Origin of the sequence: Robbsia andropogonis (genome assembly GCF_034047095.1) — a bacterium.
GTDB classification, from domain to species: Bacteria; Pseudomonadota; Gammaproteobacteria; order Burkholderiales; family Burkholderiaceae; genus Robbsia; species Robbsia andropogonis.
In genome coordinates, this window is the sequence record NZ_CP139170.1 from 3,514,886 (window position 1) to 3,630,228 (window position 115,343).

80 protein-coding genes, 2 tRNA genes, 3 rRNA genes, 17 pseudogenes and 1 other annotated feature (1 of these 103 cut by a window edge) are annotated in these 115,343 nt (G+C 58.2%); of the genes and pseudogenes, 39 read left to right on the forward strand and 63 right to left on the reverse strand.

The genetic code is table 11. The features are described from left to right. Nucleotides 1-121: 121 nt before the first annotated feature. From SJQ66_RS28855 to tnpC, 8 genes and pseudogenes are all read left to right on the forward strand, one after another. Nucleotides 122-886 carry a nucleoside/nucleotide kinase family protein gene (locus SJQ66_RS28855; protein WP_320534844.1) on the forward strand — a complete coding sequence of 255 codons (765 nt, stop codon included), beginning with the start codon at nucleotides 122-124 and terminating at the stop codon, nucleotides 884-886. A gap of 159 nt (nucleotides 887-1,045) precedes the next feature. Beyond that, nucleotides 1,046-2,461, forward strand: coding sequence for a sugar porter family MFS transporter (locus SJQ66_RS28860; RefSeq protein WP_024905626.1), 1,416 nt, complete (start codon nucleotides 1,046-1,048; stop codon nucleotides 2,459-2,461). 406 nt (nucleotides 2,462-2,867) lie between these two features. Beyond that, nucleotides 2,868-3,698 (forward strand): phospholipase D family nuclease, encoded by an 831-nt coding sequence (locus SJQ66_RS28865; RefSeq protein WP_024905625.1) that lies wholly within the window; start codon nucleotides 2,868-2,870, stop codon nucleotides 3,696-3,698. 184 nt (nucleotides 3,699-3,882) lie between these two features. Next, complete coding sequence (locus SJQ66_RS28870; protein WP_024905624.1) at nucleotides 3,883-4,143, forward strand: type II toxin-antitoxin system Phd/YefM family antitoxin; 261 nt, start codon at nucleotides 3,883-3,885, stop codon at nucleotides 4,141-4,143. Further along, nucleotides 4,140-4,403 (forward strand): Txe/YoeB family addiction module toxin, encoded by a 264-nt coding sequence (locus tag SJQ66_RS28875; RefSeq protein ID WP_024905623.1) that lies wholly within the window; start codon nucleotides 4,140-4,142, stop codon nucleotides 4,401-4,403. The genes SJQ66_RS28870 and SJQ66_RS28875 overlap by 4 nt, the downstream gene beginning before the upstream one ends. Nucleotides 4,404-4,555: 152 nt before the next feature. After that, nucleotides 4,556-4,939, forward strand: coding sequence for a transposase (locus SJQ66_RS28880; RefSeq protein ID WP_253463807.1), 384 nt, complete (start codon nucleotides 4,556-4,558; stop codon nucleotides 4,937-4,939). Further along, the gene (tnpB, locus tag SJQ66_RS28885) at nucleotides 4,936-5,271 is read left to right on the forward strand and encodes an IS66 family insertion sequence element accessory protein TnpB (protein WP_176026082.1); all 336 of its coding nucleotides are present in this window, start codon (nucleotides 4,936-4,938) and stop codon (nucleotides 5,269-5,271) included. The genes SJQ66_RS28880 and tnpB (SJQ66_RS28885) overlap by 4 nt, the downstream gene beginning before the upstream one ends. A gap of 59 nt (nucleotides 5,272-5,330) precedes the next feature. After that, nucleotides 5,331-6,650 (forward strand): annotated as a pseudogene (gene tnpC / locus SJQ66_RS28890) (IS66 family transposase); the annotation flags it as partial. On the opposite strand, the gene SJQ66_RS29835 reads toward tnpC, so the two are convergent. Then, complete coding sequence (locus SJQ66_RS29835; protein ID WP_320533729.1) at nucleotides 6,648-8,726, reverse strand: recombinase family protein; 2,079 nt, start codon at nucleotides 8,724-8,726, stop codon at nucleotides 6,648-6,650. The pseudogene tnpC and the gene SJQ66_RS29835 sit on opposite strands and share 3 nt — an antisense overlap. Beyond that, the gene (locus tag SJQ66_RS28900) at nucleotides 8,716-8,916 is read right to left on the reverse strand and encodes a hypothetical protein (protein ID WP_320533730.1); all 201 of its coding nucleotides are present in this window, start codon (nucleotides 8,914-8,916) and stop codon (nucleotides 8,716-8,718) included. Before SJQ66_RS28900 ends, SJQ66_RS29835 begins: the two co-directional genes overlap by 11 nt. A gap of 306 nt (nucleotides 8,917-9,222) precedes the next feature. Here SJQ66_RS28900 and SJQ66_RS28905 point away from each other — a divergent pair. After that, nucleotides 9,223-9,441 (forward strand): annotated as a pseudogene (locus SJQ66_RS28905) (transposase domain-containing protein); the annotation flags it as partial. 613 nt (nucleotides 9,442-10,054) lie between these two features. Here SJQ66_RS28905 and SJQ66_RS28910 read toward each other — a convergent pair. From SJQ66_RS28910 to SJQ66_RS28930, 5 genes are all read right to left on the reverse strand, one after another. Further along, on the reverse strand, nucleotides 10,055-10,318 hold the full coding sequence (locus tag SJQ66_RS28910; protein WP_320534845.1) for a PAAR domain-containing protein: 264 nt from the start codon (nucleotides 10,316-10,318) through the stop codon (nucleotides 10,055-10,057). 17 nt (nucleotides 10,319-10,335) lie between these two features. Then, the gene (locus tag SJQ66_RS28915) at nucleotides 10,336-11,811 is read right to left on the reverse strand and encodes a virulence factor (RefSeq protein ID WP_320534846.1); all 1,476 of its coding nucleotides are present in this window, start codon (nucleotides 11,809-11,811) and stop codon (nucleotides 10,336-10,338) included. Beyond that, nucleotides 11,808-14,090 (reverse strand): T6SS effector phospholipase Tle3 domain-containing protein, encoded by a 2,283-nt coding sequence (locus tag SJQ66_RS28920; protein WP_320534847.1) that lies wholly within the window; start codon nucleotides 14,088-14,090, stop codon nucleotides 11,808-11,810. The genes SJQ66_RS28915 and SJQ66_RS28920 overlap by 4 nt, the downstream gene beginning before the upstream one ends. A 33-nt stretch (nucleotides 14,091-14,123) precedes the next feature. Further along, complete coding sequence (locus tag SJQ66_RS28925) at nucleotides 14,124-16,913, reverse strand: type VI secretion system Vgr family protein (protein WP_320534848.1); 2,790 nt, start codon at nucleotides 16,911-16,913, stop codon at nucleotides 14,124-14,126. A 383-nt stretch (nucleotides 16,914-17,296) separates the two neighbouring features. Next, the gene (locus SJQ66_RS28930) at nucleotides 17,297-18,976 is read right to left on the reverse strand and encodes a site-specific integrase (RefSeq protein ID WP_320533703.1); all 1,680 of its coding nucleotides are present in this window, start codon (nucleotides 18,974-18,976) and stop codon (nucleotides 17,297-17,299) included. Between the two features lie 225 nt (nucleotides 18,977-19,201). On the opposite strand from SJQ66_RS28930, the gene SJQ66_RS28935 reads away from it, so the two are divergent. The 7 genes and pseudogenes from SJQ66_RS28935 to SJQ66_RS28965 form a co-directional block, all read left to right on the forward strand. Beyond that, nucleotides 19,202-19,444, forward strand: coding sequence for a hypothetical protein (locus SJQ66_RS28935; protein ID WP_320533704.1), 243 nt, complete (start codon nucleotides 19,202-19,204; stop codon nucleotides 19,442-19,444). Then, the gene (locus SJQ66_RS28940; RefSeq protein ID WP_320533721.1) at nucleotides 19,416-19,880 is read left to right on the forward strand and encodes a hypothetical protein; all 465 of its coding nucleotides are present in this window, start codon (nucleotides 19,416-19,418) and stop codon (nucleotides 19,878-19,880) included. The genes SJQ66_RS28935 and SJQ66_RS28940 overlap by 29 nt, the downstream gene beginning before the upstream one ends. Next, complete coding sequence (locus SJQ66_RS28945) at nucleotides 19,870-20,313, forward strand: hypothetical protein (protein ID WP_320533720.1); 444 nt, start codon at nucleotides 19,870-19,872, stop codon at nucleotides 20,311-20,313. Before SJQ66_RS28940 ends, SJQ66_RS28945 begins: the two co-directional genes overlap by 11 nt. A gap of 17 nt (nucleotides 20,314-20,330) precedes the next feature. Continuing rightward, nucleotides 20,331-20,972, forward strand: a complete 642-nt coding sequence (locus tag SJQ66_RS28950) for a DUF6904 family protein (protein WP_320533706.1) — start codon at nucleotides 20,331-20,333, stop codon at nucleotides 20,970-20,972. A 13-nt stretch (nucleotides 20,973-20,985) separates the two neighbouring features. Further along, nucleotides 20,986-24,072 carry a Tn3 family transposase gene (locus SJQ66_RS28955; RefSeq protein WP_320533707.1) on the forward strand — a complete coding sequence of 1,029 codons (3,087 nt, stop codon included), beginning with the start codon at nucleotides 20,986-20,988 and terminating at the stop codon, nucleotides 24,070-24,072. Nucleotides 24,073-24,531: 459 nt separating this feature from the next. After that, nucleotides 24,532-24,975: a hypothetical protein gene (locus tag SJQ66_RS28960; RefSeq protein ID WP_320533708.1), complete on the forward strand. Its 444-nt coding sequence runs from the start codon at nucleotides 24,532-24,534 to the stop codon at nucleotides 24,973-24,975. A 261-nt stretch (nucleotides 24,976-25,236) separates the two neighbouring features. Continuing rightward, nucleotides 25,237-25,545: pseudogene (locus SJQ66_RS28965) on the forward strand (DDE-type integrase/transposase/recombinase); the annotation flags it as partial. A gap of 68 nt (nucleotides 25,546-25,613) precedes the next feature. Here the strand turns inward: SJQ66_RS28965 and SJQ66_RS28970 are convergent. The 3 genes from SJQ66_RS28970 to SJQ66_RS28980 all read right to left on the reverse strand — a co-directional run bounded on the left by SJQ66_RS28970 (nucleotide 25,614) and on the right by SJQ66_RS28980 (nucleotide 30,067). Beyond that, nucleotides 25,614-27,929, reverse strand: coding sequence for a glycoside hydrolase family 98 domain-containing protein (locus SJQ66_RS28970; protein ID WP_320534849.1), 2,316 nt, complete (start codon nucleotides 27,927-27,929; stop codon nucleotides 25,614-25,616). 227 nt (nucleotides 27,930-28,156) lie between these two features. After that, nucleotides 28,157-29,351 (reverse strand): IS3 family transposase gene (locus SJQ66_RS28975; protein ID WP_407691584.1). Its coding sequence is split into 2 segments (ribosomal slippage): nucleotides 28,157-29,051 and nucleotides 29,050-29,351, totalling 1,197 coding nucleotides; the frame shifts between segments, so codons are not numbered across the junction. Further along, nucleotides 29,351-30,067: an IS6 family transposase gene (locus SJQ66_RS28980; RefSeq protein WP_320535400.1), complete on the reverse strand. Its 717-nt coding sequence runs from the start codon at nucleotides 30,065-30,067 to the stop codon at nucleotides 29,351-29,353. The genes SJQ66_RS28975 and SJQ66_RS28980 overlap by 1 nt, the downstream gene beginning before the upstream one ends. A 713-nt stretch (nucleotides 30,068-30,780) precedes the next feature. Here SJQ66_RS28980 and SJQ66_RS28985 point away from each other — a divergent pair. Both SJQ66_RS28985 and SJQ66_RS28990 read left to right on the forward strand, forming a co-directional pair. After that, nucleotides 30,781-31,011: pseudogene (locus SJQ66_RS28985) on the forward strand (IS5/IS1182 family transposase); the annotation flags it as partial. Between the two features lie 93 nt (nucleotides 31,012-31,104). Beyond that, nucleotides 31,105-31,821 (forward strand): IS6 family transposase, encoded by a 717-nt coding sequence (locus SJQ66_RS28990; RefSeq protein ID WP_320535400.1) that lies wholly within the window; start codon nucleotides 31,105-31,107, stop codon nucleotides 31,819-31,821. A gap of 161 nt (nucleotides 31,822-31,982) precedes the next feature. On the opposite strand, the pseudogene SJQ66_RS29840 reads toward SJQ66_RS28990, so the two are convergent. Then, a pseudogene (locus SJQ66_RS29840) lies at nucleotides 31,983-33,092 on the reverse strand (sensor domain-containing diguanylate cyclase); the annotation flags it as partial. A 471-nt stretch (nucleotides 33,093-33,563) separates the two neighbouring features. Here SJQ66_RS29840 and SJQ66_RS28995 point away from each other — a divergent pair. Then, a complete protein-coding gene (locus SJQ66_RS28995) occupies nucleotides 33,564-33,860 on the forward strand; it encodes an H-NS histone family protein (RefSeq protein ID WP_176026229.1) in 297 nt (98 codons plus the stop codon). 63 nt (nucleotides 33,861-33,923) lie between these two features. Here the strand turns inward: SJQ66_RS28995 and SJQ66_RS29000 are convergent. Further along, a pseudogene (locus SJQ66_RS29000) lies at nucleotides 33,924-34,649 on the reverse strand (IS6 family transposase). A gap of 223 nt (nucleotides 34,650-34,872) precedes the next feature. Here SJQ66_RS29000 and SJQ66_RS29005 point away from each other — a divergent pair. Further along, a complete protein-coding gene (locus SJQ66_RS29005) occupies nucleotides 34,873-35,364 on the forward strand; it encodes a hypothetical protein (RefSeq protein ID WP_176026228.1) in 492 nt (163 codons plus the stop codon). A gap of 80 nt (nucleotides 35,365-35,444) precedes the next feature. Here the strand turns inward: SJQ66_RS29005 and SJQ66_RS29010 are convergent. Beyond that, nucleotides 35,445-36,160, reverse strand: a pseudogene (locus SJQ66_RS29010) (IS6 family transposase). A 23-nt stretch (nucleotides 36,161-36,183) separates the two neighbouring features. Between SJQ66_RS29010 and SJQ66_RS29015 the strand changes: the two are divergent. From SJQ66_RS29015 to SJQ66_RS29025, 3 genes and pseudogenes are all read left to right on the forward strand, one after another. After that, a complete protein-coding gene (locus SJQ66_RS29015) occupies nucleotides 36,184-37,725 on the forward strand; it encodes an IS3 family transposase (RefSeq protein WP_320534850.1) in 1,542 nt (513 codons plus the stop codon). 168 nt (nucleotides 37,726-37,893) lie between these two features. After that, complete coding sequence (locus SJQ66_RS29020) at nucleotides 37,894-39,216, forward strand: lytic murein transglycosylase (RefSeq protein WP_320534851.1); 1,323 nt, start codon at nucleotides 37,894-37,896, stop codon at nucleotides 39,214-39,216. A gap of 103 nt (nucleotides 39,217-39,319) precedes the next feature. Next, nucleotides 39,320-40,131 (forward strand): annotated as a pseudogene (locus SJQ66_RS29025) (IS3 family transposase); the annotation flags it as partial. 228 nt (nucleotides 40,132-40,359) lie between these two features. On the opposite strand, the gene SJQ66_RS29030 reads toward SJQ66_RS29025, so the two are convergent. Then, nucleotides 40,360-41,652 carry an IS110 family RNA-guided transposase gene (locus tag SJQ66_RS29030; RefSeq protein ID WP_046154612.1) on the reverse strand — a complete coding sequence of 431 codons (1,293 nt, stop codon included), beginning with the start codon at nucleotides 41,650-41,652 and terminating at the stop codon, nucleotides 40,360-40,362. Between the two features lie 81 nt (nucleotides 41,653-41,733). Between SJQ66_RS29030 and SJQ66_RS29035 the strand changes: the two are divergent. After that, nucleotides 41,734-41,997: pseudogene (locus SJQ66_RS29035) on the forward strand (integrase core domain-containing protein); the annotation flags it as partial. 75 nt (nucleotides 41,998-42,072) lie between these two features. Here SJQ66_RS29035 and SJQ66_RS29040 read toward each other — a convergent pair. Next, nucleotides 42,073-43,215: an IS30 family transposase gene (locus tag SJQ66_RS29040; RefSeq protein WP_320533934.1), complete on the reverse strand. Its 1,143-nt coding sequence runs from the start codon at nucleotides 43,213-43,215 to the stop codon at nucleotides 42,073-42,075. Between the two features lie 590 nt (nucleotides 43,216-43,805). Here SJQ66_RS29040 and SJQ66_RS29045 point away from each other — a divergent pair. From SJQ66_RS29045 to SJQ66_RS29055, 3 genes are read left to right on the forward strand one after another with little or no spacing between them, the layout of a single operon-like run. Further along, the gene (locus SJQ66_RS29045; RefSeq protein ID WP_320534852.1) at nucleotides 43,806-44,189 is read left to right on the forward strand and encodes a transposase; all 384 of its coding nucleotides are present in this window, start codon (nucleotides 43,806-43,808) and stop codon (nucleotides 44,187-44,189) included. Beyond that, the gene (gene tnpB / locus SJQ66_RS29050) at nucleotides 44,186-44,521 is read left to right on the forward strand and encodes an IS66 family insertion sequence element accessory protein TnpB (RefSeq protein WP_176026082.1); all 336 of its coding nucleotides are present in this window, start codon (nucleotides 44,186-44,188) and stop codon (nucleotides 44,519-44,521) included. Before SJQ66_RS29045 ends, tnpB (SJQ66_RS29050) begins: the two co-directional genes overlap by 4 nt. Before the next feature lie 59 nt (nucleotides 44,522-44,580). Beyond that, the gene (locus SJQ66_RS29055; protein WP_320534853.1) at nucleotides 44,581-45,006 is read left to right on the forward strand and encodes an IS66 family transposase; all 426 of its coding nucleotides are present in this window, start codon (nucleotides 44,581-44,583) and stop codon (nucleotides 45,004-45,006) included. A gap of 168 nt (nucleotides 45,007-45,174) precedes the next feature. Here the strand turns inward: SJQ66_RS29055 and SJQ66_RS29060 are convergent. The 11 genes and pseudogenes from SJQ66_RS29060 to SJQ66_RS29110 form a co-directional block, all read right to left on the reverse strand. Beyond that, nucleotides 45,175-45,261: pseudogene (locus tag SJQ66_RS29060) on the reverse strand (SEC-C metal-binding domain-containing protein); the annotation flags it as partial. A 174-nt stretch (nucleotides 45,262-45,435) separates the two neighbouring features. After that, the gene (locus SJQ66_RS29065) at nucleotides 45,436-46,446 is read right to left on the reverse strand and encodes a hypothetical protein (protein ID WP_320533906.1); all 1,011 of its coding nucleotides are present in this window, start codon (nucleotides 46,444-46,446) and stop codon (nucleotides 45,436-45,438) included. Nucleotides 46,447-46,464: 18 nt separating this feature from the next. Beyond that, nucleotides 46,465-48,930: a DEAD/DEAH box helicase gene (locus SJQ66_RS29070; RefSeq protein WP_320534854.1), complete on the reverse strand. Its 2,466-nt coding sequence runs from the start codon at nucleotides 48,928-48,930 to the stop codon at nucleotides 46,465-46,467. Between the two features lie 232 nt (nucleotides 48,931-49,162). Continuing rightward, entirely contained in the window at nucleotides 49,163-50,824 is a 1,662-nt protein-coding gene (locus SJQ66_RS29075) for a site-specific integrase (RefSeq protein WP_320533907.1), read from the reverse strand. A gap of 108 nt (nucleotides 50,825-50,932) precedes the next feature. Then, the gene (locus tag SJQ66_RS29080) at nucleotides 50,933-52,378 is read right to left on the reverse strand and encodes a hypothetical protein (protein WP_320533908.1); all 1,446 of its coding nucleotides are present in this window, start codon (nucleotides 52,376-52,378) and stop codon (nucleotides 50,933-50,935) included. A gap of 10 nt (nucleotides 52,379-52,388) precedes the next feature. Then, on the reverse strand, nucleotides 52,389-53,375 hold the full coding sequence (locus tag SJQ66_RS29085) for an ATP-binding protein (protein ID WP_320533909.1): 987 nt from the start codon (nucleotides 53,373-53,375) through the stop codon (nucleotides 52,389-52,391). Between the two features lie 14 nt (nucleotides 53,376-53,389). Then, complete coding sequence (locus SJQ66_RS29090; protein ID WP_320533910.1) at nucleotides 53,390-55,285, reverse strand: integrase; 1,896 nt, start codon at nucleotides 55,283-55,285, stop codon at nucleotides 53,390-53,392. Further along, complete coding sequence (locus SJQ66_RS29095; protein WP_320533911.1) at nucleotides 55,260-55,907, reverse strand: hypothetical protein; 648 nt, start codon at nucleotides 55,905-55,907, stop codon at nucleotides 55,260-55,262. Before SJQ66_RS29095 ends, SJQ66_RS29090 begins: the two co-directional genes overlap by 26 nt. Nucleotides 55,908-56,147: 240 nt before the next feature. Then, nucleotides 56,148-56,864, reverse strand: coding sequence for an IS6 family transposase (locus tag SJQ66_RS29100; protein WP_320534855.1), 717 nt, complete (start codon nucleotides 56,862-56,864; stop codon nucleotides 56,148-56,150). 68 nt (nucleotides 56,865-56,932) lie between these two features. Beyond that, nucleotides 56,933-57,493 (reverse strand): annotated as a pseudogene (locus tag SJQ66_RS29105) (UDP-N-acetylglucosamine 1-carboxyvinyltransferase); the annotation flags it as partial. 926 nt (nucleotides 57,494-58,419) lie between these two features. After that, nucleotides 58,420-58,578: pseudogene (locus SJQ66_RS29110) on the reverse strand (IS6 family transposase); the annotation flags it as partial. Between SJQ66_RS29110 and SJQ66_RS29115 the strand changes: the two are divergent. After that, nucleotides 58,564-58,707 carry a hypothetical protein gene (locus SJQ66_RS29115; RefSeq protein ID WP_320534856.1) on the forward strand — a complete coding sequence of 48 codons (144 nt, stop codon included), beginning with the start codon at nucleotides 58,564-58,566 and terminating at the stop codon, nucleotides 58,705-58,707. The pseudogene SJQ66_RS29110 and the gene SJQ66_RS29115 sit on opposite strands and share 15 nt — an antisense overlap. A gap of 139 nt (nucleotides 58,708-58,846) precedes the next feature. Here the strand turns inward: SJQ66_RS29115 and SJQ66_RS29120 are convergent, their stop codons facing one another. The 7 genes and pseudogenes from SJQ66_RS29120 to SJQ66_RS29150 form a co-directional block, all read right to left on the reverse strand. Then, nucleotides 58,847-59,488 (reverse strand): hypothetical protein, encoded by a 642-nt coding sequence (locus tag SJQ66_RS29120; protein ID WP_320534857.1) that lies wholly within the window; start codon nucleotides 59,486-59,488, stop codon nucleotides 58,847-58,849. A 623-nt stretch (nucleotides 59,489-60,111) separates the two neighbouring features. After that, nucleotides 60,112-60,771 (reverse strand): IS5 family transposase, encoded by a 660-nt coding sequence (locus tag SJQ66_RS29125; protein ID WP_320534858.1) that lies wholly within the window; start codon nucleotides 60,769-60,771, stop codon nucleotides 60,112-60,114. Further along, nucleotides 60,735-60,929 (reverse strand): annotated as a pseudogene (locus tag SJQ66_RS29130) (transposase); the annotation flags it as partial. The pseudogene SJQ66_RS29130 and the gene SJQ66_RS29125, both read right to left, overlap by 37 nt. 508 nt (nucleotides 60,930-61,437) lie before the next feature. Continuing rightward, the gene (locus SJQ66_RS29135) at nucleotides 61,438-62,340 is read right to left on the reverse strand and encodes a CopD family protein (protein ID WP_320534859.1); all 903 of its coding nucleotides are present in this window, start codon (nucleotides 62,338-62,340) and stop codon (nucleotides 61,438-61,440) included. Nucleotides 62,341-62,342: 2 nt separating this feature from the next. Then, nucleotides 62,343-62,705, reverse strand: a complete 363-nt coding sequence (locus tag SJQ66_RS29140; RefSeq protein WP_320534860.1) for a copper resistance protein CopC — start codon at nucleotides 62,703-62,705, stop codon at nucleotides 62,343-62,345. Nucleotides 62,706-62,734: 29 nt separating this feature from the next. Next, on the reverse strand, nucleotides 62,735-63,622 hold the full coding sequence (locus SJQ66_RS29145) for a hypothetical protein (RefSeq protein ID WP_253466781.1): 888 nt from the start codon (nucleotides 63,620-63,622) through the stop codon (nucleotides 62,735-62,737). A gap of 102 nt (nucleotides 63,623-63,724) precedes the next feature. Beyond that, a complete protein-coding gene (locus tag SJQ66_RS29150) occupies nucleotides 63,725-64,105 on the reverse strand; it encodes a DUF2946 family protein (protein ID WP_024906170.1) in 381 nt (126 codons plus the stop codon). A 352-nt stretch (nucleotides 64,106-64,457) separates the two neighbouring features. Between SJQ66_RS29150 and SJQ66_RS29155 the strand changes: the two genes are divergently transcribed. Next, a complete protein-coding gene (locus SJQ66_RS29155) occupies nucleotides 64,458-65,519 on the forward strand; it encodes a HoxN/HupN/NixA family nickel/cobalt transporter (RefSeq protein ID WP_320534861.1) in 1,062 nt (353 codons plus the stop codon). Nucleotides 65,520-66,914: 1,395 nt separating this feature from the next. Here SJQ66_RS29155 and SJQ66_RS29160 read toward each other — a convergent pair. From SJQ66_RS29160 to SJQ66_RS29185, 6 genes and pseudogenes are all read right to left on the reverse strand, one after another. After that, a protein-coding gene (locus SJQ66_RS29160; protein WP_320534862.1) for an IS6 family transposase occupies nucleotides 66,915-67,615 on the reverse strand; the annotation gives its coding sequence in 2 pieces (ribosomal slippage) (nucleotides 66,915-67,528 and nucleotides 67,528-67,615; 702 coding nt in all). Between the two features lie 111 nt (nucleotides 67,616-67,726). Then, nucleotides 67,727-68,402 (reverse strand): annotated as a pseudogene (locus tag SJQ66_RS29165) (IS6 family transposase). 124 nt (nucleotides 68,403-68,526) lie between these two features. Then, complete coding sequence (locus SJQ66_RS29170) at nucleotides 68,527-79,173, reverse strand: SDR family NAD(P)-dependent oxidoreductase (protein ID WP_320534863.1); 10,647 nt, start codon at nucleotides 79,171-79,173, stop codon at nucleotides 68,527-68,529. Between the two features lie 21 nt (nucleotides 79,174-79,194). Beyond that, nucleotides 79,195-81,708, reverse strand: coding sequence for a beta-ketoacyl synthase N-terminal-like domain-containing protein (locus SJQ66_RS29175; protein ID WP_320534864.1), 2,514 nt, complete (start codon nucleotides 81,706-81,708; stop codon nucleotides 79,195-79,197). Between the two features lie 126 nt (nucleotides 81,709-81,834). Beyond that, a complete protein-coding gene (locus SJQ66_RS29180; protein WP_320534865.1) occupies nucleotides 81,835-83,913 on the reverse strand; it encodes a recombinase family protein in 2,079 nt (692 codons plus the stop codon). Further along, entirely contained in the window at nucleotides 83,903-84,103 is a 201-nt protein-coding gene (locus SJQ66_RS29185; protein ID WP_320533730.1) for a hypothetical protein, read from the reverse strand. Before SJQ66_RS29185 ends, SJQ66_RS29180 begins: the two co-directional genes overlap by 11 nt. A 190-nt stretch (nucleotides 84,104-84,293) precedes the next feature. Between SJQ66_RS29185 and SJQ66_RS29190 the strand changes: the two genes are divergently transcribed. Together SJQ66_RS29190 and SJQ66_RS29195 are read left to right on the forward strand one after the other, a co-directional pair. Beyond that, on the forward strand, nucleotides 84,294-84,488 hold the full coding sequence (locus SJQ66_RS29190) for a hypothetical protein (RefSeq protein ID WP_320533723.1): 195 nt from the start codon (nucleotides 84,294-84,296) through the stop codon (nucleotides 84,486-84,488). After that, nucleotides 84,410-84,625: pseudogene (locus tag SJQ66_RS29195) on the forward strand (transposase domain-containing protein); the annotation flags it as partial. The gene SJQ66_RS29190 and the pseudogene SJQ66_RS29195, both read left to right, overlap by 79 nt. A gap of 150 nt (nucleotides 84,626-84,775) precedes the next feature. Here SJQ66_RS29195 and rrf read toward each other — a convergent pair. From rrf to SJQ66_RS29225, 6 genes and pseudogenes are all read right to left on the reverse strand, one after another. Next, nucleotides 84,776-84,889: ribosomal RNA gene (rrf, locus tag SJQ66_RS29200) — 5S ribosomal RNA — on the reverse strand. A 180-nt stretch (nucleotides 84,890-85,069) separates the two neighbouring features. Then, nucleotides 85,070-87,952, reverse strand: a 23S ribosomal RNA gene (locus SJQ66_RS29205). A gap of 328 nt (nucleotides 87,953-88,280) precedes the next feature. Beyond that, nucleotides 88,281-88,356 (reverse strand) — tRNA-Ala (locus SJQ66_RS29210). Nucleotides 88,357-88,435: 79 nt separating this feature from the next. After that, nucleotides 88,436-88,512: transfer RNA gene (locus tag SJQ66_RS29215), tRNA-Ile, on the reverse strand. Between the two features lie 64 nt (nucleotides 88,513-88,576). Continuing rightward, nucleotides 88,577-90,107: ribosomal RNA gene (locus SJQ66_RS29220) — 16S ribosomal RNA — on the reverse strand. Together the 16S, 23S and 5S rRNA genes with 2 tRNA genes alongside form the textbook arrangement of a ribosomal RNA operon. 675 nt (nucleotides 90,108-90,782) lie before the next feature. Continuing rightward, nucleotides 90,783-90,999, reverse strand: a pseudogene (locus tag SJQ66_RS29225) (IS5/IS1182 family transposase); the annotation flags it as partial. Nucleotides 91,000-91,174: 175 nt separating this feature from the next. On the opposite strand from SJQ66_RS29225, the gene SJQ66_RS29230 reads away from it, so the two are divergent. After that, on the forward strand, nucleotides 91,175-91,321 hold the full coding sequence (locus tag SJQ66_RS29230; protein ID WP_157684909.1) for a hypothetical protein: 147 nt from the start codon (nucleotides 91,175-91,177) through the stop codon (nucleotides 91,319-91,321). A gap of 178 nt (nucleotides 91,322-91,499) precedes the next feature. On the opposite strand, the gene SJQ66_RS29235 is transcribed toward SJQ66_RS29230, so the two are convergent. Continuing rightward, nucleotides 91,500-92,078: an acyloxyacyl hydrolase gene (locus tag SJQ66_RS29235; protein ID WP_157684910.1), complete on the reverse strand. Its 579-nt coding sequence runs from the start codon at nucleotides 92,076-92,078 to the stop codon at nucleotides 91,500-91,502. A 306-nt stretch (nucleotides 92,079-92,384) separates the two neighbouring features. Next, nucleotides 92,385-92,844, reverse strand: a sequence feature (16S ribosomal RNA rRNA prediction is too short). A 221-nt stretch (nucleotides 92,845-93,065) separates the two neighbouring features. After that, nucleotides 93,066-93,235, reverse strand: a pseudogene (locus tag SJQ66_RS29240) (transposase); the annotation flags it as partial. A 640-nt stretch (nucleotides 93,236-93,875) separates the two neighbouring features. On the opposite strand from SJQ66_RS29240, the gene cobT reads away from it, so the two are divergent. The 3 genes from cobT to SJQ66_RS29255 are packed head-to-tail and all read left to right on the forward strand — an operon-like array spanning nucleotide 93,876 to nucleotide 96,678. Beyond that, nucleotides 93,876-94,943, forward strand: coding sequence for a nicotinate-nucleotide--dimethylbenzimidazole phosphoribosyltransferase (gene cobT, locus SJQ66_RS29245; RefSeq protein WP_320534866.1), 1,068 nt, complete (start codon nucleotides 93,876-93,878; stop codon nucleotides 94,941-94,943). Beyond that, nucleotides 94,940-95,869, forward strand: coding sequence for an adenosylcobinamide-GDP ribazoletransferase (locus SJQ66_RS29250; protein ID WP_024905129.1), 930 nt, complete (start codon nucleotides 94,940-94,942; stop codon nucleotides 95,867-95,869). The genes cobT and SJQ66_RS29250 overlap by 4 nt, the downstream gene beginning before the upstream one ends. Then, nucleotides 95,854-96,678 (forward strand): histidine phosphatase family protein, encoded by an 825-nt coding sequence (locus SJQ66_RS29255; RefSeq protein ID WP_024905130.1) that lies wholly within the window; start codon nucleotides 95,854-95,856, stop codon nucleotides 96,676-96,678. Before SJQ66_RS29250 ends, SJQ66_RS29255 begins: the two co-directional genes overlap by 16 nt. A gap of 62 nt (nucleotides 96,679-96,740) precedes the next feature. Here SJQ66_RS29255 and SJQ66_RS29260 read toward each other — a convergent pair whose 3' ends face one another. Then, the gene (locus SJQ66_RS29260; protein WP_320534867.1) at nucleotides 96,741-97,802 is read right to left on the reverse strand and encodes a cobalamin-binding protein; all 1,062 of its coding nucleotides are present in this window, start codon (nucleotides 97,800-97,802) and stop codon (nucleotides 96,741-96,743) included. Continuing rightward, nucleotides 97,802-98,554, reverse strand: a complete 753-nt coding sequence (locus SJQ66_RS29265; RefSeq protein ID WP_024905132.1) for a bifunctional adenosylcobinamide kinase/adenosylcobinamide-phosphate guanylyltransferase — start codon at nucleotides 98,552-98,554, stop codon at nucleotides 97,802-97,804. The genes SJQ66_RS29260 and SJQ66_RS29265 overlap by 1 nt, the downstream gene beginning before the upstream one ends. A gap of 226 nt (nucleotides 98,555-98,780) precedes the next feature. Between SJQ66_RS29265 and SJQ66_RS29270 the strand changes: the two genes are divergently transcribed. Beyond that, the gene (locus SJQ66_RS29270; protein WP_024905133.1) at nucleotides 98,781-99,596 is read left to right on the forward strand and encodes a DUF1835 domain-containing protein; all 816 of its coding nucleotides are present in this window, start codon (nucleotides 98,781-98,783) and stop codon (nucleotides 99,594-99,596) included. 39 nt (nucleotides 99,597-99,635) lie between these two features. Here the strand turns inward: SJQ66_RS29270 and lipA are convergent, their stop codons facing one another. The 3 genes from lipA to SJQ66_RS29285 all read right to left on the reverse strand — a co-directional run bounded on the left by lipA (nucleotide 99,636) and on the right by SJQ66_RS29285 (nucleotide 101,766). Continuing rightward, nucleotides 99,636-100,673: a lipoyl synthase gene (gene lipA / locus SJQ66_RS29275; protein WP_236693396.1), complete on the reverse strand. Its 1,038-nt coding sequence runs from the start codon at nucleotides 100,671-100,673 to the stop codon at nucleotides 99,636-99,638. Between the two features lies 1 nt (nucleotide 100,674). Continuing rightward, nucleotides 100,675-101,358, reverse strand: a complete 684-nt coding sequence (gene lipB, locus SJQ66_RS29280; protein ID WP_046152355.1) for a lipoyl(octanoyl) transferase LipB — start codon at nucleotides 101,356-101,358, stop codon at nucleotides 100,675-100,677. An 87-nt stretch (nucleotides 101,359-101,445) separates the two neighbouring features. Beyond that, nucleotides 101,446-101,766, reverse strand: coding sequence for a DUF2917 domain-containing protein (locus SJQ66_RS29285; protein WP_024905135.1), 321 nt, complete (start codon nucleotides 101,764-101,766; stop codon nucleotides 101,446-101,448). Nucleotides 101,767-101,896: 130 nt separating this feature from the next. On the opposite strand from SJQ66_RS29285, the gene SJQ66_RS29290 reads away from it, so the two are divergent. After that, on the forward strand, nucleotides 101,897-102,874 hold the full coding sequence (locus tag SJQ66_RS29290) for a transcriptional regulator GcvA (protein WP_320534868.1): 978 nt from the start codon (nucleotides 101,897-101,899) through the stop codon (nucleotides 102,872-102,874). On the opposite strand, the gene SJQ66_RS29295 is transcribed toward SJQ66_RS29290, so the two are convergent. The 9 genes from SJQ66_RS29295 to SJQ66_RS29335 form a co-directional block, all read right to left on the reverse strand. After that, nucleotides 102,858-103,178 (reverse strand): YbeD family protein, encoded by a 321-nt coding sequence (locus tag SJQ66_RS29295; protein WP_320534869.1) that lies wholly within the window; start codon nucleotides 103,176-103,178, stop codon nucleotides 102,858-102,860. The genes SJQ66_RS29290 and SJQ66_RS29295 overlap by 17 nt on opposite strands. 67 nt (nucleotides 103,179-103,245) lie before the next feature. After that, nucleotides 103,246-104,433, reverse strand: coding sequence for a D-alanyl-D-alanine carboxypeptidase family protein (locus tag SJQ66_RS29300; RefSeq protein ID WP_036012342.1), 1,188 nt, complete (start codon nucleotides 104,431-104,433; stop codon nucleotides 103,246-103,248). Nucleotides 104,434-104,530: 97 nt separating this feature from the next. Continuing rightward, nucleotides 104,531-105,196, reverse strand: coding sequence for an alpha/beta hydrolase (locus SJQ66_RS29305; RefSeq protein WP_320534870.1), 666 nt, complete (start codon nucleotides 105,194-105,196; stop codon nucleotides 104,531-104,533). 51 nt (nucleotides 105,197-105,247) lie between these two features. After that, nucleotides 105,248-105,601: a (2Fe-2S) ferredoxin domain-containing protein gene (locus SJQ66_RS29310; protein WP_036012373.1), complete on the reverse strand. Its 354-nt coding sequence runs from the start codon at nucleotides 105,599-105,601 to the stop codon at nucleotides 105,248-105,250. A gap of 204 nt (nucleotides 105,602-105,805) precedes the next feature. Continuing rightward, on the reverse strand, nucleotides 105,806-107,056 hold the full coding sequence (locus SJQ66_RS29315) for a VanZ family protein (protein WP_313905213.1): 1,251 nt from the start codon (nucleotides 107,054-107,056) through the stop codon (nucleotides 105,806-105,808). 103 nt (nucleotides 107,057-107,159) lie between these two features. After that, the gene (locus tag SJQ66_RS29320) at nucleotides 107,160-107,957 is read right to left on the reverse strand and encodes an ABC-type transport auxiliary lipoprotein family protein (RefSeq protein WP_024905141.1); all 798 of its coding nucleotides are present in this window, start codon (nucleotides 107,955-107,957) and stop codon (nucleotides 107,160-107,162) included. Beyond that, on the reverse strand, nucleotides 107,954-109,237 hold the full coding sequence (locus SJQ66_RS29325) for an MlaD family protein (RefSeq protein WP_024905142.1): 1,284 nt from the start codon (nucleotides 109,235-109,237) through the stop codon (nucleotides 107,954-107,956). The genes SJQ66_RS29320 and SJQ66_RS29325 overlap by 4 nt, the downstream gene beginning before the upstream one ends. A 30-nt stretch (nucleotides 109,238-109,267) precedes the next feature. Next, entirely contained in the window at nucleotides 109,268-110,125 is an 858-nt protein-coding gene (locus SJQ66_RS29330) for an ABC transporter ATP-binding protein (protein ID WP_024905143.1), read from the reverse strand. A 12-nt stretch (nucleotides 110,126-110,137) separates the two neighbouring features. Further along, nucleotides 110,138-111,337 carry an MlaE family ABC transporter permease gene (locus SJQ66_RS29335; RefSeq protein WP_096335625.1) on the reverse strand — a complete coding sequence of 400 codons (1,200 nt, stop codon included), beginning with the start codon at nucleotides 111,335-111,337 and terminating at the stop codon, nucleotides 110,138-110,140. Between the two features lie 67 nt (nucleotides 111,338-111,404). Here SJQ66_RS29335 and SJQ66_RS29340 point away from each other — a divergent pair, with 67 nt between their 5' ends. Then, on the forward strand, nucleotides 111,405-113,375 hold the full coding sequence (locus tag SJQ66_RS29340; protein WP_320534871.1) for a biotin--[acetyl-CoA-carboxylase] ligase: 1,971 nt from the start codon (nucleotides 111,405-111,407) through the stop codon (nucleotides 113,373-113,375). 175 nt (nucleotides 113,376-113,550) lie between these two features. Here SJQ66_RS29340 and rfaE2 read toward each other — a convergent pair whose 3' ends face one another. Both rfaE2 and SJQ66_RS29350 read right to left on the reverse strand, forming a co-directional pair. After that, nucleotides 113,551-114,048, reverse strand: a complete 498-nt coding sequence (gene rfaE2 / locus SJQ66_RS29345; protein ID WP_024905146.1) for a D-glycero-beta-D-manno-heptose 1-phosphate adenylyltransferase — start codon at nucleotides 114,046-114,048, stop codon at nucleotides 113,551-113,553. A 56-nt stretch (nucleotides 114,049-114,104) separates the two neighbouring features. Further along, a complete protein-coding gene (locus tag SJQ66_RS29350; protein WP_024905147.1) occupies nucleotides 114,105-114,986 on the reverse strand; it encodes a ferritin family protein in 882 nt (293 codons plus the stop codon). A 341-nt stretch (nucleotides 114,987-115,327) separates the two neighbouring features. Between SJQ66_RS29350 and SJQ66_RS29355 the strand changes: the two genes are divergently transcribed. Next, nucleotides 115,328-115,343 carry the beginning of a chalcone isomerase family protein gene (locus SJQ66_RS29355; RefSeq protein WP_320534872.1) on the forward strand. It continues 557 nt past the right edge of the window, so only the first 16 of its 573 coding nucleotides appear in the window; its start codon is at nucleotides 115,328-115,330; its stop codon lies beyond the right edge, outside the window.

Below are 115,343 nucleotides of genomic sequence, written 5' to 3' on the forward strand. Positions count from 1 at the left end.
AGCCGTTTGCACGCGCACCTTCTATCCCGGCGGGCGTTGCCAACACCTGTAATTGCCATTTACGCAAACTTTTAGAGCCTTTTCCGTGCCTTTGCAGCCATCGTCTCCGAAATTACCCGCTATGGCAGCGGCATTGCCGCCTGCCTCGGAAGCCCGCGGCGATGTCAACGTGGCAGCAGCGGCGCCAGATGGTCATGCCGCTCCTACGCTGACGCTTGCACCCGAAGCACTGGCCCGGGTGCGTGACGTCCTCGCACGCCGCAAGGTAGGACAGCGCACGCTGATCGGCTTGGTCGGCGAGCCTGGCGCCGGCAAATCGACTGTCGCCGCGGCGCTCTCGGTTGCATTGCAAGACACCGTGGCACTGGCGGTGGTGCCGATGGATGGCTTCCATCTGGCCAATGCCGAGCTGGCGCGTCTGGGTAGAGCCGAACGGAAAGGCGCACCGGATACGTTCGATGCAGCGGGCTACCTCGCCTTATTGCATCGACTTAAGAGGACCCCAGAGCCCGACGCCGGCACAGCGGCACCCATCATCTACGCACCGGCGTTCCATCGGGAGATCGAGGAGGCGGTCGCGGGAGAGATCGCGGTGCCACCTGAAACGCAACTCATCATCACCGAAGGCAACTATCTGCTGCTCGATGAGCCGAACTGGCGCGAGGTCCGCGCAATGCTCGACGACATCTGGTTTATCGCAACACCTCAGCCGCAACGGCATGCGCAGTTGCTGGCGCGACACATGGCGCACGGACGTACCCGGGAAGCGGCGCTCGATTGGATCGCGCACACCGACGAACCCAATGCGCGGCGCATTGCAGCCAGTGTCCAAGCGGCACAGACGGCGGGCATCGATCTCTTCGTGCTGCCAGTAGCGGCCGCATAGGCATCAAGCCCGCGTCACGATGCGGGCGCGGTGCGCAATCCGGCACCGCGCCCGCCTGCAACCGCTTTCATCTCGAAATAAGACCGCGTGATTTCAACCGGTCCTCGTTGAACCACGAACTGGGATCGGTTCCGACTTTAGAAACGATGGAGAATGTTGATGCATACGTCCACTGACCTACCCTACGCCGGTCAACGCGCCGCACCACATACGGGCCGGCTTGTCGGCTGGATTGCGCTGATCGCGGCCCTTGGCGGGCTGCTTTTCGGCTATGACACCGGCATTATCGGTGTCGCGTTATTGGGGCTCGGCCGGCAATTCGCGCTCGACGACACGCTGAAGCAGTTTGTCACCGCCGCATTGATTTTCGGTGCCCTGGTGGGATGTCTCGGGACCGGCCCTATTTCCGATCGCGTGGGACGTCGACGGGCGGTGATGCTGGTGGGTATTATCTTCGCCGTTGGCTCGATATTATCCGCAATGTCGCCGAGCGTGGCGATGCTGATTGGCTCCCGCTTTCTGCTAGGCCTTTCAGCGGGGAGCGCGACGCAGATCGTGCCGATCTACATCGCCGAAGTCGCGCCGCCGCAGCATCGCGGCAAGATGGTGACGCTATTCCAATTGATGGTGGTGTCCGGCATCACTGTTGCCTATTGCACTGGCTTTATCCTAGGCGAGCATTGGCGCGTGATGTTTGCATTGGGGGTCGTACCTGCCGTGATTCTGCTGATTGGCATGGTGTTCCTGCCGGAAAGCCCGCGCTGGCTCTGGATGTCCGGACGAGAACAGGATGCATTCGCGGTCTTGCAGAAAATTCGCGGTCACGCCTCACTGGCACAACAGGAACTGGAAGATATCCGCGGCGTGGCGGAACAGAAGCAAGGCACATGGCGTGACCTCGCCAGTCCGTGGATTCGCCCCGCGGTAATCGTCGGGACCGCAATCGCGATGTTCTCGCAAATCACCGGCAACAATGCATTGATCTACTACGCGCCGACCATTCTGACGCAGGCCGGCTTCAGCGACACGGCTGCAGTACTCGGTGCGGGGTTCAGCACGTTGCTGGTCGTGATCATGACGATCATCGGCAGCTTCCTGATCGACAAGATCGGACGCCGACGCTACCTCCTCTGGACCATTCCCGGGTCGATCGTCGCATTGATCTTGATGGGCTATCTGTTCCAGGGTGCCGGCCCCACCGATACCGTCAGCCGCTGGCTCGCAGTGCTATGCCTAGGTATCTACCTGATGCTGAACTGCGGCGGCTTTGGGGTGTGTATCTGGACCATCAACTCGGAAGTCTATCCGTTGTTTGTCCGAGGCAAAGGGGCATCATTGGGCGCGTTCAGCCACTGGATCTTCGACCTGGCGGTCACCCTGAGCACGTTGTCGCTTGTTCACGCCCTCGGCCCGGCGCATACGTTCTGGTTGTATGCACTGATCTCGGTGGGTGCGCTGGTGTTCATCGTCTTCCTCGTGCCTGAAACGCGCGGCAAGACGCTTGAAGAAATCGAGCATGCCCTGCGGGAACGTCGCTTCTTCCCTTATCAGCAACGAAGAGCGGAACGTGGTTAAGCACTTGCCTGGCCGCATCGGTCAGTCCGTTGGTATAAGACAAAGCCGCTCGCGTCGGGACAGTATCGCGGCGCGATAAGCGCCGGCTCACTTCACTATCGCGAATCGACGAGTACGTCATGCGGACCGGCACCGTCATTTCCCACGCGAGTGGCACGGTAGTTGTAATCGTCATGGCGTACGCGCTTGGCCGTACCTCGTCTCAATGAGCATCCGCGCCCCCATGCGGTCGGGGGAACAACACGCTTTTGCACCTGCTCATAGACAATGAAAAACGCCCTGCAGTAACTATACGATTAGTCTGTCGTTCGACTGACTTTCTATGAGTCGATTTCTTATATAGCATTCCGAACCAATTAGACAACACGACAGTATTCGTAGTGTTGGTAACATTGGGAGAGTGACTATGAGACGAAAATCTGATGCACCTGCTGATCAGCTTAAACAGCAAGGTGTACCTGGCGCGGATGCATCGCAATGGCAGTGGCGGCCCCAAATACGTCACAGTGATTTCGCGAACGTCGTAGTGAAACGCTTGGCACCGGCCGATGATGGCTTGGCGCGGCGGCTTGGATGGCGCTCGGCTACAGTACTCGCTTGCGCAATACTGTCAGTGGCCGGAATCGGAACGGCACAGGCCAGAAACGTCGCGCTGCTCCAGGACGCGAGCGTGACAACGTATTTCTCCCCGAATGGCGGTGCGGTACAGGCTCGGGTCGATCTTATCGACGCCGCCAAAACACGTGTCTTGATGGCGGGATATGGTTTTACCTCCGACGCAATCGCCCAGGCACTGATCGCGGCGCACCAGCGCGGGGTGAAAGTCCAGGTCGTCATCGACAAGAGCAATGTCCACTCGCGGTACTCGAAAGGCATGCAATTGCGGGACGCTGGCGTCGATGTCCGCTCTCATCATGCGTATGCGATCATGCATCACAAGTTTGTCGTCGTTGACGAAAAGGTCGCCTTTGGCTCGATGAATGCGACCGACTCAGGCGAGACACGTAACGCGGAAAACTGGAACGTATTCTCAAACGCCGGCCCATTAGCACGTATCTACGCAACCGAGTTCGAACGCTTGCATGCAAGCGGACGTGTTTTCGAGAGCGAGTGGAAAAAGCCAAAGCGTGACGACGCAGCCGCGGAGACAATTGGACTTCCCAAGGACGTGCCGATCACCGGCAAAGGCATTGACCTGCAATCATGCTGCTGGCCGACCTGCTTCGGCAGAGCTTGACTGAGTCGTCTCCCTTGCCTATGGCTACGCCCACGTGGCTGTCGAGCGCATCAGTGCAGGAAAGTAACGCTTGCATCCCGACGCATTCGGTCCACCCCGAAACATGTACTTTTATCTGTACATGTTAGAAAAAAACGCTAAACTGTACAGGTAGAGACACCGGTTGCACGTTAAGGGAGGGTATATGCGGACGATTCCGTTTACTGATGCACGCGCCAATCTCAAGCATGTCATTGACCAAGTGGTGGATGACGTGGACGTCACGCTCATTACGCGGCGGGACGCACCCAATGCGGTTGTCATGTCGCAAGAACATTACGACAGCCTGATGGAGACAGTGCATTTGCTTCGCTCGCCGGCAAACGTCGCGCATTTGGATCGGTCCATTGCGCAACTCCGGGCGGGCAAGGTCAAGACACAAAAGCTGGAAGAAGGCAGTGAATGAGTGTTCTGAACATAATGTGGACTGCCGAGTCGTGGGACGACTACGTCTATTGGCAGGGGCAAGACAAGAAGACCCTCAAACGCATCAACCAACTCGTCAAGGATATCCAGCGTACGCCCTTTCAGGGCATCGGCAAGCCGGAACCCCTAAAGGCCAACTTGGCCGGTTTCTGGTCGCGTCGCATCGATGACACCAACAGGCTCGTCTACGAGATTGCCGACACGCAGATCAATATCGTATCGTGCCGGTATCACTACTGACGTGCGTTAAAGCTGCTGTCGGCGAGCATAGGGAAATCTGTTCAACGATAAACAGGCAGCAAGCCGTAGCGATGTAAGCGGCCGGTCATCCCATCTAGCGTCCGACATTGGCGTGTAAGAGCATACGTTTCCACGATCATGGAAGCGGGCACGTGTACCCTATAGAAGAGCAGTCCCATAAAGGCAGAACCCGTCGTACCTATTCGCGTGAATTTCGCTCCGATCTGGTCGCACAAAGTCAGCAACTCGGCATGTCGTGCTCCGCACTCGCGATCTCGCACGGCATGAATCCCAATGTACTGCGTCGTTGGATCAAAGAATCTGGGCAGACACCCGCACCGAAGAAGGCAACGCAGCACATTGATACGGTGCCGGCCTTCATCCCGTTGCCAATGGCAGTAACGTCACCTGCGCCCGAGAGCCCCTCGGTGCCGGTGCGCATCGAAGTTCAGCGCAACGGCATCACGATTGCCATTGATTGGCCTGCTGGCCGCCTGGACGACAGCGCCGCCTGGGTGCGGGAGATTTTACGGTGATCCGTATCGACGCCATCTGGCTCGCCATCGAGCCCATGGACATGCGTGCCGGCACCGAGACCGCACTGGCACGTGTGGTCAAGGTCTTCGGCGCCGCACACCCGCACCATGCCTATGTGTTTGCCAATGGCCGAGCCAATCGGATCAAGGTGCTTGTGCATGATGGATTTGGCGTGTGGCTGGCAGCCAGGCGTTTGAACACGGGCCGCTTCGTCTGGCCGCAACGTGGCGTCGGGCAACCATTGCCACTGTCCTCGGAACAACTCGCAGCACTGGTACTCGGCCTACCTTGGCAACGCCTGGGAGAAGACGCGGTCGTGCGTGTCACCTGAAGGACAATCGGCACGTGCGCCAATAGGCGAGGTCCTCTTGCCCTGGCACAATAGCGCCTATGATCGATCCGACACAACTCCAGTCCATGAGCGCAGAAGAACTGCGTGCACTGGCCGTGCAGTTGATATCGGATGTGCGTCACAAAGAGGCCGTCAACGCGAAGCTCACCCACGAGATCGCGGTACTGCGGCGTTTGCAGTTCGCCGCCAAGAGCGAGAAGTTGCCGCCCGAGCAGCGTAGCTTGCTGGACGAGGCAATCGATGCCGACCTGATTGCCGTCGAACACGAACTCGCGCACATGTCCGGGCAGCCGCCGCGCGAGACCGAGGCGAACAAGCCGCGCCGCGCGGCGCTCCCAGCAGCATTGGCGCGCGTCGTTTTACACCACGAACCCGAGTCAACGCTGTGCCAGTGCGGCTGCCAACTCAAACGCATTGGCGAGGATGTCAGCGAGAAGCTGGACTATACGCCGGGCGTGTTCACGGTCGAGCGACACATCCGGGGCAAGTGGGCGTGTGCGAAGTGCGAGACGCTGATCCAAGCCCCCGTCGACGCGCACGTCATCGATAAAGGCATTCCTACGGCGGGGCTGTTGGCCCACGTATTGGTCGCGAAATACAGCGATCATCTCCCGCTTTACCGCCAAGAGCGCATCTTCGAGCGCGCGGGCTTCGCCATCCCTCGCTCCACCATGGGCGCGTGGATTGGCGCATGCGGGGTGCAGTTGCAGCCGTTAGTTGACGCCCTGCGTGCGCAAATTGTTCAGCACCGCGTGCTGCAAGCGGACGAAACACCGGTCTCGATGCTGGTGCCAGGCAAACAGAAGACGCACCGATCCTATCTCTGGACTTACTGTCCTGGCGCGTTCGAGTCAATGAAGGGCGTGGTCTACGACTTCGCTGAGAGCCGTGCGGGAGAACATGCTCGTGCCTTCCTCGGCAACTGGCAGGGCAAGCTCGTTTGCGACGACTTCAGCGGATACAAAGCCTCATTCGCCCAGGGCGTGACGGAAATCGGCTGCATGGCGCATGCACGGCGCAAGTTCTACGAGTTGCACGCGAGCAATAAAAGCCAGATTGCCGAAGAGGCGTTAACCCACATTGGGCAGCTCTACGACATCGAGCGCGAAGTACAAAATCTAGAACCCGATGAGCGTCACGAACGACGACAGAAACGAAGTCGGCCCATTGCCGATGCGCTTCATACTTGGATGCTGCTGCACCGTCAGCAAGTGAGCGAAGGCTCGGCGATTGCCAAGGCGCTCGACTACAGCCTACGTCGCTGGGAAGCGCTCACGCGATTCTTGGACGATAGCCAATTGCCCATTGATAACAACTGGGCAGAAAATCAAATTCGCCCGATCGCAACGGGGCGTTCATTGTGCACCTCCTTCTGAAACCTGGATAAACATTGGGATCTGGCCTTCGACATCGTTGCGACACGGGCGATACTTGCGCGCCAGTGCTGCGGTAACCGCTTCGCTGTGCAGATCGATCGTCCGAATCTGCCATGGGGCATCAGGCACGACCTGCTCGGCAGGCAGAATCCGATCGTTGATCAAACGCCGGATCATGTAGTGAGTGACACCAAGCTCCTTCGCTGCCTCAGACATCGTCAGCCAGTCGCCATCCTTATCTGCCGACTTGTAGGCGTGGATATCGCGGACATGCCGTACAGAGCTGACACGATGTGCGGTCCAGGTCTTGCCCTGTCCTGTGCGTATTCCCATGCGGTTCAGTGATGCAGCAATGTCCTCGTCGGACCATCGGGTTACCATGCTGCGAATAACCGCGAGCGCTTCGTCTGACGTACTGCAGCCATGCTCGCCAGTTCGCGGCCTGCGAATCCGTAGCCGGGAATGTTGACCGCCTTGCCAGTGGATCGTCAGAATGATTTCGCGTGTAGCCTCGTCGACGTCGGCAACGATATCGACGATGAGCGCGCGAACAAGCTGTTGACGTGTGCGCATGGCGACGCTCGGTGCATTCCACGCAGCATGAAGATCTTCGGCGAGCTTCGTAAAGTCAGGCAGGGGAGCCTGCGCCTTTGGTGCAGTCACCGTCTCCACGCGCGTCTGGCAGGCCTGTACACGACGTAATGCCGCTTCCCAGTTCTTCTCCAGCTGCGCGGCAATCAGGCGGTTCTCGGGATCACAGGCGGCGTAGCGCCGCTCAGCCAGCGTGGCCTCGTACTGGGCCTGCTGCAGTTCGAGTTCCACGATCTGTTGCTGCTCGTTCAGGGTATCCATGTGCATTTGCTCAGCCTGTTGTGCCGCTTCGATCGCCAATGGCTCCACGACGCGCAGAAGCTCCTTGCTGACAGTCGCATCGATACGGGAACCACCGAACCTCATACATCGCGCTGACGTGTCGAAGCGGTCACACCGGTACACGGCCTGCGGGATACGTCCAGCGTAGGCCACCGACAGGCGACGTCCACAGCGTGCGCAGGCAAGCAGGCCAGCGAGCAGCGCGCGGCCACCACGACCGGATTTTACGTCGCCCGCCTTGCCGTAAGCATTTGTCGCGAGCTTCTTCTGGTTGCGTTCAAACTCCGCCCAGTCGATGTAGCCTTCGTGGTGTTCCCGGAGCATGACGTCCCAGTTCTCAAACGGCTTGCGGTGCTTGTAGCTCTTGCGTGCCCGGCCTTCGACGATCGTCATCTGCTTGCCGCTCTTGCCATACGCGTAGACACCAGCATAGAACGGATTCTTGAGCACCGAAATCACGTTACGGTAGCGTATTGGAGTCCAGTCGACCCGCGTCAGCGTCCGGCCGTCAGAGGGGCGCGGGAAGTGGACCTGTTCAGCGTTCATCGACAGCAGAACCTGCCGCGCGCTGCCCAGTTGCCGGAAACGAGTAAAAATCAGGCGTATGACTTCCTGCAACCGTGCGTCTGGATCGAAACCCAGACCAACATCACGATGCCAGATATAGCCGACCGGCACGCTGATACGTAATTCACCACGGTGTGCCTTCTCTCGTTTGGCGTCGTGCATGCGCGTTCGAAGCACGTTGAGTTCGAATTCGCTGATGCTGCCCTTCATGCCAAGTAATAGCCGGTCATTTGCCCGGCAAGGATCGTACACACCGTCAAGGTCGATTACCCGCGCTTGAACGAGACCACAGAGCTCGAGCAGATGATGCCAGTCGCGTCCATTGCGGGCAAGGCGTGAGGCGTCCAGGCAAAGCACTGCGCCGACATCGCCTGCACACAATAACGCGACCAGACGATCAAAGCCCGGTCTCGCAACTGTGCCGCTCGCCGAGCGTCCCTGGTCGTCGTCGATGACTTCGACGTCGCGAAATCCATGTCGCTTTGCTTCCTGCACGAGGTCATACTGCCGGCGCCGGCTCTCGAGGTTCAGTTGGACCTGCGTTCGGCTGGACTGTCGGACATAAACTACCGCCTTGCGTTTAAGAAGATCTGCGGGCAAACGATCATCATTCGTCATCGTTACGCCCCTTCGCAGTCGGGATGCCCGCCGCCTGCATCAACAGGCATGCGAGATGCCTGAGCGTGTTTGCCCGTTGCACCGCGTTCATCCCCTGAAGCTCGACCGCGTCGAACATCAGGTTCATCTGGGGCGGCATCGACCGCGATAACTGTTGACCTGCTGGAACGACGTTTGGCAGATTGCCCATTGCGTTTCTCCCGGACGTTGGTGGAACCGTCCGGAGAGTTTCCCCGCAAATGCAGATCGACCAGCAATTGATGCAGATTATGCAGTGTCGCTACGGTAACTCTCGGTTCGCCGAGAACCATCGCTGAACAAATCGCGGCATCGAGCATCCATCCCGCGATCATCCTGATTACACCGGGGTCCGCCTCCACATGGACGACCTGACCTCCGCCGCGACGCTCGATGTCTTTAACCTTGACGCGACGCCCATACAGCGGATGCCAACGATAATGAATCTCGACTTCCTGCCCGATATGGGCAGAATGAACGGGAAATTGTCGTGGGACGCAAGGGCTGGTTATTTGCCGACACAGTCGACGGTGCGAACGCGAGCGCCAACCTTTACTCGCTGGTAGAGACCTGCAAGGCGAATGGGATTGATCCCTATCGTTACCTGGTTTGGCTATTCCAGCGATTGCCATACGCGAGCAATGCGGACGACTACGCCGCACTCATGCCATGGAGGTTGGCATCAACCCTCGAATGAAGATCCGCGCATCGCGGCGATCCGTCACCCATTGAGGGGCGTCCTTCATTGATCGCTTACCTCTAATGGATCGTTGGGCAACTCGAATCCGTGAGCACGGATTATAGCACTAGCCGTTTCGATAGCGCTCTTCGAAGCATAAGCATCGGCCATCTCAGAGCCCGTACAGTGCCGCCGACCCGAAAATACGTACGGAAGGGTATGCGCGATTTTTGCAACTGCTTCGCCACGGTCCGGATTCTGTTGCTCTAAAACCTGCGCAGCGGACTCCAGCGTATATCGTGTTTGCTCGACCAACATATGCGCGTGACTTTCGACGCGAACCGTGAGGGCCTCAAGCTCGGCAATACGTCGATCCTTGTCCGCTAGTTCTGTTCGCAATTGGGCTACTACGTCACGATGGCGGGATGTAGTCATCAACATCGCTATTTTTCCTATACTTTACGAGGACCCTGACGACCCGCATTTTAGGCCGCGTCGCCCACCTGAATAAGAGACACGGCGTAACGTTTTATTCAAGCATCTAGCGTAGGGAGTGTCCGCCGCTGTGTCCCGCGAAGGTGGGGCGCAGCGACAAGTTGGTGAGTTGACTTGTCCGTTGTTCCCCAGGCCTCTACTCCCTATTCGATGTGGACAGGCTCGATATCAACACGGCCCCGCACGACGTTTTATGACCGTCGAAAGCGACTGCCTTTCCATCAACAATAAAATTTGGATCGCCTTCGACGATGACGCAATGATTGTGACCCTCTATCGGACATTCGCATTCGTCGCCGACCCTGGCAACCGGACGCGCCATTACCTTGCTGTCGGCCGCACCTGTCAACACCTTGCCGCCATGGCTAGTCGCGTCTCCTACCCGTATCACGCCTCGCATTGTCTTCGCCCTATGCGTTACCAGGAATAGCCCTGCTCGCCGTCGTACTTTTCATCATAGCGACGACCCCACCATGGCAGGTAGGCGTTGTTTTCGCCCCGAGCCCTGAACCAATCCGCGTTGGGATCGATCGGCACGACCTTCTCCGGCGGTGTGACGACCACCGCTACCGGATGCGCTGCATCCGTGGTACCGGCTACCAGCACGGTTTCACCAAGATGGTTCGCTCGGCCAATCGCCAGTACCACGTCCGTCAATGCCGTACCTGCACCGGTGTCACCCAGCAGGGCCGGCATGTTGAACGTCTGCTTGTGGAAATCGAATTCCGGCAAGGTTTCGGTCAACGTGCGCCCAAGCGCACCGATGCGAGACGATGACGCATCGCTGCCCTTGCCTGCATCATGGATGACGTAATTCACCTTGCTGAGCGCAACGTTTGCGTTTTCCGCCGCCGAGGCGATCGCGGCCTTCCATGCATCGGTGAGGCGTGTGGTGCCTGCCTTTGGTTCGAAGTCGGCTACGTTTGCCGTAGCGGCTTTGCCGATCCATGCCAACGGCGCTCTTTCTGTTTTCATCTCGGGTCCCGCGAGAATCAGCAAGACCAAGTTCTCGTTGAGTTGCGCGTCCTTGGGCGGGAAACTCGGCGCGTCCCAATTCATCACCCACACGCTTTTATCGGGATTTGCTTGCAGATAAGTCATCGCAGCGTTCAAGGACGTGAAGCCCGCGTTCGGACCACCGCTTGTGATGCGGACGTCCGGCGGCGTCGCTTTAGTCCATAGGTCGGGGAAGTTCGGGTTGCCAATGTTGAACGCAAAACATATGTTATCAGTTAGGTATTTTGCAGCTTCGGTTGAGTCGAGGCGATCAGGCTTAGCCAACTCAACATGAATCCCTGCAAGCTCGTGCCATTTCTTCGAGTCTTTAGCGGCTACCGTGTAGAAGTACTTCTGGTTCAGAACGTAATCATTCGCATACAACACCAACAATTGGTCAATATACTTCGTGTAAAACCCAAAAAAGGTTTCCTTGCCTTCGTTGCCATAAGCAACGCCGGCAACCACCTGTAGAGTTGTGAAGCTCTTAGGGTCTGTCCTCACCATATCGTCATTCTTATTCGGACCCACCAAACCCATGGTCCACAGAATCTGCCATTCTGTTGGATAATCTCGCCGCTGAAGCGGGTTCAACCACTCCAGCCCCACCACCTGAGCGACAAACGGTTTTTTCGGGTCGGGTGCCGCGACATGCTGCGACGACTCTTCGGTAGGATGAGCCGTCTTGGCGGCGTGCCCCACGAATGCCGTGCTCAGTAAAAAAACCGCCGCACCAAGCAGACCCGCTAAAATAAACATTCGCTTCATCACATCTCCGCCACCGATCAAATTCGAATTCTCGCCGCTTGCTATAAACACCATCACAAGCGCTGTCACCACCGTAACACCAATAGCAAGCAACAGCCTACGCGGCCACGTTCCGATAAGCGCGCTCATAATGCATTGCCCACGACCGACAAGAACAAACCGCCTTCGCGCTCGTCCTTGATCTTGCTGGGCATATGCGCCTCCGGATCTGATTCAACCCATTTGTTAAGTGCCAAGCCGCTTTTCGGGTTTGCACTCTCTCCGTCTTGCATCATCAGTCCATATGTGAAATAGCTTGAATACTTTTTATTTGGATTGTTCTTATCCATGCCCTTACCCATGCGCCAATCCGCCTCAATCCGGAACGCGGTCCAGTCATCTTGGGACAGCTCGCACACGCCAATCGCGATATCGTATGCCAACGCTTTTTCCGCGTGCATGGGATTGATCATCAGCGTCGAGTGATTCGTCGGATTTACCTTCGTGCTGTCCAGGATTGCCGTGATCTGATCATCGCGCCACTTCGCATAACTCGCCGATGCCGCGCCCGGCTTGTCTTCCCCTGTGACGTTACCTCGCCCATCCACCCATCCCGTCGACGTGCCTGCTTGCTGGGCTTCACTCTCGTCACGCCGTGCCTCCTGGCGTAACTGCGCGTGATCCTGGTAGCGTTGTGACGCCTCGCTCTCCTCCGTGCCCTGCGCACTCTGTGATGTCGAGGCACCTTTGAATGCATTGTAGGGATCGTTTGCGTCCTGCACATTCCCTCCCCTCTCGGCATTTCGCGCCGCCGCCGGCGGGTCATAGGGCTCGTTGAAGTCGCTGTGCAATGTCACCGGCTTACCGTTTGCATCCTTACCAACTGCGGTACTGACGATAGGTTTGCCGTAGCGCAACGCGATAGGCGCAAAAGGCTCATCCAGTTGCGGTGCATTAATCGGCACGGCCCACTTATCCGGTGGCGGCGCATTGACCGGCGACTTGAACGCCAAGGGCGCAATGTATAGCGTGGGAAGGTAGTTGAGCGTCGCCAATATCGACCACTTTGATGGATTCGCGCGAATTTGCCTACCAAAGCCAAACTTTGCCGTTGGCGATGACGGAAAGTAAAACCCCTCGGTCTTGTTCACGCTCGCGCGCCAATCGTCCTCCCAATACCGATAACTGCTCCCGGGCGCCTGTCCAATCTTGTACCCAGAGGCAAACACGCGCTGCGTGAACACCCCCGCGCCGTTCGTCAGCGCAATTTCCTCCTCGCTCAGACCGCGCCAGCCAAACCCCTGCACCGTCGTGGCCGATATCACCTGATCATGCGGACAGCAGTACAGCGTCACCCTCCCGTACGTATGCCCGTTCAAGCCATGGCTCGCTCGGTCCGACGCGGCGGTGAATGCTTTGCCGCCCGTCGGCGGGGCGTTCTTGTTGGCCATCTCCTCATCTATCTTGAACGCATCCGGTTCCAGTGCGGCGCGTTTGCGTAAAATCTCGAAGAAATGCTTGAGTGTCTCCACACGTGCGCTGAACGTTTCCCGGCCACGGTTACCGTGCGCGTCCTTGATCTTGCGCTCAGACCAATTCTCCATGAGCAGCTTGTCAACCAAACTGTAAGGCGCACTGGCGAGCACATAGGTATCGGCCACGCAGCTTCCGGTTTTGCCAAGCGGGTCGGTGACATCGGACATTCGGTCACCGAGGAAGGCCGCCGCCAGACCCACCATATTGCCCTGGCTATGGCACACCACCGTGATCGCGACATCGGCCTGCTTGGCCCGGATAGAGCGGATCAGCTTCGCCAGCCGCAGCGCCGCCACCACCATGTATTGACGCGGTGGCGTCCGGTAAATCAGACGGTCCGTCGGATTCAGCGCTTGTACCGTCAGCCACCCAAAGATCCGATCATCTATGCCCGAATTCCACAAATCCGGCACACTCGTCGAACCGTTCGCGAAAGGACCACCGCCCCAGTAATTCTGCTCATTGAGGTAGGTATTGGCCCCGTACTGCTTCAGGTCCTCAGCGTTCGCCTTATACCCCCAACGAAAGTGAATCACCGGCGAATACGATGGGTCAGGCTTGACGTAACTTGCCGGAACGAGCTTGGGATTGATATACCCATCCGGGGTCAGCGCCTCCATATAAGACACCGGCGACATCTGCCCCGCTTTGATGCCGGTATGGGCGAGTTGTGCATCCAGACGCCCGAGCCGTCGATTCAACCCCTTGCACAGCCCCTCCTCGGCTGCGGCGAACCATTCGCCCTCCGAGTTCACCCCGTGCACAAAGATCACCACACCCGGCAGCGGCATCTGTACCACGCTGACAAGGGGCGCGTGATTGAATAGCGTAACCCCATGATCACTGGCCACCAGGCGCCGCGGCGACGCTGCGCTCGTATCGGATGCATTCATCAAGGAATCGGACGTCATCGTGCTTTTACGTGATCAAGTGCTTTTTTTGAAATACTTCACCGCAAGCTGTTCAAACTGATTGTTACTGATCGGGCTTAACTGACCGGTCTCACTGGTCTGGTTTTGGACAACGTCACCGCTGGCTTTGGTGACTTCCGCGGTGAAGCCTGTCGCCGCTTGCCCATCCGTTGCGCGAACGAGCGTCGGAACACGGCCCAACATAGCCGAGCCGAAATGCGGCATGTCCGTACTCATACTGGCGGCATCGCCCCACGTGTGCGACGCCGACTTGACGGTAAAGCTTCCCGGACACCCCAGTTCGATATCGCCACCGTGCAACTTCAGATACGCGCCGCCCGAGGTGACAAAGACCACCTGATCGCGCGCCATGGCGGACACCTTGCCGTCGGCAGCGCTCAGGAAAATGTTCTTTGCCGACTCCACCCGCGTGTCGTCCGCCTGGCTTTGCAGCAGGACCTTGCCCTGGTTGGCGATCCCCGAGATGCCATCTTGGTGCGCGAACATCGCGACACCATGGCCGGCCTGCATATTGATCCGCTGACCACTGGTATATTGAAGATGGTTTGCCGCAACCGTATCGATATTGCCGCCGGCATAGGTGGCCACCGTTTTCGGTGTCGCCAGACTGATCCCGGCGGGTGCGCTCACCCCAATGGCCGCCATCGTGGCGGCATCGCTCGCCGATGTCGTGGCCGACGCCCCGGCGGGCCAGGATTTGATCGTGGCCGCCAAGTCGCTCTGTGGCTGCGTGTCCATTGCAACGCCCTGGTTTTGCGCCGCCAAGTCCCCCAGGCTTTTGAACAGGTCGACGCATTCCTGCATCAGCTGCACATATTCGTCTCGCGCCAAGTGCGCGTCCTTCGCCTGAATGCGTTGCCAAGCAGATATCAACATCGCCTGGCCACTGCGTATCGCCACGCTGGCGTCGCTCCGTAACTCCGCGCCCTCACCGCGCGCATCACCCTGTCCATTGTCCCGTGGGTGTGTCAGATACCCCATGTTCAACTGCGAGTGCGCATGCTCGCTTGCGAGTTGGGTACTGATCTGCGAGGGCGTGTCATCAAAGCGCAGTTGGTTGTAGCGTTGCCCCTTGATCTCTTTGGTCTTCGTACCCGACACATAGCGATTCCCAGGCAGGCTTCCGGTATGCGTGAATGCCGCGGGTGGATTCACACCATTGTGGAGAATGCCCGCGATATACATCTTGTCCGGGTCGCCATTCAAGCAATCGATGACGACCTCGCTACCCACGCGCGGTAGCAGATTCGAACCAAATCGCCGTCCAGCAAGCGCACCGGCCACGCGCACATAGGCGCTGTCGGCGTCGGTACCGCTCGTGCCCGCGCCTTGCGCGTGATCATGGTCTTCACCGCGCATCCCCTGAAACTGCACCTTGATACGGCCCATGGCATCGCAGTGCACTTCCTCACCCTCGGGGCCGACAACGATTCCGGTCATCGGATACACCTTCGGCAAATGCACACGAGGGTCATACCACGGCCTGATCGGTTGATCGCGCTGCACGCAAGTGAACGTGTTTTCATAGCGCGTCTGTACCGTGCTGCCATCGTCTCCCGTCAGCGTTTTCGTGCTGGAGGCGGCGTTACTCACGCTCGCCAGGGCCCAACCGGACGAACTGAACAAAGTCTGCGCAATCTCATTGAGTTCTTTGGGCAGATTGTTTTCGCCGCGATGATGGAGCGACGTCGTGATGAACTGCCGCTGGGCAAGAGAGGCACTCGAGAACTCCGGATGCCCCACGAGTGTGAACGAAGAGCCGACGGCAAAATCCCGTACCGTGCTATGGCCTGCATAGCTCAGCCCTTCATATTCGAATGCGCCCATGCGGCGGTCGCTCTGCTGCTTTAAATCGGCATACGAGTCGGCGGCATGCGGCACGTCGATGAAGTTGTCGACGAGCAACTGCGCCAGGTCGTTACCAGCCGGCCCCTGGTCGATCGAGGTGGGTTGCTCGATGCTGCTCATTCGAGCGGCTTTATAGTCCCATGTCGCGCGTCGAACGGTGCCCGGTATCAGATGCCGTGATGCGGACCACCGCGTCACCGCGTCGCCTTTTTCGATACTCGAATCGCGGTGAAAACGCACCTGACCCGCTTGACTGTCAGGCAATGTGCCGTTGAAATCAAACAGCACGAGGGTATGAACCGGCCCCGTTCCGGACGATGCGCTACTCGCCTTCGCGCCGGCGGCGATAAACCAACTTATTCCCTCCCGACGACATAAACGCCGGATAAAGGCTGCATCGGACTCATTGATCTGCTGCGTGAATTCGCGGCTCGGATAACGGCTGCGGTCGATCTTCGATAGATCGGCGTCGAACGCCGCAGCCAGTGTCGTGCTGCGCCTGCGCCACTCGTTACATAGCGTCTCAACAATATCGGGCACGCTCTTGGAGCGGAATACCCGCATATTCGTTCTCAGGTCCATGACAGACAAGGCATCGCGCAAGGTCAACTGATACGTTGCAAGCGAGCCATCGGACTCCCCCGACTGCGCGTCGGTGACGATGCCGCAGATCTGGTGAAGCGCGCCTTTATCCGTGACAAGCTGAACGCCCAGCGGTGCCCCTAGAAAACCAGTCAGCGGTAAATCGATCCGGGTCGAAAGACAGGTGATTTTGCCTTCGATCCCGTCGAACATCCCTTCCCGGATATCAATACGCTGGGGCAGCAGGACATTGGCCAGCAATGCATTCTGCCTGCCCCAGGCAAGCTTGATCGGACTGTTCAATGCGCCAAAGGTCGACGATTGAAGGACAGAAATGAGGTTGGAGAGATTCATGGTGCGCCGGGCTCAAGCGGCGCACCATGCATGCATCACGTTGAGCGCTGAGGAGATACCGCTGAATTTTTAATGCGATAGATTATAGCAGCGCAAACAAACGCATTATCGTCGCCCACAAAACGCTACTCCACACACATTAACAATAATTAATCGTTCATATTAAACAGAATGCCCATCGCATTTCAGTCAGATGGGGTTCCAAGCGGGAATCCCAGAAAATTCCGCCATTTCACATTGTGGAATTTGGGTGGCCTGGTGCTGCAGGACGACGCCGACGCCCCAGAAACTCTGCTACTCGGCTAAAAGTGCCCAACGCCCATAAATGGAAAATCCATCCGTAACCCTTGTCAGATGAGGCTTTGGGGAGGGCGGGCGAGTCGTTACGCGGGCGAGCGTCGCGTGAAGACATGCTCGATCTGTTGCGTGCGCCGCACCTCGTCGTCGTCGAGATAGACCGAGGTCGTGGAAATCGATGCGTGCCGCAGGTTATCGCGCACGGTCGTGAGCGTTGCCCCACCGGCCAGTGCGTGTGTCGCGTGCGAGTGTCTCATCCAGTGCGGCGTGGCCTGTCGCAGTTTGTCTGCGAGAGGTGGATGGTCGGCTTCGATGGCATCGGCCGCGTCGCTAAAGAACCGGCGCAGCATCTGCCTCAGGCGCGGCGTGGTGATGCCGCACGGCTCGCCGAGGTGACCCAGTATCGGCGTATCAGGTGCCCATCGGGACGGCGTGACGGGCAAACCGCGTTGTGCCAGATACTGGTCCAGCGCGAAGCTTGCGAGTGACGGCAGGACCACCTTGCCGGGTTTCGCTCCCTTACCCGTGAGGTGAAGCCAGCGCTCACCGCGTGCGCCATGCTCGATGCCGCCGAGTGTCACACCAACCAGTTCGGCGGCCCGCAGGCCGGTCGCGTAACCGAAGTCGAGCAGAAATCGCAGGCGCTGTGCAGCCGGCACTGCCCAGCCATACGACCACTCGAGCCCGTCGGCGATCGTGCGTACCAGCTCCCATTCGCCAGTCGTAAAGGCCCGGGATCTGTCCAGTTTGCCCTTGCGGCGCGCACCACGCACCTTGAGACCCGCGAACGGATTGGCCAGCACATAACGTTGCTCGATCAGCCAGCGGAACATGGCGCCGAGCACCGACAGCGCATAGGCGATGGAATCCGACGACAGTGCCCCCGTAAACGGCCGCCATTCGGGCGACGATCGTGGCCGCGCGGGTGCAACCCAGCGAGCGCGGGGCGCGGGGTGGCGCAGGAAGGCACGCCAGGCCGCCGCATCCTCGCTGGTCAGTGACGATAACGCCTTGCCGCGTTCGACAATGCCCCACAACAGCAGCCGTTCTGCCTCGCGGCGGTAGGCGCGCTGCGTGTCACGGGCTTCGTGCCGTTCGAGCCACGCGTTGATGGCCTGCCAGTCGTTATCGGCCTCGAGCGCGCACATGGATTTCGGCGCACGAAAAAGGCCGCGCGAACCATCGACTTCGCGTGGTACGAGGATGTTTTCCCACGGCACCACACCCTCGGGGGATGTAACGGCAACCAGTGCGCGCGCCCGCTCGGTGAGCGCGGGATGAGCCGCAAAGAATGCTTCGATACAGCGTGCGCTGCGCTCGCCGAGTCCGGCCACCGGAAGCCACCAGCGCCGCCGGCGGGGGATGCGTACGGTCAGATCGGCGAGCGTATGGATACCGTGCCGATGCAGGACTGCTACAACCCGTGCCGGTAGCCAGACGTCGACCTGGTCAGAGACCTGAGGTTGTGGGATCTGCAGCGATGGCAGTATATCAAGCGCCCGGCTGGCCGCCTTGCGATAAGACTCACGTTCATCCGCGGGACACTGGAAGAGTCTGGCCACATCCTCGCGATGCCGACTGAGGGCAAATTCGACGATCTGCCGGCGAATGCGGCCGATTACGCCGCGTGCTGACGTACCGTCCCCGAGCGCTTCAGGTTGATAGCGCTCGACAGCCTCACGCGAACCCATGCCAGCGTACCACGCGCGCAGCACGGATAACGACGGGGTATCGGGAAATGTGAAGGATGGGTCTATGTTCGGCATCTTTCGATTATAGATACGACAGCGCGATGGTGTGCCAGCCAGGTGAGACGCGTTTTGCAAAACGGAAGTTTTAGTATAAAACAGAAGTCTATCGCTAATAAGCCTTAGCGATAGACATTCGAGAGCGCTCACCTCCATGTGACCGACGGACCGATTCAGACGCTGTGCCGTCGGGTAAAATGTGCGCAGCGATTGCCTTCCATTGTCTTCAGCGAAAATCTCCTCATGACCAGCACATCGCGGTCCATCAGCATTGCGCACGACCACACTCCGTCAGCACTGTCAAAAGCCCGGAAGACATTCAACTCACTGATCGGGCAGATAGGCAAACGACGCAAGCGCCTGCGCGACTGGGAAACGGTGACGCCAGTCTTCCAGAAGCAATATGTCGATGAAATTCTGCCCCTCGATAAAACGTCGGCACAGTTGCAGGCACCGGATGGCGCGCCGTCTCGACCAGGCCCATGACCAGTTGACCCAGGCTGAACGCCGCAAGGTGGCGCTCGTGATTGTCGATCTGGCGGGCGAGCTGATAGGCGGCGAAGACGACGAAGGGCAGATGAAGATCATCCACGACAGATACAGTCCAGAGAGCTACGACAGTCAGGTGGCCGCTGAGGTCGACGGGATGAAGAGCATGATCGAGACGATGTTCGGCGTTGACCTGGGAGACGATGAAGACCTGAATTCCCCGGAAGATCTGCTGCAGCGTGCGCAGGTCCATCTCCAGCAGGCCCAGGCGCAATGGGAAAGCGAGAATGTGCAACGCGATACCCGGCGTGCGAAACGGAAAAAATCATCCAGACAGCAGGCCGCCGAGGCGCGGGCACAGGAGCAGCAGGCGCAGGTCAACCTGTCCCTGCGCGAGGTTTTACCGCAAACTGGCCAGCGCGTTGCATCCTGATCGTGAAACCGACCCTCAGGAGCGGGAGCGCAAGACCTGTCTGATGCAGCGTGTGAACGAGGTCTACCAGAAAAACAATCTGCTGCAGTTACTGGAACTGCAGCTTGAACTCGAGCACATTGACCAGCACGCGCTCAACGGCCTGAGTGAGGAGCGGCTGAAGCACTACAACACGATCCTGCGGGGTCAGGTGCGCGAACTCGATCAGGAAATCCTTCACGTCGAATCGGCCTTCCGGGATGCGTATGGGATGGATCCGTTCGGCCCGATATCACCCGATACGGTCCTGCGTGATCTTGCCAGCGAGATCGGGGAATTCCAGAACAACATCTGGACTCTCGAGCAGGACCTTGCAGCGTTCGAAGATGTCAGGAACCTGAAACGCTGCAAGCTCGTACGCGCCAGGCCAGAGTTCGAATTTGCACCGTTTTGATGTGGAAGGAGACGCCTGTGCTTGACTATCAGTTGCTGAAAAATCATGCCGGCATTTTGCTCGTCGGCGACTACCATTCGCTCATCGAGCTGCACGAGGTCGTCCATGACGTCAATGAACGCTCTCCCTTGATCCCGCAGGAAGAAGGGCCATTTCTAGGCCTCGCGTATGATGTGCGCAAGGTTTATGAGCAGCAGCGGGAAATCCTGCAACCGCCCGAAGGCTACGAGGAAATGGGCGTGCGCTACGGTGTGGAGATTCTCTGGCCCGTTCTCCTCGTGCAGCATCGGATGCTTCGGGTCTCACTCGGATACCTTGACCATTCCAGGCGGCATCAGGCCATCACCTACTCGCTGGAAGCGGTCATCGAGGCGGCATTGCGGGAAGACTTTGGTGCGCAGGGGCAAGCGATGGTCGATCACTGGCTACGAATCGATCCCACTGCGGACATCTTCGAAAAACTCGACAGCCGGGGCGCCATGTTCTGTTCCTGGTCGAAGGCCGAGCGGGCGGGTCGCCTGGCTTCGCTGCTGCTGAGCTTCGACTTTATGTACGACCGTTATTCCACGCCTGCGAACGGACGGCACACCCCGGAATCGATATCACCTCGCGAACTAAAGCGATGGGAAGGCGTTGAATGGCCTGACCCGAACTGGTAACCAGAAACCGCCCATGCATGCACCGGAGCGCTCGCACCGTCTGTCGATCCTCACCCGGCAGGAGATCGACGATCTCTATGGCGTGCCGCGCTTTACCGGCGAGGAGCGTCAGACGTATTTTGAACTCGACGAACCGGAGTCGCGTGCGGTCCACTCCCGCACGACACCTGTTGCCGTTCACCTGACGCTGCAGCTTGGGTACTTCCGGGCGAAGCGGCAGTTCTTCGATTACAGCCTGGAGGCGGTGCGGGAGGATCTGGACTATGTCGTGCGGCGGCACTTTCCCGAGGTAGATCCGGCTACTATCAGTCTGCCGTCCCGTCCCACACGGCGAGCCCTGAGGGACACCATTCTCGATCTGTCCGGATATCGCCTGTGCGACAGCGTAGCGCGCGAGGACCTTGAACGTCGCGCACAGCGTATCGCCATGCGCTCGACGCAACCTGTCTACCTCCTGCGCGAGATGTTGCAGTACCTGAGCCAGCAACACATCGTCGCCCCGGCCTACGCCATCCTGCAGGACATGACCGGTCGGGTCGTGACCAGCGAGCGCCAGCGCATCACTGCACTGCTGGATGAGGCGCTCACGCCAGACATCGCACACCAGATTGACGCGCTGCTGCAGGCCGACGAATCCGCCTACCGGATCACGCTTCTGAAGCGCGAACCGCGGGATTTCAGCTGGCGTGAACTGCGCGAGGAAGTGGCCCGCCGACAGTCCTTCGCCTGCCTGCACGAATTTGCCCGAAGCTTTCTCGAGCTCGCCGGCATCTCAACCGAGAGTGGCCGGTATTACGCGTCGCTCGTCCGGTACTACACCGTCTACAAGCTCGGACGCATGCCGGCGCGGGTCGCGAGACTTTATCTGCTGTGCTTTGCGTTTCACCGGTTCCGGCAGATCAACGACAACCTGATCGATGCATTCATCCATCTTGTTCGCCAGTACGAGAAGTGGGCTCGCGCTGCAGCCCAGGAGGCCATGCTCAAGGCGCAGTCTGATGCGGGTTCGCGCCTTCAGGCCGCGGGCAAGGTGCTGGGCCTGTTCGTCGACGAGACGATTGCGGATAGCACGCCGTTCTCGAAAGTTCGAAAGCAGGCCTTTGCGCTACTCGAGCGCGAGCAGTTCGAGCCGGTGTCGGGCTATCTGCGCAACGTCGCCTTTGATCGCGCCGGCTTCGAGTGGGCGCACTACGCAACGCTGTCAGCGAAAATCAAGCGCAACCTGCGGCACCTGTTCTGTGAACTTGAGTTCTCCGGTCGCATCGAGGATGCGCCGCTCCTAGAGGCCATCGCATTCCTGCATGATCTGCTGCGCAATGGCCGCTCGCTGCGGCAGGTGAAACCGGCCACGTTTCCCGTGGCGCTGATCCCGAAGAACCTGCAGCGTTATCTTTATACATCGGAGCCGGGCCGGAAGAAACAGCTCGATGTCGACCGTTATGAATTCCTCGTCTATCGGCTCCTGCGCAATGCGCTTGAAGCGGGTGACGTGTACGGCGAGGACAGCACGGAGTATCGCCGGTTCGAGGACGATCTGATCAGCGATGTCCGTTGGGAACAGAAGGACGCGCTGCTCAGGGACATCGGCGCGCCGGTTCTGCTCGCGCCCATCGAACAGACCCTGACGATGTTCCACGATGCAATCGACGCCAGCTTCAAACGCGTCAACGAGCGTATCGACAGCGGCGAGAACACGCACATCAACATCGGCCAGCGCAAGGGCGTGCGCCGGTGGACGCTGCTCTACCCTGAAATCGACGAAACGGTCAACGGATCGTTTTACGGCCAGTTGCCAGGCGTGAGCATCGCCAATCTGTTGTGGTTCGTCGCGGGCCGTACGGATTTCCTGAAGGCATTCACTCATGTGCTCGAACGTAACGCACGCCAGGATGCCGATCCACGTGAAATACTCGCCTGCGTGGTCGCCATGGGCACGAACATGGGGCTGCGCCGGATGGCCGAAGTCTCGGGCCTGAGCTACGCGAGCCTGCTCACCGCCGCCAGGAACTACCTGCGCCCGGAAACCCTGCATGGGGCCAACGATGCGATCAGCAACGCCACGGCCAGCCTGCCGGCGTTCCGGCTGTTCGACATCCGCGACGAGATTCATTCGAGCAGCGATGGACAGCGTTTCGAAACGCAGATCGACACGTTCAACGCCCGATACTCGCCAAAGTACTTCGGTCTGGACAAGGGCGTGAGCGCCAGCACGCTGGTCGCCAATCATGTACCGGCCAATGCGACCATCATCGGCACACACGAGCACGAATCCCATTACGTATTCGACCTGCTCTACAACAACACGTCCGACATCCAGCCCGATCGCCACTCGACCGACACGCATGGCACGAATCAGGTCAATTTCTTCACGCTGTTCACGTTCGGCTACCAGTTCGCGCCGCGCTATCGCAATCTGCACAAAAAGATCGATCGCCTGGTCGCCCGTCACCCGCCGGGTCATTACAATGAAGACTGGCTGATCCGGCCGTCGCGCAGGTCCGACGACGAACTGATTATCCGCGAGTGGCCCAACATCCAGCGCATCATGGCCTCGCTCGCGCAGAAGAATGTGACGCAGGCAACCATCGTACGCAAGCTCAGCAATTATGCCCGCCAGAACCAGACAAAGAAGGCGCTGTGGGAACTCGACAATCTGTGCCGCACGCTCTACATTCTGGAATTCATCGATGATGTCGGGTTGCGCCAGAGTGTGCAGAAAGCCCTGAACCGCGGCGAAGCCTATCACCGCCTGCGCCGTGCGATTGCCTTCGTCAACGCTGGCAGGTTTCGCGTGCAGACAGAGGCTGAACAGCAGATCTGGAATGAATGCTCGCGGTTGATTGCCAATGCGATCATTCACTACAACACGGCATTGCTTTCGCGGGTGTACGAGCAGAAGCGCGCCGCGAGCGACGATGCCGCAATGGCGCTGATCGCCAGCATGTCGCCCGTCGCCTGGCAGCACATCAACCTGTTCGGGGCATTCGAGTTCACGCCGGGCGGTGCCAACGTCGACATCGATGCGCTGGCCGCGTTCTATGCCGATCCAGCGTGGTGGAGCAGGATTGCCCGGCCGGGGCAGACACGGCCGGACGTATAGCTGCCATGCGCAGCATTCGCCCCACGGGAAGTCCGGCGGACCGATCACGGAGAATCGCATGGGTGAGGCAAAACGCCGGGCAAACGAGGCTGCTGCATCGATTACACCGCAACAGCGGGAGCTCGCTGAGCGCATCGACGCGCAGATGCAACGTTTCCAGGCCGCAGGGCTGGACGAAGCGGAGATCATGGCGGCAATGGTCGACCATATGCCTGACTTCCATCGCCTGATGACGGAGCTGGAAAACGCCGCCATCAATCTTCTGGCGCGTGAGTTTGCCGGCTTCTATCGCTATGCGAAAATCGTTGAAACGGTTGCCTCAGGTATTGCAACGGGGCAGATTCAGGTGCCCGGCAAGGAGCGAAGATTTGCCGACGAGCACCGGATCGCCGCCGCGATCGACCAGCGCGTGCGTCAACTTGAAGCAAACGGCATCCGCGGCGCAGCCTGCTTGCGCATATGGCTGCCTATACGCCCGAGCTGCAACGGCTCTGGAACACCACCTCCAACGAACTGCTCGTGTCGCTGTGCCAGACGTACCCAGGCCTGTACCGCTATGGCGAGCTCTTCGAGCAGGCATGGCTCAAGGATGCCGGCAGGACAAAGTCCGGACAGGAGCTGCCTGATTCCATCAAGCCCACCGTCCTGCGCCTTCTCTCGGACGGCGCGACGCTCGAGCGCGAGTTCCAGACGATTCTCGATGCCCGTCCGCAGCGCGATCTCTGGGTGAAGGCCGAACTGCTGGAGCACACCTGGCAGCAGTGGACCACCTTGCTTGCGCAATTGCCTGCCCTGTTGCTGCAGGCCGATGTCCCGGAAGTCTCCCGGGAAACGATGCGCGCCATCTTTGAGCCCATGGCGCTGCGGATCGAAAACCTTCGCACCCAGGTTCAGCGCCCGTAAACCCGATACGTCCTCCCGAAAGCCTTGTCTGGCAGGAGGTACAGGGGGATTTTCCATTTATGGGCGTTGGGCACTTTTAGCCACCTATCTGCACAGCGACGAAGTGCAGAGGGCTCGTCAGTTTGATCGGGCGTTCGGAGCCCACAAACGATAGGCCACCAACAAACCAACGGCGCCAAACTGATAAAAATCAGAGCTTCCCATTTGAAATCATTGGGTTAAGGTGTTTTTGGCGAAAATTTCACGAATCCCGGCCGCCCCTCGATCACGCTCGATGGATATGCCGCGTCACACCGCGCGGTCCGTGAGATCAAGGCAGATGGCGTGTTGCCCGAGGACACGAAGATCCGGTCCTCGAGGTACCTGAACAATGTGATTGAGCAGGACCATCGAAACATCAAGTCCAGAACGAACGTAATGCTTGGCTTCAAACGGTTCAGAAATACCGTGGTAACGATCTCAGGCATCGAATTGATGCATCGCATCCGCGAGGGCCAGTTCGATCTGAACAAACTCGGTCTCAATCATGCCGCTTCGCCTGCCGTATGGAGTGCTGTTCTGTCTTCTTGATAAGATATCCTACATATAAGAACATTCTCAACACTCTTACCTATTTGTACCAGAACCACCGCTTACACCTATTTTGATATCACAATATTGTCGAAGTATAGGTTGGATGACCTCGTTCCGTTCGATCGGAATTCGATAATATTTTTCCCTGCATTGAGATTTATTGCCTGTTGATCTGTAGCCCAATCACTATTTGTCGTTGTCTGGGCGAATAGTGGCGTTGCTACCTTGATGCCGTTGACATACAGATCAATGTTGTTGACGCTTGCGTCGGCATCAACATATCGCGTCATCAATGTGTAGGCGCCTCCGGACGGGACGGTCACCGTATCTCTTATGCTCGCCGAATCGCTGCCCCCAAAATTCAAGTATCCGAGCCCCTGATAGTTGCGCAGCGCGCCCCCCACTCCGTTGCTGACGAGAGCGCCGATGTTCTTAAAGTCGAAATATTCGGCTTCGTATTGAAGGGGCCCGGTGTAAGCTGCCGGCGACGCGGGTGCTACGATTGTCGCTACCTTGTAGGCCGTCAAGCGGTCCGTGGCCGAGCCAGAGCAGGTCAGATTAATATCCAATGGTCCGTTGTGACTGACGGTAACCGTGTAGACACCGCCCGACCATGTAGTCGTAACCTGACTCGCTTGATGATCCCCACGGTCATTGAAGGTGAGCGTTGGCTCGACAGTCGCCCCGTTGATCGCAAAGGTCTGAGTCTTGAAAGACGTATTCACATCGTCGTAGTTCGTGAGATAAATCGTAACCTTGTCAGGGTACTCCTTGATAACGCCCGAAGTGAATTCGGTATAATTGAGATCGATCGACGAGCAAGTATTGTACTTGAATGGAATGTTTCCGGTCGCGTTGCGATTTGTCTTGTATGGATTATAGGTAACCCATGTATTTTCCTGTCTTCCAGCATAAATATCACCAGAGTATTCTTGAGGAAACAGCGCATTGAACTCCGCCAACTTCTGCGTCGAGGTTGGCCAGCGGGTTGCGAGTGTTGATTTGTTAATTTTCGATGAAAACGACTGCGAAATCGAATCGGTCAATTGCCAGACAGTCGGAATTGCAGGGTATCGCCCTGTCTTTTTATACCAGCTATGCTGGTCAAGTAGAATACCATTTCCATCCATCGAGTATAGATCTTGAAACAGGGTGTCCGGTGACGAATACACTGCCTGATCGTTCCCTGATGTTACGTCATTCACGATAACCATCTTTGTGCGATCGACGACCTCTTGGCGGCTCAAGATGCGCAACGTGCCGTCGAGGATTTTTCGATAAATGTCGAGGTGAATATTTCGATAGTGTGGGTAGAAATCCCAAAGTCTGGTAGTGTACCCATCCGCGGTCGTGCCGTTAGGAAGGGTTTTGACAGCGTCAAGCCAAATAAGTTCGGGACCGTCAAAGACAGTTTCACCTGTAAACGCAAGGTGCTCGATCAGATGCGGAGAACCCGCCGGAATCGGATAATCCGTCGACCCATCGATGGGATACCAGCCAGTTCTATCAGTTCGTATCCCATAGGAACCCGCATAACCGGAGAGCCACATCCCCATGCTCACACTCTCGTTATCATAGAATCCATAGTTCGAGGTGAATTTTTCCTGAATGATGAAGTTCTTTGAGTACTTCCTTAGCGCAGACTCCAAGAGCGCATCTCGCTTCACCATTGCCAATGGATTGATTGCTGCCCCATAGTATCCACCGGTAAAACTCACAGCCAAAAGACCGCCATACTTATTGGTCAGCTTCAACAAGTTTGACCAATGCTCCCATCGCTCCTGCGCTGATGGTGCCGCGCATGGTGAACCGAACCCCCAAAACTGCTCGGCATAGTTGAAGCCAAGAAAGTTCGGATAATCGCGGAAAAACTCCCCGTACACCGTCGACTCGAGGTCGACGGACGGGGCGTAGTCCGGAAATTGCGAGAACCCCCCACTAGACGGCTGAATCATCGCCCATATTCCATTTTGGGCCGCTGTTTTCATCCATGACCGGGCGGTATCGATTCCATCCTCCACTTGAGTCCAGTTGCATTGATTTCCCGTTGCGCCGTTGTGGTCAATCGATAGGGAAAGATTCAACACGGCGTACGGACGAATATCGGGTGGAATGAGGTCGATGACCTTCTGGGGATCGGCCTGGTTCCAAGTATCGACATGAATCAAGAAGAGCGGCTGCTCCGGCGAGACAGTTCGACGCATGGTCGGATCGGCCGGAGGTGTGGCTACGGCTACGACTTTGGCGGCGGATTCGGATGCGGATACTGCCTCACCATCGTTCGTGCCGCCCCCGCATGCAACAAGCACTGTAGTCAGCAGAAGACAAAGAAGGCTGCCCGAGTGACCACTTCGTTCAGGATTTAGCTTGATGGATGCCATGTGTTTCCTAAAAGGCGAGTTCAAAAAGAGCCCAGAGTGGCTGTTTACGTTCCCGTAAAACGGCTAACCTTGGATTGTAGTGGTCTAATAGGTTCTGTCGCAATAAGGCGGTCTGTTATTCTGAAGACCCCGAGCGAACGATCCAATCCATGAAGCAAAAGCTGGCTGTGATGTCGAAAGTGTTTAAACGGCTCCATGGATTTGCCCCCGTATTTCCGGACACAGCATCACACCAAGGTTAATGACTCTGTCTTGCGCCGAAACTCGCATGGGGAGCGATACTTCAACGCGCTATGTGGGTGCTTCTCGTTGTAATGCTCGAAGGCGAGCGCCAGATTTTGCACTGCCGTCATCGCATCAGGCTTGGGCATGAAGGCGACGTAGTCGCGCTTCATCGTCTTCACGAAGCTCTCCGCCATCCCGTTGCTTTGCGGACTGCACACCGGTGTTGTGAGCGGTGTAAGACCGATACCGTTCGCAAATGCCCGCGTCTCCGGCGCAATATAGCCCGAACCGTTATCACTGAGCCACTCAATTGCGCTGGGCACGCCATCAACATTCCCAAATCGATGCGCCACCGCGACAAGCATCACGTCACGCACGTCGTTCCCCGTATACCCGCCAGTGGTCGCCACCCAGCTCATCGCTTCTCGGTCGCAGCAGTCCAAGGCGAACGTCACGCGCAATGGCTCGACGTTCTCGCATCGGAACTCGAAGCCATCCGAGCACCATCGCTGATTGCTTTTGTCGGCCGCCACTCGACCGTCATGTCGCCGAATGATGGTTGGCCGTTTGGGCTTTCGTTGCAGCAGCAGCCCATGAGCACGCATCACACGATAGACGCGTTTGTGGTTCACGGGCGCTGCCTGCGAACGCTCCCGCTCGCCGCGCATCAGGCCCCAGGCGCGCCGATAACCATAGCTCGGCAAGTCCTTCACACTCTGCTGAATTTCGGCAACCAAAGGTGTGTCGTCACCTCGCGCAGCAGTACGCCCGTCTTGCCACTCGGCTGTTCGAACACGCTTCACCGAGACGTTCGAACGCGCAACACCCAGAACGTCACAGACCTGCTTCACCGCTCGTCCTCCGGCAATGAGGGCGAGCGCGCAGCCCACTTTTTTGGCGACCGTATTCCACCGCCTCCTTCAGAATTTCGACTTCCACGGTCTTCTTGCCAAGCAAGCGCTGCAATTCTCGAATCTGCTTGAGCGCGTCCGACAGCTCCGAGGCCGGCACGACTTCCTCGCCAGCCGACACGGCCGACAGGCTGCCGTCCTGGTACAGCTTCTTCCAGTGGAATAACTGGTTCGGATTTACCCCGTGCTGGCGAGCAACCATCGAGACCGTCTTACCGGGCTCAAGGTGGTTCTGGAGCAAATAGGTAAGAGTGTTGAGAATGTTCTTACATGTAGGATATCTTATCAAGAAGACAGAACTGCATTCCATACGGCAGGCAGAGCGGTATCCCTGAGACCGATTTTAGTCAGATCGAACTGGCCCTTGCGAATGCGATGCATCAATTCGATGCCTGAGACCGTTGCCAAGGCGTTTCTGAACCGTTTGAAGCCGAGCATCACGTTCGTTCTGGACTTGATGTTTCGATGGTCCTGCTCAATCATATTGTTCAGATACTTCGAGGATCGGACCTTCGTGTGTTCAGGCAGTAGGCCATCGGCCTTCATCTCGCGCACCGCGCGGTGCGAGGTAGCGTAACCATCGAGCGCGATAGTCTCTGGTGGCTGCCCCTGGTGCATGATCGCCTTGCGAAAAAAGGCTTTGGCTGCTGCGACACCGCGTTTGGCCCTGAGTAAGAAGTCCACCGTCTGGCCATCTCGATCGACAGCCCGGTACAGATAGACCCATTTGCCACGACTCCTCATATAGGTCTCGTCGACTCGCCACGAGCCACCCGAAGGGATCGCAAATCGGTTCCAGCGTTTAACGAACTCTGGGGTAAAGCGTTTCACCCAGCGCATGATGGTGGTGTGAGCCAGCGATAAACCGCGCTCAGCCATCATTTCCACCAGATCGCGTAGACTGAGCTTGTAGCGAAGGTACCAGCGAACACACAGAATGATGATTCCTCGATCAAAATGTCGGCCATCAAACAGCCCGCTCTGACCTTTTGGCTTGCTCATCATCGATCCCCCGATTTTTGAGCAGCATGATGTAAAAGATCCAGACCACCTATTTGCACCAGAGCCCCACCGACTTCGCGAACCCGCCATCAGAGGCGTCATCACTAGGCGCGGTGCCGAATACGTAGCGGCCTGGGCAAAATTCCCGTTGCGTCGTCAAACGCACTCATTCGTGGCTTCATAGATTACGTCATCTTCACATTCGCTTCGTGAACGCTGATCGAGCGTTCACGAAGCGCTCCTCAAACTAGCCCACGCACTTCTCTACTGAAACATCGTCAGTAAAGCTGAACGTCTTCTTTAACTGGGCTTTTAGCCAAAACAATTCGTGATAGTTTGTTTTTTCTCCAGGTCAAATTTACGAAGTTTCTGCCAACGCGTCAAGCACGTGCTCTACCGATTATCTATAAAAACACGTTTTTCTGCTTTTTTGATGGTACATTCCGGAACCGATATCTATTTTTTTAAGCCAAAACGTCTGGCAAAACTGGGCTTTCAGTCGCAGTGCTGAATCTCGTAAAATCGTGCTTCAAAGATACGTTTAATTATCTAACGATCAGTATCTATTGATTAGTCGACCCTGAACAATACGTAGAGCCTTATGGCATAAGGCTTTGAATCTGTATCAGGGTTGAGGCATTTGCAAGGAACAGGCATATTACGTGTTGAATCCTGCAAATTCTGACGAGGTTTGAACGGGTCCGAAGAATGTTGTGCCCGAGGAAGATTTCTTTCGACAGCCGCTGCGCGAGCAGATCAACCTGAAGCATCCCTTGGTCAAGTTGAGCGACTTGATCGATTGGGAGCGGCTGAGCTGCGCGATGCGTACGAGCTTAGTCTCGTCGCATGGCCGACCGGCAAGTTCGCCGCGCTTGGTCGCGGGTCTACTGCATTTGCAGCATGCCTTAGACTTGTCCGATGAGGACGTGGTATGGCAATGGATCTAGAATCCATACTGGCAGGTTTTTACCGGCTCTGGTGCAAATAGGTGGTCTGAATCTTTTACATCATGCTGCTCAAAAATCGGGGGATCGATGATGAGCAAGCCAAAAGGTCAGAGCGGGCTGTTTGATGGCCGACATTTTGATCGAGGAATCATCATTCTGTGTGTTCGCTGGTACCTTCGCTACAAGCTCAGTCTACGCGATCTGGTGGAAATGATGGCTGAGCGCGGTTTATCGCTGGCTCACACCACCATCATGCGCTGGGTGAAACGCTTTACCCCAGAGTTCGTTAAACGCTGGAACCGATTTGCGATCCCTTCGGGTGGCTCGTGGCGAGTCGACGAGACCTATATGAGGAGTCGTGGCAAATGGGTCTATCTGTACCGGGCTGTCGATCGAGATGGCCAGACGGTGGACTTCTTACTCAGGGCCAAACGCGGTGTCGCAGCAGCCAAAGCCTTTTTTCGCAAGGCGATCATGCACCAGGGGCAGCCACCAGAGACTATCGCGCTCGATGGTTACGCTACCTCGCACCGCGCGGTGCGCGAGATGAAGGCCGATGGCCTACTGCCTGAACACACGAAGGTCCGATCCTCGAAGTATCTGAACAATATGATTGAGCAGGACCATCGAAACATCAAGTCCAGAACGAACGTGATGCTCGGCTTCAAACGGTTCAGAAACGCCTTGGCAACGGTCTCAGGCATCGAATTGATGCATCGCATTCGCAAGGGCCAGTTCGATCTGACTAAAATCGGTCTCAGGGATACCGCTCTGCCTGCCGTATGGAATGCAGTTCTGTCTTCTTGATAAGATATCCTACATGTAAGAACATTCTCAACACTCTTACCTATTTGCTCCAGAACCGTCTTAACGTACTTTGTCGCCCCTTTCGTCAAACGCCCCCTATACGAGACCTGCAGCAAGAGTTCGTCGCCTTTTTTATGTCCCAAGGCGTCGTTCACTCTTTTGAAGTTATCGAGATCGATATAGATCATCGCCAATTGGCCCGATGGTCCCAAGGCATGCATTCTTCGGCGCAGCGTTTCCGTAAGCAAGTATCTATTCGACAAACCCGTTAAGGAGTCCGTCTCCGCCGCTGCCTTTAATCTTGCAAGCATCAGTATGAAAAATACAGCAACGATGAGAATCAAGAGGCTAATGAATGAGGCCAGCCCCAGGTAGAAGACTTTCCATTGCTGGGAGCTAGCAAGTTCGTCTCTCTCGGAGAGTCCGACGATAACGGAAACGGGATACTGGGCCAGATGGTGATACGTGACAAATCGCCTCACACCATCGACCGGGTCGGTGAACACCCCGCCATTTGACCCGATCATGTCGCTGTACGCTGAGACCGAAGGGCCTTCATGTGAGGAGCTCGCCGAGCCGGTTCGGCGCGATATCAAATATCCGTAATCCGATATAACAGACAGCAGTGTGCCAGGCGCAAGGGTACCGGCACCATAGAATCCATCGGTAAGAAAATTCGGACTTTCAGAGACAACGACGATGCCAGCGAAGGAGCCATCTGGATTATCTAATCTGCGAGTCAGTTGTAGGGTCCACTTCCCGGAAACACGGCCGATGACTGGCTTGCTAATGTACAGGCCGGCGTCGCGATTGTTCGCGTGGATCAGAAAGTGCGGCCTGTCGTTGACGTTTATTGCTTCTATGCCCGGCGTTGTTGTCTGCAAAACATTCCCGTCCTTGCCGACAATCGTTACCTGCACGACCGTGTCTCCGGACATCAAGCCCCGATTTCTGTAATCAGATAGGGTGAATGAGCGAGGAGCCTTCTCGTACTCGTATTCCACCCACCTTGCTAAGGTATCCGCATTGTGGAGGTTATTTGCGACGTGGGCGGCAAACGTCTTGGACAACTCCACGCTAGCGGCAATTGCTCGATCTCGTGCGCCCCATTGGTCCACTGCAATTCGAACCAGTGCGCTTGTGAAGATAACGATGACAAGCAAAACGGCGATACCCCCTATCACTGCGCTAGCCAGTGATAGGCGATAGCGGCTTTTCTCTGGCCGATCGTTGCTTCGGCGTTTGATAGTCGCTATGCCTTGTCGCGTCATGACAGATATTCTTCCCACTATTTTATAGATAATAAATAGGATGGCCGACCAAGCATTGCTGTGTATTAGGTAAATGCTAAGGCGTTTTTCCGTTAGCGCCCTGATGCACCTGGGATAGGGAAATATAACGCAATTCACCTACTTCAACATCCGCTTGCCGTTAGTGACTTCGAAGTATTTTTAACATTAAATATTCCTAATTGTTAATCGTGTCATTCATCCATTCGTGCACGCGAAGCAGGCAGAGGTTGACTTCACGAATGCTCTTCTGCTCGCGCAGCGCGATTACCGCGTGGTTCACATCGTTGAGTGTTTCTTCGGCGTTCGCGCTGCTACACAGGAAGGCATTGTCACGCTGTCGAGGCGTTCGGGTAAGCTTGGCACATGAAGACCTAGACAACGTGACAATGCCGTTTAAGGTTAAAATAAACCGTCAACGAACAAGGAATCTCTCCTAATCCCGAAAACGCCATGAATCTCGAAGCATTACTCTCACGGCGCGAGGCACTGAACAAGGAAATCGCGCAGCAGATCGCGGCACAGCGTAATGACGCGCTCGCGGAGGTACGTAAAACGGTAGCGCTGTTCGGCTTCACTATCGCTGAACTAGACGTCCCGAAACCGAAAAAGTCCAAACTCAAAAATGTGAAGACCCAGCCGATCTACCGAGATCCAGAGACTGGCTGGACGTGGTCCGGTCGCGGCAAGCCGCCGAAGTGGATTGCCGGAAAGGATTACGATCAATTCTTGATCCAACGCACATCGTAACGGGCGAGGGCATTGTCACGTTATCGGGCGTGGCCAGGAAAAAGGGCATTTCACGGCGTGCTTTCAAAACGCGGACGGATTTTGGCCGCCAAGCGTAAATTGCTGCCATGACGCAAGATGAGCCGTGAGCTGACGACGGTGTTCGATGGCGCCAAGTATTTCGCGCTTGAGTGCAAAATGCTGTCGAATCCGGCCGAAGTTCGAAAGGAAGCGCTGTGCTCGTCGCAAATCTCTTAAGCCACGCATGCGGCGCTTGCGTTCACGTGTTGGTTGATGGCTATTTTCGGCACGGTTATTCACGCGTGCGGCAGCCCGTACGAAGATGTGCTTCGTCTTGGCCAGCGTGGGCACTCGGGCTTTGGCGGCAGGGTAGCTACGAAGCTGATCTGTCACGATGACCCGCGGTGCCGGGTGGTTGCGCAAGATCCGTTTGAAGAATCGTTCGGCCGCAGCGGTGTCACGACGCTTTTGCAGAAGGATGTCGAGTTCCTGCCCTTGCTCGTCAACGGCGCGCCAGAGCCAATAAGGCCCACCGCGTAGACGCACAAACATTTCGTCCAGATGCCAGGTTTTGGCGATCCGGCCGGTGGTCTTTACCTGTGCGGCAAACCGGGCCCCGAATTTATCGCGCTACCGCCGTATCGATTCGTAGCTGACGATCACGCCGCGCTCAAGCAATAATTCTTCGATGTCGCGCAAGCTCAGCGAGAAGCGAAAGTACCAGCGCACCGCAAGACTGATGATGGCAGGCGGGAATCGGTGGCCGCGGTAAATAGACCAGGATTTCATCCACCTAGCTTACACGATCGCTTCGCTAACGTGACAGTGCCACGAATTCCCGTTTGGCCGATGAAAATCCAGTATAGTCAGACATTGGAAGATGGAGGTCGATTCTGGACGGCTTTTATGCTGCTACGCGCGATGTCCCGATTATGATCCGGAAGAGGCTATCAGACCATCGTTTCCTGGATAAATCGCAACCGGCGAGATTCTTTCCCCTCTAGTCGTCATCATGATGAAGAAAATAATGTTGTTTCCCACGATTTTGGCCATGCTGCCAGCAGGCGCAGCGGAAAACACGCCCCCATCTATCACGGTTCAATTCGGAAAACCAACAATCGAGCAGAAGTTGTTCTATCAAAAGATGTACGAAAAAAAACCTTTTCCGGACGCTACCTTGTATTACTACGATAATGGCGTCTACAAGATCATTTCGCCCGGTGAAGAACATTATGGGGTCTATGTCGTGCATGGCCATCTGACAGACGACGAATACGCGGTCGACTATATTTCGCTGCCCTCATCGGACTGGGGAGGAAAAACGGCGCACCATTATCTGAAATTCAACCGGAAGACCGACATGTTCACGCAGCAGGCGACATGGGAAGACGATCCGAACATCGCGCCGCAGTACGGTCGCTTTTCTCAACGCGAGAACTCGATTGCCGATCCGCGTTCGATCACATGGCAAACGCATTCGGGCCCAAAACAAGAAGGTCAGTGAACTAACGCTGACAGGTCACTTTTACTGCATTGTCCCGTTAGCGGGCGTGGGCCGGAAAAAGGGCATTTCACGGCGTGCTTTCAAAACGCGGACGGATTTTGGCTGCCAAGCGTAAGTTGCTGCCATGACGCAAGATGCGCGGTGAGCTGACGACGGTGTTCGATGGAGCCAAGTATTTCGCGCTTGAGTGCAAAATGCTGTCGAATGGGGCCGAAGTTCGAGAGGAAGCGCTGTGCTCGTCGCAAATCTCTTAAGCCACGCATGCGGCGCTCCCGCTCTAGGGTCGGTTGATGGTATTTTCGGCGCGATTATTCACGCGTGCGGCAGCCCGTACGAAGATGGGCTTCGTCTTGCCAAGCGCTGGCACGCAGGCTTTGGCGTCAGGGTAACTACGAAGCTGATCTGTCACGATGACGCGCGGTGCCGGGTGGTTGCGCAAAAGCCTCTTGAAGAACTGTTTGGCTGGGGCAGTATCTCGATCCTTTTGCAATAGGAGGTCGAGTTCGCGGCCGTGTTCGTCGACGGCACGCCATAGCCAGTATGGCTCACCACGAAGACGCACGAACATTTCGTCGATATGCCAGGTTTTGGCGATAAGGCCGGTGATTTTTACATGTGCGGCAAACCGGGCCCCGAATTTATTGCGCCACCGCCGTATCGATTCTTAGCTGACGATCACGCCGCGCTCAAGCAATGATTCTTCGATGTCGCGCCAGCTCAGCGAGAAGCGAAAATACCATCGCACCGCAAGGCTGATGATGATGGCCGCGGTAAATAGAGGGGGTGCGGACAAAATCTTGGACTAACTGGAGGTAGTTCATGTATTCGTATGAAGACCGCATGCGAGCGGTTCGGCTTTATTTGAAGTTAGGGAAACGTGTTGGCGCAACGATCCGGAATTTAGGATATCCGACGAAGAAATCCTTAAAATCGTGCCACCTCGAATACGAACAGCGTCGTGATCTAAGGGCAGGCTATGCGCGTTCCAAGCAGGTGTACTCGGCCGAACAGAAGAAGCTGGCCATGGATCATTACTTGAGCCATGATCGTTGTGTGGCAGCGACCTTACGGGCTTTGGGCTATCCGAGTCGTGGAACACTTACGGATTGGATTAGAGAGCAGTGTCCTGAGATCGGCAAGTGCCGTGCTGGACGTGTGGCCGGCAGCATTCCTCAGTCGCTCGCGGTGAAACAGGGGAGCGTCATTGAGCTGTGCTCCAGAGAAGGCAGTGCACGCATGCTTGCCCAGAAAGTGGGCGTAAGCAGACCGATGTTATATAAGTGGAAGAACGAACTACTCGGCCGGGAGGCTCCAGCATCGATGAAACGTCACGAGAAGCGAGCACCGGAGCACGAGCGTTCGGATATGGAGAAGCAAGTCGAATCGCTTCGGCGCGATATCCGCAAGCTAGAGCTCGAGCGCGATATCCTCGCGAAGGCGAACGAATTATTAAAAAAAGGGATGGGCATCGACCTGCAGCTCCTGAGCAACCGGGAGAAGACGACGTTGGTTGATGCCCTAAAACAAACCTATGCGCTGCCAGAGTTGTTGTCGGCTCTGAGGCTCGCCCGCAGCTCCTACTTTTATCACCGCGCCCGTCTGCTCGTGACCGACAGATATGTGGGTGCGCGTCGTGTCATGGTAGACATCTTCGAATGCAACTATCGCTGCTACGGCTACCGTCGGATCCGAGCGGCATTGAGCAGGCAGCAGGTCTTGATCTCAGAGAAGGTCGTGCGACGTTTGATGCGACAAGAGGGACTCTGCGCCGCCACAACCAAACGACGTCGCTACGGCTCCTATCGTGGTGAAATCAGCCCGGCGCCGGCGAATCTCATCAATCGCGTTTTCCGTGCAGAGAGCCCGAATCAAAAATGGCTCACCGACATTAGCGAATTCCAGATCCCTGCCGGCAAAGTGTACCTGTCGCCCGTGATAGATTGCTTCGACGGCCTGGTTGTAAGCTGGTCAATCGGTACACGACCAGACGCTGAGCTCGTCAATGCCATGCTGGATGGTGCCATAGAGACAGTGGCCGAAAGTGCTGGTCGGCCCGTGGTCCACTCCGATCGTGGTGCGCACTATCGTTGGCCGGGATTGCTATCTAGGATGCGCGATGCGAGGCTCATTCGCTCGATGTCACGCAAGGGATACTCGCCCGATAACGCAGCCTGTGAAGGTTTCTTCGGCCGACTCAAGACAGAAATGTTTTATTCTCGAGATTGGCGGGGTGCGACCGTTGATCAGTTCATCGAGACCCTCGACGCCTACATCCGGTGGTACAACGCGAAACGGATCAAGGTATCGCTTGGCTCTCTCAGCCCACTTGAATACCGTGCAAGTCTCGGAATTGTCGGATAAACCAGTCCAAGAATTCGGCCGCACCCCCAGCTTTGGCGGCTTGAGTCCTCTTGACTATCGGATGCGGGCGGGAGCCCGCTGACTTTAAACGGTCTAACTTTCGGGGGGGCAGTTCAATCCCGGTGTGGTTCAGTAATCCGTAAATTTTCTTATACCCTAGGTCCTTAAATGATCAATAGAACGACACAGTCTATTTCTAAGGTCGGCGCTGCTTTCTTGCTGATTGCCGTTGGTAGCAGTCTGACCGCATGTGCCAGCCGCGCTCAAGATCCATCCGCCAATGAGGCCAGTCAATGCAGGGATGTTAATACTCTGCTCAAGTCGAATGGTATCTCCGAAACGACAGCCGGTTTGCCTGCTCCGAATCAGAGTTTTGAACAATGGAAAGCGGGGCTGCGCCAGGATGCTCTTTCCCAGGGAATCAGCGCTGATATCTTTGACAAAGTGTTTGTTAGCATAAACCCAGATAGCGACGTTATCGCCGCCACTCAAAAGCAGCCAGAAATAGTAACTCCCATCTGGAGTTACATTGAACAGCGGCTAACACAGGATAGTGTATCTCAGGGGAAATCGTTGCTTGAAAATTATAAGGAAACCTTGAATCGCATTGCTCAGCGTTATCCAGTTGATTCTCCGTTATTGTTTGCTTTCCTTTCAATCGAAAGCAATTATGGGCTTAATGCAGGCGAAAAGAGCGTCATCCGCTCGCTCGCCACGCTCGATTATTATAACTATCGCCAATCGTTTAACCGGCAAAATCTGATTGCCGCATTATGTATAATCCAGAGAAACGATGCGCTACCGGAGCAACTTAAGGGTTCTTGGGCGGGGGCGATGGGGATGCCTCAGTTCATTCCCGCATCTTATCTGCAATACGCGGTGGATTTTGATGGAGACAATCACCCCAATATCTGGACCTCTTTCCCCGACTCGCTGGCTTCGGTAGCTAACTATATGCAAAAGTCCGGGTGGAAAAAGGACATGCCGTGGGGTTTTGAAATCAGCTTGCCGACCAAGTTCGACTATTCCGCTTCTGGCATGGATAACCAAAAAGCCATTAAAGAATGGCAACTCTTGGGAGTGCGGGCCGTGGTCCCGAGGGATCTGAAATCACTTGCCGCAGTAAAAGCCTCTCTGTTACTTCCGGTCGGGAAGAACGGTCCGGCGTTTTTGGTAACGGATAATTTCCGTGCCATTCTTCGTTATAACAATGATATTTCCTATGCGCTGACCGTCGCATTGCTGTCTGATAATTATCTTCGCGACACGCTGGTACAAAAACCTTGGCCACGTAATGAGCTCCCCCTGACGCGCAAGCAACGCGAAGCGTTGCAGATTCTGCTTCAAGAAAAGCAACTTTACCGGGGTACTATTGATGGCATCCTAGGTCAGGGTTCTATAGCGGCAGTCCGAGCGTATCAGCAACAAGTCGGATTGCCGGTCGACGGTTATCCAGACCAAGCATTGCTGGATAAACTGTTGTGTCACTAGGCCCTTGTTCACATTTTTGACCTGACCCTACCCCAGAAAATAGTCTCGTTGAAAACTAGAGAATCCGGCATTATTTGACTGGTCCGAACCGGGAAGAGATGCCATGAAGACGAGCAAGTTTACGGAGGCGCAAATTGCGTTTGCGCTGAAGCAGGCAGAGTTGGGCACGAAGGTGGATGAGGTGTGCCGCAAGCTGGGCATCAGCGAAGCGACGTTCTATAACTGGAAGAAGAAGTACGGCGGTCTCGGGCCATCCGAGTTGCGCCGGCTGCGCCAGTTAGAAGAAGAGAATACCAAGCTCAAACGCTTGGTGGCCGACCTGAGTTTGGACAAGACGATGTTGCAGGACGTTTTAGCAAAAAAGCTTTAAAGCCTTCGCGCAAGCGACTGCTCATCGACGAGTTGCGAGACCGATATGGCGCGAGTTTGACGAAGGCCTGCGCACTGTTTCGGATGTCAGGCTCGCTGTACCGTTACAAGTCTGTGGCGCGCGACTCGTCGGCACTGTTGCTGCGAATAAAGGACATTGCAAAGACCCGAGTGCATTACGGATATCGACGGGTGCATGTTCTTTTACGGCGCGAAGGCTGGCCGGACAATCACAAACGGGTGTATCGACTGTATCAGGAAGAAGGCTTGTCGCTCAGGCTCAAACGGCCAAAGCGGAACAAGTCGGCACAGTTACGCCAACCCAAGCATCTGGTCACGGCGATGAATCAGATTTGGAGCATGGACTTCGTCGCCGACGCACTGTTCGATGGGCGCAAGCTTCGTGCATTGAGCGTTGTGGATAACTTCACGCGTGAAAGTTTGGCTATCGATGTCGCTCAGAGCTTGAAAGGGGAAGACGTCGTTCGCGTACTTAACCACATCGTTGCGTGGCGTGGATTGCCGCGGACTATCAAAATGGACAACGTACTAAATGCAATAGGCTCAGACAAAAAAGTTACAGCATCCCCTGGCGGCGAGATTTCGCTCGTCGCACATTTAAAAGAGCGCGTCCTGCAACATTCCTAGCGGTCTTCCGCTCTGTAACGGGCTCGCCCAGCTCACCATAGTAGAAACAAGATTCGAGATGCCCGCACCTCGATCTTCACGTTACTTAAAACAGCATAAGGGCCCAGCGGAAGGTCCAATCATTATCTACGAGGTCACTTGCTGCTGTGCCTCAACGGCCCTGCAGAGAGGGATCGATCCGCTGGGTAAGCTTTGTTCAAAGAACCGCTGATACGGACGGTTCGTTTTAATCATTCCGTGTGCGACTCGCGCCATCTTCGCGCAAACAGCAGTGAGGGCTTTGCGCTTTAAGTCGGCGTTGCCAGGATCGGACTTGATATATCGATCGTATTTATCTTTAAATGAATTCTCACGTAGGCGAACTGCGACAGTGCCTGCCATCCAAAATGCCAAGCGCAGTCTCGCGTTTCCACGTTTGGACAACTGCTCACGACCTCGTGCCGTTCCAGACTGATGCTTGGCCAGATCAAGGCCACAATATTTCAGGAATTGCCGATAATGGCGGAATCGGCGCAAATCACCCGCTTCCGCGAGAATGGTAAGTGCGATGATCGGACCAATACCTGGCAACGTTCGCAAACGTTCGTAGTCGGCATTGTTCAATAATGCCGCTTCGGCACGCTCCTCCAAACTCGTACGCGCTTCGTTGAAGTGCTGAAGTTGCCGAAGTGACAGTCGAAATGTTTCTACGGCTAGGCTGTCTGGGTGATGCGGCAGCGCAGCTGACTGTTGTGACATGTCCCAGATTTCACCTAGTTTTTGGGTCTTCTCGACCTTGCGACCGACAAGGTCCCACGCCGCTTTTACAAACTCTTCTCGCGTCAGCCGTTGCACATGAGCCGGCGTCGGAAATTCCAGCATGAATCGTATCCACCACTCACTGCGGCTGCTGCTCCAGTACTTGTACATCTCCGGAAAGTACAGAGGGACGTGGTGATTGATGATTGAATGCTGAACGCGTGTTCGCAACCTCGATATCTGGAAGTAAGTCTTGGACAGCTCTTGCAGATCATGGTTGCCAGCGATCATCGGGTCAACGTATTGCTGCACGATGCCGTGTTTCAGCATATCCAGAATCACTGAGGCGTCTTTGGGATCATTTTTATCCCATGAGTTGAATTTGGCCTCGCGGTAGCGAGCCTGTGCGACCGAAGACACACTGACAAGATCGACACCGGCCATCAAAAGTCGATGAGCTATTGGGCGGTGGTAATCGCCGGTCGGCTCCAGTGCACCTTTACACCGACCTCCAAGGCTTTGAATGAATTGGATAAGCCGGTCAAAATCCTGAGCGGAGTTTGCCATCTTGAAGCGATGCTTCATACCGGTCGCGGTTTCGATCAACACAGCGTTCCATTGCTTTGCAACATCGATTGCAAGGAAATGCACGTCAGTCGTAGTATTGGAAGTGTCAGCCATCACGGTGTCCTCCTGTGGTCCTCGAGAAACCTAAGGATGCCAGTCACTGGGATTGGCTGACCACCATTCTGCATTTACTACGGCAGCGAGTTCATTTCGAAGGTGATGGACAAATGGGCATACGAGAATAATGTTGAACTCGACTTCAGCCGACCTGGCAAGCCGACCGATAACGCCAAGTGTGAAAGCTTCAATGGCCGTCTTCGGCAGGAGTGTCTAAATGCCCATTGGTTCTTGTCGCTGGACGACGCCAAGAGCAAAATCGAAGCGTGGCGAAGGGATTATAATGAGTGTCGTCCCCACTCTGCATTGCAGTGGGCGACACCTGCCGAATTCGCCCGCCAGGCGCGGGAAACGGCGTTGTCAGAAGTAACCGCGAAGCCGGATTTCTCTACTTCTGAGCGGGGCGGATTCAACCGGTCACTGCAACGCGGCTTGAAGAACCTGTGCCGGGGTTTTGAACTTCAAGGTTTTTCTGGGTCTCGTGTTCAGCTTTTCCGCAATCTTGTCTAACTCCTTCTGCGAGAAGCCCGAAAGACAAGTGCCTTTCGGGAAATACTGACGCAGCAGTCCGTTAGTATTCTCGTTCGTGCCGCGCTGCCAGGGGCTGCTGGGGTCACAGAAGTAGACCGCCATATCAGTGGCAAGTGAGAACGCCTTATGCGCAGACAGTTCCTGACCTCTGTCCCAGGTAAGACTCTTCGATAACTCTCGGGGTAGTTTGTGCATCTGTCCGGCAAGAGCCTCTATCACGGTGAGTGCGCCTTTGTTCTTTACCTTGCATAACAGCGTAAATCGAGAATGTCGCTCAACAATTGTTGCGATCGCGCTGTTCAGCGAACCGACGATCAAATCACCTTCCCAGTGACCGGGTATCGCGCGATCTTCAATTTCAGCTGGACGCTCCCGAATTGAAACCGCTCCTTGAATGTTCCCGCGACTCGGCGTCTGGTGGTTTCTGGCACGCCGGAACATACGCTTCATACGAAGATGCTTTTTTAATTCTTCACGCAATACGCCACGCGTTTGAATAAAAAGGGACTTGTAGATCGTCTCGTGCGAAATACTCATGCCAACACCGGTCCCATTTTCCTGTCTCAGCCAGCCCGAAATCTGCTCAGGCGACCAATCCTGCTTCAGCAACGCGATAACCTGTCGACACAGCTTCGGATACCGGCGTAACAACAACGATTTAGGCCGCTTACATCGCTTGAAGAAAGCAGCCTCTGCATGGCAGGCGCGATACCGAGTAATGCCGCCGTTACGCGATATCTCGCGCGATATCGTCGAGGCGGACCGATTCAAGCTCTTAGCGATTGATCGCATGCTCGCACCGCTCGCTAGTTCCCGAGAAATAGTCTCTCGCTCTTCCAGCGATAAACTGCCCTGCCTGCGAATATGCTGTCGAGGCTCAATCCCGCCGTGGTAAAGCAAGTACGAATACACCGTCGCCGGTGGTTTTGCGATGTCCCGCGCAATCTCGCTCATCGGAATGCCGCCTCGCCATAAAGTCCAGATACGGGTCTTACGTGCATCCGTCATCGGGCCAAATATGCCCGCCATAACAACACCTCAGATTTTATAACAATCAATATCGGGGTGTTGCAGTGACCGGTTGAATCCGCCGGGACTAATTCCGGGGTAGGGTCACTTTGGAACGGACTCTACATTATTCGCGTACCAATCGCGGGGAGCAGGTCAGATTGCCTCTTGGCCGCCGGCGGTAACGAGCTCGCCTCAAAACATGGCCACCCCGCGTGTCAACGCTCCATAATTGGAGTCTTTGAGCGTGACGGGACAACACTCACGGCCGAGCAAGCTGAGTGGGTAAAGTGCTTTCACAAGGTCGTCGCTGCCGGCGACCCGCACCCTCGCAACTATATTCATGGCGTTCTGTTTCTCTTCCGAGATCTACAGGAGCGCGCGGCATTGAGCTACGAGTTGAGCTGGATCGTGGTCTGGAATCCAGCGCTGATTGATGACGCGCGAGCGAAGCCAGTTCTAGAGGCTATTCATCAGATAGTTGCACGAGCCAAGTTCTAATCATGTTGATCGGCTATGCTCGCGTTTCGACGTAAGCGGCCGGTCATCCCATCTAGCGTCCGACATTAGCGTGTAAGAGCATACGTTTCCACGATCATGGAAGCGGGCACGTGTACCCTATAGAAGAGCAGTCCCATAAAGGCAGAACCCGTCGTACCTATTCGCGTGAATTTCGCTCCGATCTGGTCGCACAAAGTCAGCAACTCGGCATGTCGTGCTCCGCACTCGCGATCTCGCACGGCATGAATCCCAATGTACTGCGTCGTTGGATCAAAGAATCTGGGCAGACACCCTCACCGAAGAAGGCAACGCAGCACATTGATACGGTGCCGGCCTTCATCCCGTTGCCAATGGCAGTAACGTCACCTGCGCCCGAGAGCCCCTCGGTGCCGGTGCGCATCGAAGTTCAGCGCAACGGCATCACGATTGCCATTGATTGGCCTGCTGGCCGCCTGGACGACAGCGCCGCCTGGGTGCGGGAGATTTTACGGTGATCCGTATCGACGCCATCTGGCTCGCCATCGAGCCCATGGACATGCGTGCCGGCACCGAGACCGCACTGGCACGTGTGGTCAAGGTCTTCGGCGCCGCACACCCGCACCATGCCTATGTGTTTGCCAATGGCCGAGCCAATCGGATCAAGGTGCTTGTGCATGATGGATTTGGCGTGTGGCTGGCAGCCAGGCGTTTGAACACGGGCCGCTTCGTCTGGCCGCAACGTGGCGTCGGGCAACCATTGCCACTGTCCTCGGAACAACTCGCAGCACTGGTGCTCGGCCTACCTTGGCAACGCCTGGGAGAAGACGCGGTCGTGCGTGTCACCTGAAGGACAATCGGCACGTGCGCCAATAGGCGAGGTCCTCTTGCCCTGGCACAATAGCGCCTATGATCGATCCGACACAACTCCAGTCCATGAGCGCAGAAGAACTGCGTGCACTGGCCGTGCAGTTGATATCGGATGTGCGTCACAAAGAGGCCGTCAACGCGAAGCTCACTCACGAGATCGCGGTACTGCGGCGTTTGCAGTTCGCTGCCAAGAGCGAGAAGTTGCCGCCCGAGCAGCGTAGCTTGCTCGATGAGGCGATCGATGCCGACCTGATCGCCGTCGAACACGAACTCGCGCACATGTCCGGGCAGCCGCCGCGCGAGACCGAGGCGAACAAGCCGCGCCGCGCGGCGCTCCCAGCAGCATTGCCGCGCGTCGTTTTACACCACGAACCCGAGTCAACGCTGTGCCAGTGCGGCTGCCAACTCAAACGCATTGGCGAGGATGTTGTCAAACGAACTAAAGTTGGTACGAAATTGTACTAAAGTCGAGACTTTTTCGATTCGGCAACGCAATCGGAGGGAGTGAGCCTTATGTCACAACGGTTTTCGGTCAATTGACGTAAAGATGAAACTCTTCGGAACAATCGATGATCGCACGGAGCTCGTATGACTTCACTCCACGAGCCACTGGGATTCACTGGGTTCAGTTGGTCACGAGCCACAGCACTTCTTGTACTTCCTCCCCGATCCACATGGGCATGGATCGTTTCTGCCCATCTTCGGTTCGTTCTTCACGGGCACAAGGATGTGCTCGCCCGCCGTCTTCATGAACGTGTCGCGATGCGCGAAACACTCGAAACATCGCGGATGCTGCTGACAGAATGCGGCCCAGAGTTGGGCGAGATGCATAGCGGACGAAGTTCGAAGGCCGAGGAAAGATCATCATATTTGACGGTGACCATGACTTTGTCTTCATCTGGATGCTTTTGCTTTTTGCGGGGACCGCTGCGTCGCAGGCGAGCGTGTGGGCGATTTTTGCGAGGCGGTTGAGCGGATCGCTTTCGGCGTATCTCCACGCGCTTTGCCAGCCGGTTTTGTGGCAGCGATGGATTTGACTACCGCCCTGGGCGTCGCCTCTTTGCCTTTCGAGGTCGATTTTGCGCTCGATGCCGGTTTCTCTGGCGGCGATGGTTTGGCAACCCGGTCCGTTCGCGGGGCGGACTGCCTGCCTGTCCGTTTGCGGGTGACAGGTGGTGCGGCGAGCGGCCCGGTGTCAATCTCGATACCGAAGACGTCGCCCAGGGCCGCGTCCTTGAGGACCTTGCCCGACGCGGGCGCGGTTCCCGCTGCGGACAATCCGGCCCCCGTGCTGCTGATGAGATCGGTGGCATCCACACCCCGCAGCGTGAAGAGCAGTTCGGGCTGCTGGTCGAGCCGTGCGCCTACGCCATACAGCACTGCGGCAACATGCTTGCACATCGACGCCCAGTCCGGGCAGCCGCAATCGAACCGGATTTCTTTCGGTGTCGGAAACAGTCCCGTGCCTAGCTTGCAAATCCGTTCCATTACCGCACCCGAGAGCTTGCCCTGCAGCAGCTCGACCATGGAATCGATCGATGACGTACAGCCGTCGACCAGCGTACGCCAGTGTTGAGGGGTGCACGCGGCGACGTCGACATTGACCGTGTAGAGGCTCGAGCCCATGACCTGCGCATGGACTTTTCCTGAAGTGATCTGCAAATCGACCACCGATCCGTTGCGCACGTAGGTGCGCCCGCGCGGCAAGCGGTTACCGTAGTCGCTGTAGCCCTCCAGATTATCGCACCACGTCTTGCCCCAGAAGGTTTTCGCGATGGCGCCGCGATACGGCGGGATCGGCGACAGTGTCTTGCCGGCCTTGACGGTTTTCGCGACCAGCTTTGCAGCTTTTCGTCGGCGCTCAGCCACCGGAACGTAAGGTTTCCACCCACCGTAATAACCCATTGGACTCACTCTTTGTGATCAGTTTTCCTGAGCGGAATGTATATCGAGCCTGACGAGATCCAGCAACTCCCGATCGCTCATTTCAGTGAGCAGCAGCTCCGCTCCGCCTTCGAGCACATCCGTCACCAACTGTTGTTTCGTTTCGATCAACTGGTCGATCCGATCCTCAACGGTGCCCCGGCAGACGAACTTGTGCACCAGCACGTTGCGGCGCTGGCCGATGCGAAAGGCCCGGTCTGTCGCCTGATTTTCTACGGCCGGATTCCACCAGCGATCGAAATGAATCACGTGGGAAGCCGCAGTCAGATTCAGCCCCGCTCCCCCTGCCTTGAGCGACAGCACAAAGAAGGGCGTCAATTCGTCTTCCTGAAATTGCCTGACCAGTTCGCGCCGCTTGCCGACAGGGGTGCCGCCATGCAGGATCAAACCTTCGCGGCCAAACAGTGATCCCAAAAATGCGGCCAGGGGCTCGGTGGTTTCGCGAAACTGAGTGAATACCAGTACCTTCTCCTGCTTCGCGGCAATCACCTCGACCAGTTCCCGCAGACGCGCAAATTTACCACTGGCCTCAGGCTTCCATGCCGCATCGCCGAGCCACTGGGACGGATGGTTGCATATCTGCTTGAAACGCATCAGGTAGCTCAATACGAGCCCTTTGCGCTCAATGCCTTCTGCCCCGTCGAGCGCAGCGGCCAGGTCATTGACCGCGCGCTCGTACAGCGCGGCCTGAAACGGGCTCAGGTGGCACCAGGCCTTAAGCTCGGTTTTTTCAGGGAGATCGGCAATGACGTTCCTGTCCGTCTTCAGGCGGCGCAGGATGTATGGTCGCACAAGCGAGCGAAGCGGACCGAAGTGTCCGGCTTTCGCGAGACGCTTGCTGAATCCGGCAAAATCCTTCGCCGAGCCCAGCAGGCCCGGATGCGTGAAATCGAAGATGGACCACAAGTCCGAGAGGCGGTTTTCGACAGGGGTGCCGGTCAGGGCGATGCGCGCCTGAGCCTGAAGCTTCTTGACCTGCCGGGTTTGCCTAGCCGCGGGGTTCTTGATGGCCTGTGCTTCGTCGATGATCGCAAGACGCCAACGGATCCTCTCGAGCGCAGGCTGGCGAAGCAGCGCGCCGAAACTGGTGATGACGAGGTCGGTTTGGGCGAGCTTCGCCTCATCGAGGTCGCGCAGGACCTCGGTGGGCGTGACGGAGGGGTGGGCGACTAAGACACGCAGACCGGGCGCAAACCGTTCGGCTTCCCAGGCCCAGTTGGCCAGCAGGGAGGCCGGCGCGACGAGCAGGCTTGGCTGCGGAGCGGGCTGTTCGCGCTTCAGGATCAGGAGCAGCGCGAGGACCTGGATCGTTTTGCCGAGCCCCATGTCGTCTGCCAGACACGCGCCCAGTTCGAGGCGGCTGAGCAGGTAGAGCCACTGCACGCCCGCCTGCTGGTAAGGCCGAAGCTGCGTGCGCAGCCCGGGGCCGGGTTCGACGTGCGCCAGGCCTTGCGGCTGACGCAGGTTCTGAAGGGTTTCGGCCAGCCAGGATCCGGCGACGACTTGTGCCCAGTCGTGCTCTTCCTGCACATCGGCCTCATCGCCCGATACGCCGGCCAGCAGGCGTAGCGCGTCGTTGAATGGCAGCCCCGATTGTGCGGCCCGCCCGAGATCTTCGAAGCGTTGCAGAAGACGGCCGAGCCTATGGGTATCCACCTCGATCCAGCGTCCTCGGATCCACTGTAGACCGTCGGCACCCTTCAGCAGTGTCCGTACTTCGGCGGGGCTTAATAGTTCGCCCTCGAGCGAGACCGCGACGTTGAAATCAAGCAAGGCATCCTTGCCGACGAGCGACGGCGGTTTCGTGCCCACGCTGGCCGTGACGCCCGGCCTCGCGGGACGACCCGTCGTCCACGTACCGGGTAGCCGGACAATGATGCCGGCGGCCTCGAGTGCCGGCAAATCCTGGAGCAGGTGCCAGGCCTCGGTGGGCGTCCAGCGCAACGGATGATAGATCTCGCGCGACTCAAGCAACGCGCGCACCCAGTCGCAGCGTTCGGCCGCCTGCTGAACAGGACCCAGCAGCGAAAGAAGCTGTGCCTTGTTGCGCGCGCCGGAGAATTCCTCGAGCGAGCGCGACAGGGGCTGATGCTGGGTCTTGCCATGCGCCGAGACGCGCGTCGTATAGGTGGCCAGAAAGGCGAAGGGGGCGTCCGGGTCTTTCCGGTTCTCGGCAAGATTGAAGTGAACCCGGCCCACCAGATTCCAGGTGGGGTGACGCGATTTGAGAAATGCCTGAAGCGAGCCACCCGCGCTGGCCAGCTCCTGGCGCAGGGCGTTGCCGATCTCGCGCCACAGTGCCGCGAGCACTTCCGGCGTGAGATATTCGGCGCCCGTCATGGGCGGCGCATCCTCGATCATCTTTCCGATGTCCTTGGCGTTCGGTTCGATGACTGCGATGTTCCCGTCGGTGAGCGTCGTGCATAACACGGTGACGTAACGCATGGCAAAGTCCCGCCACCAGCCCCAGGCGGGGGCAATGCCCGCCCGATTACTGTGCTGCCGAGATGGAGCAGGCCGTGGCCTGCTCCGGCCTGGAAAGCGCGGTCGAGCGCGATGTCTTCCGGCACGGGGGGCGCATCGGTTTGCGGCATAGCAAGAAGATGACCTGCGGGCGTAACGGTGGGAGCAAGATGATCCGTATTGATCGAAGACATGATGATCGAAGGGGCAGGTTTCACTGCAAATCAGACTGTGTCCGCGGTTTCCCGATGCAACGCCCGAAGGCCTCAGCGAACTGCCGGGAGCGCCTGAGGTCGTCTGCGCGCAGGTACATCGAGGTCGTTGAGATGGACGAATGGCGCAGGTTCTCACGTACGCTCGTCAGCTCCGCGCCGCGACCGAGTGCGTGAGTCGCATGCGTGTGGCGCATCCAGTGCGGACTCGCGCGGCGCAGTTTTTCTGCCAGGAGCGGATGCTCTCCCTCAAGTACGCCAGCGGCTTCCCTAAAAAACCGGCGCATGACGCGCCACAGATGCGCGCCCGTAATACCTGCGTCCTCATGCTCGCCAAGGCCGGCGAGGATTGGAGTGGCCGGGTTCCAGCGCTCCCGTGAGACCGGCAGGCTTCGTTCAAGCAGATATTGATCAAGCGCATCGGTGGCCAGCGGCGGTAACGTCACCCTGCCGGGTTTGCTGCCTTTGCCAATGAGGTGAAGCCAGGGGTCGCCGTGCCCGTCAGGACGGATGTCGCGCAGCACGGCACCGACGAGTTCGCTTGCTCGCAGGCCCGTCGCGTAGCCGAAGTCGAGCAGGAAGCGCAGCCTCCGTGCAGCAGGCGCGGACCAGCCATACGACCATTCGAGACCGTCTGCAATGGCCCGCAGCAGCAGCCACTCGCCTTCGGTGAAGCCGCGCGCAGTGTCGAGCTCGGGGCGCAGGGCTGTACCGCGCACCTTGATGCCGGCAAAGGGGTTGGCCAGTACGTAGCGCTGCTCGATGAGCCATCGATACAGCGCCGAGAGGACCGTGAGTGCGTAGGCGGTCGAGCGCGCCGACAGGCCGCCCGTGAAGGGGCGCCATTCGACAGAATCGCGCGGGCGCGGCGGACCAACCCACCGCTCACGTGGCGAGGGGCGCCGTACAAACGTCCGGTATGCAATCGCGTCATCAGTTGTTAGCGACGAGAACGCGCGGCCCCGCTCAACGAGGGCCCAGAGAATCAGGCGCTCGGCTTCCTTGCGGTAGGCGCGCTGCGTCGTGACGGTCTCGTGCAGCGCGAGCCACGCCTGCACGGCTTCGTAGTCGTTCGTGGCATTGAGCGTGCAGGTCTCGCGCGGGGCGCCGCGCAACGTGCCCTGCGAACCGTCGACTTCATGCGGCAGCCGTAGCTGCTCCCACGGCGCGATACCGGCTGGGTGCGTAAGCGTGATCAATGCGCGGGCACGCTCAGTCAAGGCTGGGCGCGCCGCGAAAAACGCTTCGATGGCCCGAGCGCTGCTCGCTCCGAGCCCCCTGATCCTGGTCCACCACTGGCGCCGGCGGGGAATGCGTACCGTCAGATCCGTGAGTGTGCGGATGCCGTGAGCATGCAGCGCCCGCACTGTGCGCGGCGCAAACCACAGCGCGACGTCGTCAGTCACTTGCGGTTGCGGCAAAGGCAACGAGCCAAGCATCCTGATCGTGCGCTCGACCGTGTCCGCCCGAGCGTGTCGTTGTGTGGTCGTATGCTCGAAGACGGCTGCCAGATCGGGGCGATGCCGGCTATGCGCAAAGGCAATCAGTTGCCGGCGGATGTCGCCTATGAGACCCCTCGACGATTCCCCTGCCGCCCTGCGCCCGCCCAGGTAGCGGGCCATGGCTGCGCGCGAGGACAGGCCTGCGTACCAGGCGCGAAGCATGGCGAGCTCGTCGACATCGGGGAAACCCTGCCCTGCGGGCTCCTGGGGGTGACGCGTTTCGATGGTGTTAACTTTTCATCCAAAAAATGAATAACGCGATAACGTGAATTATCTCACTACATCGATTTCTTCGAAATTTTTTCGAGTGTAACAGGATGGTGTACCGTCCTGAAAAGGCGAGTGCAGGCGCGCCAGTTCTGCCGGTCGCATGAGTAGCGCGTGAAACAGATATTTTTCTCGGGCACGCATGAACCGCACGATGCGCGTCCACGCGCGGGCGGATCTGGCCAGATCGTGCGCCAGCCACGCGGACATCTGCTCCCTCCACTGCTCAGGAGGACATTCAGCGGGACGGTGTGGTGCATGGGCCAGCCACCCGGTCAGGCCCATGGCCGGCATGTGGGGCTCGCGTTCTGGTGCGAATGTGCGCGAGAAGCCGTACCAACTGATTGACCAGCCCAGCGCCGTGGCCAGATCGGCATTCACGTCCTGGGTGTGGATGACCATCGCGCCGTAGCGGTCTGGCAGGGGTAGACGCGTCAGGGCAATCCGGCAGGTATCCCCAAAGAGGTCGCGACCGACATGCTTCAGAACCCGCTCGTATTCCCGAAAATCGTTATCAAAATGCGGCCAGTCGGCGCTGGCCCAGGCAATCACTTCCGCTCCGCTGCCTTCGCCTGGTGACGGAGCAGGTCGGATTTTTTCAACCATGTCGAGCTCGACGCGATACCGCCCGGATAGCTCCACAAGTGAGGGGGGCGGTACATCGTAAAGCCGGTTCAGCATCTGGATGCAGCGGGCTAGTCCTGTCATCCGGATCTCGATGCCTGCAGCCCGTTGACGCGCGACTTTTCCGGTGGCGGGAGCACATGACGGAAACGGCGTGGCGATGACCGGCATCATCGCATCGGCGAGATGGATCTGCCAACGTTTGAAGATTCGGGCCAGTCGGCCTTTGACGGGTACGCAGCGGCCGGCGGGACGATTGAGTTGCCGCACCCAGAACGTGCCGCAGTGGGAGCACGATAAAGGGTGCCTTGTCAGACTGCTGTCGAGCGCATACGGTATGACCGCCGCGCATTTGTGGCAGCCACTGCGCAAGCGGGACCCATGTGTCGGGCATCGTTCGACGAATCGCCACTGAAACCACGCCGCGTGAAACCCCTGTTCAAGACACCCGGGACAATAGCGCAATTCGGTGGCCGCCCATGTCAGTGCCGGGTGGGCCGAGGGCAGACAGAATCCGTTCGGCACGGCCGCCTCCGCAATCTCAAGCAGGCTACAAAGTCGGGAGGGAACAAACCGGTCGGCACGCCGAAAATCCACGCCCCCACTACTGGCTTCACTGGCGCGTACGGCAACGAGGCTTGCCAGCGCGTGCAGCGGCAGCCGGTTGAACAGCGAGAATTTCGACACCCGCATCCACATGGATTCGCCATCGCTGCTCCAGTCGGGACGGGTCGTATAGCGCGCCTGGTCAATATGCGTAGGCAACACCAGCGGTTGCCAGGCGTGATCGCTCCAGTCGGGCGGTATAGCGACCGTGGTAGTCATGACGCGAGGCTCAGCGCGGTGTGATGGCGGACAGTATCGGCCGACCTGCCTTTTGCCCCAGCACATAACGACTTTGTTCGACCATCTCGTTCCAGAAGAGCGTGTCGAACTTCAGGGTTTCGCTGTCGCGGGATGAACCGAGCAGGAGCGCGGCTTCGACCGAGGCGGTGAAGTATTTCATGGGCACATCCACCGGGCCTTCCAGATTCGCCTTGATGTGTGCGTCCTCGAATGCATCCCACAAACGGGTTGCAGATTCTGCCAGACGCAGCCCCGCTGCGTACGCCCTGGGAACGAAGAATCGCGCATAGCTCCAGCCCGAGTTCGCGGGACATTCGCCGCTGTCATAGGTCGCGAGAACGGCCGCACATTCGGCTGCACTGACAATACCCCGAAACGCGAGCTCCTCGACCATGAATCGCGCTACAATCTGCTGCTTGTCCTGCGCCTGGAAGACAGACTTCTGTGCGAGCAACTGCGGTTGCCCCACTAGAAAAGTGAACAGCCGCAACGCGTTGCTCTCCATCTCATCGTGCAGGTCACGCAGCCATTCGTATTCGATTTCACGCAGGTTCTGCGCTTCGTCTGCGAACAGGATGACACGATCGTCCCCCTTGTTCTCGGCCACCTGTCGCAGCTTGTGCAGCAGACGCCCACGCAGTGCCGCCCGGGACGCACCGCTTTGCGCGGGATGCTTGACGGCATGCAACAGTGCCGAAAAGAAGTTGTTCTCGGAGGCCGTTTGTGAGCGCGGGCAGCGCAACACATACACGGAGGTTTTCGGATATCGCCGTTCAAGATCCTGGCGCAGGAATTCGATGGCGTAAGTCTTCCCGATACGGGGGCGACCGTGAATCAGAGCCCCGGTGATGTAGAGAAACAGACATTCATCGATGAGCTTGCGAAAGGCAGCGATGGAGGGCGTGGGAACCCGATACTTGCGCCGGAAAAGCGGATGTTCGTCGTAGGCGATGGGACGGCGAATGTCGTCGGACATGCAGGTTCTCCCTGTCAGCGGTTTTGTACCTTCAGATCCCCCAGATCAACGGGCATTACCACGACATCTGCCTGGCGACAACGCGTGGGCGTCTGGGACGCAACCGCCGACGCGCTATCCGGCCCGTCATCTGCGGGCTGCTGCGAAAGTTGCATGATGGCAGTGGCCTGTTTGCGGCCGCGTTTTCTGATGTTACGCTGGGCTTCGGAGAACACCTGTACCGGATTCTGCTCGCCGGCAAACTTGAGCTTGCCCAGCCGCCGCTGTCGCAGGATATGCTTGCGCACCCGCATGGTATGCCGGCTGTAGCGCCAGCCCTCAAGAACGCTGAGATGGCCGAGCTCGGCACCGTTGGGCAAATAGGCCCACGCCTCGCGCATGTCGGCAGGATTCGGATAGACGCGAATTTTTTCACCGCTGAGCCCGGCCGTGCGCTGCAGGACCTCGTTGCTGTACCTCGCGCCGTAAAGGCTGATATAGGGCGCGACGCCACGTGCCACGCTGCCTCGTACCGCGCACAGATGAACCGGTTGCAATTGGTGCAGCCGGGCGCGCAGCAACTGGGGCAACGTACGCACGGCAGTCTGCTGATAGTCGATGGCCAGTTGCAGCGCTTCCAGCGGCGTGCGTCCGTTCAGGCCGTCGTGTGGCGTTGCGTGATAGTTCGCGATGGTCACATCCAGCAACTCCTCGAGCTCGGGCAGGGTGATCAGCTGTTCCACGGTTACGCGTCTGCCGCGCTTGCCCGCCGGATCCTCCGAGTTGCGACCGGTGGTGCCAACCACCTGTCTGGACATGCGGTCCGTCAGCGTCAGGAAAAAACGCTCGATGAAGGGTCGTGTCGTTGGTTGCCCGACAGGCCCGGCTTCCAGCCGGCAACCGATGAACCTGCAGGCCGGAAGGAAAGTTTCCTCGCTCAAGTGTGCCGCCGCGTTATCGACTTTCAGGACATCCCAGCATGCGCCGGCGACTTCCGGGCAGGCTTCCGACGCGAAACCGGCCCCCGGACGATAGGTCAGCCCGGTAATGAGTAGCTGGTCACGTTTGCGGCGTGGACGCAGTGCGTCCTGCATCGCCGCAAGTACATCGTGGTGGTTGTATTCGGGCGCGGGCACGACCTGCCAGCCTAGCACGATGCGGGTGCAGACATCGATCAGCGTAACTACAAACAAACGCTCCGTTTCAAGATCGACGCTGATGCCGGAGGGTTCAGTAAAACGAACCCTCAGCCGCAGGTCCAGCTTGTGGCCATCCAGTTCAACCACGGAAAACGGACGGATGGTGGTTTCCCAGGCGCACTCGCGACTGTCCATGCGTCGTACCGGTACCCTCGCTTCGAGGCGGCGTTTCACCCAGCGCGCCAATGACCGGTATCCCATCTCATCCTGGCTGAAGGGATAGGCCTGTGTGCCCAGACCGGCTTCCCGGCAGGCGGCGATCAGCTTTGACTGAATATTTCGTAGCCCATAGAGCCTTCCGTTCTTTGCAATACCTAGCGTACCAGCACCGACTTCGCGCTCCAGAATCTGGGCCAGTTGAGGCAGCCGTTCGAACAACTGCCCCAAGGCGCCAGTAAGACCCCCGCGCTGTGAGCGCCGAATCGCTGGCGCAATACGGCGGTAGCTTTTCGTTCGGGAATGCGGAATGAGCGCGCGAAAGCCCTGGATCCTGCCATCGGGATGGGGCGCAAGACACCGCTTCAGAAGCCGCGTCAGTGTGCTCCGGTTGATGTCGAACTGCCGCTTCAGCTCGGCAGGCGGCGTGCCACGCAGGTACGCCTGGATGGCACCTTCGCGTTTCTGGTAGACCAGTAGGCGAGCAGGATCAATTGCCGATGGATCGACCCCGGGCCACGCGCTGCAATCTGCCAGTTGTTCGGGAATGTCACTGCGCATCATGCGTTTGCTCACGATGATATCGGTTCACCCGTGTGTGCCGGCTGAACGCAAGCGTGACCAGATCTGGACTGATGAGCTGACCGCCATGCAGTCCGGCGATGACCGCCGTTCGGACAAGCACCGGGTCGATACGGGGAAAGCCCTGTTCCGCTTCATCCACTGTCGCGGAACGTTCAAAAAACTCGACGACGTTCGCGAGCAATGTAGGTTCGATCAAATGTGCACCTGTCGCCAGATAGGGAAGCAATAGCATCCAGTTTTGGATCCAGATGCGATGACGTTCGATTTCCTTCGTGGAAATGATTTCGACATCTGGCGCGGACCGGCCGGTTAGCGCGGCGGGTTGCGGTTTGTGTGCTTCGTCCTGTGCGTCGGCACTATCATCAACGCTCAGCCACCGCTCCCTGCCGTCACGCATGATCCAGAAGTCAGCTAACGGCTCCGTCACGGCCTCGACGGATAGTGCAGGCCGCTCACAGTAGCTCGATACCCCGGGATTTGCCTCAAGAATGATCCACAGGCGAAGCTGCATTACCGAGGAGAAAAGAATCGGACGTCGCAGTTTTGGTGCCCAGGCATGATGGAGGGTCTGTCTGGGAAGGCGCCGAATGGGCAAGGGAATCGGGCTGGTCATGACATAAAGTTGGAACGTCCAGAATGCTTCAACTTTAGTTCAATTTCATGCGAAGTTCCAACTTTAAGTCAATCAAAATTGACACAAAATTGGAACTCAGACCGGAGAGTTGCCTGTCTGGCGCGGGTTTCAGTCCAGATCAAGGTTCCATGTTTAGTTCGTTTGACAGATGTCAGCGAGAAGGGTTCTGGTGCAAATAGGTAAGAGTGTTGAGAATGTTCTTACATGTAGGATATCTGATCAAGAAGACAGAACTGCATTCCATACGGCAGGCAGAGCGGCATCCTTGAGGACGAGTTTGATCAGATCGAACTGGACCTTGCGAATGCGATGCATCAATTCGATGCCTGAAATCGTTACCACGGCATTTCTGAACCGCTTGAAGCCGAGCATCACGTGCGTTCTGGACTTGATGTTTCGATGGTCCTGCTCAATCATATTGTTCAGATACTTCGAGGATCGGACCTTCGTGTGTTCAGGCAGCATGCCATCGGCCTTCATCTCCCGCACCGCGCGGTGCGAGGCAGCGTAACCATCGAGCGTGATAGTCTCTGGTGGCTTTCCCTGATGCTTGATCGCCTTGCGAAAAAAGGCTTTGGCTGCTGCGACATCGCGTTTGGTCCCGAGTAAGAAGTCCACCGTCTGGCCATCTCGATCGACAGCCCGGTACAGGTAGACCCATCTGCCACGAATCTTTATATAGGTTTCGTCGACTCGCCACGAGCCACCCGAAGGGATCGCGAATCGGTTCCAGCGTTTAACGAACTCTGGGGTAAAGCGTTTCACCCAGCGCATGATGGTGGTGTGAGCCAGCGATAAACCGCGCTCAGCCATCATTTCCACCAGATCGCGTAGGCTGAGCTTGTAACGAAGGTACCAGCGAACACACAGAATGATGATTTCGCGATCAAAATGTCGGCCATCAAACAGCCCGCTCTGACCTTTTGGCTTACTCATCAGCGTTCACGTGATTGTTAGGGTCAATACTTTAACCGATTCGCACCGCCTATTTGCACCAGAACCTTCACGAGCGTCGACGTGCCTTCCGCGGCTGCCGCGCACAGCGCAAAATTCTCGGTCGTCGTCACAGATGCATAGTCCAGCCAGTGATCGTTCGCGGCCATCTGTGCGTCGTTGCTCACAATCAACGCATCGTCGGTGCGCGCCACTCGGGCGCCGAACCGCTCGAATACTTCCACATGTGGGTCGATCTCGCGCACGCCGAGCGTGCATCCCTTCACGTCGCTCTCGAGCCGCGCCACACCGAAACGCGCGAGAAGCGGCGGTACCAACATGATCGACGAGCGCATTTCCTCGGGGAGCCTGTGCGTGGCCGGATCGAATGCGGTCGCGCGGTGATGCAGCTCAAGAATACCGGTCGAATAATTCACCGACACTTCGCTACCGAGCAAGCGAAATATGTCGAGAATCTTTAGGACGTCGGTGATCTCCGGTATTCCGATGAGGCGCACTGGTTGATCTGTGAGCAGGGTCGCACAGAGGATCGGCAGGACAGCGTTCTTGTTAGCGGAAGGATTAATTTCCCCGCGCAGTGGCGAGCCACCGTGGACGATCAGGTTGGACATGTTAGGAACGTTTGGAGATAGGTGGACGTGGGTCGTTATGATGCCATTACAGAAGGGTGCACGGCAGCAGCTTACGCTGGGTGCGACGGCGAGGGTGCAACCGTTAAGTCGCTCATTTCGGTCATTGGCTGCCCGAGTGCCGAGGGACCGTTCAGGCCGACTGGCTGCCGACTGCAGTATCGCAGCGAACTTCCCGATCTTCGGCCATTTGCGTCACTCGCTAGCTACTCTCCCAGCGACCACTGACGGACAGACAATAGTCCCCCACTGATCGAAACAGGGTACGGCTCTGGAAATCTTCTGGCCGCTAACCGGCACTTACTACGGTCGCTGTAGAGGTGCAGAGAGCTATGGGACGCACTTTGAATGAGAAAAACCCGACATTTCCCCGCGGCACCTACATGTTTTGGGATGCTAATTAATTTTATGTTAAATAGTATAGGAATATTAATTTTATACATCACTGAAGATTTTCGACATGTCACATCATAATCTTACCCAGCAACAACAACTTGACTTTATTAACAGGTGTGAATGGTGCGCAAAAGCCGCCCTAGCCATTGCAAATGGTGAAGGCGTCTGGAGAGCGGACGCGCCAACCGATGAGGATTTAGAGTATGCAACCGCCCTGTACAAATCAAAAAAGCAAGGGGCTGCTCTAGGCACAAACACCCGGACCCAACGATTGAGAGCGCAATGACAACGGTTCTCGTAGTGAAGGGCCTCGAACAAGGTAAGCGAGAATTTCTATCATAAGTCTTTTAGTTATGAAAGTGCCGCCGCTTATTGCTAATTAACGCAGTAAGGCCAGATTTTTCTTGTGCTAATCTTAGCGGCCATCTGCGATCCGGACGATCCGCAATGGCTACCCTCTAACGCACCGTGTACCCGCGCTTTTCCGGCCAACGACCGCTAACGTGACAATGCCCGAATTTATCGAACCATCGCCGTATCGATTCGTAGCTGACGATCACGCCGCGCTCGAGCAATAATTCCTTTATGTCGCGCAAGCTCAGCGAGAAGCGAAAGTACCAGCGCACCGCAAGGCTGATGACGGCAGGTGGGAAACGATGGCCGCCGTAGATAGACGAGGTTTTCCTGTGCCAAACTTACCCGAACGCCTCGACAACGTGACAATTCAGTTCGATCTGACCAAACTCGGTATCGAAGATGCCGCTCTGCCTGCCGTATGGAATGCAGTCGTCTCTGCTTGATAAGATATCCTACAGGTAAGAAAGTTCTCAACACTCTTACCTATTTGCACCACAACCGTCACGCCGCTATTGAAGCGTCGTGAGTCGAGCTGATTTTCCGTAAGCGCGAATTTCACCATGAAAATTCGGGACCGTACACCTAGCATCGTAGGGGAAAGGTGTAACTCAGTTTCTCTTTAGCTTCGAGGTAGCGATCGAGGTAGTCAGCCGGCACATCGTTGAACGCCGAGACACGCCCATCTGGTGCAACATATTCCGTATAGACGTTCCTCGTTCCAGCAGCTTGATCCCACACGTCACCGTTATTTCGTAACCCCCGAATAATCGACTCGGCAGCTTCGGGGCCTGCCGGGCGCTTCACTCTCATCTTCGTGAAGCGATCCATTCGAGAATTATCGGCTGGGCTTGCGGAAAGTGCTTCGGAAAGTGCTTCGTTGGGTTCGGGCGGCCCGGGGGGCGTGGTGAAAAGACGAATTGGCTCGGTGGTATTAATCCGCTCGCCGTATGTATAAACCTTTTTGATCATTGTCCAGGGGTCAACCACGACCGCGTGATTACCGACTTCCCGGTCCCGCCAATCACCTATGATGACGTAGTGGTGGTCTTCATTCGATTCCTTGACCTGAAACACTGGCATGGTGCGATGCATCTGACGAAGCTCCGCCGCTGACAGTCGACGATGTTCGCCGCAGCTGCCGCCGCCCATTTCCTTGACCGTCTTGATTTCCTCGGCCTCGTTGGCGCAGTGCCCACCCTTGATTATGTCACGCGCGAGCTTCATTCGCGTCCAACTCCGCCCCCCGCTCGACCAGATAGCCGCTTCTTGATTGGCGGGTCCATCCGGGAAGGTTTCATAGCCAGTCTTTTTGACCACTCGGCTAGCGACGCCCATAGCTTCGAAGATCTTTTTGGATACAGCGAGCCGACTAGGCGCGGAATCACCCACGATCGCATCAAGTCGAGAATCTCTCACATCAGAAAGTGGCGAATACTCCTGCACGACTGACGAACGTGATGAACTGGATCTGTTGAGAGGCATTTTTCAAAATCTGCTATCGGGGCGAGATAGGGAAACGCTGATCTAGGTTGTGCAATCAGACATGAGTTTCTTCAGTTTCATCCTAGAACCTTCCGCATACACATCCGACATTTTAAAATAGTCAAAACTAAATCAGCTTGTCCGTACTTTGGAGCAATCTAGCGATTGCGCTGTGCCCTATAGCGAAATCTTGAGTCCCAAGACGAAATTGACGCGCCCGCCCAACCCTTGAGTACGCATCTGGTTCTGTCGCAAGAACGAGCTGCGGTAAGATTCTCGGATGAAAAATCTGCCAGAAACGCCGGTGAAAATTGAACGAATTTCACGAAAGACGTTGCCGGGTTCTGTCGCAATAAGAGACCGTTTCAAAAAGACTGCTCGGCACGTCTGAAGATGTTCCAGCATACGAGCGGGCAACCAAGTTTAAGGAATACCTCGTGAATGTCGGCTCGACGCTCGAAGCGAATGCGAAGACGACGAAAATTGTGCAGCCATGCGTGCGTACGCTCGACTACCCAGCGGAATTTGCCGAGTCCGCTGCCGTGTTCGGTACGGCGCCTGGCGATCACCGGTTCGATATCGCGCGCACGAAGCCGCTCGCGATGCGGCTCGCAGTCGTATCCACGATCTGCGTAGATGACTTTGGGCTTGCGAAGCGGTCGACCGCGTACGCCGGGAATGGGCGGGATAGCGTCGATGAGCGGCAGCAACTGGGTAACGTCGTTGCGATTCGGGCCAGTCAGGATGGCACTGACGGGGAAGCCATTGGCATCGACGAGGATGTGATGCTTCGAACCTGGTCGCGAGCGATCGGTGGGGTTCGGGCCAGCTTTTTGCCCGCCCCAACGGCTCGCACCGAAGATGAATCGACCGCCGCTCGTGAGAAATCGAGTTCGCCGAGCTCGCGTAACTTCGCCAGCAGCAGTGCGTGCAACGCGCTCCACACGCCGGCCCTTTGCCAGTCGCGCAAACGCCTCCGGCAGGTCGGCCCAGAGCCGAATCCGAGTTTGGTCGAGAGGTCGCACCAGCGTATCCCGGTCTTGAATACGAACAAGATGCAGTTCAGTGCAGCCCGGTTGGAAACCGGGAGCCGTCCTGAGTATTTCTTGCGGCGTGGCTTTGGCGGGGGCAGCAAAGGTTCTATCAATGCCCACAGTTCGTCATCAATGATCGGTGCACCCATCCCCCTGGTTCCAGTTTTTCAGACGACCAAGGTTAACAGTTTGCCGAAAAGGTTAACAGCCCCCTCGCGGTCTTTTTGAAACGGCCTCTTAGAGGCGACAGTCACCGACCAGTTGAACCGCGTCATCACGGACCGGGGTAGCCGGTCGCCTGCATTTTGGGATTAGGCTTTTTCGTTCAGAGTAAAGCTGGCTAGGCTACAACTATCTCCGCTCCACGTGCTCATCTGCCGTTGAACGGTAGCCAGCGGAATGACTGCGCAGGCCGGGGAACCGCCGTCGACCGGAGGAGGTTCAGACCGCTTTCGGTGTGCCACCGACGCTCGAATGTCCACCAGCGTCATCGGGTGAACGTCGTTTCCAGGCCGATATCGGATAATCTACAGAGAATTGTTGAAGCGCGTCCGCTGGGGCTGGGAACGGCCACGAAGAGACGCTCGCGTCGTTTCATCGAACGGCTGCTCATCGGCCATGGTTGGACATTGTGATATCTCTGCGATTCGGCAAGCATCAACCTCCTGTCGGAGACGTATGCCCCAGTACGGCTGCGATCGCAAGAATGGCCAGCATGGCGAGCGCCTCGACGAACAGCAACGCGTGGAAGCGCTCCTGTGTGGCCATAACAGCAGAGCCGTCCTGATGCGCCTGCGCGCGAAGTTCGGGAAGAACCACCAGCCGGTTCCAGCCACCCAATCCCACGGCCGCAGCGACGCACACGAGCTTCGCGGCAAGTATCCGGCCCCAGGGCATCGTGAAGAGCCGCACGTCTGCCTGCCCGGTGTCCTGCATCACGTTGTATAAACCGGTGACCAGCACGACGACGAGCGCAGCCGTCGCCAGGTACGATAGCTCACCGCAGAAAGCTGCCATTCTTTCGGTCGTTGCGTGAGCGGTCGTTGAGCGTCGGAGCATAATTGCGGCGACGATCACGCTACCGGCCCACAGTGCTGTCGCGCACAGATGTGCGACATGGATGGCTTCACGCGCCGATAAGTCGCCCGCATCGGCCGCGTGGCTGGCCGCGGCCTTGCCCGCGGCCCAAGCGACCAGGCCCGCGATGAACAGCGGCAGCCCGCGACGGTCGGAAAGTCGGCTCAGCGTCGCCAGCAGCGCACCGACGAACCCCACCGACCACGCAACCCCGTAGTGCGATTGCGTGAGCACGGCAATGACAGCGGCGCCTGCATCGGCAAGTGGCGAGCCGCTCATTACGGCTGCCTGCAGCCACAGGTACGCGAGGGTCGTGAGTGCCAACACCATCGAGAGACCCGCCTGCCAGCCGCGCAGTGCGGTCGGCGCGCCGATACCGCTGCGGCTCCCCACTGCCTCGCAAGCCAGGGAACCGGCTGCCGTCGCGAATAGCACGTTCTGCACGGCTGCTACGGCGATCTGCGTGGCGACGAGCGGCTCCACGGTCACTTCACCGTAAACTGGTAGTGCCCCTGCGTGCGATGCCCGTCCGCAGCGACAGCCACCCATGCAACCGTATAGACGCCTGGCGTCAACGGAGTGAGGCCCACCGACATGCGCTTGTTGTCGTTCGCATCGACCTTGGCTTTCTCGCGGATAACGGACTTGCCCTGCGCGTCTTTCACGTCGATGGAACTGAACGCGGGCTCAAGCCCGTCGTCGAAGTCGATCACGACGGCGTTGAGCGTGGCCGGCGCGGTCGATCCCGCGGGCGGTTCCTGATGCTTCGGATAAGCGTGCGCCCACGCGAGGGGGGCGGTCAGCAACGCGACCGTGGCGACAGTCGTGCGCAAAGTAGCGAGTTTCATGGCGGTATTCCGTGTGTGAATGTGCGGGCTTACTGGAAAAGTGGCTTGCCGATCGTGCGCGGCGCGACATCGTCGAAGAAGATGTGTACCTGCGCGAGGATGCCGACGTGCGACCCGCTTGCCCGGTTGATCGGTATCTGCGCTTCGATGCCGAGCTGGCCGTAGCGGTTCATCCAGATGAAGCCGGGGTTGACAGTTCCCGTTGTTTGTCCCTGGCTTCTCGACAGGGGCACTTCGACCAGGGGGATCAGGTTGGACAACGGCTGCGGCAAGCCGAGGTCGTGCACGTGCTGCTGGAGGTAGGGCAGGCTGTACTGAAACGTGAAGCCGTAGTCGAACGAGTTCGGCTGGCCGCTGCCCGTCGTGAACGATGGCCCCGCCTCGCCGGTGATGGCGACGGGCCGCAGCCACGCGAGCGAGTCGGGCAGGTCGCCCATGCCCTTGCCGGCGAAGATCGTGGGTGAGATCGTCGAGAAGTTGGCGGCGATCGCGCGGCTGCCCGTGTCGCCGAGTTCGGCGTTCACGCCCACTGACGTCATGAACTCATGCGCGTCGTTCACGTAGAGCAAGTACTTCAGGCCCACGCCGAAGTTGTCGAAACCGCGCGCCGTCGGGTTGTTCTGCATGACGTAGCTGCCGTCCACGGAGAAGGCGAGCCGCGGCGTGATGAGCTTGTCGTACTCGAAGCTAAAGCTGTTGATACTTTGGTCGCCGACGTCGCCCGGCACACGCTGGTGCCCGAATTCGAGGTTGGCTTCGTCGCCAACGCCTGGGTCGTCGACGGAAAGCGTGGAGGGAAATACGCGGTCGCCCGCGATGGCGTGCGCATGACCAGGGGAAGCATGGGCCAGGCAGGCAATGGTGGCCAGCAGCGCGCAGCGTGCCGGGGGCGCATAGCGACTGATAAAGGTTCGCATATTGGTTATCTCCAGTTGTCGTTCGATGCTGTGGCGCAGAAGCGCGACAAGCTGCCGCTTGCGGCAAGCGCAAAGCGGCAGATTTGCAAGTCATAAACGGGATCAGGAGAAGACCGGGGGCGCCCTGGGTTGCGCTACCGTGTGGATTACACCAGCACGAACGGCGACCGACGCAACGGTGACCGGCATCGTCTTTGCGGCGAGCGGTGCGGCGAGCCCAGCCGCGGTGCCGGGCAGCGTCGGGACATGCCCGACCACGCTGCAATAAGCGCAGGCCTGCCAATGCGGAGCAACTCCGTGCGCAGGCTTGCTGTCATGTGTCGACGACCCAACTTTGTCATCGGCTGAGCAATAGGTAGCCAGCGCATCACTGAGACGGTGATGCGACGCGAGCACCTGCGAGACCACCGGCGCGAGCGTCACCAACAGGATTGCAAGCAATCCCAGCAGGCAGCCAAGGCGATGGAGGCGAACGCGGTACATGGCGCGCGTATTAAATGGAAAGCGGAGGCTATGGATTATGCCACGCCAGGGAAATGATCCTCCGCTGTGATCCAGCGGATTATCCGAGCCCGAAAATAGAAGCAATGCGAAAGCATTCGGGGACGCTTACTGAATCCGTACGCCCCACGAAGCAATCGACTTTTCGGTATCAGCGATGTATAAGCGCATCTGGCCATGCCTAAACACGGACACTGCGGGAAGCCGGTGAGATTCCGGCGCGGTCGCGCCACTGTATCGGGGGAAGCCGAATATCGGTCACTTTCCCGGAGCCAGACCTCTCAGTGTCATCCTTCACCCTGACACGGAACGCGATAATTCCGGGAGTTTCACGATGCTTGACCATCTACGCCAGATTTTCAACGACTCGGACTCGAAAGTCCGCAGCAAGTTGTTCGGCATTTACGGCGTGCTCATCGCCATCAACGTACTCGCGTGGGTGTGGGCACTCGTTGCCTTTCACGCGTACCCCGTTCTGCTTGGGACGGCCTTGCTCGCGTATGGCTTCGGGCTACGTCATGCCGTCGACGCCGACCACATTGCGGCCATCGACAACGTGACGCGCAAGCTGATGCAGGAAAGGAAGCGCCCCGTCGCCGTTGGCTTCTTCTTTTCGCTCGGCCATTCGACAGTGGTAGTGCTCGCCGCAGTTGCCGTCGCACTGACAACGTCTGCCCTTCAGGGACGGTTCGACAACTTCAAGGAAATTGGCGGAATAGTCAGCACGCTCGTTTCGGCATTCTTCCTTTTCGCACTCGCGCTCATGAACTTCCTGATCCTGCGCGGCATCTTTCGCGCGTGGAAGCATGTCCGCGCAGGCGGCTCGTATATCGATGACGACTTCGATATGCTTCTCGCAAACCGGGGGCTCATTGCCCGCCTCTTCCGCCCGCTTTTTCGCCTCGTGACGCATGGCTGGCACATGTATCCAATCGGATTCCTGTTCGGTCTCGGTTTCGATACCGCAACCGAAATCAGTCTGCTCGGCATCGCAGCGACTCAGGCAGCAAAGGGCCTTTCGCCGTGGGCCATCATGGTCTTTCCGGTACTCTTTAGCGCAGGGATGTCCCTCGTCGACACGCTCGACGGCCATCTGATGCTGGGTGCCTATGGTTGGGCCTACGAGAAACCCTTGCGTAAGATCTACTACAACATGACGATCACACTCGTTTCGATTGTGGTCGCAGTGGTGATCGGCGGTATTGAGGCACTCGGACTGCTCGCAGACCAGTTCGCTCTGAAAGGTCCAGTGTGGAACGCAATTGGTTCGCTCAACGACAACTTCGGCACGCTCGGCTACATCATCATTGGCATCTTTGTGCTGAGCTGGATAGCCTCGCTCATCATTTACAGAATGAGGCGTCTTGACGAGGTGCAGACGAGTCAGCAAGTCTGATCGGACTCATGCCGCAGGTGAACGAAGGTGCCTCCGCGCTCTAGTTGCCTCCAAGTCACACGATAAACCATGTGGCTCGACGGGCAGCCTTTCGCAGCTGCCGGGCGAAAAGCACAGGGACGGCGCGCCGGTGTTTGGTTGGTTTATAGAACCGCTTCGTTAACGAAGGTGAGTCCGCATTGATGGTTCGAGTGCCCGGTCTGCGCAGGCAAACGGCCGCCGCATCAGGAGGCTGGATAAAACCGCTCAGGGTCGATAAGCGACCGCCGTCCGCGATTTTCACCTGCCATATCATTAACGACCGCTTGCTAGCCCGCTTTAGACATTGGTAGCGCTCACACTGAGCGACCGTTTCGGCCGAATAGCTGTCGACTGCAGTATCGCAGTGAACTGCCGGATCCCCGGCCATTTGCGTCACTCGCTACCTACTCCCCCAGCGACCGCTGACGGACAGACAGACAAACAAAGGTCAGCTGGCGTCCGAAATAGGGTACGGCTCAGAATTTCTTTTGACCGCTAACCGGCGCTCGTTACGGTGGCTGCAAAGGTGCAGATAGCTACTGGACGGGGTCCGTTTGAGGAAAACCAGACATTACTAAAAATTTTCTACACCAAAAGGATTGCTAAAATATAATTATGTTAAATCAGATACATCGAAATTGGAGGGTTACATTTCCCAACGAGCCTGCACGGCCGGGGGTTAGTTGCAGATCAACGGCCTGTACTTTTTTCCCTTCCCTGGCGCAGAAGTCGCTCGCTTCTTTGTTTACCTCGGACGCGGCAGACGCTGAAATACCACCGCCGAATTTTGCCGTATTCTTAGAAATCATAAACCTGTCATTATCGAGAGGAACGACGCCAGAGCTAGCGCAGCTAGCGAGGAAAGCTAACAGAACCAATGATAAACGCTTCAAAGGATAAGCCTCGATTAAGTTGCTTGATGCTGGTGGAAAACGGTACACCAAATGAACTGTCATGGCGCAGATGACCCGGTTTTCCGATTTACAGCCCGGGCTTAGGATCAGTATTACCAAAAACAGACTTGAACGGCAGTTTGTATTTTTCCTTTGCTGCCAGCAGGTATTTGCCAGCGGTCTCGGGATGCGAAGTAAGGCGTTCGAATTCCACGCGGCATAATACTATGCAAAAAATTTATTTTTATCTTTATCGTAATGCCTAAATGAATAGTCTTTTAGATTTTCACGATTAATGCTATAGAGATTTTGTCGTAATAACGCGCTTTCGTATTCTGGAGATCCAAATTGAACTATGCGATCCCTGAAACAAAATCTGACTCCGCGCATGGGAAACCTGTTTAGATGGCCGCACTATCCACCGGGTTCTGGTGCAAATAGGTAAGATTGTTGAGAACGTAATTATATGTAGGATATCTGATCAAAAAGACAGAGCAGCACTCCATACGGAAGGCAGAGCGGCATCCTTGAGGACGAGTTTGATCAGATCGAACTGGCTCTTGCGAATGCGATGCATCAATTCGATGCCTGAAATCGTTACCACGGCATTTCTGAACCGCTTGAAGCCGAGCATCACGTGCGTTCTGGACTTGATGTTTCGATGGTCCTGCTCAATCATATTGTTCAGATACTTCGAGGATCGGACCTTCGTGTATTCGGGTAGCAGGCCATCGGCCTTCCTCTCCCGCACCGCGCGGTGCGAGGCAGCGTAACCATCGAGCGTGATAGTCTCTGGTGGCTGCCCCTGGTGCATGATCGCCTTGCGAAAAAAGGCTTCGGCTGCTGCGACATCGCGTTTGGCCCTGAAGAAGTCCACCGTCTGGCCATCTCGATCGACAGCCCGGTACAGGTAGAACCATTTGCCACGAATCCTCATATACGTCTCATCAACCCGCCACGAGCCGCCCGCAGGGATCGCGATGCGGTTCCAGCGTTCAACCAGCTCCGGGATAAAGCGCATGATGGTGGTATGAGCCAGCGATAAACCGCGCTCGGCCATCATTTCCACCAGATCGCGCCGGCTGAGCTTGTAGCGAGGTACCAGCGCACGCACAGAATGATGATTTCGCGATCAAAATGTCGGCCATCAAACAGCCCGCTCTGACCTTTTGGCTTGCCCATCAGCGATAACCTGATTGTTAGGTTCAATACTTTAACCGATTCGCACCGCCTATTTGCACCAGAACCATAAGAACTGAGTGGTGGAAAAAACGCCTATATGTATAGTATTAGTTATACAACTAAGGAGTTGAATTGCTGAGCGGGCGAGAGTGCCTTATCGCAGCCGTTCATCTGACCTTTGCGAATCATGTGCATGATCTCGATTCCACCAAGGATGATGCGCGCGCAGCGAAAACTCTTAAAGCCCATCATGGGCCGAGTGCGACGTTTGATCGCGCGGTGATCCTGTTCGACAAGGTTGTTTAGATACTTGTGCTGGCGAATTTTGATCGGTATTTCCCGCTTGGCATTGATCGCTTTGAGCGCGGCGAGGTTCGATCCGCTCTATCGATCGTCACGGTCTCGGGTTCGCGGTTTACCGCGATTGCCTTCTCGAAATAAGCCTGCGCGGCAGCCTTGTTCCGGCGGGCTCGTAGCAGAAAATCAACCGTGTTACCGGCTTTGTCGACAGCCCGGTACAGATATCGCCACTCCCCCCGATTCGAACGTAGGTCTCGTCCATCCTCCAGCTTCTGCCCACCGTGCGTTTGCACCGCCGGAACGCTTTTTTCAGTAGCGGCAATAGTTTGATCATCCAGCGATGAACGGTCGAATGGTCCACAGCAATCCCACGCTCTGCCATCATCTCTTCGAGATGCCGTAAGCTCAACGGATACGCAACATACCAACGCACACACAGGAGCATCACGTCCAGCGGATAGTGGAGCCGTTTAAACACTTTCGACATCGCCGCAGTCAGGTTTTGCTTCATGGATCGCATCGTTCGCTCGGGGTATTCAGAATAACAGACCGCCTTATTGCGACAGAACCGATGATGTTAGGGCAGGCCGACTCTCCTTCTACGCATTGATCTATTCGATCGCTGAAGCGTCGTATAACTTATCACACAATCGCAAAATCTTTTTGAGGGATTGTGGCGCAACCAGCATCTCGTAGTGTATCGCTATATCGACATCTATGATATAAAAATCATCAATTTGCTGACTCCATTCATTCCAATAGTTTGTGCTGTCCACAACTGGAAGGTCGGCGTTGGCGTGCAACACCATGAACGGCAAGTAGGAACCGAAGAGTATGCCGTTTCTATTTCGGAAGTAATAGCACCGTACTGCGTCTCGATGAGGCAATGGGAGCACCTCATAATGCTCGCTCTGTACAGCATCGAAATAGCGAGAAAGCTGCAACACACGATCGCGTATCTGCGCTTTATTCTTATTGTCTCCGCGGTCGAAGGCGCTGGTTATAAGTGAGTCGAGAAACTCCGGATATTCCAACGACGTGTCAACGTCGTCGCGATGTAACATTAACGTAGCGTCATTTCTACGCAGCATAAGATTGACGGCGCGGAAAGCACTGACCTTCGAAATCTCCTCCACCTCAGTCTGCTTGCAGCCTGCTAAAGCGGTAGCCCGATTGCTGGCCTGCGCATCGAGGGAATCGAGCATCACTAGCGTAGCAACTTCTGCACCCTGTAACTGCAACTGTCGTACCACTTCATAAGCAAGCAATCCACCTAAGGAAAACCCACCGATATCGTAAGGGCCTTCTGGCTGGACCGCGCGAATAATTGACGCATAGTATGTGCCTCTCGCCTGCTGACCGACCAGAATATCGCCTTCAATATAGCCCTTCGGACGAATACCGTAGAAAGGTCTCTGACAGCGCTGTGCTATCGCTTGGTATGCTTCAATACCACCATTCGCATGATGTATCCAAAATACTGGACGTCCGTCTACGACGCTATTCATTTGGATCAGCTCCGGGAAAATTGCCGATGCTTGGTCTGGAATGTCTACGCCGACAATCAACTGCGCCAGTGCTTGCGGTTGGGTTCGCTCGAAGTGATCGATCAAATCGTCAATGGTGGGCACTTCAAAGAATAGGGTACTGCCGATATTAGAGAAAACTTTTCGCAGCTGACTAGTTAACTGTACTACTAAGATAGAATCGATACCGTAACGCTCTAACGGAACGGAAGTTTCGATCTGATCCGTCGGAATGCGTATGGTGTCGCTGACCAACTGCTTGAAGTAGTGTCGCGCCTTCTCTCGTTGAACTCGACGATCTTTCGCTGTCTGCTGAGCAGGCTTAACCGAGGCGGCAATCCTAATCGGACCGGAAGCGGCCCGTGTGGACGAGGCAAGCGGCGCTGTCGTCTGCGTCGCTGCGCCTGGCGACTGGACCAAAGCGGTCAATTGTCTAACCACGCCATCGCTTTCGGCAACAATGATCTGCTGGCCCATGATATGGGCAGCCTCGGCAGGGAAGGCTAGGCTATGGAAACCCTCGCTTTCCAGAACCTGCTGCCAGACACGCGGGTATAGGCCGGGCGAGCCGGGAATGCGCAGCTCGGAATCGTCATATAACCACCAGCCTTCCAGCAGGCCGAAAGTCAGATGACTGAAGAGGACATTATCGCTCAGTTCGTTCAGCAGCAGCAGGCCATTTCGGCGCATTGCCGCCTTCGCATTACGGATGGTGTTGCGGATATTACGCGTGGCGTGTAAGACATTCGTGGCAATCACCACGTCGAAGCCGCCGGATGGGATATTCTGCCCGGCAAGAGGCTTGCTAACATCGAACAGGCGGTAAGTGAGATAGGGATTGTCGGTGCCGTATTCGCGATCGGCATGCATGAGGAAAGCTTTGGACAGATCGGTGTAGCAGTACTCCTCGATATTAGCCTGGAAGCGCCGTAGCTTGGGAAAGAGCACGGCACTTGTGCCACCGGTGCCGGCGCCGATTTCCAAAATTCGTATCCGCGCCTCCGGGTCGCGCGCTAGCCTTTGCTCCAAATGGGCCTGCAACACGTCCGACAACACCTCGTTGAAGTAATCCGCAACCAGGTTGTTCTTGTAAATTCCTTCAACCAGCTTCAATGACGAATTCGGGAACATCACATCAGTCGCCAAGCGTTTTCGCGCGATGATATCGGGCAGAGCGCGCAGCATGATTTCTACCAACTGCACTTGAGCACGGCGGTTCTTATCCTGCAACCACAGCGCTGTTTGGTGGTCCCAGGCGCGCCAGGCTGCTGCTGCGTCTAATGCACGCGCTGGTACATATAGGTCGCCATCACCGCGTAGCAAGCCGTGACGTAGCAATACCACGATACTCTCATCCATCCAGCGCCGGTACAGCGACGGCATTACGCCGCGCGTGTCAGCGACACTGCTACCAGAGTCCGAAAACAACCCTGCCTCGCGCAACTGGACAAGCAGCAGGGTTGCCAGCAGTGTGTCCATTTCGCTCATCTGCGAGCCCATCTTTGTGCGCATCGCGAGCACCTGCTCCGGCTGTGACTGGAAGTTTTGTAGCGTCTGGCAAACGAGTGGGGTTAGCTCTTCACGATACACCGTGACACGCTGATCCATACTCATCGCTTCCATGGCAGGCAAGCGTGTGGCTTTGACGAGCGCCGCTTGTCGGCCAGGGCTCGCCAGCAACGTTTCCAGCGCTGCCATTGCCTCAGGCGCTTCAATCGATGCCAGTCCGGCTTGCGCCATGCGTTGCTGGTAGTCCGGGCTAGCGACAACGCCAACCGTTCCCCAATAGCCCCAGTTCATCACTTTGCAGTTCACGCCGAGATGCCGGTCGATGAAATGCGCGAACGTATCGTTGAAGGTGCTACCGGCGGCATAGTTGTTCTGGCCCGGCATCCTCGCGAAGGATTGAATTGATGAGAAAAACAACATGAAATCCAACGGTTCTCCGCCGAACACCTGCGCCATGCGCACGGCGACGTCCACCTTGGCACGGTAGCTGGCCAAGAAGCGTTGCTCGTCCATTCTCGCGAGCGCCTGATCCTGCAGCACGATGGTAGAGTGCACGACCCCGTGTATCGTACCGAATAATCGCCTAATCTCACCGGCCGCCGCTTGTAGCGCGTGCTGGTCGGTTGCATCTGCAACGATGTAGTGCGGCCGCGGACCCAACCCGTCCAAGGTGGCCAGCCGGTCCGTGATCCGCGCGTCGGCCTGCCTGCGGCCTATCCAGATAATGCGGGCTTGATAACGGCGGATCATGTATTCGCTCCATGCTGCGCCCACGCCACCCGCTCCGCCGATCACTACATAGACTCCCGAATGTCGCGATAGACCGTGCGACGCCTCCTGCGAAATCTGCTCTAGGAGACTGAGGCGGTGCCATTGCGATTTACGCAGCACCCACGAATCGCCTCGCGCGTCGAAAGGCAGACCCAAGATCGTTTCGAACGGCATGTCGCTGCCGGCCTCCAGATCAACGATCCTGACGCCCCAATGTGGGTACTCCTTGGCTATGGATCCGAACAGGCCGTGCAGGCCTGCATCCACCGGGTGCACAGGATCCAGGCGGTCCACGGGGAGCGCCTGTGTAGTCAGTACGGTGAAATGCATCTTGCGTGCGTCGCAGCCATTGGCTAGCATGGCTTTTAGCAAGCGGAAGGCCGCAATCGTTCCGCGCTGTTGCCGATTTAGAAGCTCGTCGCTCCACTCTTCCGGCAACGTGTGCCGATCACCGATCCAGAGCAGATGGTCGAATTCGCCTAGTCCTGCTAGCTTGGCGGATATCTGGTCGATGCTGTCGTAGGCGTTCAGTGCCAACAACCGCAGTTGTGGGCAGATCCGCAGCATCGAACTTTGCACTTCGGTATCCGCGCCCACCAACACCATACGCCCGACGAAGGTCTGCGCGGCCGGCAGTGGCTGAGCGTCCCATACTGGTTGCAACATCAGCGAAAAAGTCTGATCAACCTGTGGCACTGGGTCTAGCAAGCGTGAGCTGTAGCCCTGCATGCGCACGCACACCATTCCGGTGTCGTCACACAGGTCGATATCGAATTTTTCTAAACCGACGCGCTTGTTGCAACGTCGTACCACTGCCCACATCGCGACGGTGCAAGGCGCGTAGACCTCTAGCCCTTCCAGCGCGAAAGGCAGCGCAGTGCGCGCGGATCGGTTTTCGTCTAACAGCAAGCCGATGGAGGATTGGATTGCTGAATCAAGCATGGACGGGTGCAGCAGATAGCTGCTGTCCGCAGTCCCCACCGGCATGCTTAAACGAGCCAGTGCTAGATCCACGCCAACCTGTATTTCTGCTACTGCTTGCAGCCGTGGTCCATGTTCGATGCCCATGTTCCTGAGCGCCTTGTAGCACTGCTGCCCGGATACGTGCGTTAGGCTACAGCTCTCACGCACCGCGGTTAGATCCACCTGCGGGGAGCTTGCTGCCAGGGTCTGCACAAAACCTTGCGTGTAGACATGGTCGGTTTGATCCACATCGCTGATCCTGAACTCGAAGCGGTTGTCGGCAAGTGGTGTTAGCTCCAGCGTCAGTTCCGGTATGGCTTGGCGAATTGCTACCGGTCGAAGCCAGACCACATCAGACAAACGGACACCGACGTGCTGCTCGGTCCGGGCGGCAAACGCACGTCGCGCCAGCTCAAGCGAAATCACTCCGGGCAAGATCTGCTGCTGGCAGACCATGTGGTCCAGGAGGAAAAACTCGTTGCCTGCAAAGCGAATGCGGGAAGTGTTACCAGCCTTGGGGATATTCAATGGTTCTGCGAGAGTTGCCAGTGTCTCGTCGCTCACCCAGTAGCGGTCGCGCTTAAATGGATAGGTTGGCAACGGTAGGCGGCTGTAGCCTTGCGCAGCAAAAAGCGGAGCGAAATCCGGCTCCACGCCACTACAGTAGGCCGCCGCCAGCAGCGAAAGTTCGTTCTGATACGCGTGGGACGTTGTGCTATCCGGCGACGCCGGTGCGGGTGGTTGCGCCTCCTCCAGCCAGGACGTCAGTACGAGAGTGAGGTCCTCAATGCTAGACACGACCCAGGCCAGCCGGTTCTCAAAGTGCTTGCGCCCCATCAGCAGGGTAAAGCTTAGATTGCCGCAATCGGTTTGCGGGAAACTGCGGCAATATACCAGCATTTGCTCGACCTGCCTGCGCAGTTGGGGCTGGCCACGTGCTGACAACGTAATGAGGTAGGCTGAAGCTTCCCGGTGCCGCCGTGTATTCTTTGGCGCTTCAGCGATTACTAAGTGTGCGTTGCTTCCGCCAAGACCAAACGAACTGATTGCAGCCATGCGTCTTTTGCTTGTCGCCGGCCAAGGCAGGAGCTGAGTATTGACGAAGAACGGACTTTGCTCGAACTGTATCGCGGGATTGCCTTGTCGATAATTCAGTGACGGCGGAATCAGTTGGTGCTGCAAGGACAGTAGAACCTTGATCACGCCGGCGACGCCGGCGGCGTATTGGCTATGACCTAGATTGGTCTTGATCGAACCCAGCGCACAGTACTGCCTCTCGTCGCTGTCTGCTCGGAAAGCCTTGGTCAACGCGCCAAATTCTATTGGGTCGCCCAGCCGTGTCCCTGTCCCGTGCGCCTCCATCATCTGGATTTGGCAGGCGTCTATGCCGAAGCGATCGTAGATCCGACGTAGCAGCGCCTCCTGGGATTTACCGCTCGGCGCAGTAATGCCGTTGGTGGTGCCGTCCTGGTTCGTGCCGGAACCGACAATTACGCCGTAGATGTGGTCACCATCGGCGAATGCTTGGGATAACCGCTTCAGCACCAGTACGCCCACGCCCTCGCCAGGCACGAAGCCGTCGGCGCTAGCGTCGAAAGTATGGCAGCGGCCACTGGTTGAGAGCATGCCGGCGCTGTTAGCCGCGCTATAGAGTTTGGGCGTGGCTTGGAGGAAGACACCACCGGCGAGCGCCATGCTGGTTTCGCCGCTGCGCAAGTCCTTGCATGCAAGGTCGATCGCGACCAGCGAGCTTGAGCATGCGCTGTCGATTGACAGCGTCGGACCTTTGAGGTCCAGGTAGTAAGCGATCCGCGAGGGGATTACCGAGGCCATGTTACCCCATAGCGATTGCGCCGAGGGCTTGTCGCGGAACAAATCCTGGTAGTCGCCACTGCAGCAACCTACGTACACGCCGCAGTCCGTGCCAGCAATTTGCGTGCTGGCATAGCCTGCGTTTTCAAGCGCTTTCCAAGCTTCCTGCAAGAAGTGCCGCTGCTGTGGATCCATGTAGGTGGCTTCCACACCAGAGATGTTGAAAAACAGTGGATCAAATTCCTCGATACCTTCAATGAAACTTCCATGGCGGCACAGGTCAGGTTTCGTATGCTCATCGGGTAATGGCCAGCGCGTGACCGGCTCGATAAGGTCATGCCCTTGAGCCAAATGCTCCCACAAGGAATTCACATCGTCCGAGCGACAAAAACGGCCGCTGATACCGATGATCGCGATATCGTCGTCACGGGCAGGCGTGTTACGCACGTGCTCGTTCGCCGGCAATGGCGCAAGGCCCGGCACATACCGCTGCGTGCCAGGAGATGGCGCGGCGGGACCCGTATATTGCGAGACAAGGAACGCTTTGAGCCGATTGACCGAGCTGTAGTCGAACAGGCAAGTGGTTTCGAGTTGCAGGTCGAGCGCGGCATTCAGTGAATCAACCAGTTGTACGCCGAGAATGGAATCGAGTCCGTAGTCGGCGAAAGACTGGTCGGGATGGACTTCGTCTGGGCGGAGATCGAGCGACTCACACAGCTTGTTGACCAGCGTCTGCTTGATGAAGTCGTGCACCTCAATGGTGACCTCCGTCGCGAGCAGTCCGAGTGTCTGCTCGGCTGCATGCGCCGGGGCATTTAAGGAGGGCGGCGGGGTGACGGCCGCCGTGGTCGTGGCGGTGTGTCCGCCATCGCGGTACTTCTCCGCGATCCAGTAGGTGTTGCGTGCATATGGATAGGTGGGCAGGCTCACACGACGCGGACGCGCGCCCTGGTGCAGCGATGCCCAGTCCGTATGCTGGCCGTCCACCCACAGACGCGCCCGTGTCGCTATGTCCGTATCCCCCACGGCGCGCTCCAGTGCCTCCAGACGCTCGCCACTCTGCGTCACCTGGCCCAGGTAGAAACCCTCGAATTTGGTGTCGCCAGCCAGATATTGCTCCAGCTTAGCCGTCAGCTCGGGTACGCTTCTGACCACGCAGGCGAGCCGATATGCCATGGGCTCGCGCCCTACTTGCAGCGTATATGCAATATCTTCCAGGCTTGCGCCGTCGATCGTAGTCGGGGTCAGCAACGTGGCCAGTTCCGCTACGGTGCGGCACTCACGCCATGACGCGTCCGGGAACGCCAATCCGGCGTCCTCCTTCAGACGCTCTATCAGCCGCAGCAGTTCGAACTCGCCAACGCCGTACTGTGCCAAATCGATGTCCGGCTCAATCTGTTCGGTCGCCACGTGTAGAAGCGTCGCCAGGTAACCGGCAATCACACCTTCAATGCCGAAGGCCGGGGCTACATCGATGCGATTTAGGAACGTAAGCAAGCGCGCCGCGCGACCGCGCAACGCCGTTTCAGTGCGAGCCGACAACACGATCGCGCTCGGTGCCACCCCAGCCAGTTGTACGGGTGTCGGCGTGGCCACATATTCTTCCAAAACGATGTGCGCGTTAGCGCCGCCGGCACCGAAAGAGCTGACCGCAGCACGCAACGGCCATTCGCCTTGAGGGCCTGACATGCGTCGCCATGGGGCCAGCGTGCGTTGGAGGACAAACGGTGTGTCCTCGAAGTCGATGTTTGGATTCACCGTGTCGGCATGCAGGCTGGGCACCAGTTGGCGATGCTTCATTTGCAGCACGATTTTAGTCAGTCCGGCGATGCCGGCAGCGGCTTCCAGATGGCCGACGTTTGACTTGGCCGACCCGATCGCACAGAAACCAACGTCTTCGGTGTCGCTGCGGAAAGCTTGTGTCAGCGCCTCGATCTCGATGGGATCGCCCATCTCAGTGCCGGTGCCGTGGGCCTCAAGGAAGCCAATGCTGCGGGCGCTCACGGCCGCCTTTTCAAACGCGGTACGCACCAAGGCGCGCTGCGCAGCGGGATTCGGCACGGTATAACCATGGGTTTTGCCACCATGGTTGACGTGGCTGCTAATAATCAAGGCGTGAATCTGGTCGCCATCGGCCTGCGCCTGCGCCAGCGGTTTGAGCAGCAAGCAGCCGACACCTTCGCCGGGCACGAAGCCGTTGCCGCCAGCGCCGAAGCTCTTGCAGCGACCATCGGCGGACAACATCTGCGAGGCACTCAGCTCGACGAAGCTGGACGGATGCAGGTAGAGGTTGACGCCGCCCGCGATTGCGAGCGCACAGTCGCCGTCACGCAGGGCCTGGCACGCATGGTGGATCGCGGTAAGAGACGAAGAGCACATTGTATCCAGCGGCATGCTGGGACCATTCAGATTTAGCGTGTAGGAAACCCGATTGGCCACAGAACTGAAACTGGTGCGCGGGTGCAAGGTCTCGCCATCGCGCCACAGCGCGGGACCGTACAGGTTGAAACCGGTCTTGGTAATACCGGCGTACACGCCCACACGGCAGCCGTATTGCGCCTCCAGCGTCTCCTTTGTGATAGCGGCGTCCTCCAACGCGTCCCAGCACGCCTGCATAAACAGTCGCTCCTGGGGGTCCATGGCCATCGCCTCGCGCGGTGAGATGCCGAAGAAAAGGGGGTCGAATTCGGCAAATCCATCGATGAAACCGCCCCACTTGCCGTAGCTCTTACCTTGGGCAACCGCTTTCTTGCGGTCTGGTTCGAAGAAACCCTCCAGTGGCCAGCGATCAGGGGGAATCTCGTCGACGCAGTCCAGGGCCTCGCGCAAGTTGTGCCAAAACTCCGTCAGCGAGGCTGCTTTCGGGTAGCGACCGCTCATGCCAATGATGGCGATGGCGTGGTCACGCGCCTTGGACGGTACCGCCATCGCGTTCGGTGCGGTATGTGACGACTCATGAACGACAGGGTCCACCGCGTCTGTCAAAACCGCATCGACTCCGCACCACCGTTGGCTCGACACGGTATGCTGGGCGAGAAGGTAATTTGCAAGGGCGGCCAACGTCCGGTGTTCGTAAAGCAAGGTTTTAGGCAGGCCATCGTAGATCTTGGCGAGGCGCTGGTTTAAACGCGTGATCATCAATGAATCGATGCCGTAGGTCTCCAGTGGTTCCAGCGCATCGAGTTTCTCGGGACGGTAGCGCGTGCACTCGGCAAACACCGCTTTCAGACGTGCTAGCAGCGTCGGCAGCAGGCTAGGGCTTTCAACCGCCTCTACAGTAGAAGCACCCGACGGGCTCCAGTATTTTGGGAAGCCAGGATATTCAGATTGGTTTAGTAGCCCAAGGAATTTAATCAGATCACCAGCGGCAACCACGACTTGTGCCCGTTTGCATGCAAGCGCCTGGTAGAAAGCTGCAAAACCTTGTGCAACCCCAATGGGCACAAGGCCCAGATTATCGCGCAGCGCACGCAGTGTTTCGGCGTCAACCTGCATACCACCATCCGTCCATAGCGGCCAGTTGATGGAAACACTGCGGCGCGCCTGCATGGCCCGGTGATCGAGGAAGGCATTGGCAAGCGCATAGTCGGCTTGGCCAACGTTGCCGAGCACGCCGGCGATTGAGGAAAAGCTGACGAACAGTTCAAGCGGCAACGCGCGGCTGGCGCGCTCAAGGTTTAGCAGGCCGCGCACCTTCGGGGCACACACCGTCGCCAGGTCGCCCACCTGCTTGTGAAGTGCAAACCCGTCGCGCCGTACACCAGCCGCGTGCAAGATGCCAGTGAGGGTGCCGAATTCTCTTTGTAGTCCATGCAGCACGGCCTCGACCGCGGCGGCGTCCGTAACGTCCAGCACCCGCAAATGCAACTGGGGCCCGAGCTTTTTAAGGGCGGCACGATCCGCCGCGGTCCATGGCGACCGCGAGGTTAGCACCACGTGCGCTTGAGGCGCATGGCGCAGTATCTCACTCGCAAACAGTGCGGCGAGGCCGCCAGCGCCGCCAGTAAACAGATAGACGCCTCCCTCGCGCCAGGGGGTAGGCGCGGCGGTCGCAGGCTCAGGCAGCGCCACGTATCGGAGGGCCGCACGCTTGCCATCACGGTAACGCACCGCGGCAGCACCACGATGTGCCCGTTCGGTGGCCAGGAGCACAGCCAAGTCTTTGGATGCGAGGCGCCCGCTGTCGACACCGATCACCTGGGTACGGACGCGCGGATTTTCCTGTTCAATCGTGCGCAGTAGCGCGGCGAGACCAAACAACGCCTCATCCTCAGGCACCGTAACGACCACGAGCTGCACCAGCAGCGGCGTCGAGACCGGCTCACGCAATGGCTCGCGAACGGCCTCCAGTACTTGGGCTGCCAAAGCCTCGTAGCGCTGGCCAATGTCACCTTCGCCCTGAACCAACACTTTACTGCGCGGGTAGCCCGGCAGTTGCGCTACGTCTACGCTTGCGGCTTTTAACGAAGCGTCCAGCAATATGAGCCACGCCCCCGCAACCGGGGCAATGGGCTCCGATTCCAATGGCGCTTCACGCCATTCCGGAGTGTAAAGACACACACTCGCCATGGATTGTGCCGTGGCGCCGTCAAGTTCTGCCTTGAGCCGGTGTAGGCTCTCGGCCTTGTCGATCTGACCGCTCTTCAAGTCTTGCAAGATTTGCTGCACAGTATTCATTGTCATCTCCAGTTCACTCGGTCACTCTGCGTAACCATGAGCGGCCAGCACATCCATCGCTTCGTCGACGCTCACGGCGTCGGTCAGCACGTCATCCAGCATTTTCGAGAGGGTCGCGTCGTCAAGTTTCTGATCCTGCGCCGGGATCCAATGACGCGACCTTGCGAAGGGGTAGGTCGGCAGTGCCACTCGTTGAGGCAGCACGGCATAACATGGTGTCCAGTCGACTTCAGCGCCGCCCACCCATTCCTGTAGAGACTTGTGCAGCGCACGTCCGGCAGTCGTGGCTTGCGGTGCTTCTGCCCCGCGTGGCGCGGAGCCGCGCAACACGCCCTCGCTATAGCCGTCGAGGTAGTCGGACAGTAGGGTAGCAAGCTCGGTCATCGAGGCCACCTTGAAAGCAAGGCGCTCAGTCATTGGCTCGCGGCCCACCTGCAGGGTGTAGGCGATGCGCTCGATCAGACCCGGCTCGTGCCTACGCGCTTGAACGCAGGCAAGCAGCCTGCGCGCTGCATCGCGTAGCTGAGCCTCGGTGCGCGCCGACAGCACGATGGCATAGGGTCCCGGATTCAGAGGCTGGGCCGGCGCATCAGCGACGTACTCCTCAAGGACCATATGTGCGTTTGCTCCGCCGAAGCCGAAGCTGCTGACGCCGGCGCGTCGTGGCAGCGTCCGACCCGTGGCGTCGGTCAGCCGCGGCCAAAGCGTGTGGTCACGCACGATGGAGAACGGGCTGCCCTCCAGTTCGATGTACGGATTGATCGGCTCGCAATGCAGGCTCGCTGGCAAAGCGCCGTGCTGCATGGCCAGCAATACCTTGAGCACGCCGGCCACGCCGGCAGCCGATTCGAGGTGGCCAATATTGGACTTCACGGAACCGATGGCGCAATTGCCAGGCGCGAGCGGCGCACCTCCCTCATTCGCCTGCAACTGCGCATAGGCGAGCTTCAGGCCGTTGATCTCGACCGGATCGCCCAGATTGGTGCCCGTGCCGTGCGCCTCGACGTAGCCGATGCTGGACGGATCGATGCCGCGCATGGCCCGCATGATCAGATCGGCCTGCGCGCGCGTGTTCGGCGCCGTGAGTGAGTTGGCGCGCCCGCCATGATTCTCGGCACTGCCGAGAATCACACCCAAGATCGCGTCGCCATCCCGCTCAGCTTGGCGCAGTGGCTTGAGCAACAGCGCAGCCACGCCTTCACCACGCACATATCCGTCGGCTCTTGCAGAGAAGGTCTTGCACTGTCCTTCGGGACTGAGCATGCCTGCCTTATAAGCGCCGACGAAGGTATCGGCGCTAAGCGTGAGGTTGACGCCACCAGCGATCACCATCTCACACTGGCCTGAGCGGATGCTTTCCACAGCGCGGTGGAGGGCGACGAGCGAGCTGGAGCACGCCGTATCGATGGCCTGGCTCGGCCCATGGATATCAAGAAAGAAGGACACGCGGTTAGCCAGCATCGAATGCGCGGTGCCGGTGGCCGTATAGGAATCGGTTGGCACACCGTTGGCGGTTAGGAGCGTTGCATAGTCAGTTGCACTTACCCCAACGTAGACACCGGTGCTCGCAGGCAGACGGCTGGCACGGTAGCCAGCATGCTCGACTGCGCTCCAGGCGGTCTCGAGGAAGATGCGGTGTTGCGGATCCATCAGTTGTGCTTCGGCTGGGGAAATATTGAAGAAAGCGGCGTCGAAGCGATCCACGTCGCTCAGGACACCCGCTCGGTGCGGGAAGTCGGCCGCCTGCATCAATCTGGCGTATGCGCCGGTGTAGCGACTCATCGGCAGGGACGCGATCGAATCTCGGCCCTCGCTCAGGTTCCGCCAGAACGCCTCAAGGTCGTCAGCCCCAGGCAGCCGCGCCGCGGCGCCGATGATGGCGACGGCTGTGTCGGACAACGCATCTCCGAGCGGCCTGAGGGTCTGCGATGTGGCCCGTGCAGGCGGGTTCACGGCGGCTGTGACCGGGGCGTGGACACGTGTCGACTGGCCGAGCTTCCAAAGCGCGTGCAACTTGGAACCGTGATGGGTCATCAGATGTCGCGTTAGTTGTTCGACATTCTCGACTTCGAAGAACACCGCAGGTGTGAGGCTGACGCCGATATCGGTGCCGATGGCCGAGGCGAGCTCGATCAAGGAGATAGAATCAAAGCCGAGGTTATGGAATGGCGTGCGCACGTTGATCTCGTCCGGCGCGAATTTCAGAATAGGCGCCATGCGGTTCAGGATGCGGGTGACTGCTTCAGCGCGAATCAGCGCAGCTTCCTCTTCCGGGCTCGGGATGGCCAATGCTGCCATGACTGACGTTACGGCTTGTGCGGGAGTTCCACGCGATGTCACGCTGGGCACCGCCGCGCTGGATATTGTGGGCAAGTCCAGCGCTCTCATTTGCATGCCCGACGCAGCAGCCCCGAAGCGCGCGCCGCGCAAAACTCCCACCACACGTCCTGCCTCGTCCAGCAAGTCGATGTCGCCGCTTTGACCACGGAACAAAAGGTGCCGCACCGTGCCGCCGTCAAAGCTGAGTTCGTCCACGCTCGACAGGCTCAGGCCAGCCCAGTCGGCCTGGCCGTGTTGCTGTGCAAGATAGTGCGCAACCTGCTGCAGCGCACCTAGCACGCTGGGCGGTAGACAGACTCCGGCGGCGCGGTAACGGGGCGTTCATTGTGCACCTCCTTCTGAAACCTGGATAAACATTGGGATCTGGCCTTCGACATCGTTGCGACACGGGCGATACTTGCGCGCCAGTGCTGCGGTAACCGCTTCGCTGTGCAGATCGATCGTCCGAATCTGCCATGGGGCATCAGGCACGACCTGCTCCGCAGGCAGAATCCGATCGTTGATCAAACGCCGGATCATGTAGTGAGTGACACCAAGCTCCTTCGCTGCCTCAGACATCGTCAGCCAGTCGCCATCCTTATCTGCCGACTTGTAGGCGTGGATATCGCGGACATGCCGTACAGATCTGACACGATGTGCGGTCCAGGTCTTGCCCTGTCCTGTGCGTATTCCCATGCGGTTCAGTGATGCAGCAATGTCCTCGTCGGACCATCGGGTTACCATGCTGCGAATAACCGCGAGCGCTTCGTCTGACGTACTGCAGCCATGCTCGCCAGTTCGCGGCCTGCGAATCCGTAGCCGGGAATGTTGACCGCCTTGCCAGTGGATCGTCAGAATGATTTCGCGTGTAGCCTCGTCGACGTCGGCAACGATATCGACGATGAGCGCGCGAACAAGCTGTTGACGTGTGCGCATGGCGACGCTCGGTGCATTCCACGCAGCATGAAGATCTTCGGCGAGCTTCGTAAAGTCAGGCAGGGGAGCCTGCGCCTTTGGTGCAGTCACCGTCTCCACGCGCGTCTGGCAGGCCTGTACACGACGTAATGCCGCTTCCCAGTTCTTCTCCAGCTGCGCGGCAATCAGGCGGTTCTCGGGATCACAGGCGGCGTAGCGCCGCTCAGCCAGCGTGGCCTCGTACTGGGCCTGCTGCAGTTCGAGTTCCACGATCTGTTGCTGCTCGTTCAGGGTATCCATGTGCATTTGCTCAGCCTGTTGTGCCGCTTCGATCGCCAATGGCTCCACGACGCGCAGAAGCTCCTTGCTGACAGTCGCATCGATACGGGAACCACCGAACCTCATACATCGCGCTGACGTGTCGAAGCGGTCACACCGGTACACGGCCTGCGGGATACGTCCAGCGTAGGCCACCGACAGGCGACGTCCACAGCGTGCGCAGGCAAGCAGGCCAGCGAGCAGCGCGCGGCCACCACGACCGGATTTTACGTCGCCCGCCTTGCCGTAAGCATTTGTCGCGAGCTTCTTCTGGTTGCGTTCAAACTCCGCCCAGTCGATGTAGCCTTCGTGGTGTTCCCGGAGCATGACGTCCCAGTTCTCAAACGGCTTGCGGTGCTTGTAGCTCTTGCGTGCCCGGCCTTCGACGATCGTCATCTGCTTGCCGCTCTTGCCATACGCGTAGACACCAGCATAGAACGGATTCTTGAGCACCGAAATCACGTTACGGTAGCGTATTGGAGTCCAGTCGACCCGCGTCAGCGTCCGGCCGTCAGAGGGGCGCGGGAAGTGGACCTGTTCAGCGTTCATCGACAGCAGAACCTGCCGCGCGCTGCCCAGTTGCCGGAAACGAGTAAAAATCAGGCGTATGACTTCCTGCAACCGTGCGTCTGGATCGAAACCCAGACCAACATCACGATGCCAGATATAGCCGACCGGCACGCTGATACGTAATTCACCACGGTGTGCCTTCTCTCGTTTGGCGTCGTGCATGCGCGTTCGAAGCACGTTGAGTTCGAATTCGCTGATGCTGCCCTTCATGCCAAGTAATAGCCGGTCATTTGCCCGGCAAGGATCGTACACACCGTCAAGGTCGATTACCCGCGCTTGAACGAGACCACAGAGCTCGAGCAGATGATGCCAGTCGCGTCCATTGCGGGCAAGGCGTGAGGCGTCCAGGCAAAGCACTGCGCCGACATCGCCTGCACACAATAACGCGACCAGACGATCAAAGCCCGGTCTCGCAACTGTGCCGCTCGCCGAGCGTCCCTGGTCGTCGTCGATGACTTCGACGTCGCGAAATCCATGTCGCTTTGCTTCCTGCACGAGGTCATACTGCCGGCGCCGGCTCTCGAGGTTCAGTTGGACCTGCGTTCGGCTGGACTGTCGGACATAAACTACCGCCTTGCGTTTAAGAAGATCTGCGGGCAAACGATCATCATTCGTCATCGTTACGCCCCTTCGCAGTCGGGATGCCCGCCGCCTGCATCAACAGGCATGCGAGATGCCTGAGCGTGTTTGCCCGTTGCACCGCGTTCATCCCCTGAAGCTCGACCGCGTCGAACATCAGGTTCATCTGGGGCGGCATCGACCGCGATAACTGTTGACCTGCTGGAACGACGTTTGGCAGATTGCCCATTGCGTTTCTCCCGGACGTTGGTGGAACCGTCCGGAGAGTTTCCCCGCAAATGCAGATCGACCAGCAATTGATGCAGATTATGCAGTGTCGCTACGGTAACTCTCGGTTCGCCGAGAACCATCGCTGAACAAATCGCGGCATCGAGCATCCATCCCGCGATCATCCTGATTACACCGGGGTCCGCCTCCACATGGACGACCTGACCTCCGCCGCGACGCTCGATGTCTTTAACCTTGACGCGACGCCCATACAGCGGATGCCAACGATAATGAATCTCGACTTCCTGCCCGATATGGGCAGAATGAACGGGAAATTGCGCTGGGCAGGAAGAATTGGCTGTTCGCGGGTTCATTGCGGGCAGGCAAACGCGCGGCGGCAATCATGAGCCTCGTTCAGTCGGCCAAGCTCAATGGCCATGATCCGTACGCCTATCTCAAAGACGTACTAAATCGATTGCCAACCCATCCGGCACGGCAGATCGATGATCTCTTGCCGCACAACTGGCAGCCCACGGCAACCTAACCCGTCATCCACCATCGTCAAGATGGGATCACCAGCCGCTTACGAGTGGAAGCGATGCGAGGCGGGTTTTGCTGCGAGCGTTGATCTACAAAAGCCAAACGCCCCGATCACGATAAGGTGAGTCGGGGCGTATGGATTTCAGCATTGGGAGCCTGACGATTACCTACTTTCACACGGGCAATCCGCACTATCATTGGCGTGGAGTCGTTTCACGGTCCTGTTCGGGATGGGAAGGGGTGGGACCGACTCGCTATGGTCATCAGGCAAAGAGGGTTGTGCCGTTGGCAGTGCCACGGCACCAATCTGGAAGAAGTTCGCTTCTGTGTTCTTACCGCTTTGGGTTGAGCTGTATCGGGCACATGTCCACCGATTGTTTCACTCACCTCGCGCGCCTGGGTGGCGGCCTGTTTCTCTGGCCGTCTTACACACAAACGCACTGGTTATAGGATCAAGCCTCACGGGCAATTAGTACTGGTTAGCTAAGGACATTACTGTCCGTACACACCCAGCCTATCAACGTCCTGGTCTCGAACGACCCTTTAGGGGAATCAAGTTCCCAGGGATATCTCATCTTAAGGCAAGTTTCCCGCTTAGATGCTTTCAGCGGTTATCTCTTCCGAACATAGCTACCCGGCGATGCCACTGGCGTGACAACCGGTACACCAGAGGTTCGTCCACTCCGGTCCTCTCGTACTAGGAGCAGCCCCCTTCAAATATCCAACGCCCACGGCAGATAGGGACCAAACTGTCTCACGACGTTTTAAACCCAGCTCACGTACCTCTTTAAATGGCGAACAGCCATACCCTTGGGACCGGCTACAGCCCCAGGATGAGATGAGCCGACATCGAGGTGCCAAACACCGCCGTCGATATGAACTCTTGGGCGGTATCAGCCTGTTATCCCCAGAGTACCTTTTATCCGTTGAGCGATGGCCCTTCCATACAGAACCACCGGATCACTATGACCTGCTTTCGCACCTGCTCGACTTGTGGGTCTCGCAGTTAAGCACGCTTATGCCATTGCACTATGAGCACGATTTCCGACCGTACTTAGCGTACCTTCGTACTCCTCCGTTACACTTTGGGAGGAGACCGCCCCAGTCAAACTGCCTACCATGCACTGTTCCCAATCCCGATTCAGGGACCAAGGTTAGAACCGCAAACAAACCAGGGTGGTATTTCAAGGGTGGCTCCACAAGAACTGGCGTCCCTGCTTCATAGCCTCCCACCTATCCTACACAGATTTGTTCACAATCCAATGCAAAGCTACAGTAAAGGTTCATGGGGTCTTTCCGTCTAGCCGCGGGGAGATTGCATCATCACAAACACTTCAACTTCGCTGAGTCTCGGGAGGAGACAGTGTGGCCATCGTTACGCCATTCGTGCAGGTCGGAACTTACCCGACAAGGAATTTCGCTACCTTAGGACCGTTATAGTTACGGCCGCCGTTTACCGGGACTTCAATCAAGAGCTTGCACCCCATCATTTAATCTTCCGGCACCGGGCAGGCGTCACACCCTATACGTCCACTTTCGTGTTTGCAGAGTGCTGTGTTTTTATTAAACAGTCGCAGCCACCAGTTTATTGCAACCCCTTCACCCTCCAGGCGCAGGCCTGTCAAGCTACAAGGGCGTACCTTATCCCGAAGTTACGGTACCAATTTGCCGAGTTCCTTCTCCCGAGTTCTCTCAAGCGCCTTAGAATACTCATCTCGCCCACCTGTGTCGGTTTGCGGTACGGTCTTGTTAGACTGAAGCTTAGAGGCTTTTCTTGGAACCACTTCCAATTGCTTCGCCGCTTTAAGCAGCTCGCCTCGTACCCTTGAATTCCGCGCCCGGATTTGCCTAAGCGCCTTCTCCAATACAAGGACCGGGACTTCCAACACCCGGACAACCTTCCGCGATCCGTCCCCCCATCGCATCTAACAATGGTGCAGGAATATTAACCTGCTTCCCATCAGCTACGCATTTCTGCCTCGCCTTAGGGGCCGACTCACCCTACGCCGATGAACGTTGCGTAGGAAACCTTGGGCTTACGGCGAGGGGGCTTTTCACCCCCTTTATCGCTACTCATGTCAGCATTCGCACTTCTGATACCTCCAGCATCCTTCTCAAGACACCTTCACAGGCTTACAGAACGCTCTCCTACCATGCAGATAAATCTGCATCCGCAGCTTCGGTGACTGGCTTAGCCCCGTTACATCTTCCGCGCAGGACGACTCGATCAGTGAGCTATTACGCTTTCTTTAAAGGATGGCTGCTTCTAAGCCAACCTCCTGACTGTTTTAGCCTTCCCACTTCGTTTCCCACTTAGCCAATCTTGGGGACCTTAGCTGGCGGTCTGGGTTGTTTCCCTCTTGACACCGGACGTTAGCACCCGATGTCTGTCTCCCGTGATTGCACTCTTCGGTATTCGGAGTTTGCTATGACGAAGTAATCCGCAATGGACCCAACAATCATTACAGTGCTCTACCCCCGAAGGTGATACACGAGGCACTACCTAAATAGTTTTCGGAGAGAACCAGCTATTTCCAGACTTGTTTAGCCTTTCACCCCTATCCACAGCTCATCCCCTAATTTTTCAACATTAGTGGGTTCGGACCTCCAGTACGTGTTACCGCACCTTCATCCTGGCCATGGATAGATCGTCTGGTTTCGGGTCTACGCCCAGCAACTAAAGCGCCCTATTCGGACTCGCTTTCGCTACGCCTTCCCTAGTCGGTTAAGCTTGCTACTGAACGTAAGTCGCTGACCCATTATACAAAAGGTACGCCGTCACCCCATTAAGAGGCTCCGACTGTTTGTATGCATGCGGTTTCAGGATCTATTTCACTCCCCTCCCGGGGTTCTTTTCGCCTTTCCCTCACGGTACTGGTTCACTATCGGTCGATTACGAGTATTTAGCCTTGGAGGATGGCCCCCCATCTTCAGACAGGATTTCACGTGTCCCGCCCTACTTGTCGTACCCCTAGTTCCACACATAAGCTTTCGCATACAGGGCTATCACCTGCTATGGCCGCACTTTCCAGAGCGTTCTGCTAACTCACATGCTAAAAGGTACAAGGCTCTTCCCATTTCGCTCGCCACTACTTTGGGAATCTCGGTTGATTTCTTTTCCTGCGGCTACTTAGATGTTTCAGTTCACCGCGTTCGCTTCTCTTGACCTATGGATTCAGTCAAGGATGACCCATTCGGGCCGGGTTTCCCCATTCGGACATCTCCGGATCAAAGCTCGTTTGCCAGCTCCCCGAAGCTTTTCGCAGGCTACCGCGTCCTTCATCGCCTGTAATCGCCAAGGCATCCACCACATGCACTTATTCGCTTGACCCTATAACGAGTACGTCTGCATCGCTGCACACGTCACGCCATAGGTGAGTATCGGTGTTGTGCCGTATTCCAATTTCGTGCGCCTCTCTCAAGACACACTGCTTTGAGATACTTCTCGATACAATCTCAACCCAAATTTCGGCAGCATCCCGCACGCCATCTCTAACGCACAGCACGCCACCATTGAATTGAACTTCTTCCAAATTGTTAAAGAACGACAGCCGATTTAGATTCTCATCGAATCCATCAGTGTTAGGCCAAGCCTAAGCTAAAACGCACTCAGCGCACATCCTCGCGGATACGCAACAAATACCCTTTAGCTTAGGAATTGGTGGAGGTTGACGGGATCGAACCGACGACCCCCTGCTTGCAAAGCAGGTGCTCTCCCAGCTGAGCTAAACCCCCAAGACACCACTACTACTGTAGGTACATCCCTTAGTTCGTCACCCAACCACACCAGTTAGCGCAACCAACCAGACCAAGATGGTGGGTCTGGTTGGATTCGAACCAACGACCCCCGCCTTATCAAGACGGTGCTCTAACCGACTGAGCTACAGACCCTACAGCCTGTCGTATGACAGCCGATAAGCGTGAGCGCTTTAGCAACTTATGCTTCAAGCTCGAGAAAGGAGGTGATCCAGCCGCACCTTCCGATACGGCTACCTTGTTACGACTTCACCCCAGTCACGAATCCCACCGTGGTAAGCGCCCTCCTTGCGGTTAAGCTACCTACTTCTGGTGAAACCCGCTCCCATGGTGTGACGGGCGGTGTGTACAAGACCCGGGAACGTATTCACCGCGGCATGCTGATCCGCGATTACTAGCGATTCCAACTTCATGCACTCGAGTTGCAGAGTGCAATCCGGACTACGATCGGTTTTCTGGGATTAGCTCCCCCTCGCGGGTTGGCAGCCCTCTGTTCCGACCATTGTATGACGTGTGAAGCCCTACCCATAAGGGCCATGAGGACTTGACGTCATCCCCACCTTCCTCCGGTTTGTCACCGGCAGTCTCCTTAGAGTGCCCTTGCGTAGCAACTAAGGACAAGGGTTGCGCTCGTTGCGGGACTTAACCCAACATCTCACGACACGAGCTGACGACAGCCATGCAGCACCTGTGTATCGGTTCTCTTTCGAGCACCCCCTGATCTCTCAAGGGTTCCGACCATGTCAAGGGTAGGTAAGGTTTTTCGCGTTGCATCGAATTAATCCACATCATCCACCGCTTGTGCGGGTCCCCGTCAATTCCTTTGAGTTTTAATCTTGCGACCGTACTCCCCAGGCGGTCAACTTCACGCGTTAGCTACGTTACTAAGGAAATGAATCCCCAACAACTAGTTGACATCGTTTAGGGCGTGGACTACCAGGGTATCTAATCCTGTTTGCTCCCCACGCTTTCGTGCATGAGCGTCAGTGTTGGCCCAGGGGGCTGCCTTCGCCATCGATGTTCCTCCGCATATCTACGCATTTCACTGCTACACGCGGAATTCCACCCCCCTCTGCCACACTCTAGCCTGCCAGTCACAAATGCAGTTCCCAGGTTAAGCCCGGGGATTTCACATCTGTCTTAACAAACCGCCTGCGCACGCTTTACGCCCAGTAATTCCGATTAACGCTTGCACCCTACGTATTACCGCGGCTGCTGGCACGTAGTTAGCCGGTGCTTATTCTTCCGGTACCGTCATCAGCAAAGGATATTAGCCCTCGCCTTTTCTTCCCGAACAAAAGTGCTTTACAACCCGAAGGCCTTCTTCACACACGCGGCATTGCTGGATCAGGCTTGCGCCCATTGTCCAAAATTCCCCACTGCTGCCTCCCGTAGGAGTCTGGGCCGTGTCTCAGTCCCAGTGTGGCTGGTCGTCCTCTCAGACCAGCTACAGATCGTCGCCTTGGTAGGCCTTTACCCCACCAACTAGCTAATCTGCCATCGGCCGCCCCTATAGCGCGAGGTCCGAAGATCCCCCGCTTTCATCCTTAGATCGTATGCGGTATTAATCCGGCTTTCGCCGGGCTATCCCCCACTACAGGACACGTTCCGATGTATTACTCACCCGTTCGCCACTCGTCAGCGGAGCAAGCTCCCTGTTACCGTTCGACTTGCATGTGTAAGGCATGCCGCCAGCGTTCAATCTGAGCCAGGATCAAACTCTTAAGTTTAATCTCTGTTACTGTTTTCTATTCTTCCGAATAGGTCGCTCAACTCAAGAATCAACAAGTAGTACGAACCGAAATTCATACCCTTACTTCTTCTCTTGTGCGAGCTCTTGATACTTTTGCTTTGCGCTCATCGGCCTAAACCAACAAACGCGCATCCGTCACCAAGCGCCCACACTTATCGGCTGTAAATTTTTAAAGAACCGTTTAACGACTGGCTGGGCATTCCCTCGCACTAGGCGACCCGTCGATTCACCGCAAACACCACCACTTTTGCTCCACCGCGCTGTTTTGCTGCAGAACAGAAGCGAGATTATGTACCACCACCACCATCTCGTCAAGCAGTTTTTTTGTCACCCCCGGCAACGCGTCTCTCATCAACCCAGAAACCATCACCTGACAACACACACCGCTCAACCACCCAGCCTCAGCACCTGCAGACCAAGCCTACCCACACCAGCAACAAGAAAAGACCCTTCAAACCAAGTACCTTCTCTCACCACCGCCCCACCACCACAACAAACGCTTCGCCTTGTCTGCAGCGGGGAGCCGAATAATAGGACACACCCAGCAAACCTGCAAGTACTTTTGCGTTTTTTGTGAAATTGAGCGGGTAGACCAACCACAGCCAAAGACGACGCGCATGTACTAATAAAGCGAGGCACGTAAAGCCTAACCGGACAGGTCAAACGCATGCGGCAAATACAGCGCCGGCGATCAAACACGAGGAACGCGCTGGCCTGCCGCGCTGCGAAGCTCGGGCTCATATCACGCCGTGCAGTCGCTCCCAATCAATCAGCTCACTGAGATTCACCTGCGCACGCTTCAAGTTGATCTGTTCGCGCAGCGGTTGCCGGAAGAAATCTGCTTCCGGCGAAGCTTTCTTCGGGCATATTCAAAATTCGTCAGAATTTGCAGGGCTCCATGCGTGATATGCCTGCTCCTTACCACTCCCTCAACCCCGATACCATGCCAAAGCCTTATCTCATGCGACTCTACGAGTTGTTCAGGGTCGACGATTCAAGGAGCCTAGACGTGCGGCCCAGTCCAAGCGCTATTTGCGGACACAGATGACCGACGGCATCCATCCGGTGCGGCCGTTCAGCTATGCGCCGGGGCGAGGCACTGCGCGCGGCGTAGCGCTATGGTCAAGCACACGCAAGGGCGCTGCCTTGATGAGTGATGGCTACGCCCGTATAACACTACTCGATCATTGAGACGTGCAAGGCCAACGGCATTGACGCGTACAGCGATCTGGTTGTGCTGTTCAAGGCGCTGCCCTATGCGGCAAGTGCCGCTGACTATGTATGAGCAACTGCTACCGCGGTGCCTTGAAAATCCGACGCAAGAACCGGCGGCTCGACGCTGTAGACGTCCGTCACGGATCGCTTACTCTTAAAACTTGAACGACGCCCCTACCGAATACATATTCCAGCCTGGATTATTTCGTGTAAAACCTAAATTTGAAGCATGCTGCGCCCTGACAAAGACGCTAAGTTGCTTATGCAAGGCCAATGATAATTCAGCTGTTTCCAAAAAATTTAAATAACTTCCTTGATAAACATCAGATCTAACTTGCTTATTGCTTAATACTGCGGCACCTAAGCCAATTTTAAAAACCAACCTATCATTAAAGAAATGAAAATTAATTAGCGGATTAATTCCTGTCACCACAAAACTTCCATTCCTCCTGAAAACCGTATGCACATAACTTGCCCCACTGACTGTGATGTTATCCCGTACCGACCAAACAGAACGCTCAATCCCAATACTTAGCGAACGTGTTTGTGGAGAATTTTTAAATACCAGTAAATTAGGAACACCGCCTTTCTCTCCGCTCCCACCTCCTAAGCTCAACGTATACAAATATCGCTCTCGATCTAATTCCATAGCTTGCGTCGCTGCAGAAAAAACGAGCGCACTTATAAAAGATGGAGTCACCAGATAAAATTTCGTGTAACGCTTGAAATCCATAAACATTCACCTCATTGCACAACCTTATTTCTTACACTCAAGCCATTGGTCGAAAATCATTGCTTAACACAATCGCTCTCAACGACCCATTCACCGCTTCTTGATTTCTTGGCGCCCTTATACCCTTCGTCGACTTTCTGTTCCCCATTTTCTGGTGGAGGTGGACGGGATCGAACCAACGACCCCCGCCCTATCAAGACAGCGCTCTAACCGACTGAGCTACAGACCCTACAGCCTGTCGTATGACAGCCGATAAGCGTGAGCGCTTTAGCAACTTATGCTTCAAGCTCGAGAAAGGAGGTGATCCAGCCGCACCTTCCGATACGGCTACCTTGTTACGACTTCACCCCAGTCACGAATCCCACCGTGGTAAGCGCCCTCCTTGCGGTTAAGCTACCTACTTCTGGTGAAACCCGCTCCCATGGTGTGACGGGCGGTGTGTACAAGACCCGGGAACGTATTCACCGCGGCATGCTGATCCGCGATTACTAGCGATTCCAACTTCATGCACTCGAGTTGCAGGGTGTCAACAAGGGTTGCGCTCGTTGCGGGACTTAACCCAACATCTCACGACACGAGCTGACGACAGCCATGCAGCACCTGTGTATCGGTTCTCTTTCGAGCACCCCCTGATCTCTCAAGGGTTCCGACCATGTCAAGGGTAGGTAAGGTTTTTCGCGTTGCATCGAATTAATCCACATCATCCACCGCTTGTGCGGGTCCCCGTCAATTCCTTTGAGTTTTAATCTTGCGACCGTACTCCCCAGGCGGCCAACTTCACGCGTTAGCTACGTTACTAAGGAAATGAATCCCTAACAACTAGGGATGGTCTGAACAAAGCACTTTCGAGCGTGCATGGGCAAGTCTCAGATGATTCTCGGCTTGCTTATTCGTCGAGTTGGTTTCGAACAGAGCAATCTGACGGTTCTTTGGCTGCGCTTTTTGTTGCAATGTCGCTTGTTTGCACCTCGATCCAGCGCATCTTGCTCACACCTTTATTAATTTGCGACGCGTCATCCACAAGTTGGACAGAGCAAACAAAGTCGCAGCTGCGCGGTGTTTTTCTTCAAGCCACGGTAGCGCACGTTGACAAACCCGAACTGCTGTTTGATCAGCCGGAACGGATGCTCAAATTTCGCTCGGATACTTGCCTTGGTACGTTTCCCGAACTGTGAAATAAAATTTGCACGGACACCCACTTTGCCTTTTGGATACGCCCCCTCCAGACCGCCCATTTCGCGCGGACGCGACGTCGGCAATGCCGAAACGTTCATCTTCTGCATCCCCCGGAAACACCGTTGGCGAACGGGCAAGATTGAGGGCACACCATCTCGCCCTACACCTGCGCTTCACCCATGAATGCCAATCCAACGACTGTAATCGATATCTATCTTTCATCGCTTGTCTTTAGGCAGGAGGAGACCAACGAGTATTTGCCGGATCACGCAAGACCCGGTGAAGGGCTTGATACAGAGGCGCACATTTCATTTCGCCCGGCATTCCGGCACACCTCGTTCCAGATCGGACACAAATGCCTATGAGAGAATCACGTTTCCGCCGACCTGGTTCTGGACATGTCCGCTGTGGTACGCCCCTCCCGGGCCCCATACATTGCATGTCGGATTTGCGCGCCACATAATGCGTTGCGTGAGCCGCACTGGCCAATATCGACATCTGACGAACCGCACATTTATGTCCAAAGCATTGCCAGCCATACCAACGCCTCCGATAACGGGTTCTTCCGTGCCCGTCGTCTCGCGGGCGTTTCCATTCGTGCAACTGCCAAGGGTAGCAAGCGTGGATAAGAGCAGGGGTCCGGCGGTGCAATCGCTTATCGATAACAAAACAAAACCACTGGGAAGTCTCGGCGCCCTGGAAACCTTGGCGTTGCAGATCGCCTTGATACAACGTAGCGACACCCCCCGCATCCTGTGCCCGACCCTCGTGGTATTCGCCGGAGACCATGGCGTCACCGCTCAGGGCGTGAGTCCATTTCCACAGTCGGTAACCGGGCAGATGGTGGCCAATTTCGTCGCCGGAGGTGCAGCGATCAACGCGTTCTGTAGCGCGTCGGATATGCATTGCGCGATCGTCGACGTGGGCATTGCCAATCCATTGCCAAAAGATCTCGATCTCGAAGCGGCGCCGGCAAGATCATTACTGACTCGTGACGCGGTGGCCGCTGGAACAGCGGATTTCTCTCGCGAACCGGCAATGTCCGTGCCGCAATTGCAGCACGCCATGGAAGCAGGTGCCCGTGCGGTCGAAAAACAGGTGGCACGAGGTTGCAACACGATCGGCTTCGGGGAAATAGGGATTGGCAACACATCAGCCGCCGCGTGCTTGATGCATCGCTTTACCGGTGAGCCAATTGCCGATTGCGTCGGACGTGGCACGGGACTGGACGATACCGGTTTGGCCCGCAAGCGCGACGTGCTGACTGCCGCCCTGGCGCTACATGGCCCGGTGCTCGATAGCATCGTCGATCCGATTGAGCGGGCGCAACAGACCCTGGCAACGTTCGGTGGATTCGAGATTGCGGCGATGACGGGCGCCTTCCTTGCCGCGGCGGCAAAGGGGATGACGATTCTCGTCGACGGTTTCGTCGTCTCGTCCGCTTTGCTGGCCGCCTGCGCGCTCGTTCCCGCTACCCGCGATTACTGCGTCTTTTCTCACGAATCCGACGAGAAAGGACACCAGGCAATGCTCGCCTATTTCAACGCGCATCCGCTATTGCGCCTGGGCCTTCGACTCGGCGAGGGGACCGGTGCGGCGCTCGCGCTACCGCTGCTTCGCGCAGCATGCGCCATGCTTTCCGATATGGCGAGTTTTGCATCGGCTAGCGTCGACGGCCGCAACGCATGACGCGCGCGCAAGAGAAACACGATAGCCTCGATTGGCGGGAAGAGGCCCGAACGATCGTCATCGCATTCGGCTACTTCACACGCTTTCCTGTGCCGCACGGCGTCGCGTTCACCGATGCGCGGCTTGCGCGTTCAGCACGCTATTTTCCTGTCGTGGGCGCCGTCGTCGGTGCGCTGGGGGCGTTGACTTTCGGTATTGGCAGTCATGTCCTGCCGCTTTCGGTCGCCGTTCTGCTATCGATAATCGCGACGCTTCTCGCGACCGGCGCGCTACACGAAGACGGGCTGGCCGACTGCTGCGACGCATTCGGCGGCGGTTATCAGCGCACCGACGTGCTGCGCATCCTGAAAGACTCCCGGATCGGCGCGTTCGGTGCCATCGGCTTGATCGTCACGTTGACGCTGAAATGGCAAACGCTGCAGGGTCTCGCCGCCTATGGCTACGGATTCGTCGCAGCGTGGATGATCGTCGCCCATGCCGCCAGCCGCGCGGGAGCCATCGTGTTCACGGCAACACTCGATTACGCCCGGACGCCCAAGGATAAGGGGCAGGATGCCGGGCATGTCGATAGGCGCCCGGCCGACAGCGGAACACCGAGCATCGCGGAGGAGGACGCCACCGGTTCGGCGATCGATGCAAAGGCACGGCCGTTCCAACGCGGCAGTGGCAACGACGTTCGCGCTGAACACGCCACCAGGGCGACCAAGGGCGTCATCATCGCCCTGGTACTAGGCCTGCCTGGCCTGTTTTGGCATGGCATCGCGCTCGGACTCGTACTGATCGGGGCAGGCGCGGTGCTGCATTGGCTGCTGGGACGATGGTGGCTGCGGCGCATCGGCGGTTACACCGGTGATTGCCTAGGACTCGCACAGCAATTGTTCGAAATGGGTATCTATCTGATCGTGCTCGCATGGATCTCGTCCTGATTCGTCATCCGGCAGTCGACGTGCCGTCTGGCGTCTGCTACGGCCAGACCGACGTCGCGCTCCTTCCGCGCTTCCCCGCGGACACGGCCGAATCTCAGCATTCGGTGGTCGGTACGACGGACCTCGCCATCCCGCCGCAAACTGCGACGATAGCCTTGGCCGTCGCGAACATCACAGCCCACCTCCGCGAACGTGGCCTCGTGCATGCTTGTTTCGCGAGCCCATTGCAACGATGCGCAGACGTTGCGCACGCCCTGACCCGGGCATTGCCATCGCCTGGCTTGCACGATCCGCGTGACGATCCGCGTGACGATCCACGTCGACAGCAACACGCATCGTTGACGTTCGCTCATCCGCATGAGCACGCCGCGTCGAAAGCACGCCTGCCTGCTTCGCCTGTCATCGAGCCAAGGTTGGCGGAACTCGACTTCGGCCAGTGGGAAATGCAGCGCTGGGACGACATTCCCCGCCATCAGATCGACGCATGGGCAGCCGATATCCTCAATGGCCGGCCACACCACGGTGAAAGCGTGCAAATGCTGGCCGACCGTTGCGGCGCCTGGCTGCGAGAGCTGACCACGACACTCGACAGCGCAAACCATGAAGAAGAGACCGACGAGCCCGCACCACCGCCCTGCCTGCTGCTTATCGGGCATGCCGGCCCCATTCGCGTCTTGACCGCGCTGGCACTCGACCTGCCATTGACCGCCACGCTGCAATGGCCACTCGATTTCGGTGGCGCCGTGACGTTGCGGCATCGCGGTTCGCGCCCGTCACCATCGTGGACCTTACGGCAGTGGGACGGCTAACTGCGGTAAATGTCGAATGCGGCGGCGCAATAAGACGGCCCGCGGGCCGTACCTGACCACCCTCATGGCCCCAGGCGCCGGCGTGCGCGATCCAGGTCTTCGCATAGCAGACGTGCCCCATCGAGCAGGCGCGGTCCGGGTCGACTGATAAGGTCGCCATCGATCGAAAAGAGATTGCCTGCCGCCACCGCAGGCAACAACGGCCAGGCCTGCCATGCAGTCCAGTCCGTTACCATCGCCGTATTTCCGTTCCGCGTCGCGCCTGCCGCCGGCGCGACGATCGCCTGTGGCGCGGCGGCGATCACCGCCTCGGCTGACACAGTCGGCGCCACGCCAGGGAGATCTGCAAATACGTTACGGCCCCCACAAAGTGCAATGACATCGCTTGTAATCTGCCGCCCACTCAATGTCATCAACGGGTGCGTCCAGACTTGATAAAACACGCTGATCCGCGAACGCCGCGCGTAGCGTTCCCGCAATGCCGCAAAACCCGTTTCCAACCGCGCCGCCTCCTGGTTCGCGGTCGAAGCGGTGCCGAGTAGCGCGCCTAAGCGTCGCAGCGAAGTGCCTATATCGTCGACATGCCTCGGCTCACTGACGAAAACCGGAATGCCTAGCGCGGTCAAGGCATCCAATTGCCGATCGGCATTGCCATAGCGCCAAGCCACGATGAGATCCGGATGCAGCGCGGCAATACGCTCGATGTCAATCGATGCGTAGCCCCCTACGCGCGGCAACGTCCGCGCTGCGGGCGGATAGTCGCTGTAATTGACGGCGCCGACCAGCCACGCGCCCCCGCCGGCTGCATAGACCAATTCCGTGACATGGGGGGCAAGACTGACGATCCGTCGCGCCGGCCTTCGCAAACTGACAAGGCGACCGGCGTCGTCGCGCGTGCACCAAGGACTTGCCACGGCGCTGCACGACGCATCGTTGTCTTCCTCGCGATAGCCTGCGCCATCGGCACGGGCGCCGGGATGTTGCGCGAACGAAGCGACCGGGCAGAACCCCATCGCGCCAGACAGCAATGCGGCCAGCCAAAGACGGACGCATCGACGCCCGATATGCGGCATCGGCCTATCGTCCTTTCCCGCGACACACGCCTCACCGTCAGTTGGCTTCATCAAACGCCCAGCCGTGAAGCGGCAATGCCGCCCTTCAAATCCAATGGCAACCCCGCGACCGTCAACACCACACGATCACTCGCCGCGGCAACACGCTGGTTCAATCGCCCTAGTTCATCGACGAACAATCGTGTGACCGCCCCCATCGGCACCACACCCAGTCCGATTTCGTTGCTGACCAACACGACTCGACTCCGGCTTTGCGCCAAGGCCACATCGAAATCCGATAGCCGTGCCTGCCAGTCCTCGCGGGGCGCATCCGCGTCCATCGGGCACAGCAATCGCGTCAGCCACAACGTCAGACAATCGATCAGCACGATGCCCTCCCCCTCGGCATCCGCGGAACGTAGCGCGCCTGCAAGGTCGTGATCCGCTTCAATCAGCCCCCATGCGGCCGGCCTGCGCGCGCGATGCAACGCAATCCGTCCCGCGAATGCAATGTCACCGGGGACGCAAGCCGATGTTGCAATATACGTAATGGTCGGGGCGACGCTCCCGTTAACATGAGAATCGCTGGCGTCGGATGCGACCGCATGCGCGGCGTCAGCGCGGGCAGGCGCCGCCGTTGGCGACGTGACTGAGCGCGTCGCCAATGCTGCGGCCCATTCCTCGGCAAAGCGGCTCTTTCCCGAACGGGCCCCCCCCAGGACAAATGTTAACCGCGGCGCACGCGCCGTGGCATCGTCACTACGCGCATCACTGTCACGCGCCGCGCCGCCGCTGGACACTTCGGAAACCGGATTGACGGACATGGCGTATCCTTTTTTCTAGATGTCGAGCACTCTAGCATTGGCAAGACCGGACCGGCCGGCATGGTCCGATTCCGTACGATCGCCTAGACTATAACAACGCCATCGGCGGGCGAGTGTAGGGCGATGCGGCGTAGCGATGCAGAGGCGTCGTTACGCCATCTGGCCGACCTCACGGACAGACGACAAGGCGTACGACACGTAATGCAGGCCAGGCAGGAAGGAAGCAATGGTGTTCACACATGTAGTCAATGGCGACCGCGCCGCCACGTTGCTCGACGAGGCACTCGCGCTGCCGGCCAATGCCGCGCGTCGCGGCGATCCAGTGGTCGTGCTGCACGACGACCTGACAGTCGGACCGCTGCGACACATAGACGAGAGCGCGGAAGCGCGCGTGGGTTTCTGGCAACGCGTGCTGGGCGCAGGTGAGCGCGGCATGTCACAAACGATTACTGATGCATTTGCGATCAATGACCATACCCTGAAGACGCTGACCGTCGACAATGAGGGGGAGGTTGTCTTTTGGCATACCCGACATGCGGCAGACCAGTTGCTGCTGCGCCGCCTTGCTTATCGGCTGCGCAACATGCCGCAACGGTTGAACGAAATCGCCATCCAAAGCGATCGTCCCATCGGCGAGCTCGACGCACGGCACCCCGGCTACGATAGGGCCGCGCATGCCGCATCACTCGCCGCGGTCAGTGATGGCTTGCACGCCATCGCGCCCATTTCAATACTCCGCATCAGCCGGCTTGCCCTGGAATGGCAGGAGTTGAAACAGCTCGATAACGATGTTCGCCGTTTACGCACGAATACCTTCGCAAGCGGTACGTTTGCCGAGATCGATGCCGCCGCATTGGAGTACGCCACCACCGAATGGATGCCATATCTGGAATTGGCGGCACGTCTGCGTCAGCATGCGGATACCGCGGTCAGCGATGCGATTGTCGGGTGGCGCTGTCGCGAACTGGCTGCCACGGGACGCCTTGCGCTGGATGACGATCCCGTCCTCGTCAAGGAAACACGGGTCCGCCGCCGCGGCTAGACGGCGACGGACCCGTGATCGCTTGATCCGTTCAGTTGGTCAGAATACCAGGCCGGCTTCGTGGGCCTGTACATCGGCGTGATAACTTGAACGCACCATTGCGCCGACTGCCGCGTGGGTGAAGCCCATTTCGTAGGCAGCCGTCTCATAACGCTTGAATGTGTCCGGATGGACATATTCACGAACCGGTAGATGGTGCTCCGACGGCTGCAAATACTGGCCGATCGTCAACATGTCGACGTTATGCTCGCGCATGTCGCGCATGACCTGCAGGATCTCTTCCTCGGTTTCCCCGAGGCCGACCATCAGGCCCGACTTTGTTTGTACTTCCGGATGCAGCGCCTTGAAATCCTTCAACAGCTTCAGTGAGTGCGCGTAGTCGGAACCGGGGCGCGCTTCCTTGTAGAGACGCGGCACCGTTTCAAGGTTGTGATTCATCACATCCGGCGGTGCGGCATTCAGGATGCCCAAAGCCCGATCCAGGCGACCGCGGAAGTCCGGCGTCAAGATCTCGATCCGTGTCGCCGGTGACAACGCCCGCGTACGTTCGATGCACTCGACGAAGTGTGCGGCCCCGCCATCACGCAGGTCATCTCGGTCGACGCTGGTGATGACGACGTAACGCAACTTCAGCGCCGCGATGGTCCGCGCCAGGTTCTCCGGTTCCTTGGTATCGAGCGGGTCGGGTCGGCCATGACCGACATCGCAGAAAGGACAACGCCGCGTACACTTGTCGCCCATGATCATGAAGGTGGCCGTACCCTTGCCGAAGCATTCGCCGATATTCGGACAGCTTGCTTCTTCACAGACCGTATGCAATTGGTGCTCGCGCAAGATCTGCTTGATCTCGTTGAAGCGCGAACTCCCTGTGGCCGCTTTCACACGGATCCACTCGGGTTTTTTCAGCTTTTCGATCGGGATGACCTTGATCGGAATCCGCGACGTCTTCGCCTGGGCCTTCTGTTTCTGCGTGGCATCGTAAACCGGCGTGGTAACGGCATCCGTCCCAACGCCTGCGGTGTTGCCATTCGACACCGCGGCCGGCACTGTTTCAGCGCCGTTCTGTACTATGCTCATCTCAAAGATTCCGTTCGGGGAGATTCGCCGCCAGTCGGTCGGCCAGCCGCGCCGCCACCTCGCGCCATTCGGCTTGCACGCCCGCGCTGGCCATATCGGTGGTCTTCAGTCCGGCGTATCCGCACGGATTGATATCGTCAAATGGACGTAAATCCATCCCGACATTCAGACTGACCCCATGGTAGCTGCACCCCTGGCGGATCTTCAGCCCGAGTGCGGCGATTTTCGCGCCCGCCAACGTCCCGTCCACCAAGTAGATACCCGGCGCGCCCGGATGGCGTTCACCAGCCAGATTATACGCCGCCAGCGTGTCGATGACGGCCTGCTCGATCCGACGCACGTACTCCTTGACCATCAGACCCCTGCGCCGCAGGTCGATCAGCAAATACGCCACCACCTGACCCGGCCCGTGATACGTGATTTGTCCGCCCCGATCGGTCTTGACCAATGGAATGGCGGCATCCCGACGCAGCAGGTGCCCTGGATCTCCGGCGAGACCCAGTGTATAGACAGGCGGATGGGAAACCAGCCATAGCTCGTCGGCAGTGTCAGCCGCACGGGTATCGGTGAACACGCGCATGGCGTCGAAACACGCGGCATAATCGCGTTCGCCGCACCACTTCACGGCGATACCGTTGCTTATTTGCACCGCAAGATCAAGAGAAACAGGAAGCGTCGTCGTCATGGCGCAAGTGTACTGGAATTCGAAAACCCGGCGCCGCTGTACAGTATTGCGCCTCGCCGAAGCTGCCCCGCCATGACGAATCGCGCCTTACATCACACGGCTTGGCGCAGTATGGGGCGATAACAGGCCTTGCAGACGCTGACGCCACCGGGGGTCCGCGCTGTCGCTCGACAGCGATACACACGCGTCACGATCTCCATCGACACCCACCCACAGCCGGTCACCCGGTGCAACCTGCAGCGTGAGCCCTTGGTCCAGCCAGTAATCCGCGGGATCGCCTTCCCGTGTGACCCATATACGACCCGCACGTGCCGCGACGCGGCCCCGCGTGCCAACTTCCCACAGCTGCGTCTGCCCCGCCGGAACGGCGAAAAGGGTCTGAACCGCGAGCTTCTTCAAGGTATTCATCACTACGCCTCATTTTGCCTGGTACATCGCGCCAGCACTTTCCCTGGCTTGACTGTCCTTGCATAATAAGAATTGTCTGATGTAAGGAAAAACGATAAATTCAGCCACATCATGTGAGGAATTTTCACCGTTGGATGCTCATCGCCTGCCGAACCTGACGACACTGCGTGCTTTCGAAGCCGCGGCGCGGCATCAGAGCTTTTCAAAAGCCGCTGATGAGTTGTATGTAACCCACGGCGCGGTCAGTCATCAGATCCGCGGCTTGGAAGAAGAGTTGCAGACCACGTTGTTTGCACGGACAGGCAAGCGGGTGGTACTCACGGAGGCAGGCGAGCGCTACGCGTTGCAGGTGCGCGACGCGCTACGGACGCTGGTCGAAGCCACCACCAATGTGCGTAACGGTGGTCGCGGGCAACGGCTGGTCGTGAGCGTCTTGCCGTCGCTGGCGTCACGTTGGCTGATGCCGCGCATCGGCCGATTCATCGAACGACACCCGGAAATCGATATCGAAGTGCGTGCCTCGGCCGAATACGCCGATTTCGCACGCGGCGAGGTGGATATCGGCATGCGTCATGGAAAAGGCCCTTATCCGGGGCTGTACACGGAAACGCTTGTCCGCGACGTGTACTTTCCCGCCTGCAGTCCCCTGCTCAAAGGTGGACGCCTGCCGACGAGTCCGCGCGAGATGTTGTCGTATCGGCTGCTGCAATCGTCAGGCGATGAGCCGTGGCGACTTTGGTTCGATGCCGCGGGCCTGAAAGATGTGCCCGAACCGCAACACGGCCCACGCTATATGGATTCGAGTCACTTGCTCGATGCCGCCATCCGCGGCCAGGGGATTGCGCTGGTCCGCTCTTCGCTGGCCGCCGATGATCTGCGCGACGGTCGCCTGGTGCGACTGTTCGACGTGGATGCGAGCGACGGGGCCGAGACGTCGGTGGTATGTCCGCCATCCCTGAAAAGCACTCCCCGCGTGGAGGCATTTCTAACCTGGCTGCGGGAAGAAGTGCATGAGCCGGATAGCACGCCCGCGACGGTGCCGCTCGGCACCGCCGTCGTACATACCGCCGCTCAAGCACCGCCGCACAAGACTACAGCACGAACTTGACCGTTGGATGCGCTGTGACTGCACGGTAGATATCGTCCAGTTGCGCACGGCTCTGGGCACGGATGATGACCGTCAGGCCGGTGTATTTGCCACTGCTCGAAGGCCGAACCTCGACCTTGGAACGGTCCAGCGTGGCATCGTACTGCTCGACCAGCTTCAAGACGGTTTCCTGGAAGTCCGGTCCGGCCTGGCCCATTACTTTCAGTGGAAAGTCGCAGGGAAAATCAAAGATTTCCTCTTTGCCGTCTTCACTCGCGCTGTCCTTTTGCTGGGCCAGCGGCGTGTTTTTCGATGCCTCGCTCATGCGTGTTCTCCGTCCTCCTCGGCGCCCGGCGCGGACCGCGGCACAGCCATGCGCCGCGCCAAGATGACTACTTCTTGCTTTGGAACTTCATCATCAGCATATCCCACATGCGGCCGGCAAAACCGGCCCGCGGCACAGCCGTCAATGCCACCACCGGAAACTGTGTCAGTTCCTTGTCGTCGGCCATGATCTTCACGACACCCACGGGCTGGCCATCGGCGATAGGCGCGACGAGCGGCTGGTCACGCACCAGCACCGGCTTGATCTTGCTCGCCGTGCCGCTGGGAACCGTGATGTATTGATCGCTCTTCACACCAATTTTGACGTCGTTCACCTGCCCCTGCCACACGCGCGCCGTCTCGATCGTCTGGTTTGCCGCATACAGGCGGACGCCTTCGTACGCCTGATAGCCGTAATTCAGCATCTTCAGGCTGTCCGTGACCCGCAGCGCTTCCTTCGGCTCACCCATCATCACCGTGACTAGGCGGCGGCTCGCGCCCGGCACACCCGGCAGTGGACGTTTGGCGGTGGCGATCAGGCAATAGCCAGCCGCTTTCGTATGACCGGTTTTCAGGCCGTCGACCGTCGGGTCCAGCCATAGCAGGCGATTCCGGTTCGGCTGGCGAATGTGGTTATACGTGAATTCCTTCTCGGCGAAGATCGGGTAGTACTCCGGGAAGTCGCGGATCAGGTGCGTGGCTACGATCGCCAGGTCGCCGGCGGACGTGTAGTGGTCCGGATTCGGCATGCCGTTCACATCGGCGAAATGGCTGTGCTTCATGCCGAGCTTGGCCGCTTCCGCATTCATCATGTTGACGAAACCGGCCTGGCTCCCACCAATCAGCTCGGACAGCGCGATGGCGGCGTCATTGCCGGACTGCGTGACCATGCCATGCAACAGGTCGTTCACGGAGACTGGCTTGCCGGCCTCGATGAACATCCGCGATTCATCGGTGCCGACAGTGCGAACCGCTTCACTCGGAAGTACCGTTTGTTCCAGCGTGATCCGCTTGTCTTTCAACGCCTGGAACACGATGTAGGTGGTAAGGAGCTTGGTCAACGACGCCGGTTCGACACGTTCGTCGGCGTTGCTGGAAGCGAGAACCTGGTTGCTGGTGGCATCCACCAGCAACCAGGCGCTGGCTTGTACGGCAGGCGGCGCCACCTGGGCGTGCGCGATGAGCGGCAGCGACGGCATGGCAACGCCAAGTGCCGCGATCACGGCGGCACGGGGAGTAAAAGCGGGGAAACGCATAGAAGAATAGAGGAAGGCTGATTGCAACAGTTAGGAGAGCCGGGCGTAAGCCGCAGGCAAGGCGGCCGCAAGACGGGGATCGAGACGACCCCGGGTATTATACGCGCCAGGATTCGGTGACCAAGCGCTTCACGATATGCAGTTTGCGATGGAAAAAATGGTCTGCCCCAGGAACGACGGTAATCGGTAGTTCCTGCGGACGTGCCCATTCGAATACGTTGGTCAGCGGAATGGTGTCATCCTGCTCGCCATGAATCGCGATGGTGTCCTCCCGCACCGAGGGCACGTCCCACTTGCCAGCGGGCATTCCCACGACCACCAGACGCTGAATGACGAGACCGGGGTCACGCTCGGCCAGCGTCTTTGCCACTGCGCTGGCCACGAAGGCACCGAACGAGAATCCCGCCAGCGCGATCGGCATGGTCGCCGCGGTGTGCGCGGCGGCGGCATCCTTGCCGCCCGCCCGCAGATGTGCGATCAGCGCAAGCAGGTCATCCTGTTCACCGATGCCTTTGTCGTGCGTGCCCTCACTTTCTCCCACGCCGCGGAAATTGAGGCGAGCGGTACGATACCCCAATTGCACAAAGGTGCGCGCGAGTGTGGTGGCAACCTTGTTATCCATCGTTCCTTGGAACAACGGGTGCGGGTGCGCGACGAATGCCAAGCCCCGTGGCACGCCGTCGGCCTGCGTCGCACGGAGGTCCGCCTCCTCCACGGCAATTTCGAGACGGCCGGTGGGACCGTCTATCAGGTAACGTTGCACGCTGTCGCGCCTCCTGCCCTTGTCGATGTTTTCCGCATGTTCTGCCGCTGCTCACGCGCCCGGCAGGTCCACCAGCAGCCGCTCAACAACCTTGCCGCCCACAAGATGCGAATCGATGATCTCATCGATATCGGATTGATCAACATAGGTGTACCACGTGGCCGACGGATAGACGACCAGCACCGGGCCCAATTCACACCTATCGAGGCAGCCGGCCTGGTTGATCCGCACGGCCCCCTCCCCGGCGAGGCCCAGGGACTTGATGCGTTTTTTCGCGTATTGCTGCATCTCGGCCGCGCCGCAACCGGCACAACTCGGACGCGACGCACCGGCATCACGTTGATTCAGACAGAAAAACACGTGATGCTTGTAAAAAGACGGTGCAGCGGAAGGGGATTCGGACATGGTGACCGGACCTGATTGGCAGTGGACGGTTTGCAGGGGGGCGACCCCGATCTTTGCCGGGTCCGCGATAAGCGCCATTATAGCGATCTGGGCGGTGCGCCATGGTGTTCACGGGGATGCCTCGCGGCCTGCACGCCCGCCGTGGCCCACACGCGGCGCGGTGGATGCCCCGACGCCGCGATGCGTCGACGACCCATTTCGCCGTCAATGCGGGCGGCGACGGCGCGCCTGGGCCGATAGCCAGTCGCGTTCGGCGGATGCCGCAAGCCAGAGCAAGGCCGCATAGGGCCAGACACCGGCAAGCCATTGCGCCAGGTCATTCAAATGCCGATATTCGCCTTGCCGCCAGCTCATCTGCACGCCTGGCCAGTACGGATTCAGTGGCAACAGGTTCACCAGCAGCAAGGAAACAAGCAGGGTGGCAGACGCCCATAAGGCACGGCTGCGCAGGCGCTGGCGCAGAAAGAACGGCAAAATCAACGCGCCCGCCAGCAACCCGGTAATCGCGCCGTCGGTCGTCCAGTCGAACCAATTACGCCAGTCGCCGCTCGATTGCACGCCATTCGCAACGGTCTTGACGACCAATGCGCTGATCAACATTCCATAGATCAACCTATAGCGCGGCGCCTGTGCGCGGATCGGCAACGAGGCGAACAATCCTGCGCCGAGTACGCCGAGCGTCGTGATGATCGCTTCCCAGACATGGGAATCGGTCCACGAAGCAAGGGCGTCGGGGAATGCATCGGCGAACGCGCTCAATCCAGGCACGAAATCGAGGATGGCGTCGGTCGTGGCCGGATCGGCAAGATCCCAGATCCGGCGCGGCCAGTCACCAATGCCCAGCAGGAAGGGTTGGGGATACATCTGCGCAAGCGGCCACAGCAGCAGCAAGGCGATGGATTTGCCGGAATGCCGCTCAAACCACTGGAACCGCTTCCTTCGTAACCAGCCGCGATCTAGCAAGGCTCCGACGAACGGCGCCGCGACAACACCGCCAATCAAGGCACCCACGGCGTTCGTCGCGAGGTCGAGGTTCGACGCCACGCGCGTGGGTAGATAGGTCTGCACGGCTTCCATCGCACCGGACAGGATCACGCCCGAGAGCAGCGCCGCCAGCACGGCCGAGGCACCACGCAACCGCGGGTAGACGGCCAGCACGACGAAGACGCCAAGCGGTACATACCCGAGAACGTTCGTGATCAGATCGAACGGGGTGAGCCAGCGGGGGATGGGCGCGCTCAGATAAGCAAATGGACCAACGCCTATATCCGTCCAACCGGTCATCGGGTACAAGCTGCCGTACATCACCAGCGCGACCCACCACGCCAGCGCTTGCCGCGCAAGCGGCGATGCCCGGCGACGCCATGGCTTGTCCGTCTGATGCTCGGGCGGAACGACCGACGACTGCGCATGGGGTGGCTTGCCGTTTCGCACGGATTTGGGCGATCTGGACACAGATGGCGGACGTCGCGACATGCGGCTGGCGTTCTTCTTTTGATCGATACGGAAAGGGGCCTACCAGGCGGCTAGGGAAAGGGGGCGGGCGATGCCGGTGACATCACTCGACAGCCCCCCGTTCCGCCAGGTGCGTTTGTAACGCAACGATAACCCAATCGCCGACCGCCGCGGCCACCTTGTCACTCGCATCGGCAATGGCCGCCGCGGCGCCAGCGGCGTTCGGGCTGGGGCAAGGCACACTGACGGTGAATTCACGCTGTGCGACCCAACGGTTCGCGCCCGTCGAACGCGGCGACGCGCCGGTCTTCGCGCCTTGCAGGGCGGCGGCGCTCGGCCAGGGTGCCCGCAGAGATGCGCGCACGCTGACCACGCCCACCCCCTGGCGGGCTGACGTGAAGCGCTGTGAGAAATCGATCAGTTCGATCCGCAGCAATGGCGCGCGCTCGGGGTCACCGCCTTGCAATACCTCCACGCGTGAGGCCAGACGCGCGCGCAACCGGTCCGTCAACAGTTGCGACGGCGTGCCGGACCAGCGACTGTTCGCGTAGGTACGCGCTTCGCGGATGTCAGCGTAATCCAATCGATAGCGAATCCGGTCGTCATCGAGCGACGCGGAAGCACTCACCGGCATCAACTTCAGCGCGGGAGGATTGGTCGCGAGCACTTGCGGCCGGACCGCCTGCGATGCCGTGGCGTCATCGCCTTGCAGGGTGGATGGCGGCAATGCGGCCGATGGACCCAGGTCATAGCGCACCAGACGATTGCTGACCACCGGCTTGGGCGTCGTCGAGCAGCCCGTCAACACAGTCACCGCGCCGCCCACCATGCACACGAGGCAGAGCATGCGACGCGACATCCGTGCTGCCTCCCCGCCGAAACGCACACTGCTGCCCGTCATTCTCCCTCTCCTTTCGGCGCGATGGCGCGCCATGCCGCTTGCGCGTCACGATCATCCTGGCCTTGGTCGTCGGCCGCCGCACCATGGGTGTCGCTCATGCCACCCGCGTGGCTGGCGGGATTGCCGGAGGCGTCGGGCGCATCCGGCGTATCAGGCGCCTCGGGCGCGTCCGCCACATCGGCACCGGCTGCGCCATGATAGGCGGCATTCGCCCCGCCCACGGGGCCGGCACCTGCCTTGCCGCGCACTGCCGACGGCCACCCAAAACCGGCCTCACCCGGCCCCGGACTCGGCCTCGGCGTGCCGAACAGCAAGCTGCGCGGATGATCGGCGATCAGGTCCGCGGCGCGGCTTATGCTGCGACTCGCCACGCGGACATTGTCCGATAGTGCATCCAGGCGCGGCAGCGTGTCGTAACGAACCTTGGCGGAGATATCCGCGAGCGCGTCGCCGGTGCGCTCCGCCGCCGTGCCGATACGATTCAGGTTCCCGATCAACGGGCCATCCGGACGGTTAAGCGTGATCATCAACCGGTTTGCCGATTGCACGGTCTGGTCCAGATGCGCCATTGTCTCCGGCAATCGCTGCACCACAGGATCAGCATGCACGGCCAGCGCGTCCACGTGCTTTGCGGCGTGGCGGATGCTGGTCATCGTGGCCATGAATTGCTGCCGGGTGTCGTCGTCGGTCCAGCGACCGAGATTGTCACCGATGCGCGCCATCTGCGTCAGCAACGCTTGCCCACGATGCTCCAACTGCTCAAGCAGGCCCGAACGCATGGGAATACGCGCGACCTGGCTTGCCGATGTCGACAACGGACTGCGATCGATGGGCGAGGCGGCCGGGTTTGCTTCCGCGCCAGCGTTCGATGCGGTCGTCGTCGCGCCGACGCCTGACCTGGCGCCTTCGGGAGTGCCCGCCGAGATGTCAGCGTCGGCGCGCTCACCCAATTGGACAAAGGCCAAGCCGGTCACGCCCTGGATACCCAGCGACGCCTCGGTGGCATGCGTGATCGGGGTTTTTGCATCAACCATGATCCGGATATCGATCTCACCGTTCCCGGATGGATCGAAGCCGATCCGCTGCACGCGACCGACCAGCAGGCCGCGATAGCGCACTGGTGCATTGGGGGACAGCCCGGTGACCGCTCCGCGCGTGACGACATCATAGGGGACGCGTTCGCTCGTATCGCGACGCAGCCACAGCAAGGTCGCGACAATCGCCAAGCCAAGCAAGATCGTGAACAGCCCGGTCGCAAACGCGTGCGACTTGTTTTCCATGCCTACTCCACTCTTTGCCTTTCGGCGATATCAGTTCCAGTGTGCGCTATCCGGCAACGTCGCACGTCGTACCGACGGCAAGGCCGCCAACGCGCGACGGCCGCGCTCGCCTAAAAAATATTCCTCGATAAACGGATGGGAGACGCCGGCGACCTCTTCCACGGGTGCCGCGGCAATAACCCGTCGGTCAGCCAGCACGGCGACACGGGTGGACAGTGAGACCATCGTGTCGAGATCGTGCGTGATCATGACGACGGTCAGTCCCAAGGCGCGATGCAGACTCGCGATCAGGTCGACGAAATCATCGGCCGCATTCGGATCGAGACCCGCGGTAGGTTCATCGAGACAAAGCAATTCCGGCTCCAGGGCAAGCGCCCTGGCGATACCCACACGCTTGATCATGCCGCCGGACAGTTCCGCCGGGAGCTTGTTGGCGTGGCGAAACGACAGTCCGACCATTTCCAATTTCAACATGACGATGTCGCGCAGGAGATCGTCCGGGATACGGCCGAATTCACGGATCGGTTGCGCGACATTGTCAAACACACTCATCGACGAGAACAACGCGCCGCGCTGAAACAGCATGCCCGACCGATTGCGCATCATCCGGGTACCCAACGTGGGCCGCGCGGGATCGTCACCGAAGACGCGCACCGTGCCAGCGGTGGGCGCCTCCAATCCCAGCATCTGTCGCACCAATGTCGTCTTACCCGCGCCGGACCCTCCAACCAGCGACACGATTTCACCCCGGTACACGGTCAGATTCACGTGATCGTGGATCACGGTGTCACCAAAGCGCGTACACAGATCGCGAATCTCGATCACCGGCTCGCCCACCGGCGGCGGCGGCGCGGATCGCGCGGCGGCTTCAAAGGCACTGCGGGTCATATCGTCCGATCCTTAAAGTCCAATGTCCTGGAACACGATGGCGAATACCGCATCGGCAAAGATCACCACCGTGATCGCACTGACCACCGACGATGTCGTGCCGGCGCCCAGGCTCTGCGAATTGGCCTTGATACGAAAACCGAAGTGGCAGGCGGTCAAGGCGATCAACGTGCCGAAGACCACGCCTTTTCCCAGTCCGATCCAGAAATTGACGATGGGCACGGCGTTGCGCAGGTTCTGCAGGAACAATGCGAAATCAATACCGAGACCCAGTCGCGCAGCCACCATGCCGCCCATCAGCGCGATGGCATCGGTCCACATGATCAGCAAGGGCATGGCAATCGCCAGCGCCAGCACACGCGGCAGGACCAGGCGGTTGCCATGCGAGATGCCCATGACCCGCATGGCGTCCAGCTCCTCCGTCAGCCGCATCACCCCCAGTTGTGCCGTAATCGCCGAACCGGAGCGCCCCGCCACGAGGATGGCCGCCAGGACCGGTCCCAATTCGCGGATGATCGACAGCCCGAGAATCTTCACGATATAAGCGTTCGCCCCGAAAGCGGCCAGTTGCTGCGCGGAGAGGTAGCCCAATACGATGCCGATCAGGAAGGCGACAAGCGCCGTGATGCCCAGCGCCTGCGCTCCCATTACGTAGATCTGCGCCGATAGCGCACGCCATGGCATCCGCGAAGGATGCGCGATGACGATGCCAAGATCCTGCACCACACCACCGAATAGGGTGATGCCGCTGCGCAGATGTGAACCGAACGTGAAAATCGCCAGCCCAAAGCGGGTGATGGGATCGATACGCGGCACGTCCTCCGGCGACTCGTGTGGCTGAGCGTCCAGCAACGCGATGCGGTCGAAGATGCCGCGTTGCGTGTCCGTGAGCGTGACATGGTCGGGCAGCTTGCGGCCCCACGTTCGCCAAAGCAGTTGACCACCGGCGTGATCGAGGCGCTCGATCGCCGTCAGGTCCCAGGCCGCCAGCGGCCGTTCGCGCGCATGGCGCAACAACGCGCCCGCATGATCACGATCAGACGCGAGCGCGAGCGCCGTCCATTGCCCGGACAAGCGGGCAGTACGACCAAGCGGCCCAGGCATGCCATCCGGGTCGCGCGACGCCGCGCTGCCTAGCTGCGCTTGCGGGTCCTCGTCGACCGTCAGCGAAGGGGGCGCTTCCAGATTCGAAGGCACGGTATCTCCAAACATCCACGGCATCGGCTCCCATTGTATACAGACCCGCTCAAGGACGACGGCGCAACGCTACAATGCGCGAATGAATACGACCCGTTCTTATGGCGTTCTGGATCGCCGCCACGTCGCCTCCCGACTCCCCGATGGCTGGGTGCTGGAATCCGTTGCACAAACCGGCTCGACCAACACGGATCTCCTCTCACGCTGGGCCAACGACCCGGCGCAGCCACATCCTGACGCCACGCCAATCAAGCCGTGGTTACGTGCCCTGACAGCCCCCATCGATTGGGCACGCAGCTGCGCCGCTTTTCCGCCGATCGTGCGCGTCGCCGATGAGCAAACGGCGGGACGGGGTCGCCAGGGTCGCCCCTGGCGTACCGTGCCGGGAGAAGGGCTACTTTTTTCGATCGGCATCGTGATGCCCTGTTCGGTGGACGCATTGGCAGGGCTGAGTCTCGCGGTGGGCCTCGGTATTGTCGAGGGGTTGCGCGCGCTACCGGCCATGACGCCGGCGCGCGCGCGCCGCCTCGGCTTGAAATGGCCGAACGATATTCTTCTCGACGAAGCCAAGCTCGGTGGTGTCCTGATCGAAGTGGCCGGTACCGGCGCGCACGCATGCGCGGTCGTAATTGGCATTGGCTTGAACCTCCGCGGCACGCCCGCCGCGGCAAGCGATGCGGGCAGCCCGCCAGGCCTGCCGCCTGCCTGCCTGGCCATGCTGATGCGGCAGGGGGATTCCGCTGAGGACAGCGTATCGCGCAGCCCCGACGATTCGCACGAGCATCGACCGGATACCTGGCGCGGTGATGTGCTTTGCGCGATCACGCACGCGCTGGTGACGCGGCTGTCGACTTTTTCGACATCCGGTTTTGAAGCAATGCGCGAGGCCTGGTGGCGCGTGCATCGTTTCGCCGGGCGTCCGATTCGCATCCTGGATGGCGGTGTCGAGAAAGTAAGCGGCATCGCCGCGGGCGTCGACGCGCGTGGCCAGTTGCTCGTGGACACGGGGATCGGTGGCACCTGTTCAGCCGAGGAAAGCGGCTACCCCATGGACGCCCGCGCCGACGATCATCCGGGTGCCGATGCGGTGACGACAGGTAAATGGGTGGCGGTGCAGGCAGGGGATGTCTCGCTGCGACTGGCCGAACATGCGCCCGTACGTCACCGCCTGCTTATCGACTCGGGAAACAGTAGGCTCAAGTGGGCGCTCACCGACGCCGCGGGGGCATGGCTCGCGCACGGCGCGGCAAACAAGTCCAATGCGCACGACGCGGGCACCGCCGCGCCTGCTCCCTCTCTCGACAACGTCGCGACGTCGGACGCAGTCGCCGCATTACGATCCCCCACCGCATTAGAGGCTGATGCCACCGAACAACTACAGCAGGCGTGGCGCACGCTGACGCCACCGGATGAAATCTGGATATCAAACGTCGCCGGCGCGACGATTGCCGCAAGCATCGCGGCGGCCTGCAGCGCCATGTGGCCGAATACGCCACGGCATGTCATTCGCGCCCAACCAGCGCAATGCGGCGTGGTCAACACCTACGCGCAGCCCGAGACGCTCGGCAGCGACCGGTGGGCCGGCATGATCGCCGCCCATGCGGCCTATCCGGGTGAGGCGCTATTGATTGCCACGTTCGGCACGGCAACGACGATCGATACGATCAGTGCGGACGGCCGGTTCAACGGTGGCTGGATCGCGCCAGGCTGGAGCGTCATGTTGCGCTCACTCGGGCAACACGCGGCGCAGCTGCCGACGTTGCATGACGCCGATGTCCACGCAGGCATGGCAGCCGGGTTCGCGCGTACTACGCGCGAGGCCATCGTGGAGGGATGCCGCCAGGCGCAAGCTGGCCTGATCATGTCGGCATGGCGGACCTGGGAAGACGATGCGACCGACGCGTCGGCCACGCGCCGCTGCATCGTCGCGGGCGGTGCCGCCCGGGAAGTACTGCCGGTATTGTCAATGCCGATCACGCGACATGACGATCTCGTCCTGCAGGGCTTATCGCATATCGCGCGCGCACCGGCATCTCCCGAGGAGAAGCGGTAAGCAAGATATAGAGGAAATGGAGCACATCCGCCGACGGCCGCCGGCGGGCATCGTGTGCTAACGCGATAGGGCATCGCCACACGAGAACGCGCTAACGCTGCCCGAGATGCGCGCTACAGGCTGGCCGGGATAACGTCGCACCGGCCTGTAAGGCCAACGCACTGCAAGCACGCGCTCAGGAAGCCGCGCGGACCTTGCGCAGCAGCGCCGTGGTCGAGCGCTGATGCTCGAAGGGAATGGCGATCGCACGGCCGCCCCATCCGCGCACGAGCGCGGACTCGGGCAGCGCATCCATATCGTAGTCGCCGCCCTTGACCAGGACATCGGGCCGCAAGGCGCGGATCAGCTCGACCGGCGTCGATTCAGCGAAACCGATCACCGCATCGACGTCGGCCAGCGCAGCCAGCAAGGCCATACGGTCCGCTTCGGCGTTGATCGGACGGTCCTCCCCCTTGCCCAAGGTTCGGACCGACGCATCACTGTTGACCCCGACAATCAGGAAAGCGCCCAACGCACGCGCGCGCGCCAGATAGGTGACGTGTCCGCGATGCAGAATGTCAAACACCCCGTTGGTGAACACCACCGGTTCGGGCAGGTCCGCACGCCGCGCGAGCAGCGTTTCCAACGTCACGATCTTACGTTCGAAGCCAGGCGCGTGCGACGGCGACGCCATGGTGCTCGTCGATGCGGAGGAGGCGGGTGTCGACACCATGGATGCCCGTTCTTCCGTCACACGCCGACAGGCGCCGGGGTGCTGTCGCCGGCCGCGGCCTGCATCCGCTGAACCACTTCCTTGCGATACCGGTTCAACTCCTGCACCGATGCGAACGGACGCTCGAACAAGATCGACAGGTTATGCAGGATGCGCTCGACCACCTTGGTCTCCCACACCGAATCGAACAGGATCTGTTCGTCAAGCCAATGCTCCAGCCAATCCGGGTCCGGCAACCGCGACTGCACTGTATCGCGCGGGAACAGTTCCTGGTTCACGTGCAGATTGGTCGGATGCAGCGGCTTCTCGGTACGACGCGCGGAGGCCATCAACACGCCGATCTTCGCGAACGCCGCTCGCGCCACGTCACCGGTCTGCGACAACGCACGCTTCATGTAGCGCAAATACGCCCCGCCGTGACGGGCCTCGTCACGCGAGATGGTTTCGTAGATGGCCTTGATGACCGGCTCGGTATGCCATTCCGCGGCACGGCGATACCAGTGATTCAGTCGGATTTCACCGCAGAAATGCAGCATCAACGTCTCGAGCGGCGGTGCCGGATCGAACGGGAAACGCACCTCATGCAACTCTTTTTCGGTTGGTACGAGATCGGGACGGAACCGGCGCAAGTACTCCATCAGTACCAGCGAATGCTTCTGTTCCTCGAAGAACCAGACGCTCATGAACGCCGAGAAATCGCTGTCGTGACGATTGTCACGCAGAAACATCTCAGTGGCCGGAAGAGCCGACCACTCGGTGATCGCGTTCATCTTGACCGTCTTCGCCTGCTCGTCAGACAACAACGAAGCGTCGAATTTATCCCAGGGGATATCCTTATCCATATCCCAGCGAACCGACTCGAGCGATCTGTAGAGTTCGGGGTAAAGCATACCGTTCATTTTTCCTCTAACCTCATCGGTGTGGCCACGACAACGTTCGACACCGGCGTACGTGCGAGGCACGCGAGCAGCAAGCTCGCCCAATACCCCGACACCCGGCCGCTCCACCAGTCAACCCGTCATCGCGCCCGCTCGCGCGACGCACGGAGCAAAGCTTACAACTGTTGGGCCGCATAATAACATGCAGACTTTTCCATCTACCAAGCAACCACCGTGATTCCCATCTTCTCATGCGTAGGATCAAAAAAACGAATATCGTCAATTCGATAGGGACATGGTGTCGATCTTGCGCGACGCCATGCGCCGCTACGTTGCGCGCTTTTACAACACCTTCGCAAATCTTGCGCCACGCTCTTT

What these genes read in the sequence shown, in the direction of transcription:
- SJQ66_RS28855 (WP_320534844.1), top strand. Translation starts at nt 122, where the DNA reads ATGGCAGCGGCATTGCCGCCTGCCTCGGAAGCCCGCGGCGATGTCAAC.
- SJQ66_RS28860 (WP_024905626.1), top strand. Translation starts at nt 1,046, where the DNA reads ATGCATACGTCCACTGACCTACCCTACGCCGGTCAACGCGCCGCACCA.
- SJQ66_RS28865 (WP_024905625.1), top strand. Translation starts at nt 2,868, where the DNA reads ATGAGACGAAAATCTGATGCACCTGCTGATCAGCTTAAACAGCAAGGT.
- SJQ66_RS28870 (WP_024905624.1), top strand. Translation starts at nt 3,883, where the DNA reads ATGCGGACGATTCCGTTTACTGATGCACGCGCCAATCTCAAGCATGTC.
- SJQ66_RS28875 (WP_024905623.1), top strand. Translation starts at nt 4,140, where the DNA reads ATGAGTGTTCTGAACATAATGTGGACTGCCGAGTCGTGGGACGACTAC.
- SJQ66_RS29835 (WP_320533729.1), bottom strand. Translation starts at nt 8,726, where the DNA reads ATGACGAATGATGATCGTTTGCCCGCAGATCTTCTTAAACGCAAGGCG.
- SJQ66_RS28900 (WP_320533730.1), bottom strand. Translation starts at nt 8,916, where the DNA reads ATGGGCAATCTGCCAAACGTCGTTCCAGCAGGTCAACAGTTATCGCGG.
- SJQ66_RS28910 (WP_320534845.1), bottom strand. Translation starts at nt 10,318, where the DNA reads ATGCGAGGCGTGATACGGGTAGGAGACGCGACTAGCCATGGCGGCAAG.
- SJQ66_RS28915 (WP_320534846.1), bottom strand. Translation starts at nt 11,811, where the DNA reads ATGAGCGCGCTTATCGGAACGTGGCCGCGTAGGCTGTTGCTTGCTATT.
- SJQ66_RS28920 (WP_320534847.1), bottom strand. Translation starts at nt 14,090, where the DNA reads ATGAATGCATCCGATACGAGCGCAGCGTCGCCGCGGCGCCTGGTGGCC.
- SJQ66_RS28925 (WP_320534848.1), bottom strand. Translation starts at nt 16,913, where the DNA reads ATGAATCTCTCCAACCTCATTTCTGTCCTTCAATCGTCGACCTTTGGC.
- SJQ66_RS28930 (WP_320533703.1), bottom strand. Translation starts at nt 18,976, where the DNA reads ATGCCGAACATAGACCCATCCTTCACATTTCCCGATACCCCGTCGTTA.
- SJQ66_RS28935 (WP_320533704.1), top strand. Translation starts at nt 19,202, where the DNA reads ATGACCAGCACATCGCGGTCCATCAGCATTGCGCACGACCACACTCCG.
- SJQ66_RS28940 (WP_320533721.1), top strand. Translation starts at nt 19,416, where the DNA reads ATGGCGCGCCGTCTCGACCAGGCCCATGACCAGTTGACCCAGGCTGAA.
- SJQ66_RS28955 (WP_320533707.1), top strand. Translation starts at nt 20,986, where the DNA reads ATGCATGCACCGGAGCGCTCGCACCGTCTGTCGATCCTCACCCGGCAG.
- SJQ66_RS28960 (WP_320533708.1), top strand. Translation starts at nt 24,532, where the DNA reads ATGGCTGCCTATACGCCCGAGCTGCAACGGCTCTGGAACACCACCTCC.
- SJQ66_RS28970 (WP_320534849.1), bottom strand. Translation starts at nt 27,929, where the DNA reads ATGGCATCCATCAAGCTAAATCCTGAACGAAGTGGTCACTCGGGCAGC.
- SJQ66_RS28980 (WP_320535400.1), bottom strand. Translation starts at nt 30,067, where the DNA reads ATGAGCAAGCCAAAAGGTCAGAGCGGGCTGTTTGATGGCCGACATTTT.
- SJQ66_RS28990 (WP_320535400.1), top strand. Translation starts at nt 31,105, where the DNA reads ATGAGCAAGCCAAAAGGTCAGAGCGGGCTGTTTGATGGCCGACATTTT.
- SJQ66_RS28995 (WP_176026229.1), top strand. Translation starts at nt 33,564, where the DNA reads ATGAATCTCGAAGCATTACTCTCACGGCGCGAGGCACTGAACAAGGAA.
- SJQ66_RS29005 (WP_176026228.1), top strand. Translation starts at nt 34,873, where the DNA reads ATGATGAAGAAAATAATGTTGTTTCCCACGATTTTGGCCATGCTGCCA.
- SJQ66_RS29015 (WP_320534850.1), top strand. Translation starts at nt 36,184, where the DNA reads ATGTATTCGTATGAAGACCGCATGCGAGCGGTTCGGCTTTATTTGAAG.
- SJQ66_RS29020 (WP_320534851.1), top strand. Translation starts at nt 37,894, where the DNA reads ATGATCAATAGAACGACACAGTCTATTTCTAAGGTCGGCGCTGCTTTC.
- SJQ66_RS29030 (WP_046154612.1), bottom strand. Translation starts at nt 41,652, where the DNA reads ATGGCTGACACTTCCAATACTACGACTGACGTGCATTTCCTTGCAATC.
- SJQ66_RS29040 (WP_320533934.1), bottom strand. Translation starts at nt 43,215, where the DNA reads ATGGCGGGCATATTTGGCCCGATGACGGATGCACGTAAGACCCGTATC.
- SJQ66_RS29055 (WP_320534853.1), top strand. Translation starts at nt 44,581, where the DNA reads ATGATCGATCCGACACAACTCCAGTCCATGAGCGCAGAAGAACTGCGT.
- SJQ66_RS29065 (WP_320533906.1), bottom strand. Translation starts at nt 46,446, where the DNA reads ATGGGTTATTACGGTGGGTGGAAACCTTACGTTCCGGTGGCTGAGCGC.
- SJQ66_RS29070 (WP_320534854.1), bottom strand. Translation starts at nt 48,930, where the DNA reads ATGCGTTACGTCACCGTGTTATGCACGACGCTCACCGACGGGAACATC.
- SJQ66_RS29075 (WP_320533907.1), bottom strand. Translation starts at nt 50,824, where the DNA reads ATGCTTCGCGCCTGGTACGCAGGCCTGTCCTCGCGCGCAGCCATGGCC.
- SJQ66_RS29080 (WP_320533908.1), bottom strand. Translation starts at nt 52,378, where the DNA reads ATGACTACCACGGTCGCTATACCGCCCGACTGGAGCGATCACGCCTGG.
- SJQ66_RS29085 (WP_320533909.1), bottom strand. Translation starts at nt 53,375, where the DNA reads ATGTCCGACGACATTCGCCGTCCCATCGCCTACGACGAACATCCGCTT.
- SJQ66_RS29095 (WP_320533911.1), bottom strand. Translation starts at nt 55,907, where the DNA reads ATGACCAGCCCGATTCCCTTGCCCATTCGGCGCCTTCCCAGACAGACC.
- SJQ66_RS29100 (WP_320534855.1), bottom strand. Translation starts at nt 56,864, where the DNA reads ATGAGTAAGCCAAAAGGTCAGAGCGGGCTGTTTGATGGCCGACATTTT.
- SJQ66_RS29115 (WP_320534856.1), top strand. Translation starts at nt 58,564, where the DNA reads ATGGCCGCCGTAGATAGACGAGGTTTTCCTGTGCCAAACTTACCCGAA.
- SJQ66_RS29120 (WP_320534857.1), bottom strand. Translation starts at nt 59,488, where the DNA reads ATGAAGCTCGCGCGTGACATAATCAAGGGTGGGCACTGCGCCAACGAG.
- SJQ66_RS29140 (WP_320534860.1), bottom strand. Translation starts at nt 62,705, where the DNA reads ATGAAACTCGCTACTTTGCGCACGACTGTCGCCACGGTCGCGTTGCTG.
- SJQ66_RS29145 (WP_253466781.1), bottom strand. Translation starts at nt 63,622, where the DNA reads ATGCGAACCTTTATCAGTCGCTATGCGCCCCCGGCACGCTGCGCGCTG.
- SJQ66_RS29150 (WP_024906170.1), bottom strand. Translation starts at nt 64,105, where the DNA reads ATGTACCGCGTTCGCCTCCATCGCCTTGGCTGCCTGCTGGGATTGCTT.
- SJQ66_RS29155 (WP_320534861.1), top strand. Translation starts at nt 64,458, where the DNA reads ATGCTTGACCATCTACGCCAGATTTTCAACGACTCGGACTCGAAAGTC.
- SJQ66_RS29170 (WP_320534863.1), bottom strand. Translation starts at nt 79,173, where the DNA reads ATGAATACTGTGCAGCAAATCTTGCAAGACTTGAAGAGCGGTCAGATC.
- SJQ66_RS29180 (WP_320534865.1), bottom strand. Translation starts at nt 83,913, where the DNA reads ATGACGAATGATGATCGTTTGCCCGCAGATCTTCTTAAACGCAAGGCG.
- SJQ66_RS29185 (WP_320533730.1), bottom strand. Translation starts at nt 84,103, where the DNA reads ATGGGCAATCTGCCAAACGTCGTTCCAGCAGGTCAACAGTTATCGCGG.
- SJQ66_RS29190 (WP_320533723.1), top strand. Translation starts at nt 84,294, where the DNA reads ATGGACGACCTGACCTCCGCCGCGACGCTCGATGTCTTTAACCTTGAC.
- SJQ66_RS29230 (WP_157684909.1), top strand. Translation starts at nt 91,175, where the DNA reads ATGACCGACGGCATCCATCCGGTGCGGCCGTTCAGCTATGCGCCGGGG.
- SJQ66_RS29235 (WP_157684910.1), bottom strand. Translation starts at nt 92,078, where the DNA reads ATGGATTTCAAGCGTTACACGAAATTTTATCTGGTGACTCCATCTTTT.
- SJQ66_RS29250 (WP_024905129.1), top strand. Translation starts at nt 94,940, where the DNA reads ATGACGCGCGCGCAAGAGAAACACGATAGCCTCGATTGGCGGGAAGAG.
- SJQ66_RS29255 (WP_024905130.1), top strand. Translation starts at nt 95,854, where the DNA reads ATGGATCTCGTCCTGATTCGTCATCCGGCAGTCGACGTGCCGTCTGGC.
- SJQ66_RS29260 (WP_320534867.1), bottom strand. Translation starts at nt 97,802, where the DNA reads ATGAAGCCAACTGACGGTGAGGCGTGTGTCGCGGGAAAGGACGATAGG.
- SJQ66_RS29265 (WP_024905132.1), bottom strand. Translation starts at nt 98,554, where the DNA reads ATGTCCGTCAATCCGGTTTCCGAAGTGTCCAGCGGCGGCGCGGCGCGT.
- SJQ66_RS29270 (WP_024905133.1), top strand. Translation starts at nt 98,781, where the DNA reads ATGGTGTTCACACATGTAGTCAATGGCGACCGCGCCGCCACGTTGCTC.
- lipA (WP_236693396.1), bottom strand. Translation starts at nt 100,673, where the DNA reads ATGAGCATAGTACAGAACGGCGCTGAAACAGTGCCGGCCGCGGTGTCG.
- lipB (WP_046152355.1), bottom strand. Translation starts at nt 101,358, where the DNA reads ATGACGACGACGCTTCCTGTTTCTCTTGATCTTGCGGTGCAAATAAGC.
- SJQ66_RS29285 (WP_024905135.1), bottom strand. Translation starts at nt 101,766, where the DNA reads ATGAATACCTTGAAGAAGCTCGCGGTTCAGACCCTTTTCGCCGTTCCG.
- SJQ66_RS29295 (WP_320534869.1), bottom strand. Translation starts at nt 103,178, where the DNA reads ATGAGCGAGGCATCGAAAAACACGCCGCTGGCCCAGCAAAAGGACAGC.
- SJQ66_RS29300 (WP_036012342.1), bottom strand. Translation starts at nt 104,433, where the DNA reads ATGCGTTTCCCCGCTTTTACTCCCCGTGCCGCCGTGATCGCGGCACTT.
- SJQ66_RS29310 (WP_036012373.1), bottom strand. Translation starts at nt 105,601, where the DNA reads ATGTCCGAATCCCCTTCCGCTGCACCGTCTTTTTACAAGCATCACGTG.
- SJQ66_RS29320 (WP_024905141.1), bottom strand. Translation starts at nt 107,957, where the DNA reads ATGACGGGCAGCAGTGTGCGTTTCGGCGGGGAGGCAGCACGGATGTCG.
- SJQ66_RS29325 (WP_024905142.1), bottom strand. Translation starts at nt 109,237, where the DNA reads ATGGAAAACAAGTCGCACGCGTTTGCGACCGGGCTGTTCACGATCTTG.
- SJQ66_RS29330 (WP_024905143.1), bottom strand. Translation starts at nt 110,125, where the DNA reads ATGACCCGCAGTGCCTTTGAAGCCGCCGCGCGATCCGCGCCGCCGCCG.
- SJQ66_RS29335 (WP_096335625.1), bottom strand. Translation starts at nt 111,337, where the DNA reads ATGTTTGGAGATACCGTGCCTTCGAATCTGGAAGCGCCCCCTTCGCTG.
- SJQ66_RS29340 (WP_320534871.1), top strand. Translation starts at nt 111,405, where the DNA reads ATGAATACGACCCGTTCTTATGGCGTTCTGGATCGCCGCCACGTCGCC.
- rfaE2 (WP_024905146.1), bottom strand. Translation starts at nt 114,048, where the DNA reads ATGGCGTCGCCGTCGCACGCGCCTGGCTTCGAACGTAAGATCGTGACG.
- SJQ66_RS29350 (WP_024905147.1), bottom strand. Translation starts at nt 114,986, where the DNA reads ATGAACGGTATGCTTTACCCCGAACTCTACAGATCGCTCGAGTCGGTT.